At 65.4% G+C, this 114,926-nt stretch carries 109 protein-coding genes and 4 pseudogenes; 65 read left to right on the top strand and 48 right to left on the bottom strand.

From position 1 onward, the window contains the following. Window positions 1–335: 335 nt before the first annotated feature. The 9 genes from mihF to AB0J29_RS08670 all read left to right on the top strand — a co-directional run bounded on the left by mihF (window position 336) and on the right by AB0J29_RS08670 (window position 9,107). Window positions 336–653, top strand: coding sequence for an integration host factor, actinobacterial type (gene mihF, locus AB0J29_RS08710; RefSeq protein WP_040692163.1), 318 nt, complete (start codon window positions 336–338; stop codon window positions 651–653). 8 nt (window positions 654–661) lie between these two features. Beyond that, a complete protein-coding gene (gene gmk / locus AB0J29_RS08705; protein ID WP_364781489.1) occupies window positions 662–1,246 on the top strand; it encodes a guanylate kinase in 585 nt (194 codons plus the stop codon). Between the two features lie 73 nt (window positions 1,247–1,319). After that, on the top strand, window positions 1,320–1,586 hold the full coding sequence (gene rpoZ / locus AB0J29_RS08700; RefSeq protein ID WP_174415097.1) for a DNA-directed RNA polymerase subunit omega: 267 nt from the start codon (window positions 1,320–1,322) through the stop codon (window positions 1,584–1,586). A gap of 25 nt (window positions 1,587–1,611) precedes the next feature. Further along, window positions 1,612–2,835, top strand: coding sequence for a bifunctional phosphopantothenoylcysteine decarboxylase/phosphopantothenate--cysteine ligase CoaBC (gene coaBC / locus AB0J29_RS08695; RefSeq protein ID WP_364781486.1), 1,224 nt, complete (start codon window positions 1,612–1,614; stop codon window positions 2,833–2,835). A gap of 284 nt (window positions 2,836–3,119) precedes the next feature. After that, window positions 3,120–4,331 carry a methionine adenosyltransferase gene (gene metK / locus AB0J29_RS08690; protein WP_364781483.1) on the top strand — a complete coding sequence of 404 codons (1,212 nt, stop codon included), beginning with the start codon at window positions 3,120–3,122 and terminating at the stop codon, window positions 4,329–4,331. 70 nt (window positions 4,332–4,401) lie between these two features. Further along, on the top strand, window positions 4,402–7,188 hold the full coding sequence (locus AB0J29_RS08685; protein ID WP_364781791.1) for a hypothetical protein: 2,787 nt from the start codon (window positions 4,402–4,404) through the stop codon (window positions 7,186–7,188). Window positions 7,189–7,282: 94 nt separating this feature from the next. After that, window positions 7,283–7,693 (top strand): SSI family serine proteinase inhibitor, encoded by a 411-nt coding sequence (locus AB0J29_RS08680; protein ID WP_364781480.1) that lies wholly within the window; start codon window positions 7,283–7,285, stop codon window positions 7,691–7,693. Window positions 7,694–7,803: 110 nt separating this feature from the next. Continuing rightward, on the top strand, window positions 7,804–8,409 hold the full coding sequence (locus AB0J29_RS08675; protein WP_364781477.1) for a helix-turn-helix domain-containing protein: 606 nt from the start codon (window positions 7,804–7,806) through the stop codon (window positions 8,407–8,409). Further along, the gene (locus AB0J29_RS08670; protein ID WP_364781474.1) at window positions 8,406–9,107 is read left to right on the top strand and encodes a hypothetical protein; all 702 of its coding nucleotides are present in this window, start codon (window positions 8,406–8,408) and stop codon (window positions 9,105–9,107) included. The genes AB0J29_RS08675 and AB0J29_RS08670 overlap by 4 nt, the downstream gene beginning before the upstream one ends. On the opposite strand, the gene AB0J29_RS08665 is transcribed toward AB0J29_RS08670, so the two are convergent. After that, the gene (locus tag AB0J29_RS08665) at window positions 9,104–9,946 is read right to left on the bottom strand and encodes an NAD(P)H-binding protein (RefSeq protein WP_364781471.1); all 843 of its coding nucleotides are present in this window, start codon (window positions 9,944–9,946) and stop codon (window positions 9,104–9,106) included. The genes AB0J29_RS08670 and AB0J29_RS08665 overlap by 4 nt on opposite strands. 74 nt (window positions 9,947–10,020) lie before the next feature. Here AB0J29_RS08665 and AB0J29_RS08660 point away from each other — a divergent pair, with 74 nt between their 5' ends. The 8 genes from AB0J29_RS08660 (at window position 10,021) to AB0J29_RS08625 (ending at window position 16,341) form a co-directional block, all read left to right on the top strand. Beyond that, on the top strand, window positions 10,021–10,599 hold the full coding sequence (locus AB0J29_RS08660) for a TetR/AcrR family transcriptional regulator (protein WP_364781468.1): 579 nt from the start codon (window positions 10,021–10,023) through the stop codon (window positions 10,597–10,599). Between the two features lie 221 nt (window positions 10,600–10,820). Then, window positions 10,821–10,970, top strand: a complete 150-nt coding sequence (locus tag AB0J29_RS08655) for a hypothetical protein (protein WP_364781465.1) — start codon at window positions 10,821–10,823, stop codon at window positions 10,968–10,970. A 41-nt stretch (window positions 10,971–11,011) separates the two neighbouring features. Then, a complete protein-coding gene (locus tag AB0J29_RS08650; RefSeq protein WP_364781462.1) occupies window positions 11,012–11,752 on the top strand; it encodes a hypothetical protein in 741 nt (246 codons plus the stop codon). 225 nt (window positions 11,753–11,977) lie between these two features. Then, window positions 11,978–12,397: a Tn3 family transposase gene (locus tag AB0J29_RS08645; protein ID WP_364781459.1), complete on the top strand. Its 420-nt coding sequence runs from the start codon at window positions 11,978–11,980 to the stop codon at window positions 12,395–12,397. A 151-nt stretch (window positions 12,398–12,548) separates the two neighbouring features. Beyond that, window positions 12,549–14,084: a DNA mismatch repair protein MutS gene (locus tag AB0J29_RS08640; protein ID WP_364781456.1), complete on the top strand. Its 1,536-nt coding sequence runs from the start codon at window positions 12,549–12,551 to the stop codon at window positions 14,082–14,084. Further along, window positions 14,075–15,571: a DNA mismatch repair protein gene (locus tag AB0J29_RS08635; protein ID WP_364781453.1), complete on the top strand. Its 1,497-nt coding sequence runs from the start codon at window positions 14,075–14,077 to the stop codon at window positions 15,569–15,571. The genes AB0J29_RS08640 and AB0J29_RS08635 overlap by 10 nt, the downstream gene beginning before the upstream one ends. A 186-nt stretch (window positions 15,572–15,757) precedes the next feature. Beyond that, a complete protein-coding gene (locus AB0J29_RS08630) occupies window positions 15,758–15,904 on the top strand; it encodes a recombinase family protein (protein WP_364781788.1) in 147 nt (48 codons plus the stop codon). Next, window positions 15,856–16,341: a recombinase family protein gene (locus tag AB0J29_RS08625; RefSeq protein WP_364781785.1), complete on the top strand. Its 486-nt coding sequence runs from the start codon at window positions 15,856–15,858 to the stop codon at window positions 16,339–16,341. Before AB0J29_RS08630 ends, AB0J29_RS08625 begins: the two co-directional genes overlap by 49 nt. A gap of 63 nt (window positions 16,342–16,404) precedes the next feature. Here the strand turns inward: AB0J29_RS08625 and AB0J29_RS08620 are convergent, their stop codons facing one another. From AB0J29_RS08620 to AB0J29_RS08600, 5 genes are all read right to left on the bottom strand, one after another. Then, complete coding sequence (locus AB0J29_RS08620) at window positions 16,405–16,578, bottom strand: hypothetical protein (protein WP_364781450.1); 174 nt, start codon at window positions 16,576–16,578, stop codon at window positions 16,405–16,407. A gap of 231 nt (window positions 16,579–16,809) precedes the next feature. Continuing rightward, complete coding sequence (locus tag AB0J29_RS08615; RefSeq protein ID WP_364781447.1) at window positions 16,810–17,541, bottom strand: hypothetical protein; 732 nt, start codon at window positions 17,539–17,541, stop codon at window positions 16,810–16,812. A 201-nt stretch (window positions 17,542–17,742) separates the two neighbouring features. Then, a complete protein-coding gene (locus tag AB0J29_RS08610) occupies window positions 17,743–18,768 on the bottom strand; it encodes an ATP-binding protein (RefSeq protein WP_364781444.1) in 1,026 nt (341 codons plus the stop codon). Then, window positions 18,756–20,729: a Mu transposase C-terminal domain-containing protein gene (locus AB0J29_RS08605; protein ID WP_364781782.1), complete on the bottom strand. Its 1,974-nt coding sequence runs from the start codon at window positions 20,727–20,729 to the stop codon at window positions 18,756–18,758. The genes AB0J29_RS08610 and AB0J29_RS08605 overlap by 13 nt, the downstream gene beginning before the upstream one ends. Before the next feature lie 122 nt (window positions 20,730–20,851). Continuing rightward, complete coding sequence (locus AB0J29_RS08600; protein ID WP_364781441.1) at window positions 20,852–21,487, bottom strand: TnsA-like heteromeric transposase endonuclease subunit; 636 nt, start codon at window positions 21,485–21,487, stop codon at window positions 20,852–20,854. Window positions 21,488–21,829: 342 nt separating this feature from the next. Between AB0J29_RS08600 and AB0J29_RS08595 the strand changes: the two genes are divergently transcribed. Both AB0J29_RS08595 and AB0J29_RS08590 read left to right on the top strand, forming a co-directional pair. After that, window positions 21,830–22,474: a PadR family transcriptional regulator gene (locus AB0J29_RS08595; RefSeq protein ID WP_364781438.1), complete on the top strand. Its 645-nt coding sequence runs from the start codon at window positions 21,830–21,832 to the stop codon at window positions 22,472–22,474. A gap of 62 nt (window positions 22,475–22,536) precedes the next feature. Beyond that, window positions 22,537–23,586 (top strand): alpha/beta fold hydrolase, encoded by a 1,050-nt coding sequence (locus AB0J29_RS08590; RefSeq protein WP_364781435.1) that lies wholly within the window; start codon window positions 22,537–22,539, stop codon window positions 23,584–23,586. Here the strand turns inward: AB0J29_RS08590 and AB0J29_RS08585 are convergent. Then, a complete protein-coding gene (locus AB0J29_RS08585; RefSeq protein ID WP_364781432.1) occupies window positions 23,567–23,776 on the bottom strand; it encodes a hypothetical protein in 210 nt (69 codons plus the stop codon). The two genes, AB0J29_RS08590 and AB0J29_RS08585, sit on opposite strands and share 20 nt — an antisense overlap. 330 nt (window positions 23,777–24,106) lie before the next feature. On the opposite strand from AB0J29_RS08585, the gene AB0J29_RS08580 reads away from it, so the two are divergent. Beyond that, on the top strand, window positions 24,107–25,048 hold the full coding sequence (locus tag AB0J29_RS08580) for an ADP-ribosylglycohydrolase family protein (RefSeq protein ID WP_364781429.1): 942 nt from the start codon (window positions 24,107–24,109) through the stop codon (window positions 25,046–25,048). A 370-nt stretch (window positions 25,049–25,418) separates the two neighbouring features. On the opposite strand, the gene AB0J29_RS08575 is transcribed toward AB0J29_RS08580, so the two are convergent. The 11 genes and pseudogenes from AB0J29_RS08575 to AB0J29_RS08525 form a co-directional block, all read right to left on the bottom strand. Then, window positions 25,419–25,871, bottom strand: coding sequence for a DUF6301 family protein (locus tag AB0J29_RS08575; RefSeq protein ID WP_364781426.1), 453 nt, complete (start codon window positions 25,869–25,871; stop codon window positions 25,419–25,421). A 637-nt stretch (window positions 25,872–26,508) separates the two neighbouring features. Continuing rightward, the gene (locus tag AB0J29_RS08570) at window positions 26,509–26,745 is read right to left on the bottom strand and encodes a hypothetical protein (protein WP_364781423.1); all 237 of its coding nucleotides are present in this window, start codon (window positions 26,743–26,745) and stop codon (window positions 26,509–26,511) included. A 34-nt stretch (window positions 26,746–26,779) separates the two neighbouring features. Then, window positions 26,780–27,229 carry a hypothetical protein gene (locus AB0J29_RS08565; RefSeq protein ID WP_364781420.1) on the bottom strand — a complete coding sequence of 150 codons (450 nt, stop codon included), beginning with the start codon at window positions 27,227–27,229 and terminating at the stop codon, window positions 26,780–26,782. Further along, a complete protein-coding gene (locus tag AB0J29_RS08560) occupies window positions 27,226–27,723 on the bottom strand; it encodes a DUF6301 family protein (RefSeq protein ID WP_364781417.1) in 498 nt (165 codons plus the stop codon). Before AB0J29_RS08560 ends, AB0J29_RS08565 begins: the two co-directional genes overlap by 4 nt. A 1,026-nt stretch (window positions 27,724–28,749) precedes the next feature. Further along, on the bottom strand, window positions 28,750–29,340 hold the full coding sequence (locus AB0J29_RS08555) for a hypothetical protein (protein WP_364781803.1): 591 nt from the start codon (window positions 29,338–29,340) through the stop codon (window positions 28,750–28,752). 43 nt (window positions 29,341–29,383) lie between these two features. Beyond that, window positions 29,384–29,746 (bottom strand): annotated as a pseudogene (locus AB0J29_RS08550) (toxin glutamine deamidase domain-containing protein); the annotation flags it as partial. Between the two features lie 105 nt (window positions 29,747–29,851). Next, the gene (locus AB0J29_RS08545; RefSeq protein ID WP_364781414.1) at window positions 29,852–31,804 is read right to left on the bottom strand and encodes a VWA domain-containing protein; all 1,953 of its coding nucleotides are present in this window, start codon (window positions 31,802–31,804) and stop codon (window positions 29,852–29,854) included. Continuing rightward, window positions 31,801–33,195, bottom strand: a complete 1,395-nt coding sequence (locus AB0J29_RS08540) for an ATP-binding protein (RefSeq protein ID WP_364781411.1) — start codon at window positions 33,193–33,195, stop codon at window positions 31,801–31,803. The genes AB0J29_RS08545 and AB0J29_RS08540 overlap by 4 nt, the downstream gene beginning before the upstream one ends. A 264-nt stretch (window positions 33,196–33,459) precedes the next feature. Then, window positions 33,460–34,179 (bottom strand): dienelactone hydrolase family protein, encoded by a 720-nt coding sequence (locus AB0J29_RS08535; protein ID WP_364781779.1) that lies wholly within the window; start codon window positions 34,177–34,179, stop codon window positions 33,460–33,462. Window positions 34,180–34,206: 27 nt separating this feature from the next. Beyond that, window positions 34,207–34,422, bottom strand: a pseudogene (locus AB0J29_RS08530) (LysR substrate-binding domain-containing protein); the annotation flags it as partial. A gap of 126 nt (window positions 34,423–34,548) precedes the next feature. Beyond that, complete coding sequence (locus tag AB0J29_RS08525; RefSeq protein WP_364781776.1) at window positions 34,549–34,635, bottom strand: LysR family transcriptional regulator; 87 nt, start codon at window positions 34,633–34,635, stop codon at window positions 34,549–34,551. A 74-nt stretch (window positions 34,636–34,709) separates the two neighbouring features. Here AB0J29_RS08525 and AB0J29_RS08520 point away from each other — a divergent pair, with 74 nt between their 5' ends. Then, entirely contained in the window at window positions 34,710–35,522 is an 813-nt protein-coding gene (locus AB0J29_RS08520) for an LLM class F420-dependent oxidoreductase (RefSeq protein WP_364781408.1), read from the top strand. 280 nt (window positions 35,523–35,802) lie between these two features. Here the strand turns inward: AB0J29_RS08520 and AB0J29_RS08515 are convergent, their stop codons facing one another. The 4 genes from AB0J29_RS08515 to AB0J29_RS08500 all read right to left on the bottom strand — a co-directional run bounded on the left by AB0J29_RS08515 (window position 35,803) and on the right by AB0J29_RS08500 (window position 38,595). Continuing rightward, a complete protein-coding gene (locus tag AB0J29_RS08515; RefSeq protein ID WP_364781405.1) occupies window positions 35,803–36,969 on the bottom strand; it encodes a damage-control phosphatase ARMT1 family protein in 1,167 nt (388 codons plus the stop codon). 59 nt (window positions 36,970–37,028) lie between these two features. Continuing rightward, window positions 37,029–37,658, bottom strand: coding sequence for an NAD(P)H-binding protein (locus AB0J29_RS08510; RefSeq protein WP_364781773.1), 630 nt, complete (start codon window positions 37,656–37,658; stop codon window positions 37,029–37,031). A gap of 19 nt (window positions 37,659–37,677) precedes the next feature. Next, window positions 37,678–38,127, bottom strand: a complete 450-nt coding sequence (locus AB0J29_RS08505) for an SgcJ/EcaC family oxidoreductase (protein WP_364781402.1) — start codon at window positions 38,125–38,127, stop codon at window positions 37,678–37,680. Window positions 38,128–38,235: 108 nt separating this feature from the next. Then, the gene (locus AB0J29_RS08500; RefSeq protein WP_364781399.1) at window positions 38,236–38,595 is read right to left on the bottom strand and encodes an SDR family NAD(P)-dependent oxidoreductase; all 360 of its coding nucleotides are present in this window, start codon (window positions 38,593–38,595) and stop codon (window positions 38,236–38,238) included. 91 nt (window positions 38,596–38,686) lie between these two features. On the opposite strand from AB0J29_RS08500, the gene AB0J29_RS08495 reads away from it, so the two are divergent. The 3 genes from AB0J29_RS08495 (at window position 38,687) to AB0J29_RS08485 (ending at window position 41,201) form a co-directional block, all read left to right on the top strand. After that, a complete protein-coding gene (locus AB0J29_RS08495; protein ID WP_364781396.1) occupies window positions 38,687–39,133 on the top strand; it encodes a MarR family transcriptional regulator in 447 nt (148 codons plus the stop codon). Window positions 39,134–39,226: 93 nt separating this feature from the next. Then, complete coding sequence (locus tag AB0J29_RS08490) at window positions 39,227–40,129, top strand: hypothetical protein (protein ID WP_364781393.1); 903 nt, start codon at window positions 39,227–39,229, stop codon at window positions 40,127–40,129. A 157-nt stretch (window positions 40,130–40,286) separates the two neighbouring features. Then, window positions 40,287–41,201 (top strand): nucleoside phosphorylase, encoded by a 915-nt coding sequence (locus AB0J29_RS08485; protein WP_364781391.1) that lies wholly within the window; start codon window positions 40,287–40,289, stop codon window positions 41,199–41,201. Between the two features lie 468 nt (window positions 41,202–41,669). Here the strand turns inward: AB0J29_RS08485 and AB0J29_RS08480 are convergent, their stop codons facing one another. The 3 genes from AB0J29_RS08480 to AB0J29_RS08470 form a co-directional block, all read right to left on the bottom strand. After that, window positions 41,670–42,275, bottom strand: coding sequence for an NAD(P)-binding domain-containing protein (locus AB0J29_RS08480; protein WP_364781389.1), 606 nt, complete (start codon window positions 42,273–42,275; stop codon window positions 41,670–41,672). Between the two features lie 165 nt (window positions 42,276–42,440). Continuing rightward, window positions 42,441–43,589: an oxalate decarboxylase family bicupin gene (locus tag AB0J29_RS08475; RefSeq protein ID WP_364781387.1), complete on the bottom strand. Its 1,149-nt coding sequence runs from the start codon at window positions 43,587–43,589 to the stop codon at window positions 42,441–42,443. A 175-nt stretch (window positions 43,590–43,764) separates the two neighbouring features. After that, entirely contained in the window at window positions 43,765–44,073 is a 309-nt protein-coding gene (locus AB0J29_RS08470; protein WP_364781384.1) for a LysR substrate-binding domain-containing protein, read from the bottom strand. A 59-nt stretch (window positions 44,074–44,132) separates the two neighbouring features. Between AB0J29_RS08470 and AB0J29_RS08465 the strand changes: the two genes are divergently transcribed. The 3 genes from AB0J29_RS08465 to AB0J29_RS08455 all read left to right on the top strand — a co-directional run bounded on the left by AB0J29_RS08465 (window position 44,133) and on the right by AB0J29_RS08455 (window position 47,299). Further along, window positions 44,133–45,011: a dioxygenase gene (locus AB0J29_RS08465; protein ID WP_364781381.1), complete on the top strand. Its 879-nt coding sequence runs from the start codon at window positions 44,133–44,135 to the stop codon at window positions 45,009–45,011. Window positions 45,012–45,240: 229 nt separating this feature from the next. Then, complete coding sequence (locus AB0J29_RS08460) at window positions 45,241–46,086, top strand: helix-turn-helix domain-containing protein (RefSeq protein ID WP_364781770.1); 846 nt, start codon at window positions 45,241–45,243, stop codon at window positions 46,084–46,086. Between the two features lie 94 nt (window positions 46,087–46,180). Then, a complete protein-coding gene (locus AB0J29_RS08455) occupies window positions 46,181–47,299 on the top strand; it encodes a serine hydrolase domain-containing protein (RefSeq protein WP_364781379.1) in 1,119 nt (372 codons plus the stop codon). Window positions 47,300–47,436: 137 nt separating this feature from the next. Here AB0J29_RS08455 and AB0J29_RS08450 read toward each other — a convergent pair whose 3' ends face one another. Then, the gene (locus AB0J29_RS08450; protein ID WP_364781376.1) at window positions 47,437–48,387 is read right to left on the bottom strand and encodes a LysR family transcriptional regulator; all 951 of its coding nucleotides are present in this window, start codon (window positions 48,385–48,387) and stop codon (window positions 47,437–47,439) included. A 162-nt stretch (window positions 48,388–48,549) separates the two neighbouring features. Here AB0J29_RS08450 and dnaE point away from each other — a divergent pair, with 162 nt between their 5' ends. The 4 genes and pseudogenes from dnaE to AB0J29_RS08430 all read left to right on the top strand — a co-directional run bounded on the left by dnaE (window position 48,550) and on the right by AB0J29_RS08430 (window position 54,416). Then, the gene (gene dnaE / locus AB0J29_RS08445; RefSeq protein ID WP_364781373.1) at window positions 48,550–52,119 is read left to right on the top strand and encodes a DNA polymerase III subunit alpha; all 3,570 of its coding nucleotides are present in this window, start codon (window positions 48,550–48,552) and stop codon (window positions 52,117–52,119) included. A 71-nt stretch (window positions 52,120–52,190) separates the two neighbouring features. Beyond that, complete coding sequence (locus tag AB0J29_RS08440; RefSeq protein WP_364781370.1) at window positions 52,191–52,703, top strand: DUF4232 domain-containing protein; 513 nt, start codon at window positions 52,191–52,193, stop codon at window positions 52,701–52,703. Window positions 52,704–53,114: 411 nt separating this feature from the next. Next, window positions 53,115–53,237 (top strand): annotated as a pseudogene (locus AB0J29_RS08435) (DUF4259 domain-containing protein); the annotation flags it as partial. A 126-nt stretch (window positions 53,238–53,363) separates the two neighbouring features. Then, window positions 53,364–54,416 (top strand): endonuclease/exonuclease/phosphatase family protein, encoded by a 1,053-nt coding sequence (locus AB0J29_RS08430; RefSeq protein ID WP_364781767.1) that lies wholly within the window; start codon window positions 53,364–53,366, stop codon window positions 54,414–54,416. Between the two features lie 190 nt (window positions 54,417–54,606). Here AB0J29_RS08430 and AB0J29_RS08425 read toward each other — a convergent pair whose 3' ends face one another. Then, window positions 54,607–55,434, bottom strand: coding sequence for a class I SAM-dependent methyltransferase (locus AB0J29_RS08425; protein WP_364781764.1), 828 nt, complete (start codon window positions 55,432–55,434; stop codon window positions 54,607–54,609). A gap of 479 nt (window positions 55,435–55,913) precedes the next feature. Between AB0J29_RS08425 and AB0J29_RS08420 the strand changes: the two are divergent. The 5 genes and pseudogenes from AB0J29_RS08420 to AB0J29_RS08400 form a co-directional block, all read left to right on the top strand. Beyond that, window positions 55,914–56,084, top strand: a pseudogene (locus AB0J29_RS08420) (DoxX family protein); the annotation flags it as partial. A gap of 376 nt (window positions 56,085–56,460) precedes the next feature. Then, complete coding sequence (def, locus tag AB0J29_RS08415) at window positions 56,461–57,024, top strand: peptide deformylase (protein ID WP_364781367.1); 564 nt, start codon at window positions 56,461–56,463, stop codon at window positions 57,022–57,024. Next, on the top strand, window positions 57,024–57,947 hold the full coding sequence (gene fmt, locus AB0J29_RS08410; RefSeq protein WP_364781364.1) for a methionyl-tRNA formyltransferase: 924 nt from the start codon (window positions 57,024–57,026) through the stop codon (window positions 57,945–57,947). Before def ends, fmt begins: the two co-directional genes overlap by 1 nt. Window positions 57,948–58,654: 707 nt before the next feature. Continuing rightward, complete coding sequence (locus tag AB0J29_RS08405; protein WP_364781361.1) at window positions 58,655–59,995, top strand: RsmB/NOP family class I SAM-dependent RNA methyltransferase; 1,341 nt, start codon at window positions 58,655–58,657, stop codon at window positions 59,993–59,995. A gap of 258 nt (window positions 59,996–60,253) precedes the next feature. Then, entirely contained in the window at window positions 60,254–60,553 is a 300-nt protein-coding gene (locus tag AB0J29_RS08400; protein WP_364781358.1) for an MmcQ/YjbR family DNA-binding protein, read from the top strand. Window positions 60,554–60,607: 54 nt separating this feature from the next. On the opposite strand, the gene AB0J29_RS08395 is transcribed toward AB0J29_RS08400, so the two are convergent. Beyond that, window positions 60,608–61,411 (bottom strand): RNA polymerase sigma factor SigF, encoded by an 804-nt coding sequence (locus tag AB0J29_RS08395; protein WP_364781760.1) that lies wholly within the window; start codon window positions 61,409–61,411, stop codon window positions 60,608–60,610. A 53-nt stretch (window positions 61,412–61,464) separates the two neighbouring features. Then, window positions 61,465–61,887, bottom strand: a complete 423-nt coding sequence (locus tag AB0J29_RS08390; RefSeq protein WP_364781355.1) for an anti-sigma factor — start codon at window positions 61,885–61,887, stop codon at window positions 61,465–61,467. Between the two features lie 96 nt (window positions 61,888–61,983). Between AB0J29_RS08390 and rpe the strand changes: the two genes are divergently transcribed. Continuing rightward, complete coding sequence (gene rpe, locus AB0J29_RS08385; protein ID WP_364781757.1) at window positions 61,984–62,646, top strand: ribulose-phosphate 3-epimerase; 663 nt, start codon at window positions 61,984–61,986, stop codon at window positions 62,644–62,646. Here the strand turns inward: rpe and AB0J29_RS08380 are convergent. Continuing rightward, window positions 62,643–63,113 (bottom strand): hypothetical protein, encoded by a 471-nt coding sequence (locus AB0J29_RS08380; protein ID WP_364781352.1) that lies wholly within the window; start codon window positions 63,111–63,113, stop codon window positions 62,643–62,645. The two genes, rpe and AB0J29_RS08380, sit on opposite strands and share 4 nt — an antisense overlap. 574 nt (window positions 63,114–63,687) lie before the next feature. Between AB0J29_RS08380 and AB0J29_RS08375 the strand changes: the two genes are divergently transcribed. From AB0J29_RS08375 to AB0J29_RS08360, 4 genes are all read left to right on the top strand, one after another. Next, the gene (locus tag AB0J29_RS08375; protein ID WP_364781349.1) at window positions 63,688–64,311 is read left to right on the top strand and encodes a riboflavin synthase; all 624 of its coding nucleotides are present in this window, start codon (window positions 63,688–63,690) and stop codon (window positions 64,309–64,311) included. Between the two features lie 77 nt (window positions 64,312–64,388). Next, on the top strand, window positions 64,389–65,633 hold the full coding sequence (locus tag AB0J29_RS08370) for a bifunctional 3,4-dihydroxy-2-butanone-4-phosphate synthase/GTP cyclohydrolase II (protein WP_364781346.1): 1,245 nt from the start codon (window positions 64,389–64,391) through the stop codon (window positions 65,631–65,633). 177 nt (window positions 65,634–65,810) lie between these two features. After that, the gene (gene ribH / locus AB0J29_RS08365) at window positions 65,811–66,290 is read left to right on the top strand and encodes a 6,7-dimethyl-8-ribityllumazine synthase (RefSeq protein WP_364781343.1); all 480 of its coding nucleotides are present in this window, start codon (window positions 65,811–65,813) and stop codon (window positions 66,288–66,290) included. A 2-nt stretch (window positions 66,291–66,292) separates the two neighbouring features. After that, entirely contained in the window at window positions 66,293–66,790 is a 498-nt protein-coding gene (locus AB0J29_RS08360; RefSeq protein WP_364781340.1) for a PH domain-containing protein, read from the top strand. Between the two features lie 572 nt (window positions 66,791–67,362). Here AB0J29_RS08360 and AB0J29_RS08355 read toward each other — a convergent pair. After that, the gene (locus tag AB0J29_RS08355) at window positions 67,363–69,315 is read right to left on the bottom strand and encodes a gamma-glutamyltransferase family protein (protein ID WP_364781337.1); all 1,953 of its coding nucleotides are present in this window, start codon (window positions 69,313–69,315) and stop codon (window positions 67,363–67,365) included. A gap of 170 nt (window positions 69,316–69,485) precedes the next feature. Here AB0J29_RS08355 and AB0J29_RS08350 point away from each other — a divergent pair, with 170 nt between their 5' ends. Further along, window positions 69,486–70,169 (top strand): HAD-IA family hydrolase, encoded by a 684-nt coding sequence (locus AB0J29_RS08350; protein WP_364781334.1) that lies wholly within the window; start codon window positions 69,486–69,488, stop codon window positions 70,167–70,169. A 115-nt stretch (window positions 70,170–70,284) separates the two neighbouring features. Next, the gene (locus AB0J29_RS08345; protein ID WP_364781331.1) at window positions 70,285–70,722 is read left to right on the top strand and encodes a hypothetical protein; all 438 of its coding nucleotides are present in this window, start codon (window positions 70,285–70,287) and stop codon (window positions 70,720–70,722) included. Window positions 70,723–70,732: 10 nt separating this feature from the next. On the opposite strand, the gene AB0J29_RS08340 is transcribed toward AB0J29_RS08345, so the two are convergent. Next, window positions 70,733–71,737, bottom strand: coding sequence for a bile acid:sodium symporter family protein (locus tag AB0J29_RS08340; RefSeq protein ID WP_364781328.1), 1,005 nt, complete (start codon window positions 71,735–71,737; stop codon window positions 70,733–70,735). Window positions 71,738–71,819: 82 nt separating this feature from the next. Here AB0J29_RS08340 and AB0J29_RS08335 point away from each other — a divergent pair, with 82 nt between their 5' ends. The 8 genes from AB0J29_RS08335 (at window position 71,820) to tpiA (ending at window position 81,448) form a co-directional block, all read left to right on the top strand. After that, window positions 71,820–72,665, top strand: a complete 846-nt coding sequence (locus AB0J29_RS08335; protein WP_364781325.1) for a LysR substrate-binding domain-containing protein — start codon at window positions 71,820–71,822, stop codon at window positions 72,663–72,665. Between the two features lie 47 nt (window positions 72,666–72,712). Then, entirely contained in the window at window positions 72,713–74,740 is a 2,028-nt protein-coding gene (gene uvrC, locus AB0J29_RS08330; protein ID WP_364781322.1) for an excinuclease ABC subunit UvrC, read from the top strand. A gap of 83 nt (window positions 74,741–74,823) precedes the next feature. Then, window positions 74,824–75,846, top strand: a complete 1,023-nt coding sequence (gene rapZ, locus AB0J29_RS08325; protein ID WP_364781319.1) for an RNase adapter RapZ — start codon at window positions 74,824–74,826, stop codon at window positions 75,844–75,846. Further along, window positions 75,843–76,889: a uridine diphosphate-N-acetylglucosamine-binding protein YvcK gene (gene yvcK / locus AB0J29_RS08320; RefSeq protein ID WP_364500660.1), complete on the top strand. Its 1,047-nt coding sequence runs from the start codon at window positions 75,843–75,845 to the stop codon at window positions 76,887–76,889. The genes rapZ and yvcK overlap by 4 nt, the downstream gene beginning before the upstream one ends. Beyond that, a complete protein-coding gene (whiA, locus tag AB0J29_RS08315) occupies window positions 76,880–77,863 on the top strand; it encodes a DNA-binding protein WhiA (RefSeq protein WP_040692075.1) in 984 nt (327 codons plus the stop codon). Before yvcK ends, whiA begins: the two co-directional genes overlap by 10 nt. Before the next feature lie 535 nt (window positions 77,864–78,398). Next, window positions 78,399–79,418, top strand: a complete 1,020-nt coding sequence (gene gap, locus AB0J29_RS08310; protein WP_364781316.1) for a type I glyceraldehyde-3-phosphate dehydrogenase — start codon at window positions 78,399–78,401, stop codon at window positions 79,416–79,418. Between the two features lie 5 nt (window positions 79,419–79,423). Continuing rightward, window positions 79,424–80,659, top strand: coding sequence for a phosphoglycerate kinase (locus AB0J29_RS08305; protein ID WP_364781313.1), 1,236 nt, complete (start codon window positions 79,424–79,426; stop codon window positions 80,657–80,659). A gap of 3 nt (window positions 80,660–80,662) precedes the next feature. Further along, window positions 80,663–81,448: a triose-phosphate isomerase gene (gene tpiA, locus AB0J29_RS08300; protein ID WP_364781310.1), complete on the top strand. Its 786-nt coding sequence runs from the start codon at window positions 80,663–80,665 to the stop codon at window positions 81,446–81,448. Window positions 81,449–81,750: 302 nt separating this feature from the next. Here the strand turns inward: tpiA and AB0J29_RS08295 are convergent, their stop codons facing one another. Continuing rightward, window positions 81,751–82,269 carry a hypothetical protein gene (locus tag AB0J29_RS08295; RefSeq protein WP_364781307.1) on the bottom strand — a complete coding sequence of 173 codons (519 nt, stop codon included), beginning with the start codon at window positions 82,267–82,269 and terminating at the stop codon, window positions 81,751–81,753. Next, window positions 82,266–83,066, bottom strand: a complete 801-nt coding sequence (locus tag AB0J29_RS08290; protein ID WP_364781304.1) for an META domain-containing protein — start codon at window positions 83,064–83,066, stop codon at window positions 82,266–82,268. Before AB0J29_RS08290 ends, AB0J29_RS08295 begins: the two co-directional genes overlap by 4 nt. A gap of 255 nt (window positions 83,067–83,321) precedes the next feature. Between AB0J29_RS08290 and AB0J29_RS08285 the strand changes: the two genes are divergently transcribed. Both AB0J29_RS08285 and secG read left to right on the top strand, forming a co-directional pair. After that, a complete protein-coding gene (locus tag AB0J29_RS08285) occupies window positions 83,322–84,932 on the top strand; it encodes an MFS transporter (RefSeq protein WP_364781754.1) in 1,611 nt (536 codons plus the stop codon). A gap of 58 nt (window positions 84,933–84,990) precedes the next feature. Continuing rightward, on the top strand, window positions 84,991–85,224 hold the full coding sequence (gene secG / locus AB0J29_RS08280; RefSeq protein ID WP_062991810.1) for a preprotein translocase subunit SecG: 234 nt from the start codon (window positions 84,991–84,993) through the stop codon (window positions 85,222–85,224). Here the strand turns inward: secG and AB0J29_RS08275 are convergent. Further along, window positions 85,211–86,344, bottom strand: coding sequence for a YbfB/YjiJ family MFS transporter (locus AB0J29_RS08275; RefSeq protein WP_364781301.1), 1,134 nt, complete (start codon window positions 86,342–86,344; stop codon window positions 85,211–85,213). The two genes, secG and AB0J29_RS08275, sit on opposite strands and share 14 nt — an antisense overlap. 70 nt (window positions 86,345–86,414) lie before the next feature. Between AB0J29_RS08275 and AB0J29_RS08270 the strand changes: the two genes are divergently transcribed. After that, the gene (locus AB0J29_RS08270) at window positions 86,415–87,248 is read left to right on the top strand and encodes a LysR family transcriptional regulator (RefSeq protein ID WP_364781298.1); all 834 of its coding nucleotides are present in this window, start codon (window positions 86,415–86,417) and stop codon (window positions 87,246–87,248) included. Window positions 87,249–87,251: 3 nt separating this feature from the next. On the opposite strand, the gene AB0J29_RS08265 is transcribed toward AB0J29_RS08270, so the two are convergent. Continuing rightward, window positions 87,252–88,100: an SDR family NAD(P)-dependent oxidoreductase gene (locus tag AB0J29_RS08265; protein ID WP_364781295.1), complete on the bottom strand. Its 849-nt coding sequence runs from the start codon at window positions 88,098–88,100 to the stop codon at window positions 87,252–87,254. 54 nt (window positions 88,101–88,154) lie between these two features. Between AB0J29_RS08265 and AB0J29_RS08260 the strand changes: the two genes are divergently transcribed. Next, complete coding sequence (locus AB0J29_RS08260; RefSeq protein WP_364781292.1) at window positions 88,155–89,138, top strand: alpha/beta hydrolase; 984 nt, start codon at window positions 88,155–88,157, stop codon at window positions 89,136–89,138. A 16-nt stretch (window positions 89,139–89,154) separates the two neighbouring features. Here AB0J29_RS08260 and AB0J29_RS08255 read toward each other — a convergent pair whose 3' ends face one another. From AB0J29_RS08255 to tkt, 7 genes are all read right to left on the bottom strand, one after another. Beyond that, window positions 89,155–89,634 (bottom strand): hypothetical protein, encoded by a 480-nt coding sequence (locus AB0J29_RS08255; protein WP_364781289.1) that lies wholly within the window; start codon window positions 89,632–89,634, stop codon window positions 89,155–89,157. 108 nt (window positions 89,635–89,742) lie between these two features. Then, window positions 89,743–92,055 (bottom strand): thiamine pyrophosphate-dependent enzyme, encoded by a 2,313-nt coding sequence (locus AB0J29_RS08250; RefSeq protein ID WP_364781286.1) that lies wholly within the window; start codon window positions 92,053–92,055, stop codon window positions 89,743–89,745. Window positions 92,056–92,311: 256 nt separating this feature from the next. Further along, on the bottom strand, window positions 92,312–93,073 hold the full coding sequence (gene pgl / locus AB0J29_RS08245; RefSeq protein WP_364781283.1) for a 6-phosphogluconolactonase: 762 nt from the start codon (window positions 93,071–93,073) through the stop codon (window positions 92,312–92,314). Continuing rightward, a complete protein-coding gene (opcA, locus tag AB0J29_RS08240) occupies window positions 93,066–93,974 on the bottom strand; it encodes a glucose-6-phosphate dehydrogenase assembly protein OpcA (RefSeq protein WP_364781280.1) in 909 nt (302 codons plus the stop codon). Before opcA ends, pgl begins: the two co-directional genes overlap by 8 nt. Further along, window positions 93,971–95,530, bottom strand: coding sequence for a glucose-6-phosphate dehydrogenase (gene zwf, locus AB0J29_RS08235; protein ID WP_364781277.1), 1,560 nt, complete (start codon window positions 95,528–95,530; stop codon window positions 93,971–93,973). Before zwf ends, opcA begins: the two co-directional genes overlap by 4 nt. Before the next feature lie 4 nt (window positions 95,531–95,534). Beyond that, a complete protein-coding gene (gene tal / locus AB0J29_RS08230; RefSeq protein ID WP_364781274.1) occupies window positions 95,535–96,665 on the bottom strand; it encodes a transaldolase in 1,131 nt (376 codons plus the stop codon). A 6-nt stretch (window positions 96,666–96,671) separates the two neighbouring features. Continuing rightward, window positions 96,672–98,813, bottom strand: a complete 2,142-nt coding sequence (gene tkt, locus AB0J29_RS08225) for a transketolase (RefSeq protein ID WP_364781271.1) — start codon at window positions 98,811–98,813, stop codon at window positions 96,672–96,674. Between the two features lie 306 nt (window positions 98,814–99,119). Here tkt and AB0J29_RS08220 point away from each other — a divergent pair, with 306 nt between their 5' ends. Next, window positions 99,120–100,109 carry a heme o synthase gene (locus tag AB0J29_RS08220; protein WP_364781268.1) on the top strand — a complete coding sequence of 330 codons (990 nt, stop codon included), beginning with the start codon at window positions 99,120–99,122 and terminating at the stop codon, window positions 100,107–100,109. A gap of 89 nt (window positions 100,110–100,198) precedes the next feature. Here the strand turns inward: AB0J29_RS08220 and AB0J29_RS08215 are convergent, their stop codons facing one another. Beyond that, entirely contained in the window at window positions 100,199–101,164 is a 966-nt protein-coding gene (locus AB0J29_RS08215) for a quinone oxidoreductase (protein WP_364781265.1), read from the bottom strand. Window positions 101,165–101,225: 61 nt separating this feature from the next. Here AB0J29_RS08215 and AB0J29_RS08210 point away from each other — a divergent pair, with 61 nt between their 5' ends. Next, the gene (locus AB0J29_RS08210) at window positions 101,226–101,576 is read left to right on the top strand and encodes a hypothetical protein (protein ID WP_364781262.1); all 351 of its coding nucleotides are present in this window, start codon (window positions 101,226–101,228) and stop codon (window positions 101,574–101,576) included. A 406-nt stretch (window positions 101,577–101,982) separates the two neighbouring features. After that, the gene (locus tag AB0J29_RS08205) at window positions 101,983–102,819 is read left to right on the top strand and encodes a hypothetical protein (protein WP_364781259.1); all 837 of its coding nucleotides are present in this window, start codon (window positions 101,983–101,985) and stop codon (window positions 102,817–102,819) included. A gap of 332 nt (window positions 102,820–103,151) precedes the next feature. On the opposite strand, the gene AB0J29_RS08200 is transcribed toward AB0J29_RS08205, so the two are convergent. The 4 genes from AB0J29_RS08200 to mptB all read right to left on the bottom strand — a co-directional run bounded on the left by AB0J29_RS08200 (window position 103,152) and on the right by mptB (window position 107,849). After that, window positions 103,152–104,126, bottom strand: a complete 975-nt coding sequence (locus tag AB0J29_RS08200) for a heme A synthase (RefSeq protein ID WP_364781256.1) — start codon at window positions 104,124–104,126, stop codon at window positions 103,152–103,154. A 131-nt stretch (window positions 104,127–104,257) separates the two neighbouring features. Beyond that, window positions 104,258–105,049: an ABC transporter permease gene (locus tag AB0J29_RS08195; RefSeq protein ID WP_364781253.1), complete on the bottom strand. Its 792-nt coding sequence runs from the start codon at window positions 105,047–105,049 to the stop codon at window positions 104,258–104,260. Next, entirely contained in the window at window positions 105,046–105,978 is a 933-nt protein-coding gene (locus tag AB0J29_RS08190) for an ABC transporter ATP-binding protein (protein ID WP_364781250.1), read from the bottom strand. Before AB0J29_RS08190 ends, AB0J29_RS08195 begins: the two co-directional genes overlap by 4 nt. A gap of 128 nt (window positions 105,979–106,106) precedes the next feature. Further along, the gene (gene mptB / locus AB0J29_RS08185) at window positions 106,107–107,849 is read right to left on the bottom strand and encodes a polyprenol phosphomannose-dependent alpha 1,6 mannosyltransferase MptB (RefSeq protein ID WP_364781751.1); all 1,743 of its coding nucleotides are present in this window, start codon (window positions 107,847–107,849) and stop codon (window positions 106,107–106,109) included. Window positions 107,850–108,278: 429 nt separating this feature from the next. Here mptB and AB0J29_RS08180 point away from each other — a divergent pair, with 429 nt between their 5' ends. From AB0J29_RS08180 to AB0J29_RS08150, 7 genes are all read left to right on the top strand, one after another. After that, on the top strand, window positions 108,279–109,010 hold the full coding sequence (locus AB0J29_RS08180) for a metalloregulator ArsR/SmtB family transcription factor (RefSeq protein WP_364781748.1): 732 nt from the start codon (window positions 108,279–108,281) through the stop codon (window positions 109,008–109,010). After that, window positions 109,007–110,443, top strand: a complete 1,437-nt coding sequence (sufB, locus tag AB0J29_RS08175) for a Fe-S cluster assembly protein SufB (RefSeq protein ID WP_364781247.1) — start codon at window positions 109,007–109,009, stop codon at window positions 110,441–110,443. The genes AB0J29_RS08180 and sufB overlap by 4 nt, the downstream gene beginning before the upstream one ends. Beyond that, the gene (gene sufD, locus AB0J29_RS08170) at window positions 110,443–111,705 is read left to right on the top strand and encodes a Fe-S cluster assembly protein SufD (RefSeq protein WP_364781244.1); all 1,263 of its coding nucleotides are present in this window, start codon (window positions 110,443–110,445) and stop codon (window positions 111,703–111,705) included. The genes sufB and sufD overlap by 1 nt, the downstream gene beginning before the upstream one ends. A 73-nt stretch (window positions 111,706–111,778) precedes the next feature. Next, on the top strand, window positions 111,779–112,597 hold the full coding sequence (sufC, locus tag AB0J29_RS08165) for a Fe-S cluster assembly ATPase SufC (RefSeq protein ID WP_364781241.1): 819 nt from the start codon (window positions 111,779–111,781) through the stop codon (window positions 112,595–112,597). A 1-nt stretch (window position 112,598) separates the two neighbouring features. Continuing rightward, on the top strand, window positions 112,599–113,870 hold the full coding sequence (locus tag AB0J29_RS08160) for a cysteine desulfurase (RefSeq protein WP_364781238.1): 1,272 nt from the start codon (window positions 112,599–112,601) through the stop codon (window positions 113,868–113,870). Window positions 113,871–113,892: 22 nt separating this feature from the next. Next, on the top strand, window positions 113,893–114,387 hold the full coding sequence (sufU, locus tag AB0J29_RS08155) for a Fe-S cluster assembly sulfur transfer protein SufU (RefSeq protein ID WP_364781235.1): 495 nt from the start codon (window positions 113,893–113,895) through the stop codon (window positions 114,385–114,387). Further along, window positions 114,384–114,755 carry a metal-sulfur cluster assembly factor gene (locus tag AB0J29_RS08150; RefSeq protein ID WP_364781232.1) on the top strand — a complete coding sequence of 124 codons (372 nt, stop codon included), beginning with the start codon at window positions 114,384–114,386 and terminating at the stop codon, window positions 114,753–114,755. The genes sufU and AB0J29_RS08150 overlap by 4 nt, the downstream gene beginning before the upstream one ends. Window positions 114,756–114,926 lie beyond the last annotated feature (171 nt).

Raw genomic sequence — 114,926 nt, 5'->3', positions numbered from 1 at the left:
AAGAACAACGCGACACGCGGAAAAATCCGTGAGAATTCCAGGTCGGACAGGTTACCGGTTGCTGGCACGATGCGAGTTGTCGCCGCAATTGCCCGGCTAACCCGCTTTCGGTATGGAAAAGCCCTGCTCGCGGGGCATTTCAAGATATCGGCGGTAGGATCACCGCAGCGATCGACGCGCTGTGCGCATCCCGCCGGTACCACCCCTACGACACCGGCGAATCATGCGCTGACCTGGGGGGTGGGTTCGCAATCGGGCAACGTCGTGGGTACGGTCGCTGAGACTGCTGGGTTACCGGCAGGAGTTGATGCAATGAACGATGAGACGGAGGAACCGTGGCCCTTCCCCAGCTGACTGACGAGCAGCGCGCCGCTGCTTTGGAGAAGGCGGCTGCCGCTCGCCGTGCTCGGGCGGAGCTCAAGGAGCGCCTGAAGCGTGGCGGCACCGACCTGAAGCAGGTCCTCACCGATGCCGAATCCGACGAGATCCTCGGCAAGATGAAGGTGTCGGCGCTGCTGGAGGCCCTGCCCAAGGTGGGCAAGGTCAAGGCGGCGGAGATCATGAGCGAGCTGGAGATCGCCCCCACCCGGCGGCTGCGCGGACTGGGTGATCGGCAGCGCAAGGCGCTGCTCGCCCGATTCGACTTCGCCTGACCACCGAGGTGGTCCAACACACGCGGAAGGGTCGACTGGTAGTACTGGTCGGCCCCTCGGCCGTGGGCAAGTCGACCGTGGTCCGTTGCGTCCGCGAGCGACTGCCCCAACTGGTCTTCAGCGTGTCGGCGACAACCCGGGCCCCCCGGCCCGGGGAGATCGACGGCCGCGACTACCGGTTCGTGTCCCGGGAGGAGTTCGACGCCATGATCGCGGCGGGTGAACTCCTCGAGTGGGCCGATATCCACGGGGGACTGCAGCGCTCGGGCACTCCGGCGCAACCGGTGCGTGACGCACTCGTCGCCGGGCTGCCGGTGCTCGTCGAGGTGGACCTCGAGGGCGCGCGGTCGGTGCGCGAGGCCATGCCGGATGCGCTGCTGGTATTTCTCGCCCCGCCCAGCTGGGAGGAATTGGTTTCCCGGCTGACCGCGCGGGGTACCGAATCGCCCGAGGTGATCGCCCGCAGGTTGGAGACGGCCAGGACCGAATTGGCGGCCTGTGACGAGTTCGACATCGTCATAGTGAACGACGAGGTGACCAGCGCCTGTGAGCAGTTGGTATCGTTGTTCGTTAGCACAAATTCGAGTTCGTGACCCGCACTCTCGGAAAACTACCCAACCCGAAGAACCGATCCCCGCAGGAGCCCTCTCAGTGAGCAGTACGGACATCAAGCCCGCGCCCGCATACGACACTCCGGTCGGCCTCACCAACCCGCCGATCGACGAGTTGCTCGAGCGCACCTCGTCCAAGTACGCGCTGGTGATCTACGCGGCCAAGCGGGCCCGTCAGATCAACGACTACTACAACCAGCTCGGCGACGGCATTCTCGAATATGTCGGCCCGCTGGTCGAGCCCGGTCTGCAGGAGAAGCCGCTGTCGGTCGCGATGCGTGAGATCCACTCCGACCTGCTCGAGCACTCCGAAGGCGAGTAACAACCACATCTAGGCCGGAGGCGTAGTGACCACACGGATCGTCGTCGGCGTCGGCGGAGGGATCGCCGCCTACAAGGCCTGTTCGATCGTGCGCCGGTTCACCGAGACCGGGCACCAGGTACGGGTGATCCCCACCGAGTCGGCGCTGCAGTTCGTCGGCAAGGCAACCTTCGAAGCGCTGTCCGGGAACCCGGTGCACACCGATGTATTCACCGATGTGCCCGAGGTGCCGCATGTGCGGTTGGGCCAGGAGGCGGACCTTGTGGTCATCGCCCCGGCGACCGCCGATCTGATGGCGCGTGCCGCACAGGGCCGCGCCGACGATCTACTCACCGCCACCTTGCTGACGGCCCGATGTCCGGTGTTGTTCGCGCCCGCGATGCACACCGAGATGTGGGAGCATCCGGCCACCGTCGCCAATGTCGCGACGCTGCGCGCGCACGGTGCGATCGTCATGGAACCCGCGTCGGGCCGGTTGACCGGCACCGATACGGGGCCCGGCCGGTTGCCCGAGCCCGAGGAGATCTTCGGGCTGGCGACGCTGCTGCTGGAACGCGCCGACGCCATCCCGCGTGATCTGACGGGCCGTCGGGTGGTGATCACCGCGGGCGGCACCAGGGAACCGCTGGATCCGGTGCGCTTTCTCGGCAATCGCAGCTCGGGCAAGCAGGGCTACGCCTTGGCCAGGGTTGCCGCGCAGCGCGGCGCCCATGTCACCTTGATCGCGGGCAATACGATCGAGATGGCCGCTCCCGCCGCCGTCGACCTGGTGCACATCACCACCGCCGAACAGCTCAAGACCGCTGTCGAGAAGCATGCGGTCGGCGCGGACGCAGTGATCATGGCCGCGGCCGTGGCCGACTTCCGGCCGACCACCGTGGCCGCGGCCAAGATCAAGAAGGGTGCGCACGAGCCCGACGTGATCCCGCTGACCAAGACCGACGATATTCTGGCCGGACTGGTCCAGGCGCGGCGTGACGGTCAGCTACCCGGAACCGCGATCGTCGGCTTCGCCGCCGAAACCGGTGACGAGCATGGCGATGTGCTCACGCACGCGCGGGCCAAATTGGCGCGCAAGGGCTGTGATCTGCTGGTTGTGAACGCGGTCGGCGAGGGTAAGGCCTTCGAGGTCGACACCAATGACGGCTGGCTACTCGGTGCCGACGGCACCGAACAGGCGCTCGACCATGGATCGAAGGCATTGCTCGCGAGCCGGGTGCTGGACGCGCTCGGTCTGCTGCTGCGCTGAGACCCGTTGCGGCGCTTGGTTTGCTGTGCATCGAGAGTGTCCGGTGGATCCACCGCCGAGTGATGGTTAGGCTGGTGTCACCGCAACCCGGACTGGTCGATGTGTTGGAGGCTGGAGCCCCGGCCCGATATGTCGACGGATTTCAATAGTCTGAGACAGTTGCCTGTCGTCAACCCCGTCGTGTCGGTGGTTTGGAATAGTCTGAATGAAGGATTGTGTGGTGACCGCATCGCGTTACCGTCACAATCCGATACGAATAACCCGTTGAGGGAGAGGGAAGAACTGTGCCCACGTCTGGCAGCCGCCTTTTCACCAGTGAGTCCGTGACCGAAGGTCATCCGGACAAGATCTGTGACGCCATCAGCGATTCCATCCTCGACGCACTGCTCGCGGCGGATCCGCGCAGCCGGGTCGCGGTGGAAACCCTCGTGACCACCGGCCAGGTCCACGTCGCGGGTGAGGTCACCACATCGGCTTATGCGGATATTCCGAAAATCGTCCGCGAAAAGGTTTTGGAAATCGGATACGACTCGTCCGCCAAGGGATTCGACGGAAATTCCTGCGGTGTGAATATTGCGATCGGCGCGCAGTCGCCGGATATCGCGCAGGGTGTCGACACTTCGCACGAGGCGCGCACCGCCGGATCGGATGACGAGATCGAGCGGCAGGGCGCGGGCGACCAGGGCCTGATGTTCGGCTACGCCAACACCGACACCCCCGAGCTGATGCCGCTGCCGATCGCACTCGCGCACCGGCTTTCGCGTCGGTTGACCGATGTCCGCAAGTCGGGTGTGCTCCCGTACCTGCGTCCGGACGGCAAGACCCAGGTGACCATCGAATACGACGGCGACCGCCCGGTCCGCCTCGACACGGTCGTCATCTCCACCCAGCACGCCGCCGACATCGACCTGGATAATCTGCTCGCTCCCGATATCCGCGAGAAGGTTGTCGATTCGGTGCTCGCCGATCTCGCGCTGCCCACCCTGGACACCTCCGACGTCCGATTGCTGGTCAACCCGACCGGCAAATTCGTCCTCGGTGGTCCCATGGGCGATGCGGGCCTGACCGGGCGCAAGATCATCGTCGACACCTACGGCGGCATGGCGCGCCACGGTGGTGGCGCGTTCTCCGGTAAGGATCCGTCGAAGGTGGACCGCTCGGGCGCCTACGCCATGCGCTGGGTCGCCAAGAATGTCGTCGCGGCCGGACTGGCCGACCGGGTCGAGGTCCAGGTCGCCTACGCCATCGGCAAGGCCGCACCGGTCGGTCTGTTCGTCGAAACCTTCGGCACCGAGAAGGTCGATCCGGCGCGCATCGCCACTGCCATCACCGAGGTCTTCGATCTGCGCCCCGGCGCGATCATCCGCGACCTCGACCTGCTGCGCCCGATCTACGCGCCGACCGCCGCATACGGCCACTTCGGCCGCACCGACGTCGACCTGCCCTGGGAGCACACCGACCGGGCGGACAAGCTGCGCGCGGCCGTCGGCCTGTAGGCATATCGGGACCCGCGTGCATCAACCCGCAGCGGACCTCTCCGCCATGGCTGCCGCCGGTGCCGGAGTCATGGCGACGCACGATTCGACAGCAGCGGGACGCCCGATCGCACGGGTGCTCCCGCTGTTGTCGCCTGCGCACCTGGACCGCGACTTCGACTATGTGGTGCCGCCGGAGTTGGCGGAGATCGCCCAGCCGGGCGTGCGAGTCCGGGTTCGCTTCGCGGGCCGCCTCGTCGACGGCTACATTCTGGCCCGCCTGTCGCACAGCGACCACACCGGCAAAATGGTCGAACTCGAACGCGTGGTCTCCGCCGAACGCGTCCTGACCCCGGAAATCTTGCAGCTGGCCACTGCCGTGGCCGCCCGCTACGCGGGCACCCGCGCGGACGTCCTGCGCCTGGCCATCCCGCCCCGGCACGCCCGCACCGAGAGCGGCGGCTCGAAGAAATCGGCCGAATCCAAAGAACCACAGGATGATTCGACCGATTCGGCGGACGGCGGTCCGGGCAGGTCTGTGAGTCGAACAGCCGAGGCGGTCACACCTTCGCGCGGGCGAGTCGTCGCGTCCGGCACCTTGCGCGCACCCCTCGATAGCGATCTCGCCGACAATTCCGCGGCGGAACCGGTTGCATCCGTGGCTGATTCATCATCCGCCGTTGCCCGACCCGACGCTCCGGTAGTTGGCCATCCGCATAGTGCCTCGTTCATGTCGGGATCACCGGGTATACCGAATGACTCGGCAGCGGCGCCTGCCGACTCCGTCGCTCCTTCTGCAACTCTGAATGCTGCGGTGGCGCTGGCTGATTCGCCTGACATGCTGACCGCGGGTGCTCCCGTGCGGCGGGCGGACTCCGTCGAGTCCGCTGCATCCGTGGATGCCGCGGCGGCGCCAGCTGGTTCGCCCGATATGCGGACGGTGAGTGGGGCGGTCGACGTGGCAGGCGATCGTCCCCATACCGCTCCGGTGGCATCGCGATACACCGATCATGTGACAGATGCGGCTGCCGGATCGGAGCCGCCGCCGACGGATCCCGTTGAATCGGTGGCGAATTCGGGTGTCGTGATGTCGCCCATGCGAGCCGGCGCCGGCTCTGTCGCTACCAGCGGCGCGGTCGGGGATGCGGAGCCGGAGGGTGGTGGTATACCAGCAGATCTGCGCGGTGCCGTTGCAGCCGAATCCGCGAAATCGGCGAATGTCGCTGCGGCGTTGACTGATTCGGGCGGCGCGCGGGCCGTGCCGGGCAGGGTCGATGTCGGTCCGTGGGAGCGGTATGTCCATGGGGCGGCATTTGTGTCCGCATTGGGGCAGGGAAAGGGGGTGCGGGCGGGTTGGCAGGCGGTACCGGGGGAGGACTGGGCGCGGCGGTTGGCGGAATTGGCCGCGGTGGTGGCGGGGCAGGGGCGCAGCGCGATTCTGATGGTGCCGGATCAGCGGGACCTGGATCGGGTACTGACGGAATGTGTTCGGCTGGTGGGGGATTCGGCGGTCGGGTTGGCGGCGGGGTTGGGTCCGGCCGCGCGGTATCGGCGGTGGTTGGCGGCGTTGCGGGGGACCGCGCGGGTGATCGTGGGGACGCGCAGTGCGGTTTTCGCGCCCGCCGTTGATCTCGGGTTGATCGCCATCTGGGATGACGGGGACGACACCTATGCCGAGCCGCGGGCGCCGTATCCGCATGCGCGCGAGGTCGCGATGCTGCGGGCGCACGAGACCGGGGCGGCGTTCGTAGCGGCCGGATTCGCGCGGACGGCGGAGATCCAGGCGGTGGTCGATTCGGGGTGGGCGCATGATCTGCTCGCCGATCGGGCTGTGGTACGGAAGTTTTCCCCGCGCATCAGTGCTCCGGGTGACTCCGATATCGCGATGGAACGCGATCCCGTCGCGCGGGCGGTGCGCATACCCGCTGTGGGATATGCCGCCGCGCGATCGGCACTCGCGGAGGGGGCCGCGGTGCTGGTGCAGGTGCCGCGGCGCGGGTACATTCCGGCGCTCGCCTGCGCGAAATGCCGAACGCCAGCTCGATGTCGGCGCTGCAACGGGCCACTTGCCCTGCCGGATGGGCGTGCGGGGCACCGCGGTGAGACCGCGCACAGTCCGGTGTGCCGGTGGTGTGGTATCACCGAGGCCGCATTCCGTTGTCCCGCCTGTGCTTCCAGGGCCTTACGCGCGGTGGTGATCGGTGCGGCCCGCACCGCCGAGGAACTCGGCCGCGCATTTCCCGGCGTGCCGATCCGCGGGTCGAGCGGCGGCGCGATTCTCGATACGGTGGAACCCGGCCCGCAGGTGATCGTCGCGACCGTCGGAGCCGAACCGGTGCTGCCCGGCGGTTACGGTGTCGCCCTGCTGCTCGACGGTTGGGCGCTGCTCAGCCGCGCCGACCTGCGGGCCGCCGAGGACACGCTGCGCCGCTGGATGTCTGCCGCCACCCTGGTCCGCACCCACGGCCAAGTGATCGTCATGGCCGAACCTTCGCTACCGACCGTGCAGGCATTGCTGCGCTGGGATCCAGTCGGCCATGCTCGCGCCGAGGCGGCGGGCCGCGCCGAGGTCGGCTTTCCGCCCGCCGTCCGCATGGCCGCCATCGATGGCACTTCCGATTCCATCGCCGAATTGCTGTCCGCGGCAAAGCTTCCGGATAACGTCGACATCCTGGGCCCGGTACCACTCCCACCCGGCGCCCGCAAACCCTTCGACAGCGGCGATACCCCTGCCGAGGTCGAACGCATGCTCCTGCGCGTGCACCGCACTTCCGGTGCCGCTCTGGCCCGCGCCCTCACCGCCGCGCAGGCCATCCGCAGTACCCACCGCTCCGATGCCCCACTCCGCGTCCAAATCGATCCGGTCGATATCGGCTGATACTCGCCCCGCCATTCGCTGCGAACATTGTCGCGACGTGCCGACTTGTGCTGGCCGATCGTGGTCTGGTGCGTGCTGTGGTTGAGTGGAAAAAATGATCAGCTACTCGCTTCGTACGATCGCGACTATCTGCCTTGCGGTTGCGGTCGCGGGATTATCGGCCACACCGGCAGGCGCCGATCCTGGACTGTCCGAGTTGTCGCTGAGCGTCAGCAAGGGGGAGGCGCAGAGTCCTGGTGCCGAGCAGGTCACGCTGACTTGTGATCCGCCGGCCGGCAGCCACCCCGCAGCGAGTGAGGCGTGCGCGGCGCTGGCGACCGCGGACGGCGCCTTCGACAAGCTCGTCGGTGATCCCGGCGGGTTGTGCATGGAGATCTACAACCCGGTCACCGCGACTGTCGCCGGTACTTGGCACGGCCGAAACATCCAGTGGCAGAAGACCTTCGGTAATAGCTGCCAGTTGCGTGCCGCTACCACCCCGGTCTTCGATTTCGTCACCGGCTGATCGATCTTCGGCAGGCTGCGCTCTCTCACGGCGGTCCCAGCTGCCGCTACGGGGTGGGCCTTGCCACTGAATTATTTAACTGGCTGATTAGTTAATGATAGACTCGAAGCATGGCCCGCACCGTCGATCCGCAGCGCGTCGCCGAAAGGCGCACCGCCATAACGCATGCCGCGGCCGAACTGTTCGCGGCGCAGGGGTACGAGCGCACCACTGCCGCGCAGATCGCCCGCAAGGCGGGACTCACCTCGGGCAGCGTGTTCTATTACTTCCAGGACAAGGCCGCGGTCTTCCGATCGATCTTCGAACTGTCCATTCCCGAGCACACCGAACTCATTTCCCGGCATATCGATCGCACCGATTGCCTCGACGCGATCCTCGACATCGTCGACGCGCTCGCCGGTGAGGTGCTCGATCCGGTCGCGCCGGGGCTCATGGTGGAACTGTTGCGACGTATCGAGCACGACGAAGAACTCCTCGCGGTCGCTATGGAGGATGCGCGCCTCAGCGCGGCGGCGCTCACGACGCTGCTCGAACGCGGCATCGACCAGGGCCGTATTGATCCCGGATTCGATCCCGAGGAGACCGCCCGCTGGATCCTGTCGGTCATTGATGCGGCCTTCCTCAATGCCGATCCGGATCGTCCGCACGATCCGCGCCCGCTGGTGCGCGCCACCGTCGCCCGTCTCTTGCGCCCTATCGAATCGGAGCACCGATGACCACCACATCCGCACCCACGGTGCTGCGTTTCTCCACCGTCTGGCTCTGGCTGTTCGGCCTCGGCGGGCTCGCCCTTGGTTGCGGGATCGGTTTCGCCGTCCCGTTCGTCGGCCAGTGGCTGGTCGATACCGTGCACGAGATTCCCGGCCCGCTGCGCATTGCGATGACAGTGCCGCGCATCTGGCTGGTTCCGATCACCACGGTGATCGGTGGGCTCGCCGGGCTCGTGCTGTTCGACATCGCGAGAAAGGAGAGCTTGGCCCTTACTGTCACCGACGATCACGTCGAACTCGGCCAGAACGGGCGCGCACAGTACGTATCGCGCGCCGAGATCGCCGCGGTCTTCCGCGAGCACGCGGATTTGGTCATCACCGATCGAAATCGACTGCGGCTGGCACGTTTTCGCGCAACCGACTTGAGCAGCCACGCTATCGAACAAGCCTTCCGCGACCGCGGCTACCCTTGGCTCGAGCAGAACGACCCGTATCGTGCGGACTTCGTCCGCTGGGTCGACGGTCTGCCGGAAACCGGTGCCGATATCGATACCCTGATGCGCTCCAGGCGGCGGGCGATCGCCGATAAGAAGACGCTCGAAGTCGAGGACCTCGACGATAAGTTGCTCGCCCTCGGCGTCGACGTACGAGATCGCAAGGGCGAGCAGCAGATCCGAATCGGCGGACAGGCGAGCAGGGGCTAGCCGAAGACCGCCCGATTACGTCGCGCCCATTCGGCATACGACGTCGCTGGTCGCCCGAGCAGACCTTCGACATCGCCGCTGACCTGCTGCTCGGCCGGCGTCGGTGCACCGAGGATATCGAGCGTGCCATCGGCCACGTCAGCGGGCATGAACCGCAACATGCCGGTACGTGCCTGCTCGCGGGTCGATTCGACGAACCGCAGCGAGGTACCGAGCGCGGCCTCGATGGCCCGGGCCTGTTCGCGTGGACTGATGGCAGCGGGTCCGGTCAGCTCGTAGACGCGGCCGGAATGATTGGTGCGCAATACGGTCGCGGCAACCTCGGCGATATCGACGGGGTCGATCACGGGCAGCGCGATATCGGCGAAGGGTGCGGCGATCAGCCGCTCGGCCCGGATCGACTCGATCCACGCGTAGGTATTGGAGAAGAATCCGGTGGGCCGCAGAATCGTCCAGTCCAGGTCGGACTGTTGCAGGGCCGACTCGAAGGCGTGCAGTCGCGCGTGCGAGGCAAGTTCGGATCGTGTGCCGGTCGCCTGGGATGACAGCAATACCAGCTTCTTGATCCCGCCCGCCGCGGCGATTTCGACGAACCGCGCCGGATCGGGTCCAGTGACCAGTTGCGGTCCGGTGAGGAGCAGGAAGAGCGCATCGGCGTTTTCGACCGCGGGGGAGAGGCTTTCGGGGTCGGCGAGGTCGACTCGGCGATGCTCGACGCCGTCCGGCAGTGCGATGTCCTGATTCCCGCGGGATGCGGCGGTCACCTGTTCGCCCGCGGCGGCGAGGTGCTGCACGAGGGTGCGTCCGATATTGCCGGTTGCTCCGGTCACTACGATCACGTTCACTCCTAAGTTAGCTAGCTGACTTAAGTGAAGGTAGTCGACGAATTGTCCGCTTGTCTATAGTTAGTTGCATGACTAACTCAGTCGAAGGTCGACGCACTGGCAAGCGTGAACGCCTCGCCGCCGCGGCCGCCCGGGTGTTCCATGAACAGGGCGTCGAGAAGACGACGATCGCCGATATCGCGCGCGCGGCCGACGTTCCCCTCGGCAACGTGTATTACTACTTCAAGACCAAAGATCAGCTGGTCGAGGCGGCCCTCGGCGCGCACGGGCAGACGCTGCAGACTTTGGTCGCAGCGCTCGAGCAGTACGACGAGCCGCGGGAGCGCCTGAAGGCGCTGGTGCGCGGTTGGGTCGACCAGCGCGACCGTGCCGCGCAATTCGGTTGCCCCACTGGCAGCTTGGCCTCGGAGCTGGGTAAACGCGGTGACGGGCTGGAGCAGGCTTCGGCGGCGAGTATGCGCAGCTTGCTCGACTGGATCGAGCAGCAGTTCACGGCAATGGGGCGCGTGGATGCTGGAGAGCTCGCGGTTGCGCTGTTCGCGGCGTATCAGGGGATCTCGTTGCTCACCAATACCTTCCGTGATCCTGAGCTCATGGTGGCCGAGGGGCGCCGGTTGGAGCGCTGGATTGATTCGCTCGCGTCCTAGCGCGAGCAATCGGGCCGCGCATCGACTGATGTGCTGTCCACTGCCATTCAATGTGAGGCATGGACATGCCGCTGACCTGCGTGCCTCAGTTGAATTGGCAAGCGGGTTGTCAGATTCTTGCCATTCGATCTGAGGCATCTCGGGGCCGTTTGACGGTGCCGGTTCGGTCGCTGCTGTCCGATGTGAGCCAATCGTCCTCGGTGTAGGTGAGCTGACCCGGGGTGAGCAATTTTGAGTGGCGAGCTCGCCTGCCGACCCCGTCCACCTGCCCGCTTCAGCTCAGGGAATTTTGTCATTCGATCTTCCTGATTGTGGTCGATGGCGTGTGTTCCTCGCTCTCGGCTGCTGAGCTGTTCGGCTCGATGCGCTGACAGACCTTCGGGCTCGGTCTGGATCTGTCACGATGTGTTGCATGAGTGCGCGGATCGACCGGAACGAGTTGGTCCGTGCCGCCGCGCGCAATAATGCCCGGTGGTGCGATGTGGTGTGCCGGTCACACGGGATCGTCGGCGTCTTCGACGCTGCCATATGGTCTAGCTCGCGTCGGACGCCGCCGCTGTATCCGGATGCGGTGACGGTGAGCCCGGAGGCGACTGCCCACGACATCCTGGCGCGGATCGACTACAGCGCCCCCGGAGCGTCGATCAAGGACAGTTTCGCCTGCCTGGACCTATCCGCTGCTGGATTCCATGTGCTCTTCGAGGCGCAGTGGATCTATCGATCGGCCGATCGGCCGGCGCCCGCCGCAACACAGCAACCGTGGCGCCCTGTTGAGGACAAGGCAGAGTTGAGCAACTGGACGGCCGCGTGGAGTCGCAATGAGCAGCTCAGTGGGCTGTTCCAGCCGGAATTGCTTGTCACAGAATCGGTTTCGGTGCTCGGCAGTTGGCGTGGTGACCGGCTGGTCGCCGGAGCGGTCGTGCATCGCAGCGAGTCGGTGATCGGCGTGTCGAATCTGTTCTATTCGGGTATTGCGGCCGAGGATGCCTGGGCAGAGTGTGTGAGCACGGTCGCCCGGTTGTGGCCGGGCCGGTCCGTTGTCGGCTATGAGCGGGGCGAAGACCTGACCGCCGCCGTCAGTCACGGTTTCGAACCCGTCGGAGTGGTTCGGGTTTGGATAGCTTCGGCCCAGACCGACGCGGATGGACGGTGAGGTCCGACGAACAGAACCCGGGTGCTGAAAAGCTCTGAGATCGCGTGAGTCTGCTAATGGTTCTTGCTTGTTTTGCGGGCGTTGAGGATCCGTGGGACGAGGGCGATCGCGTCGGCTACTTCGCTGCGCGAGTGTAGTCGAAACCACGTGGCGCGTAAGCGTTTCCGACCACCACCAGCCCGGGAAATGCCCAAACCCCCGCAATCAGGGGTGTCGGTAAGAAACGTGTCATGCGCCACCCACCCCACCTATCAGGCGATGATCGAACTCGGTCGCGCCCAGAAGACCATCTTCGTGGCCCGTTACCTGCGCTTGCGCGGTCTGCAACGGGAGATCAACGACGGGCTCAACATCATCGAGTCCTGGAACCGCGCCAACTCGATCATCTTCTACGGCAAGAACTCCGAGCTCGCCTCGAATCGGCGCGACGAGCAGGAAATGTCGGTGCTGTGCCTACGGATCTGCCAGGCCGCCATGGTCTACATCAACGTGCTGATGATCCAGGACATCCTCGCCGACCCGGACTGGGACGGCGTGCTCACCGCCGAGGACGAACGTGGCCTGACCCCGCTGTTCTGGTCACACGTGCCGCCCTACGGCGAGGTTAAACTCAACATGAACGCGCGCCTGGCCCTCGGCCAGTAACATCGGCTCTCGCACAGACCCGCCTGCCGGATCCCCGGCCACCGTCAGATTACTTGGCGGCCGGTAAGCCATTTCTCTACCGTGCGATGGACCCGTCCTGACGACCTCCTGTCGTATGGGCGTGCAGGGCGGGCCGACGATGGAGGTGGGGATGTCGGGCATCAGCATGATGTGGCCGGACACAACGGTGCCGTCAACGGACTACCTGGTTGTGGATGCGGCCGCGGTGACCGATCTCAATATCGATCGGATCATCACCGCGATCGTGGCACAAGACGAATTCCAGCTACGGTCTTGGTTCTCCCAGCCGGTCCGCGACCCGGACACCGTGCGGTACCGCCAGGAGATCTTCGCCGACCTGGCCAACGATTCGGTGCGGGAGGTGTTCGACGCCTTCGCGGCCGGCATGCGGAGCATGCGCAAACGGCTGACATGGCAAGACCGCCTGCACCACCCGTACCAGCGGCAGTGGTGGCAGCTCAGCGCCGCCGCCGAATATCTCGATACCGTCACCCGATTCGCCGAGGCTCTGTCCGAATTGCCGCTGACCTCGCGTGCACTGACTCGATGGCGCGAGTTCATGGGCGCCTACCTCACGGGGCCCGGGTTCGACCGACTCAGCGCGGCGGTACGCCCAGTTCAGCAAGCGCTGGGCGAGGTGCGCTACAGCGTGCGGATCGTCGACCGCACCCTCGAGGTAGCTCCTGCCGATATCGCGCCGGATTACAGTGCGGCGATCGCGAATCTGTTCTCGCGCTTCGGTGTCGGTGCGCCGCGTCCACCACGACCACGCTCGGAGTGGGACGATCTCAATCACATGGAGGAGCAGATCCTCGATCACGTTGCCGCTCTACACCCGCACACCCTCGCCCAGCTCACCGAATTCGCCCATAGCCATGAGCAATTCGCCGACACCGATGTGATGAGGTTCGACCGGGAGATCCAGTTCTATCTGACCTATCTCTCCTTCGTACGCCAGGTCAGCGGTACAACACGGGCAATGTGCCTGCCACGGCTGGCATCCCACGGTGAGCAGATCCATGCCGAGGATGCGTTCGACGTCGCGCTGCTCACCCGCTGCGGGCGCTCCGAGGCCGAGGTGGTGTGCAACGACCTGCGGCTCTCAGGCCCGGAACGGGTCCTGGTGGTGACCGGCCCGAATCAGGGCGGGAAGACAACCTTCGCTCGCATGGTCGGTCAGCTGGTCTACTTCGCCGCGCTCGGCTGCCCCGTCCCCGCCCGCCGCGCATGCCTGCCGCTGGCGGATCGGCTGTTCACGCACTTCGAACATGCCGAGCAGGCAACCGATCCCGACGGGCGTCTGGCCGAGGAACTTCTGCGCATCCGCGACACGCTGGAGGCGGCCACCACAGACAGCGTGGTCGTCCTCAACGAGAGTTTCAGCGCGACCAGCACCGCCGATGCCGTCCGGATCGGCCGCGATGTACTCGATCAGCTCGTCGAGCGCGGTTCGATCGCGGTCTGGGTCACCTTCTTCGAAGAACTGGCCCGCACCGAACCGGCCACGGTCAGCATGGTCGCCGCCACCGACCCCGATGATCCCGCCCAGCGGACATTCCGCATCGAGCGCCGCCCGGCCGACGGCCACGCCCACGCCGTCGCCCTCGCCGAGCGCTTCGGTCTGACCTACGACTTCGTCACCGCCAGGATCGCCGCATGCAAGTGAATCTCCTCCACCCCGCCCACCACGACGCCCGCCCAACAGCCAACGGCGACAACACCTTCACCGACCTCGGTCTCGAGTCGCTGTGCGCCGAGGTTTCCGAAGACCCGGTGATCCGCGACGCGGTCCGGGCAGCGCTGGCCGCACCGACCACCGAGCCCGAGGTGATCAGATACCGGCACACCGTGCTGGCGGACTGCCAGGCCCACCCTGGCGTGGTACACGAGCTCTACCGGATCGCGACCCAAGCCACCGAAGTCAAGCGCCGAAAAGTCGGCCCACTGCACCGCGCCGGCGGAAAACTGCTGCTTGCGCTGGAACCACTCACCGAGCTGATCACTTCGCTACGGCAACTGCGAACCACCTGCGACCGAAGCGGCCATGTATTCCGTGCCGCCGGATTCACAGATCTGATGGCCACCGTCGCCGCCGAACTCGACGACCGGTATCTCGACAGCCTCGAAACACAGCTGGCCGCCATGGATTTCGACTACGGCGTGCACATCAGCGCCGGTCTCGGCCCAGGCGCCGCGCTCGCGGGCATCGTGCTGCACGAACCCGTCCGCCGTCGGCGCTTCGGGTTCGATCGCCGCACTCGCCATGCTTTCCGCGTCATCGACGAGCCCGACCCCGAATTCGATCCGGTCGCGAAGCTACGCGACCGCGCCGTGGCCACGATCGCCGACGTCGTTCACGACGCCGCGGACCACGTGCAGGACTTCTTCCGACGCCTGCGCACCGAACTCGCCTTCTACCTCGGTTGCCTCGCGCTGCACGACCGCCTCAGTAGGACGGGGCTGCCCCTGTGTCTGCCGACCCCGCACCCGGCCGGAACGCCGCGCCTGCGCTGCACCGGCCTGCGCGACATCACACTGTGCCTGACCTCCGACCAAGTGGTGGTGGGCAACGACATCGACGCCATCGACCGTTCCCTGATCGTCGTCACCGGCGCCAACAGCGGCGGCAAATCCACCCTGCTGCGCAGCATCGGCGCGGCCCAACTGATGATGCAAGCCGGGATGTACGTCGTCGCCGACAGCTTCGAAGCCGACGTGCACAACGGCGTTTACACCCACTTCGTCACCGACGAAGACCGCACGCTCTCACACGGCAAACTGGTCGACGAGCTGGCCCGCATGAGCCGCATCATCGACCGCATAGGCCCCAACGCCTTGCTGCTGTGCAACGAATCGTTCTCCTCCACCAGCGAACACGACGCCACCCGCATCGCCGAACCCCTCATCGACGCACTCCTCACCACCGGCATCAGCGTCATATTCGTCACCCACCTCTACGAATTCGCCCACCACCGTCACCGAGCCGCCCACCCCAGCGACCTATTCCTCCGCGCCGGCCACCACCCCGACAGCACCCGCACCTTCCGCTTCACCCCCGCACCCCCCGAACCCACCAGCCACGCCGCAGACGTCTTCCGCCAGATATTCGACCGCGCCCCAAACGAACCAGCGAACCCCACCCGAGTCGGCTGAACCCCAATCAGCGTCACTAGATGGCTAGCGGCCGAGTCATTGGCACGAGAGGCGAAATCTCGGAAACGAACGTTCACGAGACACCCTCGGCCGCACCGGGTTTCCGCAGGACGGATCTGTAACGATTGCCGTGTACGTGCCAATGTCAACCTGTCGGGGGTTCGCAATACACTCCGCGCCATGTGAATCGGCTACGGACGCGTCTCCACCCGCGACCAACACCCCGAAGCCCAACAGGACGCACTCACCGCAGCCGGATGCGAGCAGATCTTCATCGACAAGGCATCCGGCAAGCTCGTCTCCCGCCCCGAGTTGAGCAAGGCGCTGCTGTAGCCTACCGTCCCAAAGACCAACTGGTGGTGACCAAGCTCGACCGGCTCGGCCGTTCCCTCGAGCACCTGATCGAGCTATCGAAGACACTCCAGGACCGGGGTGTCGATCTGGTGGTGCTCGACCAGGGGATCGACACCTCCACAGCCGTCGGGCGCATGTTCTTCCAAATCCTCGGCGCGATAGCCGAATTCGAGCACGCCCTGATGTCCGAACGCACCCGCGACGGTCTGGCCGCAGCCCGCGCCCGCGGACGCACCGGTGGACAGAAACCCAAACTCGGCCGCCGACAAGTCGAGCTCGCACGGCAGATGTACGACGAACTCGACGAACACGGCAAACGCCGCTACACCGTCGCCCAGATCGCCGCCGAGTTCGGCGTCACCCATCCCACCATCGACCGCCACCCCGACAAAACAGCCAACCCAGGCACTCAGTAACCCGCCAGGTCAGGCCCAGGGCCCCGATTGCCGCTCATGACACGTTTCTTACCGGTACCCGAATCATCGGAACGTGCGCACCGGCCGCGTGTCCTCGAACCGCACGCCCGCGCAGGACGACAGCCTCAGCCGCCGCTCAATGCCGACAGTGTCGACGAAGTTCAGCTCAATCAGCCCCGCGGAGGTCTGCGCCCACTCGACAGCAGCATCGGCCACCATCCCGCCCGATACGACCAAGACAACGAGCAAACTGTAGTGGCAGAACCGTCAGGATGAGCAAGATTCATTGGCACAGAGCAAGATTGACTGTCACAGGACAGCTGCCAATCGTGCCGCCGATGCGTTGATGGAGGCTTTCGCGGCGGCGACGAGGAACCGTAGTCGTTGCTGTGTATCCGTCGTGCGCCAGTTGACCTGACGCATGGTTAGGTCGCTGACCTGGGGTTTGTCAGGTGTACGGCGATTTCGTCAGCCGACTTCTTGCCAGGTTGTTGGCGTAGTTCGTTGTCTGAGCGGCTGGGTGTGGTCGCGCTGGTAGTGATTGCGTTCGAGGTTGTGCTGCTGCTTCTCGACCCAGACGGTCAGCGGGTCGTGCTGGTCGACGAATCCGTCGCGACCGATGTCGATGCCAAGACGGTGGCGCACTTCGGCGTAGAACTGGCGCAGATCCTCTGGGGTCCGCTCAGGTGAGACAGCCTTGGTGATCCAGTGATAGGAAATGAGGATGCTTGTCAGGGAGACGATCTCGGGATAGTTCGCGATGTTGAACTCGGTCGAGTCGCGGGGGAATCGGGCTGGCTCGTCACCGAAGAGCGTGAACAGCCGCCGGTCGCGCGATTCGCCCCAGAGGCGTCGTGCGGTCCATCCGGATACGATCCGTTCGGCGGTGGTGTAGACGAATTCAGCGTAGCCGGGACGGTGGCGGACGAGGTTCCGGTGCCGCCGCTGGGCGTTGGTGAGTTCAGGCAAAGCTGAGACGTCGACCTGAGTGTCGAGGTTGTCGCCACCGACCCAAACCCGGTGGCGCAAACACAGTTTGGCGTAACTGTCGCGATAGATGGTCACTGGTTCGACGATGCCGCGACGAGCCGCGCAGAACCGGCAGGCGGGTCCGGTGGGGAACTCGATGAAGCTAGGGCTTCGCAGTTCCGGCAACCGGTAGGAGAGTGCATGGTCGGGCAGGCCGGTCGCGATGGACAACCAGGATGGCTCAACCCTGCCGTTGGGCGATCCGGCAACGTGTCGACGCAGGTCGGCGACGGCGAGGTGGTTAGCGGCGGCCAGCCGCCGCAGGTAGGACCCGTATGGTTTCGCGGTCGAACGGCTCGACTACGCGGGGCAGTCGCTGACGGGGACGGCGAAACCATGCTGGTGCGCGACTGTTCACCCGCGCAGGTCTGTTCATTCGTGGGTGCTGCTTGCTCGGCGGGTGGCCGATTCGACGGCGTGATCGACGCGGACCCTGTCCATCTGGGTGCGGGTGATTTGTTCGCTGCCATCGAGGACGGCGCGGATCGCGCAGGAGCGAATCAGGTGGCCGAGGCTGCCGATCATGCCTCCGGTGCGTTGATGGAGGTATTTCGCGTCGGCGACGAGCGAACCGTAGTCGTGGCGGTGCAGCCGCAGCGTGGTCTCCATGCCGCCGACGAGTTGTTGCCATTCGCTGTTGTTGGGGAAGGGCCGGGTGTTGATCACTTGGCAGCGGCCGGCGAGCTGCTGGCCGCGGACTCCGGTGAACAACCCGGACCGTTCGACGTTGATCCCGGCGTAAACGAATGTGGCCGGGAGATGCTCGGTGAAGTACTTGAGGTGGTCGGACAGGTCCTCACCGGCAGTGGTCGCCAGATTCATGTTGTGGATTTCATCGACCACGACGATGTCGGCTCGAGCGTCGATCAGGAGTTTGCAAACGGCGTCGGCGATATCGGTGACGTTGTGGCGGGGGCCGATCGGTGGCAGGCCGAGGAAGCGGGCGAACTCCATCGCGAGTTTGCGTGGTGACCCCTTCGGGGGTGCGGTGACGTAGACCACCGGAATGCGGTCGCTGCCGGGAAACCGCATCTGGGTGCGCAGTTCGTGGAGACGGCCGAGCTGTTTGATCGCCGTGGTTTTCCCGGTCGCCGCGGGCCCGGAGATGATCAGGCCGCGGCGGGCGCCGTTCTCACGCTGGTTGAGCAGCGTGAGCATCCGGCCCTCGTTGGTGATCTCGCGGATCGTGGACGTGGTCACCACAACGAGCTCGGAATGGTGGGCGATGCGCGCCTCGTCGTATTCGATCCGGTCGCCATCGGTGAGTTTGGTCCATTCCCGCTCGTCCAGCAGCTGCTGCGCCGATGGCTCCGATTCGACGAACCGCCGCCATCCCTCCAGGGTGGTGGTGGGCAGGCGTCGGTCCTCGAGCTGGCTGACCGGGTTCAAAACGGCCACTGGGCGGCCTCCTTCCGTGCATCGAAAATAGGCAGGGGAATGACCTTCGCCGAGGATCCGCCGGTGTCGGAGTCCTGCTCAGCCGGTGTTGGATCTGCCGAATCCTCTTCGATCGGTTCAGGTTTCGGCCACGTCGGTTGCGCGGTGGCCTTGGTGCGTCCGACGACTTTACGATCCCGTTTGGACCGGCGATCGGTCGCTTTTGCTGCGGGTGCTGTGGGCCCTTGTTCGGCGCGGTCGAGTAGATCGGCTGCGGCCTGGGCGATTTCAGCTTCGGTGGCCTTGTCACGGCCGCGTTCGGCCAGGATCTCGCGGGCATGTTGCCAGGCGAGTTCACCGAACGGTGCGGGAGCGGTCCGCAAGTGCTTCCAGGGAATGGTCATCCATTTGCCGTCGTCCCAGTGGTTGCGCACCCAGATGCGGGAAACGTCGTAGGGGTCGTAGTGGACCTCCCAGCGGCCCTTGTGCGCTGTGACACCCGAGTGCTGACGCCGGTAGGGGCCCAACTGGCGGTGGTCGTAGGTCCGGCGGTTGATCCGGACACCGTAGGAGTTGATCGCCAGCCATTTGACCGGCAGCAACTCGATATAGTCGTCTGCGGACAACGGAACCGGAACATAACCGGCGATCTGCACCAGGGCCGCGTATTTCTCGTTCGGCGTCAACGCCGTATCCGGTGTGACCGGATCGCGGAGCCCGTCGTGGGGCCGGTTGGCCCAGACCGCGACCAGCCATTCATCCAGAAGCGACTGTAATTCGACCATAGACCAGACCGCGGCCTGCTCCGCGTTGCGGCCGCGGCGTTCCACTGACGACCCGACATAACCCGCGACGTATTGGGCGAACAAGGTGCCCACCGATCCCAGGGTCCGCTCGATAACTGGCTTGTCGGTCGGGGTGTCGGGGTGCGCCGGTTGCAAACTGATGCCCAGCGACCGGCAAGCCGACCGAAATGTCTGGGAGAGAAAGGCTTTGCCGTGATCGACCACGATTGTTTCCGGCGCGATCACCGGCCGTGCCGCCGCATCGGCGAGGCGCTGATCGACATCAGTGAGGCTGCGGTGCGGCAGCACCGACCGCGACATCCGCAACGCATCACTCCAGCCCGGACGCATCGGCTCCGGGGTCAACGCCCGCGCCAGCAGCAGTGCCGCGTCAACGGCTTTGGTGCTCGGCCGCAGCACCGCCGCCGGAACCGACCGGGTCGCCAGATCGGCCATCCCGGTCAGCTCCACCGAATCGATCGTGCCGTCGTCGAGCACGACCCGGACATCGAGCGGGGTGGAGTCGATCTGCACGATCTCACCCGGTCGTGCAGCCGTAACCGTGCTGAACGGTCCGTCCGGTTGTTTCGCCAAGGACCGCCGGGTCTTGGCCGATCCGAAAGTGTGTTTCCCCTCCGAGAGACGGGCGACCAGGCGATAGAACGTGCGCTCCGGTGGCAGCGGGGGAGCATCGGACCCGTGCAGCTCGGTCAGCAGCTGAGCGACCCGCCGCCGCAGGCGGGCGACCGTGCCCGTCGACCGATCCGTTTCCCCGGCGATTGCTGTTCGGGTCGCATCGACGATCCGGGGGTCGATCCGCCCGGTCGCAGAGGCGCGGCGTGCGAACCGGCGGTCGACGAGCCCCCAGAATCCTTCGCGTTCGTAGGCGTGGCGCATCCGCTGCACTGTCGCCAAACTGACCGGCGTCCCCGCCGCAGCGAACTCGCCGACCTTGGCCTGCTCACGCTGTCGCATCGTGGTTGTCGCCGGGTCGTAAGACGGATTCACCGGGACCGATGGCGGCGCATCCGGTCCCCGCCCGGTCAATAATTCGATGATGTGCCGCTCCCACCATCGGGCATGCTCGACGACATCAGGCGGCAGATCGCCAATCTGTCCGGACGGAGGCAGTGGCGGTTGCTTGCGCCCAGTCAGCAACTCGAAGCTGGCATCGGCGAGGATCTGCGACACAGCCACCGTCGATTCGATTCCGGTCACATCCCGCAACCTCGTCTCGGCTCCGACCAGCTCGACGACGACGAATTCCCGTCCGCCAGTGCGGAATCGGCTTCCGGCCTCAAGCACGTCGACACGGGCGGTCACTGCCGATCACCGCCGATGATCGTGTCCGGTCCGAGTGGCGCTTTCTCGAGATCGACGGACAATTCCTGGCGCCACAACAAATGAAACAAGGTCGGCAACACAACAATCGGGTCACCAACCGCGGCGACACCATCGGCCAGTGGCCGCGGCGCAGCAAACACCTCACTGAACTGTGCCATCAACCCAGGCCGACGACAGCGCGGATGCCGGTAACCCGACAGCCAGCGCAAATTCGCCGCACGAACCACACCCATCTCACCGACCCGGCGATACTGCCAGCCGACCGACTCACATATCACCGCGGTCCGGTCGAACACAGCCTGATCGTCGGGGTCGATCCGAGAATCCGGGCGGACATCCACCACAACCACACCGCCATCGTGCAGTCGCAGGAAGTAGTCAGGGACATGGTGCCTGGTCTTGCCGTTCACCAGCCATGCCAGCCGAAACGGCTGGGACGCAACACCAGCCACCTCCGGTGACGAATCGAAGGCCATCAGCCAGTCCCGCTCCAGCCACGACTCGTAGCCGACATGCGACCCCATCGTCGCCGACCACCACAACCCCGGAAAGTTCTTCTGACCCCGAAACGACGGAAATCCCCGAACTGGTGCCATGTCCTCGAACCGCACCGCTACACACGACACCAAGGGGCGCCGACATTGTCCACCGTCCCTAGTGACGAACTCCACCCAGCAGCCATCGTCAACGCCAGCAACAGCAGCGACAACACCGACCAACGAAGAACCCCCACAAGCGCATCCGGCAACGATCTGCCTCAACTTAATGGCAGAAACCATGCACATGCCTCAGACACGCTGGCGGTACCTCAGATCAACTGGCGGAGGACATGTGCGGCCTGTTCGGTTTGAAGAGACTGGTTGGTTCGTGTCGTTGACCACTCTTGCGTGCGATGCATTGCCGATATATCGTCGATACTGTGAGATAAACGCAAGAGCCCCCAGGAGGCTGACATGGAAAACATCGAATACGGAGAATTCAGGGGTCGTGGCCGCTGGCGGAAGCCGGGTCATGACGAGGGCGACGCCGGTTGTCGCCAGCATCGCCGCGGTGGGCGGCATGGTTTCGGACCCGAGTTCGGACCGGGCTTCGGTCCTGGTTTCGGTCCGGGATTCGGACGTGGCCGCGGCCGCGGTGGCCGCGGCAGGCGCGGTGACGTGCGTGCCGCGGTGTTGTTGCTGCTGACCGAGCGTCCGATGCACGGCTATGAGCTGATCCAGCAGATCAGGGAGCGCAGCGATGATGTCTGGCGTCCGAGCCCGGGATCCATCTACCCGGCGCTCGCGCAGCTCGAGGACGAGGGGCTGCTGCTCATCGAGCGCGTCGCCGGTCGCAAGACCGCGAAGCTCACCGACGCGGGCGAGACCTACGTCGCCGAGCATCGGGACGAGCTCGGCGATCCCTGGGCCGATGTCAAAGAGGATGTCGGCACTCAGGCGATGGATCTGCGCGCGCTCATCGGACAGCTGATGGGTGCGGCCGCACAGGTCGCCGCGGCGGGTACCCCGCAGCAGGCGACACGGGCCGCGGAAGTGCTCACCGAGGCGCGCAAATCGCTGTACCGCATTCTCGCGGATGACGACGCCCCCGAAAAGTAGGGGCAATGTGAAACATCACCTGAGCGTGCACTTTTCGAGCCGATCGGGTAAATCATTGTGATATGGAACAGCCGATCGGGTCGTGGGGTTGGGGAGTGTCACAGTTCAGGCGTGTGGTGTCTGCCGGTGTCTTGGCCGGAGCCGTCTTTTTCGGCTCCGGCGCGGTCCCGGTAGCAGGCGCCGAACCAACCAATCCCCCGTCGGTCAGTGCGGAGATCCCCGGATATCGCGCGCCGGATATACCCACCGAAACCGGTCCCGCCCAGCCGGACCATCTGGCCGCCGCGGTCTATCAGAAGTCGCACAAGAACGCGGCCCCGGCCAATACCAACAACTTCGACTGCAAGCCGACGGGCGAGCATCCCCGTCCGGTCATTCTGGCGCACGGCACCGATTCCTCGGCCTACTCCGACTACGCGGCCATCGGACCGCAGATTTCGGCGCTCGGCTTCTGCGTCTTTGCGCTCAATTACGGTGGAGCACCGGGTAAAGACACCTGGGGCACCGAGGACATCGTGGTGAGTGCGCACCAGTTCGGCGCATTTGTCGATCAGGTATTGGCTGCCACCAACGCCACCCAGGTCGATGTCGTGGGATTCTCCCAGGGCGCCACCGTGACTCGCTATTACGTCAACAAGCTCGGTGGCGCTCCGAAGATCGGTCAGTGGATCGGCCTGGCATCGCCGAGCTATGGCGGCGTCATGTACGGACTGGTGCCGGTAGCGCAGGCGATTCCGGGCGCGCTACCGGCCTTCGCGCAGGTCACATCGCTCGCGGCGGTGCAGCAGGTGCAGGGGTCGCCGCTGATGGTCGAACTCAATGCGGGTGGTGACACCGTGCCCGGCCCGCACTACGTGACCATCGGCAGCCGGGTCGACGAGATGATCCAGCCGTTCAGCAATATCGCACTGCACGGCTCGAACGTGCAGAACATCGTATTGCAGGACGAGTGCGCGGCCGACCAGACCGGTCACTTCCACATGGTCTACGACGCATTCGTGCAGGAGCTGCTGCTGCGGACGCTGGATCCGGTCCACGCCCCGGCTCCGACGTGTCGGGCGGTTCCGCTCGGCACCGGCATTCCCGAGGTCATCATCGCCGGACATTCCTGACCAACGCGGCTCGGCAGACAGGGCGCAGGGTCTCGTAGCGGGTCGATGTCGTGGCCAGCTCGTCGAGGAACACCCGATCCTCCGGAGTGGCGAGCGCGAGCGCGGCGGGGAATGTGCGTGCGGCGGCGGCGTCGACGGTGAACAGGTAGTCGGGGTGGGCGATGGCGTCGAGGAACGCGGATTCGGTCACTGCGATTGTGGGGTCTCGCGAAGGAAACGAACCCCACCCCGAAACGCGCGTGCGTGTTACTCGATACGAGGGGGCGGCTGGTCGGGTGACCCGCCTGAAGGGCGGCCGACCGGGGTGACGGGCGACGCGGCGGGAACGCTCCGAAATCGGGTGGGCGCGAATTTCCCGCGGACACAACGCGGCGGCGCGCGACCTGCGCGGCGGTGCGGGTGCGGGTGCATTCGACCGAGGCCGCCGCGAACGCGAGCGCGGCTTTTGACCTGGCGGGTACAGAGAGATGGCGAACACGGTTGCTGGTAGGCGGTCGGCACTGGCACAATCCGGGACGGTATGACTTCGACTGCCGATACTGCTCGCGACAGCCTCGACGGCTTGTCCGTCGGTGACGCGCTCGGCGCCCAGTTCTTTGTGCCCGGCCGTTCCCTGGCGGATCTGATCGACGGACGCCCACCTGCCGCCCCCTGGCAATGGACCGACGACACCGAGATGGCCTGTTCGGTCTATTCGGAAATCCGCGGACGCGGCGGCATCGACCGCAATGCGCTGGCGGCCGCCTTCGCTGACCGCTGCGAACCCTACCGCGGCTACAGCGGTGGCACAGTTGTTGTGCTGCACGAGATTCGCGACGGCCGACCCTGGGCCGAGGCGGCGGGCGCCTCGTTCGATGGGCGTGGCTCCTGGGGGAACGGGGCGGCGATGCGGGTCGCTCCCCTCGGCGCGTTCTTCGCAGGAGACCCGCACCGCGCGGCGCTGCAAGCCGCGTTGTCCGCCGAGGTCACCCACCGGCACCCGGAGGCGATCGTCGGCGCCATGGCAGTCGCGGTCGCGGCGAGCCATGCCGCGATGACCCGTGAAACGGGTTGTACGGCACTCGAACTCTTACAAGCGGTCGAACCGTACGTGGTCGACGGACAGGTCGCGGCAGGTGTTCGCCGTGCCCGGGAGCTGTTGGACCGATCGGTCGCCGAAGCGGCCTACGAACTGGGCAACGGTTCCCGGGTCACCGCTCAAGACACAGTACCGTTCGCACTGTGGGCCGCCGCGACCTTTCTCGCGGATTACCCGGCCGCCATCATCGCGTGTGTGGAAGCGGGCGGCGATGTGGACACCACCGCCGCAATCGTCGGCGGAATCGTGGCCGCCCACACGGGAACAGGGCGTCGAGGCGAAATCGTCGGGATACCACGTGAGTGGCTGTCCGCCCGTGAGCGCCTTCCAACGTGGACGACAACCGATGGTCACGACCACTCGCACAACGCACCGACCCGCTGAGCCAGTATTAACACTCGACACAGTCCATCGCTGAACCACCACAGTCGGGGGAGGATCTCAACGCTGGCGGTCTGGTCAGCAGGTTGCAGCGGTTTTGCCAGCGCGGAGCCGCTGCGTGGAAGTCCATCGCAGCGGTGCGCCCGGAGTCGGAAACTCGAGAGCGGTCAAAGGCCTTGGGAAAACCCATGTCTCCGCGCATCGTCGAAAACCCCAGCGATCCATCGGACGCATCGACCGTTTCCCACCGCGAATCATGGTGCGCCGGAACGGCTTCGGATGCTTACAACGCAACCCAGCCGCCCGCATCAGCCGCCACCCTCGCTTGCGCGAGATGCGCGGGACGACCAGCGTTTCTGGTCGACGGGCGTTGTCAATCCCCCTGGTCGAGGGCGTTGAGCCAGTCGTTGGTTACCAGCTGTAACCGAACCGTGTAGTGGAAGTCGATCAGTCGTAGGGTTGTTTCCGGACCGGCCCAGCGGATTTCGGGAATCCTGTCGTCGAGGCGAGCGCTTGGTTCACCGAGGGATCCGGTCAGTACGTCCGCCATCCGGGCAAAAGCCGCCAACGTGTCATCGCGGGAGTCCGGTGTACCAGCCGCCTGGGTGGTGACGGTGACTTCGATGCGTACCGCGTCGCTATCGAAGCCGATGATGTCGACGGTGTCCGGGCCGAGACCGGAGGCGAACTGAACCCGGTCCGGCGAGTGGATCGTGGGGTCTTGCCAACCGAATACGATCACCAAGCGCAGTAGATCGTCCATTCGCCATGACCAGACCAGCGTGCGCAGTTTCTCGGCGAGATCGGCGATCTCGTTGTCGGACAATGCCTGCCATCCAATGGGCCGCGGCGTGGGCCGCGCGACGGGTATGTGGTCGGCGACGAAGAGGGGTTTCGACGCAGGTCGGACTGCGGGGCGTGTCAGCAGCTCTTCGATGGCCGCCGCGTAGTCGAGTGTCAGGTCGTCTTCGGAAGTGATACGCGCTCGTGGCGCTTCGGGGGGCGGTGTGCCGAATGTGAAGGTCGTACCCCACATTCGTGTTCTCGATTCTTCCAGAAGTTTGCGTGCGCGCTCCAGTAAGGCCGGGCTGGGCGCTGCGTCGCTTACCGTTGCGTCCGCTGATACGTGCCGACCGGTGACAGTCAGTCCTGCTGCGCGGCAACCGACTTCGACGAGCCCGATCGATGTCGAGATGTCGGAAAACGGGAGGGCATCAATAGTGATGGACCATTCATCGGCGCCGGTGCGCACCAGCGTGATAGTGGTGGCGCGAATTGACGGGTATCGCGGGTGGTTTCGGACCCGGCACCCCAATTCGCTGCCCACGGCATCCTCGGCAGTACCCGAGAGGGTAAGCCCGATGACCGCTCCAAGTTCCTCGAGTTGAGCTTGATCGAGCCGACCAGTTGTGACCAGGCGAAACCGCCGTGTCAGTTTCATTCAAGGCCTCCGGATGTTGCCTTCACGACTGCACTACGAGGCGCTCGGGTGTTGCTCCACTGTCCAGCCATACCGTTGCGATCTTTCTCGCAACGGCCCGATAGAGCATATCGTCGGCGCCGTTCTCCGACGCGATTACCTCGGTGGCCTTGTTCAGGGCCAACGTGTACTGACTGCCCTGTATATCCGTGTACCGGTAGCGAACTTGCTCCTCGTCTTCCTCAATTTTCTCGATTTCTGCGTACAGCGCCAAGGTCATGGCCTCCTTGTCTCAAAGCTCGGATGGCAACCGTTCAATCCTGACGTGCCAGCCCGAGCAGTGGCAGGTTTAGGTCGCGTTCGTCCGCGTTCTTGTTCCATGCGGTGTAGGTCAAGGACCCCGGGTCGGTGATTCGGAATGCGTCACGGAGTCCGGTCACCACCATCGCCGCCAGCTGGCGGTATATGGCTGAATAGACCGGCCATGGCAGCTCGATCCACCAGTAGGGACCGTGGTCGGCATCGGGTTCCTGCCAGCCCGCCTCGGTGATCACGCGGTGTCCCGTTTCGTCTGGCCGTGCGGCGGGTTCGAGAAACTCATCGCCCACCAATTCGGCCAGTAGCTCGCTGTCGGATTGCGCGAACTGCGCGAACCGCTGGTGGCTTGGGGGTGCTCCCGCTTCTACGATCTTGACAATCGCACCCGCCGGCAACACAGCTAACTGCTCGGCCAGTCGCTCGCTGAATTCCGCCCAACCCGTCACATCAGGCCCTGCTGTTCGAATTCGATGGATCTGTCGAAAGCCGCCAGCGAGGCGTTCGTCTGATACATCAATTGGACGGTATGTGCGAGACTCAGATTCTTCAGGAGCAATGTTGCTTCCGGGAAAGCCCAACGGATTTCTGCGGTTTCCCCGGGTATGCGGGCGGTCGGTTCGCCGAGGGCGCCGGTTATGGCCTCGGTCATCCTGACGAACGCGTCACGCACCATTGCTCGGCCGGTCGCGTCCTCGCTTGCGGAGTCGGTCACCTTCAACTTGATGGACTCGGCCACCCCGTCGCGGCCGGTTACCGCACCGCTGCTCAGCCCGAAACCGCAGTCGAGCATGACCCAATCCGCTCGGGTCATCAATACCTTCCAGTCGAACTTCGCTGCTATCGCGGGCACCTCTTGCAGCTGCCACGACCAGTCCAACGACCGCAAGCCGGTAGCCAATTCGACTATCTCGCCATCGGTCAGCGCACGCCATCCCGTCATGGATTCAAACTTATTCCTCTCGCCGGATTACGTTTGGCTCCGTGAGCGTGCACGGCCTGCCATGATCCTGAACGACTTCCGCCGCAATCTGTTCATCCAGAGCAAGAGGACACCTTCCCGAAACTCGAGATCGAACTAGAGTTGGCGCGCACCAGGGGATGTCTTTTGCTCGGATCGCCTGTACGGCGGTGCCTTTCGCGGGCATCCACGACACTGGACGGGTGAGATCGCGTATTCGACTGTCGCGGGACCTGTCTAGTTTCTGTCGATGACAGTTCCAGCCCTTGGGTGATCTTGTGCGGGGACGGTGGATGGATCGACGGCCGTGAACTGCTTTGGCAGGCATTGTTCTTTGTCCAGCCCACCGACGAGGAGCGAACAGTTCTCTTCGCGGGTGGCCCCGACCGCGGAAACCCGCGATGTCCTGACTGACAACCGTGCCGTACGGGGTACTCGGTACTCGTTCCGTCGACGGCACAGCAACCGATCCGATCCAGTAATGGACTCCAGCATATTCCGCCCGCGTCACAATCACAGCAAATCGGTTGCAGCGCTGGTACATCGGACCTTGCCGGGGCAAGATGAAACCGCTCTTCGGCGCAGGCGCCAAAACCATCGGTGATCGGGGCGAGTAGTCGGATGTGTGGAGCTGAGGTACGGGTGCTGAACATCCCGTCGTTCGAAGCGGCTGAGAACTCTGCGGCCCAACACATGCGCGCCCTCGGATACCCGATGCCAAAGTCACACCCCGCGTAGCCGATGGCGGAATCGATGTGACCAGTTCCCGGGCCATCGCTCGAGTCGAATGGCACACCGCCCTTGTCTCGATGTCAAAAAGCTGTACGGTGCCCGCGGGCGCAGACATCACCTCGAAATGCTGCTCTTCTCGGCCAACGGGTACACAGCCCAAGCAGTCGCGTGTGCCAATGACAAGCACGGAGTTCCGCAATTCCAGGTAGGCCTCCTGGGGCATCCCCAACGTCGATTTCTGCGCAGGCGAATCGACCGAGACCGCAGGGTCCGGCTCTAGTACTCGAGCATCCCGTGAGTCGGCCAGCTCCCGTCCGTGTGGTTGCGAATCTGGGCCCACGACAGTGCCAGCATCGACATGGGATCGCTCGGCTGCACCGAGAGGGTGTGCTTGTCGATCACGAGCTGGTATGGCGGGGTCGACTGTCCGGGATCCTCCAGCCACTCGAGCCGGATCCGGTACTCCACCGTGTCCGGCTCCTCGTCGGTCAACTCCAGATGCACTCTGATCCTGTGCGGGTAGATCTGATATGCGGGCATCCGCGTGCCTTCCCTGATCGCCGACAGGTAGGTCTCCACCACGATGTCCACCGGCAAGCTGGCAAACTCCAAGATCACCCCGGTCTGGGCGTTGAGCACCAGCTTCGTCAGGCCGAGGTAACGTCCCTGGCGGATCTGCTCGTCCCCCAGCTGCTGATAGACCACCCATCCCAGCTCGAACGGAAACATCCGGTACTGGTGATGTCCTCCCAATGCCATCGCTAGATATGCGCGGGCTTGCTGTTCGGTCGTGATCGGTTCTTGCATGAAGCGGACTCCCATCGGATTGGAGCGGAATCGCGTGCAGGTCGGCAGCGCGGTCGGCAAAGTGCGCTGGTGGGCGGTCCCAAGTATCGGTTGTCAACGGGTCCCACCACACCGGGCCGGTGGCCTCGAGCGGGTAGACCACTGCGATCGAGTGGCCAGCTTCGACAACCGGGCGGCCGTCGGCGTGGAATAGCGGCACCCCGTCGGGGGTGTGCGCGTGCCAACCGATCGCCACCGCCGCCGCCGAGCCGGGGCCGAGCTGCTCGACCAGTGCATGCAGAGCATCGAACTGTTCGGGGACGTTGAGTTGCCGGTCGAACGCAAGCCAGTCACCGCCGAGCCACTCGCTGATCCGTTCGGCCGCCCCGACCCTCCGCCCTGGTGCTGTCCATACCGCATCTGCGCCGTACGGGAGGATGCGCAAGTGGCCGCCGAAGTCGAGTCTTGAATCGCGTTGACCCGTCATCGACCGGACCTATCCATTCACCGAAATACCGCGGCCGTGCGATACCAGGAGGACACGACGCCACGGGAAAGGTGGTCATGGTGAGCGACTAGCGCGCCGAGCGGATCACCCGCGCCTGCCGCGCAGGTAGTCGCTGACTACCGCGGCCCCGAGTCCGTCCAGATCCGGGGCCACCACGCGACCGCCGCTGCGGCGGGCCACCACATCGACGAATGCGGCCAGACTGGGGTCGTCGCCGAGCATGAAGACGGTGACCGATGCGCCCAGTTTCGCCAGAGCGTCGACCTGGGCCATGGTCACGGCCAGGGTACGCGGTGCGGTCGGCCAGTGGAAGTACGCCGCACCGTCCGGCTCCAAGTGCGCGGTCGGCTCGCCATCGGTGACAACGAGCACGACGGGCACCGCGTCCGGATGTCTGCGCAAATGGCGTGCGGCCAACAGCAGTGCGTGGTGCAGATTGGTGCCCTGCTCCCAAACACCTTCCAGCGCAGTCAGTTCGCCGATATCGACGGTGGTGGCATGCCGACCGAAGGTAATCAGGCTCAGTGCATCGGAGCGGAATCGGGTGCTGATCAACTGATGTACCGCGAGCGCAGTGCGTTTCATCGGCAGCCACCTACCCTCTTGCACCATCGACCACGAGGTGTCGACGCAGAGCGCGACGGCGGCGCGCGAGCGCTGCTCGGTTTCCATGATCTCGACATCGGAAACGTCCAGCGTGACGCTGCCACGGCCCACCGACATCGACCGCAGCACCGCATTGCGTACGGTCCTCGGTACGTCCCACGGTTCGGTATCGCCGAACTGCCAGGCCCGGGTGGCGCCCGTCGGCTCGCCCGCGGCACCGGCCAACCGAGTATCCCGCTCGCCGCGCCGAGACCGCAACTGTCCGATGACCGCGCGCAGTGCGGTCTCGCCGAGTCGCCGTAAAGCCTTGGGCGTCAACCGAAGCGAGCCGTCCGGCGCCCGTTCGAATACGCCCTGTCTACGCAGTTCGCGTTCCAATTCGGCCAGTCGAGCGGTGTCCACGCGCGCGTCGTCGCCGAGTTGGCGGGACAGGGCATCCAGATCGATATCCTCGAGGCTGGCTCCCGGAAAGGACTGGCTGAGCTGCTCGGCGAGCGCGTCCAGTTCGGCGAGATCCTGCAGGGCCTGGGTGCCCGCACCGAGGCCCAACGGGTCGTTGCCGCGAAACCGCTGCGTGGAGTCCCAGTCCTCGCCCGGCCGCAGCGCCCGCAGGGCGGCGTCGAGGGCGGCGACTTGCTGGGCAATGCGCGGATCGCCGAACGCCTGTCCGATCAGCTCGGCCAGTTCGGCTTGCTGCTCGGCGGACATGGAATTCAGCATGCGTTGTGCGGCCGCGGACCTGGCGGCGAGCGCGTCGATCAGCTCATCGGTATCGCGCGGATTCTCCGGGAAGAATTCGCCGTGCTCGGCCATGAATTCGGCGAACCGCTGTTCGGTGTTCTCGCCCCGCGCATGCGCCGCGAGCAGGTCGTTCAGATCGGACAGCATTCGTCCGACGCGTTCGACATCCTCGGGAGTTGTGTTCGCCAAGGCCTGTTTCATCCCCTGGAACCGGGATTCGAGCAGTTCCTGACCGAGCAGGTCGCGGATCTTCTGGTAGTTCTCCCTGCCGATTTCGGACCGCCACTGGTATTCGGCCAGTTCGTTGACGGCGGCCGCGGTGCTCGGTGGCAATGCGTCCAGTTGCGCTTCGGCGAACCGGGCGTCGTCGGAGGGATTCGGAAACAGTTCGCGACGCTCGGCTTCGAGGGCCTGCTCGAGTAGTTCGCGGACCTGTTGCAGGGTGCCGTCGAGTCGGTGTCGTCGAGTGATCTCCGTGCGGCGCTGCCACACCTGCCGGGTGAGCTCATCGAGCCCCCGCATTTCGCGCATACCGCGGCGCAGCAGCTCCTCCAGCGCGGTGCGCGGTGAGCTGCCCTCCATCACGTCGCGACCGATCTGGTCCAATGCCGCACGCAGATCGAGCGGAGGCGCTAGTGGATCGGGCCCGTCGTGGTAGGGCCCGTAGTTGTAGCGGTCGGGGGCGGTCATGAGCCATAAACCGCAACGCCGTCGTCGGAGTCCTTGGCTATCTGGCGAGCCAGGTAGAGGGCCTCCAGTGCGAATTCGACCGCCGACGCGATCCGGGCCGGCGGTTCATCGGCGCCGACGCCGAGCCGACGTGCGACCTCGTGCAGGACGGGCAGTTCCGGCAACGCGGAAAGGACATCCTTGCCCGGCACCCGTTCGCCGGTGGTGACCAGGTGGCCGTTACCGACCGCCTCCGCCAACGGCCGTAGGTTCAGTCCACCGAGCAGCGCACTCCCGGCCTCGGCGAACGAACGCCGCATCAGGTGCGTGAGATGCTCCTGCTCACGTCCTTCCTCTCCGGACTCGAATTCCAGCTTGCCGCGCAATACTGCGGGGACGGATTCCAAGTCGACGGGACGCGCGACCGCGGGCCGTTCGCCGGTGAGCGCCGATCTGCGCAATGCGGCAGCCGCCACCGTCTCGGCGGCGGCGACCGCGAATCGTGCGGACACACCTGACCGCTGGTCGATCGCCGAGGAGTCGCGCAGGTGCCGGACGAACCGGGCGAGCACCTCGATCAGCGGGTCGCCGACCTCGGCCACCAATTCCGCCTCCTGTCGGACAAGCGCGACCTCGGCCGCCACGCTGAGCGGGTAGTGGGTGCGGATCTCCGCGCCGAAACGGTCCTTCAGCGGGGTGATGATCCGGCCGCGGTTGGTGTAGTCCTCGGGATTGGCGGTGGCGACGAGCAGCACGTCGAGAGGTAGGCGGAGGGTGTAACCGCGGACCTGGATATCGCGCTCCTCCATCACATTCAGCAGCGCGACCTGGATGCGTTCGGCGAGGTCGGGCAGTTCGTTGATGGCGACGATGCCGCGGTGAGCGCGCGGTACGAGTCCGAAGTGGATGGTCTCCGGATCGCCGAGGCGGCGGCCCTCGGCCACCTTGACCGGATCGACATCGCCGATCAGGTCACCGACGGAGGTGTCCGGCGTAGCCAGTTTCTCCGCATAGCGCTCGGCGCGGTGCCGCCAGGTGACCGGCAGATCTTCGCCCATTTCCTCGGCAAGTCGGCGACCTGCAGGGCTGATCGGTGCGAGTGGGTGCTCGCCCAATTCGCTACCTGCGATGACGGGTGTCCACTCGTCGAGCAGGCCGATCATGGTGCGCAGCAGCCGGGTCTTGCCCTGGCCGCGCTCACCGAGCAGCACGACATCGTGGCCGGCCAGCAGCGCGCGTTCCAGCTGTGGCAGGACGGTCCGATCGAAGCCGACGATGCCCGGCCACGGATCGTCGCCGGAACCCAACCGGGACAACAGGTTCTCGCGAATCTCGGATTTCACGCTGCGCGGCAGATGGCCGCCCGCGCGTAACTCGCCGACGGTGGTCGGCAGGTGCTCAGGAACAATCACCCCATCGACGCTACGTCGCTTCGGCGATGTGGTCGACGGTCCGCCGCGCTCGTTCGGAGGCGACGGCATTGCGGCTCGAGCGAGCCGCCGTCGGGCTGTCGGCCGGAGGCACACGACTCCACGTTCGGGCCGACGGCGCGCTAGCTGCCACCTGTGCGGTACCGGTCAGCACCGGCGTAGTCAAAGCCACGCAGGGGTGGCGTGACCCCCGATCACAGGGTGCGGTCGGACGGCTCAGAGCCAGACTCTGCGGTTCGCCGGCCGTCAAGAGTCCGCGGTTCGCGGTGTGGTGGTTTGCAGGTGCTGGTCGAAGAAGGCGTAGACCCTGCGCCATGCGTCCGTGCTGGCTGCTTCGTTTTGACCGAATCCCGTGATGCGGGCGAGCGTTTGGAGGGGTGCTCGGTCGGCGAAGCTGTGCCCGGTGTCGGGGTAGGTCTTCACGTCGTGGGGGATGCCCTTTTCAGTCAGCACTTTCTCGAGGAGTGGGCCGCTGCCTCGGTTCATCGGGTCGTGTTGGCCGAAGCTGGCGACGATGGGGCAGGCGCCGTCGACGATTTCGGCGTACCTGCTGTGCAGGGGTGGTGGATAGAAGGGCGACGATGCGCCGAAGCCCTTCGTGGAGGCCACGAGTGCGAACCCGCCGCCGATGCAGAATCCGGCGATGCCGATCGCTCCGGTGCAGTCAGGTCGATCGGACAGTAACTTCCGTGCCGCCTCGATGTCCTCGAAGGCTTGGCCTTCGTATGCCATGAGGTCTCTGAAGACCCCTAGCATGCAGCGGAGCACTCCGCCGCGGGCGAAGAGGTTCGGGATGATGGCGAGGTATCCGTGCTCCGCCATCTGACGTGCGATCTCGCGGTGAGGTTCGCGCAGTCCGAATCCGTCGTGGAGAACGACGACGCCCGGCCTGGGTCCGTCTCCTGTCGGGATCTCGAGCACGGCGTCGATGTCTCCATGGGGTGTCTCGAGGGTGATGTCTGTCATAGCATCCTCGCTTCGTGGTGGGGGTGGGACATCTGCAGTCGCAAGGTCAACTTCCCCTGTCGTGAGAAGCTCGAAGACTTGATGGCCTGCGGCCTCGCGCAGATCGAACTGCACCCGAGGTGCTTCGCTGCGGAATCGGCGTGGCAGGTCCGGAACCAGCCAGCTGGCAACTGAACGCACGAACGCTAGTCGCACGGTGCCGCTGTCGGGATCGCGTAGGGCGGTGATTTGCTCACTGGCCAATCACACTTCTGCAAGACTGCGGTGTGCGTGTTCCACCATGATGCGCCCGTAGGCGTTGAGGTGTATTCGACGGTGGACCCGATCGAACAGCGGCGCGCCGCCTTGGTGTTCGAGACGCGCTAATGCTCACGACAGCGTGGGTTGACTGATATCGAGTTCTGCTGCGACGTCTGTCATATGTCCGGTTTCGGTCAACACCACAAACCAGCGCAATTCGCCGATGCATCAACAGAACGATACGTCAGATGAATTGATCATTGAAGAATTCGCGTGAAAGGACCTTGATCATGACGTCAACCGATCGGCCGATAAGAATTGCCGTACACCTGCAGCTACAGCATGCCGAGTACGACGTGATCCGTCGTGCCGCTGCGGAAGCCGAAAACATCGGCGTGGACATTGTTTTCAACTACGATCACTTCTTCCCGCTCGACGGCGACCCCAACGGCAAGGTCTTCGAATGCTGGACGGTGTTGGGGGCCTGGGCCGAATCCACCAGCCGAGTGGAGATCGGTGCCCTCGTCACCTGCAACGCCTATCGCAACCCGGATCTGCTGGCCGATATGGCGCGTACCGTCGATCACATCAGCGGCGGCCGCCTCATCCTCGGGGTCGGTTCGGGCTGGTGGCAGAAGGACTTCGACGAGTATGGGTACACGTTCGGCACCGCGGGCCAGCGCCTCGACCACCTTGCAGCTGCGATGCCGCGCATCGAGAACCGGTTGGCCCGGCTCAACCCGCCGCCCACCCGCAAGATTCCCGTGCTGGTCGGTGGCGGCGGCGAAAAGAAGACGCTGCGGATCGTCGCGGAGCATGCCGATATCTGGCATGCGTTCGGCGATTCGGATACCTTGCGCCGCAAGATCGATGTGCTGGAGGGGCATTGCCGCGCGATTGGGCGCGACCCGAAGGAGATCGAACACTCCAGCCAGATTGTGCCGTCTCCTGCGGTCCCGGCCGAGCGGTCGGACACCATGGCCACGCCCGATGAACTCCGTGAGCTCGGGTTCACGCTGTTCACGTGGACCATCGGCGGACCGAACTACGACCTCGAACCCCTGCGGAAATGGATAACCTGGCGCGACAAACATAACGGGTGATGCTTCGCCCCTGCGCTACAACGGTTCTGGAGGAGATGACGGTCTCCGAAGAGTGCCGCTGCGCATCACGAACACCACGACCGCGGCTGTGACACTACGGAATTCGCTTTTCATCCTGCGAACCTCTGCGATGGCAATTGCTGCTACTGGCTGTGATGGGCGGCAGATCAACGAAATCAACGACTGCACTTCAGTGCGGCGAGAAAAGGAAGGTTACTGAATTGAAACTGCGTGCTCGCCGGTTCGGGGTCGGCTACGAACATTGTCGATCTTCCGCTTCCTACTGAAGGCGTTGATCCAGTTGGATGACTGCGTGTTCGCCGTTGGTGCGCCATCCGATGTCGGTGCCGTCCAGGGCTTCGACGTCTTCGGATGCCAGTCCGACGATTACGTCGGATTTGAGGGCTCGTAATACAGCGGCGGGGGAGGGGAAGTAGTCGACCAGATCGCGAAATGATGTGGTCGGGGCCCATTTTCGATCGCCGACGAGGCGTCTGTAGTTCAGGTCGCCTTTGAGGATTGTGATCGTCGCGGTTGCCAGTTCCGCTCTCAGATCGTCTGGCATCGCGTGGAATGGCAGTGGGGCGCAAAAGAATTTGTGCGTGCGCACGATCAGGCGATCCTTGGACAATGCCTGCCACAGCCGCAGGCCGATCGTGTGTGCCTGGACTTCGGATGCGGCGCGGAGCCTGCGAAGTGCTGCCAGAACGTCGGTCATTGTGGCGTCGGAAACGTAGTATGGATGGGGTTTCACGTACAGGACGACGTGTTCGGCGAGTTGGTTGGTGAGCAGGTAGTCGACAAGGACAAGGTCCGGCAGCAGTTCGCGGCCCGCGTTGTCGGCGATGACGCACACGGTCGCGGCAGCGGCGTTGTCCATGAGGGTCCACAGCGCTGCGCTGTCGTCGACGAGGAGTTTCGATGATCGGTGTCGTGTCTCGGTGGTGAGTCGGAATCCGAGGTCTGCTTGGTTGCCCCACAGCGCTGATAGGAGCAGCGAGTTACGTCTGTTTTCCTCGTCGAGGCGTGGCAGGTCGTCGAGCGCGGCGAGTTCGTCGCTGACTGTTGTGCTACTGAGTTCAGCGGTCTTGGTCGGTTCGAATGGGTCGATCCCGTGCCACACACCGGCCCGGAAGTAGCCGACGGCTTCGAGGAGCCGTTTGTAGAAGAAGCTCTCGGCCCAGAGGAATGGCGTGTCGGCCCAGGTCCGTCCCCATATTCCGCGGCCCCAATCGGACCATTGTTCCCAGTCGGCCGCCGATTCTGGAAGGTGGTCGATGACACCGTGGGTGCTTTCGTCGAGCAGTTGATGAAGTGCGGCTTGCTCGTTCGATCCGTACGGATGGGCAGCGAGGACCTGCTCGATGAGTTTGGGGTGGCGGTGGTGGAAAACGCCGTGGGCAAACGAGCCGGGGGTGCCGGTGAGGATCGGCGGCGCGACGGTCATGAGCGATATCCTGTCCTATCCGTTCACGGGCACAGCGGTCATCGCGCGGCGGGCGGTGATCACGGCTGTCGGCACGTGCATGACGACGAGATCGCCACCGCAGTGTGGTGGGTGTGCGGATCGTCGATGGCGTCGAGGAGGTAGCGGGCGAGGTCGGTTCGGGTGGTGCGGTTTCCGACGCGTTCGGTGGCGCCGAGGGAGATTCGGGGCCGGTCGGTGCCCGGTGCGTCGGTGAGCTGGGTGGGCCGGACGGCAGTCCAGGTCAGGTCACTGCGGGCGAGTTGTCGTTCCATGCGGTGCATGTCGTCGTAGGTGCTGTGCATGATCCGGTACAACAGGCGGCCCAAGGCCCTGATGATCGGACCGGCGTCGGCTGGTGTCTGCAACCCGGCCGAGGAAATCACCAGTAGCCGGGCGCGGGATGGCAGGGCGGCGGCGATTGCGGCGGTGCCGGCGGAGTAGACGGTGGTCGGGCCGCGCCCGGCGGAGCCGAGCGCGGAGATGACCGCATCCTGATCGTTCAGCAGTCCAGTGAGTTTGGCGGAATCGGTGAGATCGACTGTGGCAGTGCGCAATTCGGGTTGATTCGGCGGGGCGGCCCACGGCTGGCGGGTGATCGCGGTGACGCGATGCCCGCGGGCAAGGGCCTGCTCGACGACGAGGCGTCCGGTGCGCCCGGTGGCGCCGATGACGGTGATGGCGGCCAGGTCAGCGCTGGGCCGGACGGCTGGCGGGCTGGAATTTGAAGGTGATGGCCTCCAGAAGCGGTTTGCGCTGGGTCTTCTGGACCGCGGCGATCTTCCATTCGGCGTCGGCGTCGCGGACCACGGTGTAGGTGGCGCGCTTGCCCAGCTTCTTCGGCTGTTTCTTCGACGACTCGCCGGCGCAGACGATGACGGCGGTATCGGTTCCGTAGCGGCGGATATCGAGGATCTCGGTCCACAGCTTGGTGCCCTTCAGGAAGCTGTCGAACAGCACCTGGTGGGCGTTGCCGATCTCCGCGCTGCCCCAGTAGATGGTGCCGGGATAGGTGACGTCGGTGGCGTCGGCGGTGAAGCAGGCGCCGTAGGCGGTGCCGTCGCCGCGGTTCCAGGCATCCTGGCTGCGGGCGATGAGGGCGCGGATGGCATCGATGTCGGTGTGCGCGGTGGTGTTCATGACGGTTCCCTCTGGTTTCTGCGTTGAAGAAGTAGCTGCATTGACGAAATATCTTCTCTGAAGAAGAGATTACGGGTGTGGTGTGATGGTGTCAACCCTGGCTGGATCTCAGTCTGCGAGCAGTGCCAGGCTCGCGCGTCGGGGGAGCGGGCGTAGTGCGCCTGTGGTCAGCCTGTTGGCCCGGCTGGTCAGCACAACGGGTCCGGCCTTGTCGGACAATGCCTTTCGGGCACGGTCGACCACTGCGAGTCCGACGGGATCGGCCAGGTCGGCGGCGAGGCGATCGTGCCCGTTGCCGAGTTCGGCGAGTAGGTCATCCAGTGCGTCCTGGCGGCGAGCTACGGCGGTGACCGAGTAGCCTGCCGCGGCGAGAGATATCGCGAATGCCCGGCCGATCCCGGTGCTGGCGCCGGTCATCAGAGCCTGTGGCGGCCGTTCTGCGGTTCGGTATCCGATGTCGCTGACCACGGCAAACTCCTCATGTGTTATCTTTGTTTAAGATTCTTCATCTTCAAAGAAGTATCTTTGTAGAGGAAGAGATTATGGAAAGGGGCTGCCGATGTCAACGGAAGATCGATCCACCGAAGCGAGTGCGATCTATCGCCGCTATCTGAGCGCGGCGCTGCTGCATGCCCAGGCCGGTGCGCGAGCGTGTGGCCTGGGCGCCACCGACCTGTACGCGCTCAATATCTTGGACCTCGACGGTGCAATGACTCCGGGGGAACTATCTGCCCGCACCGGTCTTACCACGGGTCCGACGACGCGCCTCATCGACCGGTTGGAGCAGGGGGGATATGTCCGTCGCGTGCCGGACGCGAGCGACCGGCGCAAAGTAGTGGTTGAACCGATCGGCCAGCCCGCCGAGCTCGATCGGATGCTGGCGCCAGCTCGCGGCAAGATCGGCGAGATCATCTCCGGGTACTCCTCCGAACAGCGCGCCATGCTGTTCGACTACTTCGACCGTGCCGCCACCGCATTCCAGCAGGCTGTCAGCGAAATGGAGTAGGAATTACGGGTGCCGCTCGAAAGTCATGACGAAACGGTGACCATGGGCCCAGCCTGCGGGACATACTCGGGTCGGCAGCCGAGACTGTGAGCCATGGACACGCGCCGTCGGCCACGTTGGGCCGGGATTTTGCTCAGCACCGATCCGGTGTCCGCGCGGGCGACGGAGATCGCGGTGGGGTGCCTGCGAATCCTGGCCGGGCTGATCTGGCTGTACAACGTGGTGTGGAAGCTGCCGCCCGATTTCGGGCGCAACGGCAACACTGCGCTGTACCACTTCACTCGGCAGGCGGTCGAGCATCCGGTGTTGCCGCCGTTCAGTTGGTTGGTCGAGCATGTCGTGCTGCGGTGGTTCACCGCGTTCGGCTGGCTGACGCTGGTGGTCGAGACGGCGCTGGCGGTGTTGCTGCTGACCGGTACGGCGGTGCGGTTCGCTGCGCTGCTGGGCATCGGCCAGTCGCTGGCCATCGCCTTGTCGGTCGCCGAGGCGCCCGGCGAATGGCCCTGGTCCTACGTCATGCTGATCGCGATACACGCGGTGCTGCTGTTCACCCCGGCGGGACGGTTCGCCGCCGTGGACGCAGTACGTGCGGACCGCGGCGCCACGCGCTTGCTGCGCGGATGGGGCGTGGCGCTGGTGGTTGTCTCGGTGGTGGCGCTGCTGGGCGGGCTGCACCATCCGGTGCGGGCGCCGCTGGGCGCGTTTGTCGGCTATGAGCCACTGCAGTTCTCGCTCGGCAACTACAACCTCATCGGCGCGCTCGCGCTGCTGGTGACCGGGGCGGCGATGCTCATGGCCGCGCTATCGGGGGGCCGCCCACCAGCATTGGTGGCCCTCGTACTCGCCGCGGCGGCTGCGGCGACACTCTACGTGCAATCGGGCCGGACAGCCAGTTGGCTCGGCGGAACCAACACCAGCGCAGCCGTTTTCGTATGCGCCGTGGTCGTCGTCGCGGCGACGTGGCGGCGTCCGGCCGGACTGAAGAAAGGATCATGATGGATCTGGACGCACGGATGGAACCGGTTGTCGGGGCGGCGGCCGAGTCCGCCGAGAAGCCGGTTCACCGAGCAGCGGGCGAGGATGCTCGCCGCAGCTGTCTTCCCGTGCGCCTGACCAGTCCGGCCGCGATGGCGCGAGGATGGTGAGGTATCGCATGCGCGAGTCGGACAGCCACTCGCCGGCCACCTCACAGGACCCGACGTACCCGCTGACAACGGGCAAGGACTATGCGGCGGAATCTGTGTTCCGCCCCGAGAACCTGCTCCGGGAAGCACGGCGGCAACGCGGTATTGCCGACATCTCCGTCCCGCCGGTGTGCCTCCTCGACCCCGACGGCGACATCGTCCGTTACCTGGCGCGCACCGGCCGGGGGCAACGCCACCCGGGCTGGGCCTGCTACCACACCGAGATGTGGACGACCTACCTGCCCGGCGCGAGCGCCGCGGGGCCGGGCATCGAGATCGGCATCGTCGGCATGGCCGTCGGAGCGCCGTTCGCCGTCCTGGTCGCCGAGCAGCTCGCCGCCTCTGGTGTCCGGCTGACCCTCAGCATCACCTCGGCCGGCCAGATCACCCGGATGGACGAGCCGCCCTATTTCGTACTCATCGAAAGCGCCTGGCGCGACGAGGGCACCAGCGCACACTATCTGCCTCCCGGTCGCTGGAGCATCTTGCCCGGCCACCTGCTTCGCCGCCTCGACCGGGCATTCGACAGCCTGGACGAGCCTGTGCGCACCGGGTCGGCCTGGACCACCGATGCGCCGTACCGGGAGACCGCGTCCGCGATCCGGGCCGCCGAGCGCGAAGGCATCGCATGCGTCGAGATGGAGGCCGCCGCCCTCTACGCCTACGCCACCGCCCAGCAGCGCGATGTGGTGTGCATCGCGCACATCACCAATACGATGGCCACCGCCGGCGACGACTTCGACAAGGGCGCCGACAACGGGGTCCATGCCGCACTCGCGGTGGCCCACGCCGCGGCGACAGCGCTGCTCCCCGCCGGAGCATTCCGCGCAGGAGCGCAGGTTACCGGCACACCGTGCAGGACAAATCCAGCAACTCGGTGCTGAGCGCTGACACCGCACGGCAGTTCGCACGCGAGCGATCCGCAGCGGGCATCAGAGCCGCAGATCCCCTGCGACGCTCCGGGATACGTGCGCGGGGTCGCGTTCTTGATCAGTGTGGCGGATTCCAGTGCGGATGCGGCTATGGGCGCGATCGTGTCTTCGTCACAGTGGGCGATAAGGGCGGGTACGTCGATACGCGTGAGATCGTCGGTGAAGTCGGCCTCGGAGAACTGGGCGATGCATTTCGTACGCAGCCCCTCGGCTACCACTGAGCGGCCCTCGAATACCAAGGCCACGAGCCGGATCCACGCCGCGTCGAACATCTGGTGGCAAGTTACAGCATCAATTACGATTTCGCCCTCCGCGCCGTACTCGACCCCGCGATCCCACTGGGAGCCAACAAATCCCGCGACACCGACCCGCACTTTCCGAAGCCACAGCGTTGCGAGCTGGACGTGCACGAGCGTCGGCTCAGTTCTGTTCGAGGACGTGTAGCCCGGACAACGGGCCTCCGTCGACTTGCATGAGTCGGCCGCCCTCGCGCAGTGCCCCGATGTCGACTGGTGCAAAGCCGAATTCATCGAGGATTGCACTGAAGGTCGTCTTGGCATCGGCGTCGTCACCGGCGTAGAAGATGACCTGCCGACCGGCCTCATGGCGCGGATCCGGAGCGATGTAACTGGCGTAGAGCGTGTTGAATGCCTTGACCACCCTGGCCCCGGGGGCGTGCTCGGCAACGATTTCGCTACTCGTCCGGTCGCCGATATCGACGCGAATCACCTTGTCGTCGACGACATCAAGGGTATTGGTCGTATCGACCAGGACGCGACCGTTCCAGTGCGGCAGTGCGTCCAGGACCGCGGTTGCCGCTCTCCACTGCGTGGCGAGAAAGACGATGTCAGCTTCTGCGGCCTGCGCTGCCGTGCCGGCGGAGGCCAATGGGCCGAGGTCGGCGACGACCCCGGCGAGAGTGTGTGGTCCCCGACTATTGGACAAAGTGATGGGATAGCCGGCGTTGACGACATGATGGGCGAGAGCTTGCCCGATCACGCCTGCGCCGATGGTTCCGAATCGCATGGTTCTGCCTCCGAATCATCTTGACTGTTAACGGGTTTCGCCTATCGAGCAGGTGGTAGCACCAGGCAGGGTTGGGCAGGTGACCATCCCACTGTCGGCACGAATCGGCGGACGGTGAGCGACGGCTCGCACCTGCTATCGGCCATCGGCCGCGTTCCGGTCGGGTTATGCGACGACGGGGCGTTTGTCCTTCGGCAGTGCCTCGATCATGGATTGTGGGAGGTTCAAGGTGTCAGCGCTGACCTGTGCGGGTGTGTTGGCCATCCACTGGGTGGCCGAGATGTCCTCGAAAAGCGGGTTGCGGAACATTTCCAGGAATTTCAGTGGCTTGTTTCCGAGGTTCTCGATGTAATGGCCGCAGGCGAAGGGGACGTAGCCGACGTCGCCGGCTTGGAAGTCGAATGTCCGGTTCAGTCCGGAGCCGGCGAACACGCCCATGCGCCCGAAGCCGGAGATGTAGTACTGCCATTCGTCGTCGGTGGGGTGCCAGTGCAGCTCGCGTACGCCGCCGGGTTCGATCTCGACCAACGCGGCGGCGATGGTGGTCGCGGCGAAGTTGGAGCGGTCGGCGATACGGACGCGACCGCCGGGAAACTCCAGGGGTCGTTGGGTGAGCAACTTGTGTTTGAACGTGCGTGGCACGTCGCCGGTCGGGCTGAACACCCGGTCCGCTGCCAACGGGCGTGGGATCTGGCCTTGAAAAATGTACTTTTCTTTCTCCGGCAGGTCGTCCAGTTGGTCGGCTCGCCAGCCGAAGTTCTTGGCCAGCACGTCCTTCGGGGTGTGCGCGAAGAAGTCGCTGATCATGAACGTAGAGTTCTCGGAGAACCCACCGTCGTCGAAGACGAGTAGGAATTCCACCCCCTCGGCCAGGGCCTGGATGTGGTGCGGGACTCCCTTGGGGAAGAACCACAGATCACCTTGTTCCACGTCTTCGAGAAAGTTGCGACCCTCGTGGTCCACCGCGCCGATGCGGCAGCTGCCCTGCAGTACGTAGCCCCATTCGGACTGTTTGTGCCAGTGCATTTCGCGGTAGGCGCCTGGGTTCAGCTTCATGTCGACGCCGGCCAGGGTGGTCGCGATCGGCAGTTCGCGCTGGGTGACCTCCCGTGTCCAGCCGCCCTCCTCGATGCGGGTGTGTGCCATGGAGAAGGAGAACTTCATGTTCGGCAGTGTTCCGCTGTCGGTCTCCGGCGGGGTGATCAGATCGGGGTTCTGCCGGTCGAGTTCGATGTTCCGTGGACCGGTGTCGATGCCGCCCCTGCCGCCGCGCTGCGGCTGCGGAATTCCGTCGTGAGAGCGGTCTGTGATCATACGAGTCCATCCCTTCGCCGTCGTGGTACAGCAGTGTGAATGGCAACCAAGGGCCGAGCGCAGTGCCCGCGCAGCCTTCGAACCGCAGAGTCGATGGGCGTTGACCAGAGTGCCCATGACCGGCCGATCGCAGTAGAAACCGATGCTCAGAAACAGCGCAGCGGGCACGCTGAGCCTATCGCGTTCGTTTGCCCGAAATTGCATCTCCCACCGAATCGCCACTTGACCCTTTCCGGCCGTTTGCGACCCTTCGTTGCAGGTACTCGGTAAGAGGTGTGTCGGCGAGGGCGGCGGCTGCCGGGGTGAGCTGGAGGTCGGTGCGGGTGGTGAGGCTGAGGGTCCAGGTGATGACCGGGTGCAGCGGGACGGGGACGAGATCGGGGTAAGCAGCGGCGGGAGTGGCCGGCATGAGGGTGATTCCGAGGCCGTGGTGTACCAGGCCGGCGGCGGTGGCGTAGTCGGTGACCTCGTAGGGGGCGGTCACGCGCGGTTGCGACAGCCGAATCGCAGGACAACGAAAACCCGGACAGGAGGTGCGGAGCAATGACTCTCGATTCGACCGAGTCCACTATCACCAAGGCGGTGCAGAACACATTTGCGGGCATGAGCGACGAGCGAACCCGGGAGATTTTCGTGGGTTTGGTCCAACACCTGCACGACTTCACCCGCGAGATGCGGCTGACCGGCGACGAATGGTTCACCGCGATGGATTTCCTGGAGCGTGTGGGGCATTTCAGCACCCCGACCCGTCAAGAGTTCGTTTTGCTGTCGGACATCCTCGGGTTGAGCGTGCTGGTCGACCAGATCAATCATCACAACGAGACCTCGGTCACCGATTCCACGCTGCTCGGTCCCTTCTATGTGGAGGGCCGACCGACCGCGGCGAACGGTTCCGATATTTCCGGCGGCGTAGCGGGCCTGCCGCTGTTCTTCCACGGGACCGTTGTCGACACCACGGGCAATCCGGTGGCGGGTGCGCACGTGGACACCTGGCACAGTGACGGCGACGGTTTTTACGACGTCCAGCAGGCGCAGAAACTGCACAACAAGCTCGCCATGCGTGCGCTGCTGACCACCGATGAGCATGGTCGCTTCTGGTACCGCTCGATCGCTCCGCGCTACTACCCGGTGCCCACCGATGGGCCGTGCGGAGAAATTCTGCGCGCCGCGGGCCGCTCACCGATGCGCCCGGAGCACATCCACTTCTGGTTCCACGCAGACGGTTACGACCCGTTGATCACCATGCTGTTCCGCGCCGGCGACCCGTATCTGGAAACCGATGCGGTGTTCGGCGCCAAGCGTTCATTGGTCGTCGAGTTCGTTCAGCACGAGGCGGGCGAGACCACTCCGGACGGAACCACGATGACCGAACCGTTCCAGACCGTCGAGTGGACATTCACCCTCACCGGAAAGGACCAGTGACGATGTCGCGGATCCCGCTGACCGCGCTCGACAACGTCGGTCCGGACGCACGCGAATTCCTCTCCCGCCGAGGGCAATTGAATGTGTTCCGGCTGCTGGCAGGTGCACCGCGGGTGTTCGACGGTTGGACGCGAATGGTCGACGCACACCTGGACAGCACGACCCTGCCCACAGACTTGTCCTTGCCGCCGGGTTCTCACCTTTGCGTAGCGTGGACGCGGTGGGAGCTATGGACTTCGGCGGCGAGCCTGATGTGGAGTGGGATTTCGCAGCGGCCGACGCCGCGCCACCAGGTGCTGCGATTATCGGCTACCGCGATGTGGGTGGCGCCGGGTTGGACCTGCGGGTTGCTGGGACACCGGCGATCACCGTGGTGATCGGGTTCGGGGATCGCGAACTGATCGTCGATGATGCTGTCGGGCGGCAGACACTCAACGGCTTCGTCGTGGGGCTTCCCATCGAGGCCATGCGCATCCGTAGCGAGCGAGCCGAGTGCGTCGAAGTTCGCTTGTTGCCGATACAGGCGTATTCGCTGTTGGGTATTCCCCCAACCGATCTGGGCCGGGGTGTCGTCGCCCTGGAGGACCTGTGGGGATGGCGGGCTCGGCGACTACGTGAGCAACTCGCGGCGGCCCGGACCTGGGACGAACGTTTCGCGCTGACGAAATCGCTTCTGGCACAGCGTAACAGGCCGATGCGGACTCCGGACCCGGAGGTGCTCGCCGGTTGGAATCGCATACTCACCTCCCGGGGTCAGGTGAAGATCGGCGAGCTCGCCGAATCCTTCGGATGGAGCCGCAAACAGCTGTGGGCGCGGTTCGAGTCCCAGATCGGTTTGACACCCAAGCGGGCGGCGATGCTGGTCCGATTCCGGCACGCGGTCGACGGGCTGCTGGCGGGTCGGCCCGCCGCTGACGTCGCGGCGGCCTGCGGGTACACCGATCAGGCTCATCTGTGCCGGGACGTGTCGATCTTCGCTAACCGCACGCCGGGGGCGCTGATGGGGCACTATCTGCCTGCCATCGCTCGGCACCGGTATCGGGCCTGGGGAAAATTCTTCCAATACCGCGCGTGACCTGTCGGTCGATAGTGGTGTTCACCTCGGGTGCGGTCGGTGCGCTGATCGCGACTCGAGCTGTCATCCCATCGATACCGAGAGGACACGTGTCGTGACCAACACCCTCGATCCCGCGGAGCTACAAACCGCCCTGGAGACCGTCCATCGCGCGGGCATGCCCGGAGTTCTTGCCGAGGTGCGCGCCGACGACCAGATCTGGCGCGGCGCCGCCGGAGTCGCCGATGTCGCCACCGGCCGTCCTGTCACGGCCGATATGCGACATCGCGTCGGCAGCATCACCAAGACGTTCACCGCCGCCGCCGTGCTGCAGCAGGTCGACAACGGCGAGATCGGGCTCGACACACCGATCGGCCACTACCTGCCACGGCTGGTTCCCGGCGAACGCGGTGCGGCGATCACGGTCCGGATGTTGATCAACCACACCAGCGGCTTAGCCGAATACCTCCCGCATGCCTACCCCTCCCTCGCGGCCTTCCCCGCCTTGGCGAATACGACACCGGCGAGCCTGGACGACAACCGGTTCACCCAGTTTCACCCGACCGAGCTGATCGAGATGGGGGTCTCGGCGCCTGCCGCCGGAACCCCGGGTGGTACACCGGGGGTGTACTCGAACACCAATTACCTGCTCCTGTGCCAACTCTTGGAGTCGGTAACCGGTACCTCGGCGGAGAAATACATCACCCGCAACGTCATTGAACGCACCGCGCTGCGGGATACCGAACTCCCGGCCGGACCGCATATCAACGGACCGCACGCACTGCACTACGAGGCGTGGTTCGGCATGATCGACCCGCCGCGCGACTACAGCGTCTATGACATGTCCTGGGTGGGACCGGCGGCTTCACTGATATCGACCGTCGCGGACCTGAACCGTTTCTTCGGCCTGCTGCTGGCCGGCGAAGTCATCAGTCGATCGTCGCTGGCGCAGATGCAACGCACCGTTCCGGTCATCTCCTTCGAGGGAAAGATCCTCGACTACGGTCTCGGCCTGCACAGGATGGAGGTGCCCGGTCACGGCACCTGCTGGGGCCATGACGGCTCCGTCTGGGGCGGCGGAGCGATTTCCATGACCAGTGCTGACGGCAAACGACAAATGTCCATCGCGGTGAACCTGCAGCGATGGAACACACTCGACTCCTCGGGTAAGCCGCAGCCCCACCCCATCGACGACGCACTTCGGGCCCTCACCCAACTGGCGCTGTGTGCTTGATACGCATAACGCCCTGAATCCGGCTAGTACAGCGCGGCCGCAGTGGTTGTCGCGGGCAGTTCAGTTGCGAGCATTCGGATCCTGACAGGACCGCAGTAGATGCCGGCCGGCGGACGCACCTGCGAAGTGCTCGGCGATCATCGCGCGAACAATGAACGATCTGGCTCTGGTATCCACATGGCGCTGACTGCGTTGCCGTTGTAGTTGCCGGTGACGAAGTCGATCAAGGAGGTGAGCTGTGGATGGGTAGTGACCGTCTCCCGCCACAGTAGTGCCATGGGGTAAGCGGGCGTGGGGTTGACGATGGGGATTCGGCGGATGTTCGGATGCCACGGCGTCGTGGTTCCTGCACCGCCGAAGGTGACCAGCGTCGTCGATTCCGCGATGCGGTCGATAATGTTCGCGAACCCGATACCGCCGGGGTGTCGCTCGGTATTGATTGTGATACCGCAGCTTTCGCTGAGCCGACCGTAGAAGTCACCCACCTCGGAGTCGAATCCGGCCCCGGGTACCCACGCGGTGAGTCCGTCGAGGTCGTCGAGTTCGACGTGGTCGCGGTCGGCGAGTGGATGGTCTGTGCCGACGAGCAGATGCAGGGCGTCGAGGTAGGCGGGCGTCGCGGTGACATGCGCCGGTAGTGGGCGGGTGTGCCAGTGTGCGCGGGCAAAGGCGACGTCCACCCGACAGTCGATCACGGCGTTCCGTGATGTCGTAGACGGGCCCATCATGATGAGCTCGATCTCGGCGTCCGGGTGCTTCTCTAGGTAGAACCGCATCAGGTTCGCGTCGGCGATTTGGGCGCCGTGCACCGCGACGCGAAGTACTTGCGGATCGCGCACCGCGGCGATGGCTGCGTCGGCCGAGGCGAGGACCGAGCGTGCGTGCGGCAGCAAGCGGGCGCCGTGGGCGGTCAACTCGACGTTGCCGATCCGGCGCTCGAACAGTTGGGCGCCCAGTTGACCCTCCAGTTTTGCGATTCGCTTGGATACCGCCTGCTGGCTGATGCCCAGCGCCGACGCGGCCAGACCGAACTGGCCTTCGTCGCTGACGGCGATCATCGCGCGTACCGCGGACAGATCGAGATCCACCCTTACACCTGCTTCCACATCCATTGGTTGTTGGCCTGCTTGTGTCGCTTGTTCGACAGACCGGCACTCTAGCTGGTCATATACCTGCCAGCTTTGCCGGACGCTGGTGTGCGTCCAACAACCAAGCGACGTCGATAGAGCCTGAGTGGGTGGTTGGTGGTCATGAGTCGTTCGTCCTTCGTGCATCTGCACAATCACACCGAGTACTCGATGCTCGACGGTGCGGCAAAGGTCGGCCCGCTGTTCAAGGAAGCCGAGCGGCTCGGGATGACCGCGGTCGGCATGACCGACCACGGCAACATGTACGGCGCCAGCGAGTTCTACAACGTCTCCAAGAAGCACGGCATCAAGCCGATCATCGGCATCGAGGCGTACGTTGCACCCGAATCGCGGTTCAACACCAAACGAGTGTTGTGGGGCGATCCGAGCCAGAAGTCCGACGATGTCTCCGGCAGTGGTGCCTACACGCACATGACGATGGTCGCCGAGAACTCGACGGGGCTGCGGAATCTGTTCAAGCTGTCGTCGCTCGCGTCGATCGAGGGCCAGCTCGGCAAGTGGCCGCGCATGGACGAGGAACTGATCGCCGCATACGCCGAGGGCATCATCGCGACTACCGGCTGTCCGTCGGGGGAGATCCAGACCCGGCTGCGCCTCGGTCACGACCGTGCGGCGCTCGAGGCCGCCGCGAAGTGGCGGGAGATCTGGGGCAAGGACAACTTCTTCCTCGAGCTGATGGACCACGGGCTGTCGATAGAACGCCGGGTCCGCGAGGGTTTGCTCGAGATCGGCAACAAGCTGGGTATCCCGCCACTCGCGACCAACGACTGTCATTACGTGACCAAGGACGCGGCCGAGAATCACGAGGCGCTGCTGTGCATCCAGACGGGCAAGACCCTCTCGGATCCCACTCGGTTCAAATTCGACGGCGATGGCTACTACCTCAAATCGGCCGACGAGATGCGGGCCATCTGGGACTCGGAGGTCCCCGATGCGTGCGACAACACCATGTTCATCGGCGAGCGGGTACAGCCGTACGAAGACGTGTGGCAGCACCGCGACCGGATGCCGATTTTCCCGGTGCCCGAGGGCGAGACGCAGGCGAGCTGGCTGCACAAGGAGGTCATGCGCGGCCTCGGCCGCCGCTTCCCGGCCGGACCACCGCGGGAGTACGTCGAACGCGCCGAGTACGAGATCGGCGTCATCAACCAGATGGGGTTTCCCGCCTACTTCCTCGTGGTCGGCGATCTGATCAACCACGCCCGCGAGGTCGGCATCCGCGTCGGTCCGGGGCGAGGCTCGGCGGCCGGTTCACTCGTCGCGTACGCGATGGGCATCACCAACATCGATCCCATCCCGCACGGCCTGTTGTTCGAGCGGTTCCTCAACCCCGAGCGCGTGTCGATGCCCGATATCGATATCGACTTCGACGATCGCCGCCGTGGTGAGATGGTCCGCTACGCCACCGAGAAGTGGGGCAGCGACAAGGTCGCGCAGGTGATCACGTTCGGCACCATCAAGACCAAGGCCGCCATCAAGGACTCCGCGCGAGTCCAGTTCGGCCAGCCTGGTTTCGCGATCGCCGACCAGATCACCAAAGCGCTGCCGCCGCCGATTATGGCGAAGGACATCTCGGTGTCCGGCATCACCGACCCCGAGCACGAGCGCTACCAGGAGGCCGCCGAGGTCCGTGCGCTCATCGAGTCCAACCCGGACGTCTCGAAGATCTACCAGACCGCGAAGGGCCTCGAGGGCCTGATCCGCAACGCCGGCGTCCACGCGTGCGCGGTCATCATGTCCCGCGAACCGCTCACCGACGCCATCCCGGTGTGGAAGCGCGCGCAGGATGGCGCGATCATCACCGGCTGGGACTACCCGTCGTGTGAGGCCATCGGTCTGCTCAAGATGGACTTCCTTGGCCTGCGCAACCTCACCGTCATCGGCGACGCGATCGAAAACATCAAGGCCAACCGCGGCATCGACCTCGACCTCGACACGCTGCCCATCGACGATCCCGCCACCTACGCGATGCTCGCTCGCGGCGACAACCTCGGTGTCTTCCAACTCGATTCGGCAGGCATGCGCGAGCTTCTCCTGCGCATGGCACCCACGGAATTCAACGACCTCATCGCATCGAACGCGCTCTACCGCCCCGGCCCGATGGGCGTCGGCGCGCACTGGTCATATGCGGACCGCAAGAACGAACGCGAGGCCGTCACTCCCATCCACCCGGACCTCGACGAACCCCTCCACGACATCCTCGCCGAAACCTACGCGCTGATCGTCTATCAGGAACAGATCATGCAGATCGCCCAGAAGGTGGCCGGCTACACCCTCGGACAAGCTGATCTGCTTCGCCGCGCGATGGGCAAGAAGAAGCCCGAGGTTCTCGCAGCGGAGTTCGAGAACTTCCGCAACGGGATGCGCACCAACGGCTACAGCGACGAAGCGATCACCGCACTGTGGGAGGCAGTGCTGCCGTTCGCCGGCTACGCATACAACAAATCGCACGCAGCCGGATACAGCCTCGTCATGTACTGGACCGCATATCTCAAGGCCAACTACCCGGCCGAGTACATGGCGGGTCTGCTCACCTCGGTCGGTGACGACAAGGACAAGGCCGCGGTGTACCTGTCGGAATGCCGGAAGATGGGCATCAGGGTGCTGCCGCCCGACGTCAACGCGTCCCGCGTCGACTTCGCCTCGGTCGGCAAGGACATCCGCTTCGGCCTGGGCGCGGTGCGCAACGTCGGAACGAACGTGGTGTCGTCGATCATCGCGGCCCGCGAGGAGAAGGGGAGCTTCACGGACTTCTCCGACTACCTCAACAAGATCGACGCGCTGGCGTGTTCGAAGAAGGTCACCGAATCCCTCATCAAGGCAGGAGGATTCGATTCGCTCGAACATCCTCGCAAGGGCCTGTTGCTGGTGCATGCCGATGCGATCGACGCGGTGATGGGCACCAAGAAGGCCGAGGAGATGGGGCAGTTCGACCTGTTCGGTGGCGACGACGCCGACGAGTCGATCACGTCCGTCTTCAACGTCAAGGTGCCCGACGAGGAGTGGGACTCCAAGCACAAACTCGCACTCGAACGCGAGATGCTCGGACTCTACGTGTCCGGACACCCCCTCGACGGAATTGCCGCTGCGCTGTCATCACGTACCGACACCTCCATCGCGGCAGTGCACGCCGGGAAGATCCGTCACGGCCAGAAGATCGTGATCGGTGGTCTCGTCGCGGCTGTCGACCGCCGCGTGAACAAGAAGGGCGAGCCCTGGGCCATCGTCGAGATCGCAGACCTTGACGCCGCCGCAGAAGTCCTCATCTTCTCCTCGGCCTACACCAGCTTCCACTCCGCCCTCACCAACGACTCCGTTCTCCTCGTCACCGCGAACGTCAATATCCGCGATGGCAGAACATCACTCGTCGCGGTCGACATCTTCACACCGGATCTGGGCGCAGGCGGACCGGGTACCGATCCGATGACCCTCACCATCTCGGTGCGGGCGTGTACCCGCCCCAACATCGAAGCCCTGCGGGAGATTCTTCAACGCCACCCCGGGGACACCGACGTGCACATCATCCTGTCTGGAAGTACGAAAACGTCGCGGTGGGCAATCGACCCACGATTCCGCATCCGCAAGACACCAGCCCTACTCGGAGATCTCAAGGCCCTGTTCGGAGCCAACTGCCTGACAACAGCGGCCGTTAGGGCGGCGCAGGTATGTTGACGGTGTGTCGATCGCCCGGATCCTGCGCTGGAAGTGCTTGGGAAAAATGGGATTCGAGAGGGAACAGCAATATGACGATACATAATGTAGTCCGCCGGGCGGCCCTCGCGGCGAGCGTCTTCACAGCGGCAGTCGCGGCCGTGACCGTTCAGGCGGCCACCAGCTCCGCCGGTCTACCAGCATGTGCCGCCGGCCAGTTCGACCTGCGTATCCAGAAGCCAGCGGTGGACGACCCGAACCGGCCCGACCAGTTCGACGTGATCCTGGCCAACAACGGACCGGCCTGCACCGTCCAAGGTTTCCCGGGGGTGGACCTGACCGGCCCGGATGATCCGACCTACGGCCCCACCTACTCGCTGCCACGGCAATCCGTCGCCGCACAACCTCTGACGGTCCAGCCCAACCAGGCGGTGGCCAGCATCCTCACCTACCAGCCCGGCAACTGGGTGCCCGGCACGCTCGTCGTGACGGTCCCGGACACCACCACCCAGTTGCACGTACCATGGCCGGCCGGGGTGGGCGTGCTCCGCCAGGACGGTGCCACCCACCCGGGCACCTACATCGGACCGCTTGCACCATTGTGAATTGGTGCGGCCCGTTCGGCTGGCAAGAAGGGTGCATTACTCCGTCGCGGCCGACGGAATCATCGACAACGTAGCCCTTCCCAGGCTCCCCTTGGTATCCGACGCGGAGGTATGAAACTGGTTGCACTCGTATCGGATCGGCTAGCAGGCGGATTCCGAGGTTCAAGCGGCCACGCAGCCCATCCAGATGCGGGAACAGCACCGCGATCAGTCCAAGACCACAACACCGGCGACATGATCAATCATCAAGCAGCCGTACGCATTCCGAGCAAGGTCAATCAACGCAAACCGTGCCGGATCCGTTCGCTTCAGCCACGTTCACGGGCCATCCAGCACACCAGATACCGATGATCGAATTTGTCGTTCCCGGGATGGCGTTACTGCACAAGGAAAGAGGATTCATATGGGCACGTGGGACACACCGGCCCATTCGACAACGATGACGCCGCCGACTGGGCCGGTGACCTGCAGGACGCCGATTCCGCCCAACGACCCGACATAATTCGGCAGGCGTTGACAGCGGTTGGTGCGGAAATCGGTTATCTGAACAACTCCACAACTCCACAACTCCACCGCGTGCGAGGCCCTTGCCGCAGCCGCCTGTGCAGAACCCGCATCAATCGCAATCGTTGGCATTTCGATGGAGGCCATGATGGGTTGATGACGCGAAGCGATGGTGACTTGTGGTCGGCCGGTGCGGGCGGAGCGCTCGCGGCTGGTGCGGTGATGGCCGTTCCCGCTGCTGCACTCGGGGCACGAGAGATCCGGGTGCTCGCATTGAACACGTGGCACAGCGGCAGCAAAGTCTCCAATGGTATTCAGCTGATCACCGATCTCATCATCTCGACGCAGGCCTCGATCGTGCTGCTCTCGGAGGCAACCGAAGCGACCACAGCCGTCGCGGCTGAACTGGTGCGGCGGGGGCGCGAGTTCACCGCTGTCCCGTCGCACGACACGGGAATTCTTTCGGTGTTTCCGGTTCAGGACAGCGCCGATCTGCAATGGATGGTCAAGGCGCGGTTGAATATCGACGGAAAGCGCCTCACCGTCTACTCCGCGCATCTGGAGTATCGCTGGTATGCCTGCAACCTGCCCCGAGGGTACGGCCCCGGAGCCCCCGTGCCGGGCGAGTTCGCCGAGCACGAGTGGAGCAAGCTGCCCGACGGCCCAGTGACCGACCTTGCCGTGATCCAGCGCATCAATGCGGCCTCGGGTCGCCCCGAGGTCATCAGCAACTTTCTCGCCGACGCGAAAGCGGAGATCGCCGACGGGGCCTCGGTCATCATGGGTGGCGACTTGAACGAGCCATCCCTGCTGGATTGGACGCCCGCCACAGCGAAGTTGTTCGACCACAACGGTGTGGTGTCGGCGTGGGAGACCACTCGACGCCTGCAAGAAGCCGGTTTCATCGATGCCTACCGATCGATGTATCCGGACCCGGCCACCCATCCCGGACTTACCTGGCCCTCGGACAATGTCGATGTGGATGTCTCCGAGCTCGCCTGGGCTCCTGAGGCCGACGAACGCGACCGTGTCGATTACATCTTCGCTCATGGTGCGCGTCTGTCTGCGGTCGGCATCATCGGCCCGCGCGGGTCCATCGTGCGCGGTACCCGACCGCAAATACCCACCCAGGACAACTTCCTCGCCTCGCCAGCGCGGTGGGGCAGCGACCACAAAGCCATCTTCGCCGCATACCAGCTCACCGACTGACAGAGAGGATGGTCGTGGTGCGCCCGGGCATGCGAATATCCGTGACCACCACTGCGGGTTTGGCGCCTGGGCCAGTTCGACTGCCGCACTATCGTTTCCGGCGATGTCGACCACCTCCATGTCCTCGACCGAATCGATCGGGAGCTGGAACGGCCCGGCCAGCAGGGCTTGATCGTCGGCATCGGCGGATTCAGAATGCATAGCGGTGGTACTGAGCCATCATCCGCACCGAGGGAGCCAGCGACATCAGCTTTCCGATCAATCGGTAGCCGCCGGAAACGCCGTGGCGAAACGACTCGGAATCGAAGACCGAGATCGCGGCGAGCAGACGTAGAGCGGGAACCTTGGAGACTATGTCGTCGGGGCCGTTGATCGCCCAGTACAGTGTTGAACCGGAACGCCGGACGATGGTGTTGATCTTCTGGGACCGGATCCCCAGGGAGTTGAACGCGTCGAATTGAAGTTCGCCGCAAGGGAATTTCTCAACCACCGCCCGGAAGAGACCGATGCCCTCGGCTTCGGTCAGGTACATGGTGAGGCCCTCGGCGATCAACAGCACCGGTTGGTCCCCGGCGATTGCCTGCAGCCAATCCGAACTCGTCACAGAGGCCGGTACACGGTGGTAGTGCTCGCGGGAGGGATACAGCTTCTTGTGAAGATCGATCACCTCCGGGTAGTCGACGTCGTACCACTCGACCCCTGGCCCGGGGGCCAGCCGGAATACGCGGCTGTCCAGTCCGCAACCGAGGTGCAGCACCGTCGCTCGCTGATGCCGGGCGAGGAATTCCCGCGCCCAGGTGTCGAAGTGCACCGTGCGCGTGGTCACACCGAATTGGTTGCGGGCCGTGATACTGGTGCAGTGCCAGTCGTAGTCGATACGGCTGACCACATCCCTGGCCCAGGTGTCGTGCAGCAGCGAGTTCTCGGCGCCGGCGTCCAGCGCCTTGGCATACAACGTCGCGAGCATCGTCTGAGGCGCCCCGCTCATGTCGACACGGATCTTTTCGCCAGCGGGCAGAAGGCCATCCGTTGAACACATGATCAACATATTAAACACTCGTTCAGTGTCTTGGGCGAACTCGGCCGCCACATGATCCGACATCGCTGAAAGAGCCGTCCGAACTGGTCCACGGAGCCGGGGCCGCAGTCCCTCCGCATCGTCGTGACGCGAACAGCAATCCGATGGTGGGTGTCCGCTACGGCGCCGGCTCAGTCCCGGTGCACAGTGTCAGCGAATCGTTCTACAGCCCGAGGTCGACGGAAGGCGAGCAATCCGACTGCGATTGGTAGGGCCGCGATCGCCAGCATGATCACCACTGGCATCGCGCGGAATGATTCGGCCGGCAGCTTGGGCAGGTGTCCATATGGGGAAATGTTCAGGATCCATTGCGGCATACCGGAAATCGAACCGAGCAGGTACGGTGCGATACCCGCGGTGAAGATTCCCGATGCCACGGGTGTCCAGCGCGGCAGCAGCCCGCGGATACAGAAGTTCCGTACCCGGACAAGTTGGGGGCGGGGCGTTTCGACAAGATCGGTATACCTGCGGCGACCTTCTTCGCCGACCTCGACGGTGGCGTCGAAATCGTCTGCGGAATATTGGTTGTGGTGGGACAGCTGACCCGGCTTGCAGTGATCCCGTTGTTGATCGATATCAGTGGCGCGATCGCATCGACAATCCGGCAGCAGAATGCCTGCGGGCACGGTGTTGCAACCAGGGGCCGAGTTGCGGGTGGTGACGCCGTCACCAGGGCGGTCGCGGGGGAGGCTCTGACCTGCGGTTGACGGCGTTACCAGAACGGCGCTGGTTTCGGTCGTGAAAGGCAATGACGTGTCGTCGAACGGCAGGCGAGCCGCAGACGCAGGGCGACTCCGAGTCGCTGACGGGGTCGTTTTCGGGCGGCCGGGCGGAGGGGTGAACACCCCGCCCGGACCGCATTGGAGTTCTACCAGCTTTTTCCCGTTCGGTCGGGTAGATCCGTGTGAACGGTGTCGCTCTCTAGAATGAATCGACCGTGTTCATCGTTCTTGGGGAGTCGCCGCCGTGACCATTCAGCCCGTTCGCCTCTTCGGCGATCCAATCCTGCGATCACATGCGGCGGAGGTCACCGAATTCGATCGTGAGCTGCGCCAGTTGGTCACCGACCTGATCGACACCATGCACGATGACGGTGGGGTGGGTATGGCGGCGCCGCAGATCGGCGTCGGTCTGCGGGTTTTCGTCTACGACACCGGGGATGCGAGCGGACATCTGATCAATCCGACCTACGAAGTGGTCGGCGTGGAGGAGCAGGTCGGGCCCGAGGGCTGCCTGTCGATCCCCGGGGTGCGCTATGACACGCGGCGCGCACTGCGGGTGCGGGCCGCGGGTGTCGACGTGCATGGTAAGCCGGTGGAATTCGCAGCCGAGGGCCTGCTGGCCCGTTGTGTACAGCATGAAACCGACCATCTGGACGGTGTGCTGTTCATCGATCGGCTCGATCCCGCGCAGCGCAAGGAAGCGATGCGCACCATTCGCGAATCCGATTGGTTCAGCGCGGGTATCACCGTACGCAGTTCGGGTGCGCTCGGCTCGACCGAGGCCGGACTGTTCGGACGGGGTCGCTGATGCGCATTGTCTTCGCGGGTACACCGGAACCGGCGGTCCCGTCGCTACAGCGTTTCATCGATTCGCAGCGGCACGAGGTGCTCGCGGTGCTGACCCGGCCCGATGCGGTCGCCGGGCGTGGACGCAAGGTGCAGCGGTCGCCGGTCGGGCGGCTCGCTGAGGAGCACGGCATTCCCGTGCTGACGCCGCGGCGCCCCGCCGACCCCGAATTCATCGAGCAGCTCACCGAATTGGCGCCCGACTGTTGTCCGGTGGTGGCCTACGGAGCGCTGCTCCCGCAGCAAGTCCTCGATATTCCGCGCTTCGGCTGGATCAATCTGCACTTCTCGCTACTGCCCGCGTGGCGCGGCGCGGCGCCGGTGCAGGCGGCGATCGACGCGGGCGACGAGATCACCGGCGCGTCCACGTTCCAGATCGAAGCGGGTTTGGATACCGGGCCGGTCTTCGGTGTGGTGACCGAGAAGATCGCGGTGACCGATACTGCGGGCGCGTTGCTGGATCGGCTCGCCGATACCGGGGCGGTACTGCTCGAGAAGACGCTCGACGGCGTGGAGGACGGGACGTTGCAGGCGGTTCCGCAACCCCACGATGGTGTCTCCTACGCACCCAAGGTGCCGGTCGAGGCCGGACATGTCCGTTGGGATCAGCCCGCGTTGGCGATCAACCGCCGCATTCGCTCGGTCACTCCCGCACCCGGTGCCTGGACCGAAGTGGGTGGCACCCGGTTGAAGATCGGTCCCGTCGAAATGGTCGAGGAAGTCCTGCCGGAACGGACGATCGAGGTACACAAGTCCGGCGTCTTCGTCGGCACCGCGACCACCGCGGTCCGCCTCGATCAGGTGCAGCCACAAGGCAAACGCATGATGTCCGCCCTCGACTGGGCCCGTGGCGCCCGCCTGCAGCCTGGCGCGGTGGTCGAGTGACGCCGCCGAATCGCAGGTCCGCCGGGAAATCCGTCGATTCGGGTTGGCTCGCCCGTGCGACGTCAGCGAAAAGCGGTGCACAACAGAAGAATGCGCAGTCCACGCGGCGTGACGACGAAGCCCGACCGTGGCGCACCGACCAGATCCGCGGCGATGTGCCGCAGACCCGATCAGAGCGGCGGAATATGACCGATCAGCGCAAGTCCGGATCATCGAGTGAAGGTTCGTCGCAGCGCGGAGGTTCGACCTCGGCGCAGGGCAAAGGCGCGGTGCGCGGTGGATCGGGTGGCGCCGCACGGGTCGGTCGGGGAGCAAAAGCCGCCGGACAGGACGATCCGGCGCGGCGCGGCGCGGCGACGAGGCGGTCTTCGGACCGGGATGACAGCCCTCGGAGCAAGGACGCGCGGCAGCCCGCCGCCGACCGACGCGAAAATCGCCCGGGGACTGAACGTTCGGCAGGCTCATCGGGCTCAGGGAATCGCGGCGCGAAGGGGAAGCCTGCGAACGGTGCTCGGAGTGAGGGCCGCGCATCCGCATCGGCGGGTGGGAAGGAAGGACGGCAGGGGAAGCAATCTACCGGCAGTGCTGAACGCCGTTCGAGTCGAGCGGGAAGTTCGGGTGCGACGGCCGGTGGAAGCAGCAGGGCCGTTTCTTCGGGGAGGCGTGCCGACTCGCCGAAAGGGCATGGAAGGCAAAAGGATTCGGCAGTGCACGGGGATCCGGTGCGGGTCGTGGCGCGGGATGTGTTGCGCGCGGTGCGCGAGCGGGCGGCTTATGCGAATCTCGTGCTGCCGGGGCTGCTGCGCGAGCGGCGGATTTCGGGGCGGGATGCGGCATTGGCGACCGAACTGACCTACGGTGCCTGCCGTTCGCTCGGGTTGCTGGACGCGGTGATCGCGGCTGGTGCCGGGCGTCCGGTCGAAGAGATCGATGGGCCGCTGCTGGATGTGTTGCGCCTCGGGGTTTATCAGTTGCTGCGCACCCGGATCGGGGCGCATGCGGCAGTGGATACGTCGGTGGCATTGGCGCGCGCGGAATTCGGTGCCGGTAAGGCTGGTTTCGTGAATGCCGTGCTGCGGCGGGCGGGGGAGAAGCCCGTCGACGAGTGGGTGGATGAACTCGCGCCGCGGGATCCGGTGGGGCGGTTGGCATTCGAATTCGCGCATCCGGTGTGGATCGCGCAGGCTTTCGCGGATGCACTCGGTGCGCGAGCCGGGGAGCTGCGGGACGTGCTGGCGGCCGACGATGCTCGTCCGATCGTCCATTTGGTGGCTCGCCCCGGCGATATCACCGCCGAGGAACTGGCCCTGGTGACGGGCGGCGACGAGGGCAGGTGGTCGCCGTACGCGGTCTACCTCGACGGCGGCGGTGATCCCGGCAAGCTGGAGCCTGTTCGCGAAGGTATGGCGGCCGTGCAGGACGAGGGTAGTCAACTCGTCGCACTCGCGCTGACCCGGGCGGAACTGGACGGTCCGGACCATGGTCGCTGGCTCGACCTGTGTGCCGGACCAGGCGGTAAGGCGGCCCTACTCGGCGCGATCGCCGCAATCGACGGCCATCGCGTCGATGCGGTGGAACCGGCCGAACACCGCGCCGAACTCGTCCGCAAGACGGTGCACGACCTGCCTGTCGACGTGCATGTCGCCGATGGCCGCAAGAGCGGACTCACTCCCGGCTACGACCGCATCCTCGTCGATGCGCCATGTTCCGGCCTCGGTGCACTGCGTCGCCGCCCGGAGGCCCGCTGGCGTCGCACTCCGGCCGATGTGGCAGAGCTCGTCGTGCTGCAACGCGAACTTCTCGCCGCCGCATGGGATCTCCTGCGCCCTGGCGGAGTGGTCCTCTACTCGACCTGCTCACCACATTTGCTGGAGACCGTCGCGGTGGTCGCCGACGCCGCCCGCCGCACCGGCGCTGTCCAACTCGACACCCGGGATCTCCTCCCTGGTGTCACCGATATCGGCGAGGGTCCCGGCGCCCAACTCTGGCCGCACCGCCACGGCACCGACGCCATGTTCCTCGCTGCCCTGCGCAAGCCGCTGGAATAGCACATGATCCGAGGTGCCTGTGGCAGTCTGTCGGCGGCTGTCTCAGTTGTGACGCGCCGGGCGGGCGAACAGTGTGGCAGGACCCCGTCTCCGCGGTGCGGCCTGCACTCCGGTCCAGCCCTTCGCTTGTGGTTTCGATGACCCGGAGGTTCGCACCGGCGGGGTGCCGATGCGTGCCGCATGATGGCCGACGGCCCTGGCGTACTCGCGGCGACATTCGTCCAAGACCGTGGCGGGTCGGCGGCGCAGACTGGTCCCATGGCGATGACATGGGACCAGGTGGTTGCGCTGGCAACCGAACTTCCCGAGGTGGCGGAATCGACGTGGTGGCGCAGCCCCGCGCTGAAGGTGAGTGGTAAGGGTTTCGCGCGGCTGCGGTCGGAGGCCGAGGGCGGACTCGTCCTGCTGTGCGAGATGGCGGAGAAGGAGGCCATGCTCACCTCCGGTGACCCGGCCTTCTCCACCACCCCGCACTATGACGGATATCCCTACATCCTCATCGACCGCGACCGGATCGAGCCCGATCAACTCCGCGAATTGCTCGACACCGTCTGGTGATTGTCGGCGCCCGCGAAACTTCGCAAACAGCGGACACGCCGACTATGCCGGTGCTCAGTCCCGATCCGACTGTTCGCGCAGGCGGGCAAGGGTTTTCGCGAGAATGCGCGAGACGTGCATCTGCGAGATACCCATGCGCTGGGCGATCTGGGTCTGCGTCATCGATTCGAAGAAACGCATGGTGAGAATGCGGCGTTCGCGCTCCGGAAGTCCGGCGAGCAGCGGACGGATCGCGACATACTCCTCCACCCGGTCGAATTGGGATTCCTCCTCGCCGAGGGTGTCCAGCAGCGATGCCTCGGTATCACGGCCGAGTGAGGCGGCATCGATGGAGCTCGGCTGGTAGGCGTTGCCCGCGATCACGGCCTGGGTCACCTCGTCGGGATCGACATCGAGTTCGGTCGCAATCTCTTTCGCGGTCGGGGAGCGGCCGAGGGTTTGCGAGAGCGAGTCGATGGCCGCGCCGATGCGCAGATGGGTCTCCTTCACCCGTCTCGGCACCCGCATGGCCCAGGTGTTGTCGCGGAAATACCGTCGCACCTCGCCCATGATCGTCGGCACCGCGAAGGACAGGAAGTTCGAGCCGCGCGAAATATCGAAACGGTCCACCGCGTGCACCAAACCGACCCGCGCCACCTGCGTGAGATCGTCGAATGGCTCACCGCGCCCACTGAATTTGCGGGCGATGTGATCCGCGAGCGGAATGCACCGGCTGATCAGCTCGGCACGCAATGCGGTATGCCGCGCGGTTCCCGGTTTGCTGGTTGCGAGTTGCTCGAACAGCGCGCCGACATCGTCGTACCCCGCACCGGACGCCTGGAGGGTTTCGACTTCCTCCGCGGCCTCTTCGGTCAGCACGGGTTCAGCGTCGTCGTCCTGCTTGGCGTCGGACACGGTGTTCTCGTCCGCCACTACGCTTTCCCCCGGACCCGACGGAACTCTACCGTCGTCGGATATCCGGATGCGGCCGAGTCGAACGGGTCCTGTGTCGCTTGTACTTCATCGGTGAGAGTGCGCAGCACATGCCAGCCGAAGCTGCGCTGATCCGGCAACCCCTCCGTCGCGGCGAGGCCGGTGACCCGAACGAGTAGTTCGGTTTCCCCGACGGTGAACCGGCAGTGCAGGCTGGTCCCCGGTGCCGCGACCGCGATCAGTGTCGAGCACACCTCGTCGACGGCCAGCCGGATATCGGCCACCTCGTCAAGGGTGAAATCGCTGAGCAGCACCAGTGTTTCGGCGAGCCCACGCACGATCGGCAGCTGCGTCACCGACGCTGCCACCCGAATCTCCACCGGGGTGCTGTAGAGCCCCTGTTCCGCCGAAATGTTGATCACCCTATGCAGGCTACCCACTCCCGGCCGGAGCAACCCCAGGTACCGGTAAGCTCCCGCGATGTGTCCGATTCGACGTTTAGGCGCCCGACCACGCCGATGATCGCCCCGTCCATCCTGTCCGCCGACTTCGCCCGCCTCGCGGATGAGGCAAAAGCCGTGCATGGCGCCGATTGGTTACATGTCGATGTGATGGACGCGCACTTCGTGCCGAATCTCACCCTCGGACTCCCGGTGGTCGAAAGTTTGTTGAAAGCCACCGACATTCCGCTCGACTGCCATCTGATGATCGAAAATCCGGGCCGCTGGGCCCCGCCTTACGCGGAGGCGGGTGCGTACAACGTCACCTTCCACGCCGAGGCGACCGATGATCCGGTCGCGGTCGCGCGCGATATTCGCGCGGCCGGCGCCAAGGCCGGTCTTTCGGTGAAGCCGAATACGCCGATCGAGCCGTATCTGGAAATCCTGCGCCACTTCGACACGCTGCTGGTGATGAGCGTGGAGCCGGGCTTCGGCGGACAGTCGTTCATTGCGCATGTACTGGAAAAGGCGCGCATCGTGCGTCGGCTGGTGGACGCGGGCGAACTGCGTTTGATCGTGGAAATCGACGGTGGTATCAATGCCGACACGATCGAGGCCGCCGCGGCGGCGGGCATCGATTGTTTCGTCGCCGGATCCGCGGTCTACAACACCGCCGATCCGAGTGCGACCGTCGAAAAGCTGCGCCAGCAGGCCGCAGCGCTCAGGTCGGGAATCTCCTAGCGGGCGGGCACTTTCCGGCCGCCGATAGTGCGGGTCGCCTCGATCACCGCGGTGAGTGGTGGCAGGGTCGTCGCACTCTCCGGCGGCTGGATCCAGGTGCGATAGCCGGTGCGCTCGTCATCCGGTGAGGGCAGCACGACCTGGCTCCCGATGCAGGCGACGGTCGCGTACAGCCGGAACAGCTCCGCGGATACGGCCGTGCTGAGGGTATCGGGCCGGGCCGGGCCGGTGATGAAGGTCCAACGCCTGGCTCGCGGATGGTGCACCACCGGTGCGGCGAGCTGCGCCTGGATGAGCTGTTGCTGCACTTGCTCGCCCAGCTCGGCGGGCATCGTGATGGCGCCGTAATGGGCGCCGATTTGGAGCAGGATGCGGCGGGACGTCGGGTCGATCGATGCCGGCATATGGAATTCGCGCCGGTACTGCACACAGCGAACTTCCAGCGTCGAATCGAGAAGATCGGTCACGCAACACCCCCATAAGTGTCGAACCTGATTTGACCCACTGCGGCATCAGGCTTCCTCGAGTGGTGGATTTCCCTGGGCGAACTCGCCGGACCACATCGGGCCGGCAGGAACCGTTCGCACTGAGCTGTTAGTCGAAGTTGAACGATAGGAATCGGCTACATAACAATATTGCGACCATTTTCGGGCCCGCGCAAGGTTTTGGTGTAAGTGTGTTGCGGCTGGGTACAACTTCTGATTTCGACTCTATACGCCACGGATGAAATCGATTCGTGTGATCACGAAAATGGGAATGAACAATTATCGTCGGCGGGGAAACGGCGATTTTCTCGCACGGCCATGCATTATCTCGCTTCGAAAAATAATCTCCGCTGGTTCGGCGCGGCCTGAGGTGCCCTGTGGTCTGCTTCCCCGGGAACTCGCCGAGCCACGGTTTCCGCCGACCGCTGGCCGGAACCGCGGTGTCGTCTACGACCCGGCGTCGTTAGGCTGGGGAGGGATCGGCGTGCCGACGGGAATAGCCGCCGGATCCCGGCTGTTCGGCAACCGTAGGAACGACGTGACAGGGAGTCAAGGCATGTTCACAGGCATCGTCGAGGAACTCGGCGAGATCGTCGCCACCGAAGAGCTGGCCGATGCCGCCCGGCTGACGATCCAGGGCAAGCTGGTCACTTCCGATGCGAGACACGGTGATTCGATCGCTGTCAACGGCGTCTGCCTGACCGTTGTCGATGTGGTCGATGGCGATTCGTTCACCGTCGACGTGATGCAGGAGACGCTGAACCGTTCCGGCATCGGCGGACTCGGCCCGGGGTCACGGGTAAATCTCGAGCGAGCGGCCGCGCTGAACAGCAGGCTCGGCGGCCATCTGGTGCAGGGCCATGTCGACGGCACCGGAACCGTGCTCGCGCGCACGCCATCGGAGAACTGGGAGGTCGTGCGGATCTCGCTACCGGACGCGATCGCCCGCTATGTAGTGGAGAAGGGTTCGATCACCGTCGACGGCATCTCGCTGACGGTCTCGGGTCTCGGCATCGCCGACGAGCCCGCCGCCGACGGCAATCGCGACTGGTTCGAGGTCTCGCTGATTCCGACCACCCTGGCCATGACGAATCTCGGCGCCGCCACCGTCGGTACCACGGTGAACCTGGAAGTCGATGTCATCGCCAAGTACGTCGAACGTCTCCAACAACGCGGCTGATCCGGCCGGGCGGCGGCGACTCGCCGTCCACGCCGTACTGTATGGAGGCACCTATTTCGAGATGGAGCACAACAGACGTGACCAGGTTCGACACCATCGAGCGCGCAGTCGCCGATATCGCTGCCGGTAAGGCGGTTGTCGTCGTCGATGACGAGGATCGCGAGAACGAGGGCGATCTCATCTTCGCGGCCGAGAAGGCGACCCCCGAGCTGGTCGCCTTCATGATTCGCTACACCTCGGGCTATATCTGTGTGCCGCTCACGGGCGAGGACTGCGATCGACTCGGCCTGCCGCCGATGTACGCGCAGAACCAGGACAAGCACGGCACCGCATACACCGTCTCGGTCGATGCCAGGGAGGGCATCAGCACCGGTATCTCCGGTGCCGACCGTGCCACCACCATGCGACTACTCGCCGACCCGAATGCGAAGGCCGACGATCTGACCCGCCCGGGTCACGTGGTTCCGTTGCGTGCCAAGGAGGGTGGCGTGCTGCGCCGTCCCGGCCACACCGAGGCCGCGGTCGATCTGGCGCGAATGGCCGGATTGCAGCCCGCCGGTGTCATCTGCGAGATCGTGAGCCAGAAGGACGAGGGCCATATGGCCCGTACCGAGGAATTGCGCGTCTTCGCCGACGAGCACAACCTGGCGCTGATCTCCATCGCGGAAATGATCGCCTGGCGGCGCAAGCACGAGAAGCAGGTCATTCGGGTCGCCGAGGCCAGAATCCCCACGGCCCACGGCGAATTCAAGGCTGTCGGCTATCAGAGCATCTATGACGATGTCGAGCATGTCGCACTGGTGCGCGGCGATATCGACGACGGCGACGATGTGCTGGTGCGGGTGCATTCGGAATGCCTCACCGGTGATGTCTTCGGTTCGCTGCGCTGCGATTGCGGTCCGCAGCTGGACGCCGCACTGGAGATGGTGGCCCAGGAGGGTCGCGGTGTGGTGCTCTACATGCGCGGACACGAGGGTCGCGGCATCGGGTTGATGCACAAGTTGCAGGCCTACCAGCTGCAGGATTCGGGCCACGACACCGTCGACGCGAATCTGGAACTCGGCCTGCCCGCCGACGCCCGCGACTACGGCACCGGCGCGCAGATTCTGGTGGATCTCGGGATTCGGTCCATGCGCCTGCTCACCAATAATCCGGCCAAACGCGTCGGGCTGGATGGCTACGGGCTGAAGATCACCGAGCGGGTGCCGATGCCGTTGCGCGCCAATGCCGAGAATCTGCGGTACCTGCGTACCAAACGGGACCGGATGGGACACGACCTGATCGGGCTGGATGAACTCGATCTCGGCGAGACCGCACAGTGATTTCTCACCTCGACGCAGCCTGGAAAGGAATTCAGTGAGCGAGCGCAACGAGCGAACGATGTCACAGCGCCCATCGCGCATGTCGGAGCCCGACCGGAGGTCCAAGGGGCGAAGCCCCGCAGCTCAGGGGGTGTGGGGGTGGCCCCCACAGGATCCCAGCGCCAGCGAGGCGCGAGCATGAGCGGCACCGGTGTACCCAGCTTCGAGCTGTCGGATGCCAAGGATCTGAAGCTCGGTATCGTCGCCTCGCGCTGGCACACCCAGATCTGCGACACGCTCGTCGCGAATGCGGAGCGGGTGGCCAAGGACGCGGGCGTCGAGCACATCACCGTGGTGCGGTGCGCGGGTGCGATGGAACTGCCGGTGGTCGCTCAGGAATTGGCTCGCTCGCATGACGCGGTGGTCGCGCTCGGTGTGGTGATCCGTGGTGGCACACCGCATTTCGAATACGTCTGTGATGCGGTGACCGCCGGCCTGACCCGGGTGTCGCTCGATGCCGGCACGCCTGTCGCGAATGGTGTGCTGACCACCGATAACGAGGAACAGGCGCTGGATCGGGCCGGACTGCCCGGTTCCGCCGAGAACAAGGGCGAACAGGCCGCCGCGGCGGCGCTCGATGCCGCGCTCACGCTGCGCGCCCTGCGGCAGTCCGCGTAGCCATGCCGGTCGTCCGCATCTGGCGCAGAGGCGCTTCGGCCGCCGAATCGGATTCCGGTGAGTGGGAACTCGAAGTACGGCCGCATCGCGCGGTACGGACCGCGTGGATCGTCGCGGGACTGCTGGTCGCCGGTTTCACTACCGGCGGCATCTTGTTGCGTCACGGCTCGACGGGCGTGAACTTCCGACTCGCGGACCAGTTCGCCATGATCGGCATCGGCGTGCTCGGTGCGGCGGCAGTGCTGCTACTGACTCGGCCGCGGGTCCGGGTCGGCAAGCGTGGCATTTCGGTGCGGAACATCCTGGGCGACACCGAATTCCCCTGGAAGTACATCCGCGGCGTCTCGTTTCCGGACCGAAAGTCCTGGGCCCGCCTCGAATTGGTCGACGACGACTACGTCCCGCTCATGGCCATCCGCTCCAACGATAAGCAACGCGCCGTCGAGGCCCTGGACAAATTGCGGATGCTGGGCGCGAAATACACTGCCGAACAAGAGTAGTCGGGTATTTCCCTCGGGGTGCACGACCTCATGAGCTCGCGTGCTTGCCGAGGCATTGGCCGACGATCCGCTCATGGCATACTTCTGGCCGGTTGCGATGCGTCGCCGAAAAGCGTCGCCGCTGTTCTGGGATTCGTGCTTCGCATCTGGACAGCGGGACGGGATCGTCGACATCGCAGCCTCGAGCGACGGCGGTGAACTCGGCCGCTCTGGGAACCTGCGGTGTGGCATCGCCGCCGACCAAACCGGTGCCCCTGATCCGGGCACTCGGTCGCGGTCTACGGCGGACACTACGGGCCGTCACGCGGACCGATGGTGTTCGGCCCCGAATTCCGCATCTGTATCTCGCGGCCATCGGAACCGACCCGACATGCAGGGCAATGGTTTCGCGTCGGCATTGCTCGAGAAGCGCTTATCAGGCACCACGGACCCGGGTTTCCGACTGGCGACCAGACTGTCTGATGTGCCGTTCTAGGAGCGTTTCGGCTTCGAACGGCTAGTCGCCCTGGCACTCGATGACGGCCCGCTGCGCTATGCCTCCAATGCTTCGGGCCGAATAACGCAAGCGCGGGTCAGTGGGCGTCGCCGAGGACGGCGCCTTCACGCCGGGGGTCGGCACCGCCGATCCAGCCGTCGGTGCCGTCGCGTTGCAAAGCGCTGGTGCCGCTGGATTGTGGGGCGACCGAGACCTGGTGACCGAGTTCGCGCAGGCGCAGAACCAGTGGATCGTGATCGCCGTTATCGGTGGCATTGATGGCTGGGTGTTCGCCGCCGACGCCGGTCGCCGGACTGTTTCCGGCGCCGAAGTCCACTGCGGAGACCGCCTGCTGAGGGTCCAGGCCCCAATCCAGCACGCCGATCAGGGCTTTCACGACGAATTGGATGATCACCGAACCGCCGGGGGAGCCGGCGACCTCGGTCAGATCGCCCCGCGAGCCGTCGGTATTTCGGTTGAAGACCAGGGTCGGGCTCATCGAGCTGCGGGGCCGCTTACCCGGCTGCACGCGATTGGCCACCGGGGCGCCATCGGTGCCGAATGGATCGGCGGAGAAGTCGGTGAGCTGGTTGTTCAGCACGAATCCGTCGACGAGATGGAACGACCCGAAGGCGGCTTCGACCGTGGTGGTCATCGAGGCGGCATTGCCGTACTTATCGACCACCGAGATATGGCTGGTGCCGTGCTCCGGCGGCTGCGGACCGACGCCGAGCGGCACCGGGCCGAAATCACCGGGCTGCGCGGTACCCATGCTGTGGCCGGGATCGATGAGACCGGCGCGCTTTTTCAGATAGTCCTTGTTCACCAGGGTCTGTGGCGAATTGCCCGGCAGTGGAATGAAATCCGTATCGGCGACGTATTTGTTGCGGTCGGCGTAAGCCAGCCGCTCGGCCTCCGAGATCAGATGCACCGCTTCGGCCTTCGGCTTGCCGCCGTTGCGGTCGATATTGTCCGGCGGCAATGCGGACAGGTCGAAGTTCTCCAGGATGCCGAGCGTGGCCGCGACAGTGATGCCACCCGAGGACGGGTTCGGCATACTGCAGATTTCGTGCGTGCGGTACGTCGTGCAGAGCGCGGTGCGCTTCTTGGCCTGATATCCGGCGAGGTCGTCGGCGGATATCAGGCTCGGGGTGCGGCCGCCTGCGGTGGACGCGGCCGCGTCGACGATGTCGTGGGCGATCGCGCCGGTGTAGAAGGCATTGACGCCGTCGGTGGCAATGGCGTTCAGGGTCTTCGACATTGCCGGGTTGGTCAGCACAGTGGCGGCTCGTTTCGGGGTGCCGTCCGGATTGAGGAAGTAGGCCTTAGCGGATTCGTCCACCGCGAGATCCTTGGCGGATTCAGCGATCTGACTCGCCAGCCGCGGACTGATCGGGAAGCCGCGATCCGCCAGGCCGATGGCCGGGTCGACCAGATCTCGCCAAGCGGTCTTGCCATGGTCGCGATGCGCCATTTCCAGCATGCGCAAGACGCCGGGCACGCCGATCGAGCGTCCGCTCGCGCGGGCACTCGGCTTCGGCTCGGTCCGATCGGTATCGCTGACCCAGCGTAGATAGTTCTCGGTCGCCGCCGCGGGGGCGATCTCCCGACCGTCGTATGCCTCCACGCTCTTGCTGGCCGCATCGTAGTAGAGCATGAACGAGCCACCGCCGATGCCGGAGGACTGCGGCTCCACCAAGCCCAGTACCAGCTGGGCCGCGGTGAGCGCATCCGCGGCCGTGCCACCGTTGCTCAGCACCTCACAGGCGGCCTTGGTGGAGAGCGGGTTGGCCGTGGATACCGCGTAGGTCTTGGTGCGCACCGCCGTCATGTCGGAGCGGTAGCCGGTCGCGATCTCCGGATGGGTGCTCAAATCCTTGGTCGCGCCGGGTGTCGCACCCGCCGAGGTCGCGACCACCGGGGTCCCGTTCGGTGTCGGGGTACACGCCGCGCTCGTTGGTGTGTCATCGGATGAGCATCCGCTGACAACGCTGACGATGAGCATGAGCGCCGCCGCGGCGCTGACCCAGGTTCCTCGCGTGCGACTCATGGACCGCACTGTATCGCCGATCGCCGAACGTCGCAGGAAATCCGTCCCAGTGCTGGTGAGTTCAGCGAAAACGGTTAGCGGGCAATCACATTGAGCGCTCATTCGAATGCGACGCTGCGGGAACGGGAGTTCGACCCGATGACGGGTGCGGCGGTCGGTAGGCTGACGCAGTGGCGATCGAGGCGGTTCTTTTCGACTTCTCCGGCACGCTGTTTCGGCTCGAACCCGATGAAAGCTGGGCCGATATGGTCGGAGCCGATGACAAACCCCTGGACCGGTCGCAGCAGGCCGCGATCTTGGATCGGATGACGACGCCGGTCGGTCACAGTGCGGTCTTCGATGCCGAGGGTCGGCTCGCCTGGGAGCGGCGGGATCTGGATCCGGCAATGCACCGCATCGCCTACCACGAGGTGTTGCGACAAGCCGGGGTGTCGACACCGGAGCTGATCGAGCGACTCTACGACTGGATGCTCGACCCGCTGGCGTGGACGCCGTATCCGGACACCGGCGCCGTGCTGAAAACCCTGGCAGCACAGGGCATCCCGGTCGCAGTGGTGAGCAATATCGCCTTCGATATCCGACCGGCATTCGCGGTCAACGGCTGGGATCGGCTCGTCGCCGCGCACACGCTGTCGTTCGAAGTTGGCGCGGTGAAGCCGGATCCGCGGATCTTCCTGGCCGCGGTGGACCAGCTCGGTGTGCGTCCCGAATCGGCGCTCATGGTCGGCGACAGTGCCGTGGCCGATGGCGGCGCGGTAGCGGCCGGCTGTGGTTTCGCGCTGGTCGATCCGTTGCCGACGGTGGAGCGCGCCGAAGGTTTGCTCGAGGTATTGCGGTGGCATGAACTGGCCTAGTGTCCGGTATGTGACCTGTGACACACTCCTCGATTCTTGAATGCCCTTGCCTCCGAACTGAATTAGCTTGCTGTGACGCCCACCACATCGTGGTGCGCAAGCACGGGGAGTGGCCATGGATGATGCCGAGGCACATTTCGAATCGTCGGCGGTGCGGACGGCGCCGCCCGTCGGCCTGCCCGAATCGGTGCGCGAGGCCAGAGATGGCGCATGGGGACTTGCGGGTTTCGGCCTTGCGTATCCGATTGTCCTCGGCCTGATCATCGGGGATGACGCGGCCCGATCCGCGGCTGTGCAATTCGGCGGTAGCTGGGTGCTCGGCCTGGCTGTACTCGTCCTCGGCCGCGGGCCATTGGTGCGGCGGGTCGCGATCGGTTCGGCCCTGCTGCAATCCGTCGCCGTGCTGTGGATTCACGTCGAGGCCGTCCCGAATTCGGCGGGGTTTGTCGTCGTCTTCTTCACGTTGGGCGCGTCGGCGACGATCGTGTACCAGCTGTGGCGACCGGAAGCCAAGGCGTGGTTCGACATTCGGGTCGCCGACGCCGAGTGGTGAACGGCTCGGATCACGCGGGTTGTGCGGAAGGTTCGGTCGTCACGAGATCGGGCTCCGCTGATCGCGCGTAGCGCTGGGCGAGGACCGTGCAGGTCAGTAGCTGGATCTGGTGGAAGACCATGAGCGGCAACACGATCAGGCCGACCGGATGTCCGGTGAACAGAACCGAGGCCATGGGGAGTCCGGTGGCCAAGCTCTTCTTCGATCCGCAGAACACGGCCACGATCTGATCGGGGCGCGAGAAACCCAGCAGGCGGCTACCGAAGGTGGTGATCGTCAGGACCACGGCGAGCAGGCCGGCGCACACCGCGACCGTCGCCAGTAGTGCCCGCGGCGATGTAGCGCTCCAGATGTGTTCCACCATGCCCGCGCTGAAGGCGGCATAGACGACAAGATAGACCGAACCACGATCGACGGCCCTGGTCACCGCGGTGTGCCGCAGCAGCCGGGTCATCCGGGGTCGCAGGACTTGACCCGCCAGGAACGGCAGCAGCAGTTGAACCACGATCGCCAGGATCGCCGTCGGGGAGACGGTCGCCTTGCCGGTGGTGTCCATCAGTAGCATGACCAGCAGCGGGGTCGTGAAAACACCGATCAGATTCGACAGTGACGCGCTGACCACCGCGCCCGCCACATTCCCGCGGGCAATGGCGGTGAAGGCAATCGATGACTGCACGGTCGATGGCACCAGACAGAGGAACAGCACGCCGGTGTAGAGATCGTCGGTCAGCACCGATGGCGCCAGTACGTGCATGGCCAGCCCGATGAGCGGGAAGACCAGATAGGTCACCGCCAGCACCGCCGAATGCAACCGCCAATGTCGCAACCCGGCCAGTGCCTCCCGGGGCTCGAGCCGAGCGCCGTAGAACAGGAACAGCACGCCGATCGCGACCTTGGTCATCCAGTCGAGCACATCGGCCGCGACACCGCGCGCGGGAAGTAGCGCGGCCACCGCCACGCTGGCCAGGAGGCCGAGCATGAACGCATCGATGCGGAGTTTGGCGAGAAACTTCACCCGTCGACGGTACGACCCGCCCGATTGAACGCAAAAGGCGTTCCGAACGATATCTGTAAACGCAAACGACGATAATTGGAGTATGTTCGAACCTGAACTGCTGCGCACATTCCTCGCCGTCGAACGCGCGGGGGGTTTCACCGCCGCGGGGCGCATCCTCGGCCTGCGTCAGTCCACCGTCAGCGGCCATATCGCCCGTTTGGAGAAGGCCGCGGGACGGGAATTGTTCCGCCGCGACACCCGTAATCTCGCGCTGACCGCCGACGGCGCGGCCATGGTCGGCTTCGCCCGCACCATCCTCGACGCGCAGGGGCAGGCCGAGCGCTACTTTTCCGACTCCACCCTTACAGGTTTGATTCGCCTCGGCGCCTCCGATGATGTGATGGCCCGCGAACTCCCCGACGTACTCCTGGAATTCCAGCGCATCCATCCTGGCGTTGATCTGGAACTCACCGTCGGCCTGAGCGAAAATCTCAAAACCCGCATGGCTGCCGGTGAACTCGACCTGATGGTCGGCAAACGCCTGCCCGGTGAGCGGCACGGCGAACTGCTCTGGCGCGACCGGCTGGTGTGGGCGGGCCGTTCGGCCACGACGGAATTCGACGATCCGGTCCCGCTGGTCACCTATCCGCCACCCAGTCTCACCCGCCGCATCGCATTGCAGGCCCTCGAACGCGACGCTCGCACCTGGCGCGTCACCTGCACCAGCGACAGTCTGCTCGGTCTGCGCGCTGCCGTGCTCGCCGGCCTCGGCGTCATCGTGCATGCCGAAACCCTGATCCCGGACGGTCTGCGCGTTCTCGCCGACCCGCGGCTGCCGGCGCTCGGCGACCTCGAATTCGTCCTGATGCGGCGTCGCACGACCCTGTCCGCGCCGGAGCGGGCGCTGTGCGATGCGATCGTCGCGAGTGCCCGCCGCTTCGGCTGAGCCGCGCCCATGCGGACGTGTCGGAGCCGGTCGATAGGCTTGGATTCGTGGCAGATCCCGCGACCTACCGGCCGAAGCCGGGCACGATTCCCGTTGAACCCGGTGTCTACAAATTCCGGGACGCGCACGGGCGTGTGATCTATGTCGGCAAGGCGAAGAGCCTGCGCAGCAGGTTGAATTCGTACTTCGCCGATGTGGCTTCGCTGCATCCGCGGACCAAGCAGATGGTCACGACGGCGGCCAGCGTCGAATGGACCGTGGTCTCCACCGAGGTGGAAGCCCTTCAGCTGGAATACAACTGGATCAAGGAGTTCGATCCGCGATTCAACGTGCGGTATCGGGACGACAAGTCGTATCCGGTGCTTGCGGTCACCTTGAACGAGGAGTACCCGCGGCTGTTCGTCTATCGCGGCGCGCGCAAGAAGGGGGTGCGGTACTTCGGTCCGTACGCGCACGCCTGGGCTATTCGGGAGACTCTCGATCTGCTGCTGCGGGTCTTTCCCGCGCGTACCTGCTCCAACGGAGTTTTCAAGCGGCACAACCAGATCGGGCGGCCGTGCCTGCTCGGCTACATCGACAAATGCTCGGCGCCGTGCATCGGGCGCGTCGATGCCGACGAGCACCGCCGGATCGTCGAGGACTTCTGCGACTTTCTGGCCGGGCGCACCGATCGCATGGTGCGCGATTTGGAGCGCCGGATGCACGACGCCGCCGAGGAGTTGGACTTCGAAACCGCCGCCCGGCTGCGCGACGACGTCCAAGCGCTGCGACGGGCACTGGAGAAGCAGGCAGTTGTCCTCGGCACCGGTACCGATGCCGATGTGGTCGCCTTCGCCATCGATGAGCTGGAGGTGGCGGTCCAGATCTTCCACGTCCGCGACGGCCGGGTGCGCGGCCAGCGCGGTTGGGTGGTCGACAAATCCGGCGACGCCATCGACGGCCACGAGGCCGGTGGCGAGGTGGCCGCGTTGGTCGAGCAGTTCCTCACCCAGTTCTACGGCGAACAGGCCACACTGGCCGAACAGGGCGAGGACGAACAACCGGCCACCGCGGTGCCGCGCGAGGTGCTGGTGCCGGAACTGCCCGCCGATGCCGAACAGGTGCAGGAGTGGCTGAGCAAACTCCGTGGTTCGACGGTGCGGCTGCGGGTACCGCAGCGCGGTGACAAGAAGGCGCTCGCCGAAACCGTGCAGCGCAATGCGATGGAGGCGCTGGCCCAGCACAAGCTCAAGCGCGCGGGCGATCTGACCTCGAGATCCGCTGCGCTGCAAGATATTCAAGATGCCCTCGATCTGGACAGCGCGCCGCTACGAATCGAGTGTGTGGATATCAGCCACGTGCAGGGTACCGATGTGGTGGCCTCGCTGGTGGTGTTCGAGGACGGTCTGCCGCGCAAGTCCGAGTATCGCCACTACGCGATCAAAGAGGCCGCGGGCGAGGGCCGCTCCGATGATGTCGGCAGTATCGCGGAGGTGACCAGGCGGCGGTTCTATCGCCTGCGCCGCGAACGGGATGCGTTGGCGGCTGAGGAGCCGACATCCGGTCGGGAGAATGGACACGTCGACGAATCCGCCGACGACCTCGAACTCACCTCGCGGCCCGGTATCGACCCACACACCGGTCGCCCGCGGAAATTCGCCTACCCGCCCAATCTCTATGTGGTCGACGGCGGCGCACCTCAGGTCGCGGCCGCCGTGGAGGTCCTCGACGAACTCGGCATCACCGATGTCGCGGTGATCGGCCTGGCCAAACGGCTGGAGGAAGTGTGGGTGCCGGGGGAGAGCGATCCGGTGATCATGCCTCGCAATAGCGAATCGCTATACCTGCTGCAACGAGTGCGCGACGAGGCACACCGCTTCGCCATCACCTTCCACCGCAGCAAACGCTCGCGCCGGATGACCGCATCCGCATTGGATTCGGTACGCGGCCTCGGCGAGTCCCGCCGGACGGCGCTGGTCACGCATTTCGGATCGGTTGCCAAACTGAAGGAGGCGACGGTCGAGCAGATCACCGAGGTGCCCGGCATCGGAGTGGCGACCGCCAAGGCCGTTTTGGCCGCATTGCAGGAGGAATAAGACATCTACGTTGTGTGTCTGCGCCCGATACCGGAACCGGTGCGGGATGATCGACAGGCACCCTGACACAGATCCGGTAGGACATGAGACGCGTCGAATCGAACAACAGTGCGGGGAGCCCGCGGTCGACCCCTGGGCGGACCGGCCCCGCGGGCTCCATCGGCGCACCCGTCGGACGCAGCGACAGCAACCCATCCCAACCGCGGGTCGAGGTCGTCATCGTGACCGGCCTATCCGGCGCGGGTCGCGGCACGGCGGCCCGTGTACTCGAGGATCTGGGGTGGTACGTCACCGATAACCTGCCGCCGGAGCTGATCGGCCGGATGGTGGAACTCGGCGCTTCCGCCGAACCGCCGATTCGCCGCCTCGCGCTGGTCATGGATGTGCGCAGCCGCTTTTTCACCGGCGATCTCTCGGCAGTCACCGACCAGCTGCGGTCCGCGGGCGTACCGACAAGGATCCTGTTCCTGGAGGCCTCCGACGACGTGCTGATCCGGCGCTTCGGCTTCGCGCGCCGGCGCCATCCGCTGCAGAGCGAAAGTGCCGACGGTACGCTCTCGGCGGGCATCGCGGCCGAACGGATTCGCCTCTCCGCCGTGAAGACGGCGGCCGACCTGGTGATCGACACGACCGAACTCTCGATCCACCAGCTGCACCGCAAGTTGGAGGAGGCCTACGGCGGCGGCGCGCCCACCGCACTGCAGCTGACGGTGCAGTCGTTCGGATTCAAGTATGGGGTTCCACTCGATGCGGACATGGTGTTGGATGTGCGTTTTCTACCCAATCCGCATTGGATACCGGAACTCAGGGAACATTCGGGACAGGAGACCGTGGTCAGCGAGTATGTATTGTCGCGTCCCGGCGCGGCCGATTACTTGAGTACCTGCCACCACCTGGTCGATCTGACGACGAATGGTTACCGCCAAGAGGGGAAGCGATACATGACGGTCGCAGTGGGCTGCACCGGAGGTAAACACCGCAGCGTCGCGATAGCCGAGGCGCTCGGCGAATTGATCGGCTCCGCAGTGTTCGATTCACTGCAGGCAGAAGCATCCGGTCCGGCCGATGTGGTACGGGTCGTGCATCGGGATCTGGGGCGCGAATGACGGGGTGGGAATCGGATCCCGCCATAGTTGCGCTCGGTGGCGGGCACGGCCTGTATGCGACGCTGACCGCGGTGCGGCGGCTGACCAGAAAGATCAGCGCGGTGGTGACCGTCGCCGACGACGGCGGTTCATCGGGCCGACTGCGCGCCGAACTCGGTGTGCCACCGCCCGGCGATCTGCGCATGGCGCTCGCGGCGCTGGCCGCGGACGGCGAGGATGTGTGGACGCGCACCGTGCAACACCGCTTCGGCGGCACCGGCGCGCTGGCCGGACATTCGGTCGGCAATCTGATCCTCGCGGGTCTGACCGAGGTGCTCGGCGATCCGGTCGCCGCGCTCGACGAGGTCGCCAAGATGTTGCGTGCCACCGGGCGGGTGCTGCCGATGTCGCCCATCGCGCTCGATATCGAAGCGGATGTTTCTGGGCTGGAAGCGGATCCGCGCGTGAGCCGTTGCATTCGTGGGCAGGTCGCCATCGCGACGACACCGGGTAAGGTGCGGCGGGTGCGGCTGATCCCGTCCGATCCGCCGGCCAGTCCGGAGGCCACCTCGGCCATCGAACACGCCGATGTCGTTGTGCTGGGCCCCGGTTCCTGGTTCACCAGCGTGATTCCGCATGTGCTCGTCCCCGAATTGCGCGACGTGCTGGTGTATACCAGGGCGCGCAAGGTCCTGGTGCTGAATCTGGCCGCGGAGCCGGGCGAAACGGCGGGTTTCTCCGCGGAACGCCATCTCCATGTATTGTCCCAGCACGCACCGGAATTCGTGGTCGACGAGGTACTGGTCGATTCCGGGTCGGTGCCGGAGGGTCGCGAAAGAGAACATGTGGCCAGGGCTGCCGAGCAATTGCGGGCACGAGTAACCTTTTCCGATGTCGCCGAAGCGGGCACCGACCGGCATCACCCCGGAAAGCTTGCCGCCGCACTGGATCAGCTGATCCGGCAACCTCGGCCACATATGGCAGGGCTTCGAGTCGAGGGACGGCACATGGGTCAGGATGTGCGTTCCGGGTTGGGTGGAAAGGAGCGCGTCTCGTGGCGATGACGGCCGAAGTGAAGGACGAGCTGAGCAGGCTCACGGTCTCGCAGGTGAGTTCCCGCAAGGCGGAACTGTCTGCGCTGCTGCGGTTTGCCGGCGGTCTGCATATCGTCGGCGGGCGGGTGATCGTCGAGGCCGAGGTGGATATGGGTTCCATCGCGCGCCGGCTACGGCGCGAGATCTTCGAGCTGTACGGCTACGGCTCCGATGTGCACGTGCTCGGCGCGGGTGGTCTGCGCAAGACCTCGCGCTATGTGGTGCGGGTGTCCAAGGAAGGCGAGGCGCTGGCCAGGCAGACCGGTCTGCTCGATGTGCGCGGTCGTCCGGTGCGCGGACTGCCCGCACAGGTGGTCGGCGGCAGCATCGGCGATGCCGAAGCCGCTTGGCGCGGAGCGTTTCTCGCGCATGGCTCGCTCACCGAACCGGGTCGCTCCTCGGCGCTGGAGGTCAGCTGCCCAGGTCCGGAGGCCGCGCTCGCGCTCGTCGGTGCGGCGCGTCGGCTCGGCATCACCGCCAAGGCGCGTGAAGTGCGCGGCACCGATCGGGTTGTGGTGCGCGACGGCGAGGCCATCGGCGCACTGCTGACGCGGATGGGTGCGCAGGACACCCGGATCGTCTGGGAGGAGCGCAGGCTGCGCCGCGAGGTGCGGGCCACGGCGAATCGTCTGGCCAATTTCGACGATGCGAATCTGCGCCGCTCGGCCCGTGCCGCGGTCGCCGCGGCCGCGAGAGTCGAACGCGCACTGGAGATTCTGGGCGATGAGGTGCCCGACCATTTGGCCGCGGCGGGCAAGCTGCGGGTGCAGCACCGCCAGGCGTCACTGGAGGAGCTGGGCCAGCTTGCCGATCCGCCGATGACGAAAGACGCTGTGGCGGGCCGGATTCGACGCCTGCTGTCGATGGCGGACCGCCGGGCCAAGGAGTTGGGGGTACCTGATACCGAATCGGCCGTCACCGCCGAACTGCTCGACGAAGCCTGAGTCGAATCGCCGTCAAAGGGACGGCGATCCGATTCGACCGAACGCTCCCCGTCTGTGCGTCTCGAGACGAATGTCGGTGGTACCAACCAGGCGGTACAACGAGCCGGGTAGTTTGGGGCCAGCACCGCGGAGTAATCCGACAACCATGGGCTCGCTGTACGACGAGCCTGTCCCGTAATTGCTGTTCCGGCCTGATTGACCACAACGGAGCAAGTCTTACGAGCGACGTTCGCGACCCGTCTCGCGTCCGTGGGAAGGCGCGGCTATCGACACAGCTGAGTCGTCGAAGCGCATGCGACGAAGTCGCGAGTCTCGACGGCTCGGACCCGCCCATCGAATGCCGCCGGACAAAGTCCGTCATCAGTCTCTTGCGCTTGGACGAGACTCTTGCGCTCGGACGGGCGAATGCGAGGCCACCGCACACCAGGGGCGGCGAGCGCGCAGCGTCGGAGGTGCTGCAAATCGAACACAGCTCGGGCACTAGTGTGGTTTATGGCATCGGAATGAATCCGCTTGAAAGCTGAGGAGCGATAACGTGACTGTCCGGGTAGGCATCAACGGCTTCGGTCGTATCGGACGAAACTTCTTCCGGGCGGTGGAGGCGCAGAAGGCGCTCGGCACCACCGACATCGAGATCGTCGCGGTCAACGACCTCACTGATAACGCGACCCTCGCCACGCTGCTGAAGTACGACTCGATCCTCGGCCGCCTGCCGCAGGACGTGTCGCTGGACGGCGACGACACCATCGTGGTCGGCGAGCAGCGGATCAAGGCGCTGGCCATCAAGGAGGGCCCGTCCGCCCTGCCATGGGGCGACCTCGGCGTCGACGTGGTCGTGGAATCCACCGGCATCTTCACCGACGCGACCAAGGCGAAGGGTCATATCGCCGCGGGCGCCAAGAAGGTCATCATCTCCGCGCCCGCCAAGGGTGAGGACCTGACCGTCGTCATGGGTGTCAACGACGACAAGTACGACGGCAGCCAGAGCATCATCTCCAACGCCTCGTGCACCACCAACTGCCTCGGCCCGCTGGTGAAGGTGCTCAACGACAGCTTCGGCATCGAGCGTGGTCTGATGACCACCATCCACGCCTACACCCAGGACCAGAACCTTCAGGATGGCCCGCACAGCGATCTGCGCCGTGCCCGCGCCGCCGCGCTGAACATCGTGCCCACCGGCACCGGCGCCGCGAAGGCCATCGGCCTGGTGCTCCCGGAGCTCAACGGCAAGCTCGACGGCTACGCGCTGCGCGTCCCGGTCCCGACGGGCTCGGTCACCGACCTCACCGTGACCCTGAGCAAGTCGGCCTCGATCGACGACATCAACGCCGCGTACAAGGCCGCCGCCGAAGGTGCGCTGAAGGGCATCCTGAAGTACAACGTGGACCCGATCGTGTCCAGCGACATCGTCACCGACCCGCATTCCTGCATCTACGATGCGCCGCTGATCAAGACCATCGATGACCAGGTGAAGGTGGTCGGCTGGTACGACAACGAGTGGGGCTACTCCAACCGCCTCGCCGACCTCATCGGCCTCGTCGGCAAGTCGCTCTGACGCACATGGCAGTCAAGACACTTCAGGATCTGCTGAACGAGGGTGTCGAGGGTCGGGGCGTACTCGTGCGCTCCGACCTGAATGTCCCCCTCGACGCGAACGGCGAGATCACCGATCCGGGCCGCATCATCGCGTCGGTGCCGACGCTGCGGGCGCTGGTCGAGGCCGGTGCCAAGGTCGTCGTCATGGCACATCTGGGCCGTCCGAAGGGGGAGCCGGATCCGAAGTTCTCCCTCGCCCCGGTCGCGGTGAAGCTGGCCGAGCTGCTGGACCGCAATGTCCAGCTGGCCGGTGACGTCGTCGGCTACGACGCGCTGTCGCGCTCGGAGGGCCTGACCGACGGCGATGTGCTGCTGCTGGAGAACGTGCGTTTCGATGCGCGCGAGACCAGCAAGGACGATGCCGAGCGGGCCAAGCTGGCCGCCGCGTTGGTCGAGTTGGTCGGCGATGACGGTGCGTTCGTCTCCGACGGCTTCGGTGTGGTGCACCGCAAACAGGCTTCGGTCTACGATGTGGCCAAGCTGCTGCCGCATTACGCGGGCACGCTGGTCGCCGCCGAGGTCGAGGTGCTCGCCAAGCTGGGGGGCGGGCTGGAGGACAATGACGCAGCCCCGGAGCGCCCGTACGCGGTCGTGCTCGGCGGTTCCAAGGTCTCCGACAAGCTGGCCGTCATCGAGGCGCTGGCCCCCAAGGTCGACACCCTGGTGATCGGCGGCGGCATGTGCTTCACCTTCCTTGCCGCACAGGGTCTTTCGGTTGGTGCCTCGCTGCTGCAGGAGGAGATGATCGAAACCTGCAAGGGGCTGTTGGAGCGCTACGCGGACGTCATCCACCTGCCGCGCGATATCGTCGTGGCGAACAAGTTCGCGGCCGACGCGGATTCGAAGGTGGTGCCCGCCAACGAGATTCCGGACGGTTGGCTGGGACTGGATATCGGTCCCGAGTCGGTGGACCGGTTCGCGGCACTGCTCACCGAGGCGAAGACGGTGTTCTGGAACGGCCCGATGGGTGTGTTCGAGTTCGAGAACTTCGCCGCGGGAACCCGTGGCGTCGCCGAGGCGATCGTGACCGCGACTGGTAAGGGTGCCTTCACCGTCGTCGGCGGTGGTGATTCGGCCGCGGCCGTGCGCGCGCTCGGCCTGCCCGAGGACGGTTTCTCGCACATCTCCACCGGTGGCGGCGCATCCCTCGAATACCTCGAGGGCAAGGAACTGCCCGGTATCGCGGTATTGGAGGACTGAACCATGGCACGCAAACCGCTCATCGCGGGCAACTGGAAGATGAACCTCAATCACCTCGAGGCCATCGCCCTGGTGCAGAGGATCGCCTTCGCGCTGCCGGAGAAGTACTTCGCGAAGGTCGATGTCGCTGTCATCCCGCCGTTCACCGATATTCGCAGCGTGCAGACCCTCGTCGAGGGTGACAAGCTGCTGATCACCTATGGTGCGCAGGATGTTTCGACCCATGACCAGGGTGCATACACCGGTGAGATCAGCGGTGCCATGCTGGCCAAGCTGGGGTGTACCTTCGCGGTCGTCGGCCATTCGGAGCGGCGGCAGTATCACTCCGAGGACGACGCCACCGTGCTGGCCAAGGCCAAGCAGGCGCTGAAGTACGGGATCACCCCGATCGTGTGCATCGGTGAGGGGCTCAATGTCCGCGAGGCGAGGACCCACGTCGAGTACAACCTCGAGCAGTTGCGTGGCTCGCTCAAAGGTCTGACGGCGGAAGAGATTTCGAAGATCGTCATCGCCTACGAGCCGGTCTGGGCCATCGGCACCGGTAAGGTCGCCACCCCCGCCGACGCGCAGGAAGTCTGCGGTGCGATTCGCGCGGAGCTGGTCGAATTGGCCTCGGCCGAGGTCGCGGCGGGTGTGCGGGTGCTCTACGGCGGTTCGGTGAATGCCAAGAACGTCGGCGAATTGGTCGCGCAGACCGATATCGATGGCGCGCTTGTCGGCGGTGCGTCGCTCAAGGGCGACGAATTCGCCACACTGTCCGCGATTGCCGCCGGTGGTCCGCTGCCCTGACAGGTGAATTTTCGAATCAGCCCGGTAGCATGCCCGATCGCACGCTCCCGGGCTGATTCGCGTTCGGCACCATCCTCCCACCGACAGCTGTGCGATCAAGATCAGGTGGCACTGGCGGCGGAGGCTTCTCGGGCGATGCCGCCCTAGCTTCCTCGTGATCGCATGTCCAGCTCGAGGGATACGCGGACGGTGATCAAACTGGAGTCGGCCGATCGGGTGACCATAGGGCTCTGCTTCGGGACGCCTGGGAGGCGGAGAGGATTGCGGACCAGGTAATCCTGACGCGGAAGTGGTTGTCGGGATCAGAGGTGGTTCACGGTGAAACCGCTGGCTGTCAGTGCCAGCTCCAGTGGCTCGTCGTGCGGGCCCATGGAGATCTCGGCGGTCCGCACGTCCGGATAGTGCACATGTAATCGGTACATGATGCCGCGGAGGAGGGCGGCGAGTTCGGCCGGTTGCTTGGTGGCGTGCACGAGGCACAGCCTGGCGGTCTCCGCGGAGATCCCGACGGAGCATTCGGCCAGGAGTGCGCCATCGGGATCGATATAGCCCAGAGTGAAGGTGGTGTGCAGGAATTCGTCTCGTTCGGTGAGTAGCGCGGTGACGGTATCCATATCCCAGCCGCCGTTGTCGGGGTGGCGAATACGTCCGGCGGCAGCGTAGAGCTCGGCATAGCGGACCAGTGTTACCGGAGACGGCGGTGCGGGCAGCTTCTCGATGTGGGAGGACGGAAGATCCGGCCACGGACCGATCGCCACATGCCAGGTGCGTTTGCGGTCCGGATGGCGCAGATCCGGTGTGCGGGAGGCGTTTCGGTTCACGGCTGTGCCGCGCGCAGGGTCAGGCCGAAGCCGTTGGTATTGCGCAGGATCAGCGTCTGCGCGTCGATGGTGGCCGTCGTCTTGCCGTCGAGGACCTTCAGCACCGCCTGCTCGATCTCCATGATCTCCGGTGCGCACGCCATCTCCGTGGTGCCGATCTGGAAGGTGACGTCCGGACCGTTGGCGGCGGGTGATGGGGTGGCGTGACCGGTCATACGATTGCATCCAGCGTTGCCGGAGACCGCGCCGTCGGCCGCGATGGTGAGTGTTGGCTTCACATCGTCCAGGGTCTGCGAACGGATCTGCGCATCGGGCGTCATCAGTGCGGAGACGATCCACGTCGTGCCGATGAGCGGCCGATCGGGCTGGGCGACCTTCTTGTCCAGCAACGTGACCGTTATTTCCTTCCCGGTCAGCGTCAATGTCGAATTGTCGAGCCGCCACTTGGGCAGTGCCGCCAACACCTTGTCCTGCCAGCTATCGGCCTGGTTACGTTCGTCCGGACAGGCCATCAGTGTGCTCGCCAGGGTCCCGACATGCAGGATTCCTTCGGTCAGATCCACCGTGCCACTGACGGTATTACAGCCGGAGTTCGCCGAGATCCTGCCATCGGCGAAGGTGAGCGTCATCGGGCCGCCGCCTGGAATCTGCTCTCCCTCGACACCGGTCGAGACAAAGGTGCGCCCCATCGGCGATGCCGCCGGTTTGTTCTCCTGCTTACCGTCATTCGAACACCCGGCCACCAGACCGGCCGCCACAGCCAGAAGAACCCCAACGCGCACCGTTGTCGCCGACATGTAGCCGATGGTACGGGGCGTCGCCGCTGGAAACCGCGCGACTCAGCTGACCCTTGATCCGCGGGGCTCGAGTCCGCGAAGGCGCACGTCGTTGTGTGGTCGGACACCTGGGCGTTCGGGGTGCAACTGTTTCGCTCGTCGACCACCAACCGCCCGGCCGCCGACCGCACCGACCCGAGGCGCGCCCAGGTCGCGGCAAGCGGATCGGCAGCGCCGAGCGAAATAGCGAACGGGTACGTGCATCCACCCGTGGTTATGCTCGGGCCCGTGACCACAGCCGATGCGACGACACCGTTATCCACCTGGGCGCCGTTACGGTCGCGGATCTATCGGGCGCTGTGGGTCGCGCAGTTGGTCTCGAATCTGGGTACCTGGATGCAAACCGTCGGGGCGCAGTGGATTCTGGTCGATGCGCCCAATGCCGCGACGTTGGTGGCATTCGTGCAGACGGCGACGACGTTGCCGGTGATGCTGCTGTCGATTCCGTCCGGGGTGCTGGCGGATCTATTGGATCGGCGCAGGTTGCTGCTTGGGGCGCAATCGGCCATGGCGGTGTTGGCTGCGGTGCTCGCGGTCTCGACGGCGACCGGGCATACCACCCCTGGTGTGCTGTTGACGTTGTTGTTCCTGCTCGGGTGCGGGCAGGCGTTGACGGCACCGGCTTGGCAGGCTATCCAGCCGGAACTCGTTGCACGCGAAGAGATTCCGTCCGCCGCGGCGCTGGGCAGCATGAATATCAATATCGGGCGCTCGGTCGGGCCCGCTATCGCGGGTGTGCTGGTTTCGGTGTCCGGGCCGACGCTGGTGTTCGTGCTGAATGCGATCTCGTTCGTGGGCGTCGTCACGGTATTGCTCAGCTGGCGCAGACCGGTACGGGAGCGGAAGCTGCCCAGTGAACGTCCGATGGCTGCGCTGCAGGCGGGCACCCGGTTCATTCGCGCCGCGCCCGCGATTCGGCGGGTGCTGTTGCGCTCGATTCTTTTCATCGCCCCGGCGAGCGCGGTGTGGGCGCTGCTTCCGGTGATCGCCCGTGACGAACTCGGTTTGTCCTCCTCCGGCTACGGTCTGCTGCTCGGTGCGCTCGGCCTCGGCGCGGTGGCGGGGGCGATCGGCTTGCGGCGCGTCCGCGATCTGCTCACGCCCACGCAGCGCTTGACGGCGGCCGCGATCCTGTTCGGCATCGCCTCGGCGGGTGCGGCGGTGGTGCACAGCGTGCCGGTGGTGCTGGTGCTGTTGGTCGGGGCCGGATTCGCCTGGTTGCTCGCGATGTCGACGATGAACTCGACCATGCAATTGCTACTGCCCGCATGGGTGCGGGCGCGCGGGTTGTCGGTGTACATGCTGGTGTTCATGGGCGGCCAGGCACTCGGTTCGCTGGTGTGGGGTTTGGTCGCGGGAGCGGTGGGCCCGGTGGCCGCGCTGGTGGCGGCCGCGGTGCTGTTGGCAGGCTCCGCGCTGAGTTCGGTCTGGTTGCCGATCCGCCACAATGCGGAGGAATTGGATCTGAGCCCGAGCGCCTTCTGGCCGGAACCGCAGCTCGTGGTCGAGCCGGATCCCGAGGACGGTCCGGTGCTGGTGCTGCGCACCTACGATGTCCCGCCGGAGAAGGTCGACGAATTCCTGGCCGCGATGGTGTTCGTCGGACGGTCCGTGCAGCGCACCGGCGCGATGGAATGGCGGCTGTATCGCGACGTCGGGGTGGTCGATCGCTATGTGGAGGCATTCGTGGTGCGCTCCTGGTCGGAGCATATGCATCAGCATCAGGTGCGGCTCACCGCCCAGGATCAGCTGCGCGAACGTGCCGTCGCGGAGTACATGATCGGCCAGGACACCACCACACACCTGGTCGCGGTAGCGACGCCGTAGGTCGCGTCGAGCCGGGGTGATTATGCAGGTATCGGCGCACACCCATAGACTGTCCGGCATGCGGATGTTCCTGGATATCCTCCTGATCATCACCAGCGTGCTGCTGGTGCTGCTGGTGCTGCTGCACCGCGCCAAGGGTGGAGGTCTGTCCAGCTTGTTTGGTGGCGGCGTGCAGTCCAGCCTGTCGGGTTCGACCGTCGTCGAGAAGAACCTCGACCGCATCACCATCTTCACCGGTTTGATCTGGCTTATCGCCATCCTCGGTATCGGCCTGGAGATCAAGTTCGCTTGAGCTTCCTGGCGACGATGACGGCTGCCGCCGTCGCCGCCGCCAGCACAGGGGTCGCGACGACGAAGGCCGTCGCATAACCGTCACCGATAACCGGCGCGACGACCAGGGGCCCCAGCATCTGCCCGGCACCATAGCCTGCGGTGAGGGTGGCCGCGGCGCGGTGGTCGGTCAGTTCGGTGCCGATCTGGATCGCGAGCATGCAGATGCCCATGAACGTCCCGCCGAAGAGCGCCGCCGCGATGATCGCCGACCACACGGTCGTCGAGGAGGCGAGCAAGGCCGACGATGCGCACTGCGCGAGCAGTGCGAGGACCAGGGCGGTCGTCGGCGTCCAGCGACGTGCCGCAATGCTCCAGAGCACCGCCGGTGCGGCAGTCGCGCCGACGATCACCCACATCGCCGAGCCCACGGTCGCGTTGTGTGCGCCGACGGCGGCCACCAAGAAGGTGCCGATCACGATATAGCCGACGCCTTCGAGCGAGTAGGCGATGAGCAGCGCACGCCAAGCCGCACTCGTGCGTTTGGCGGCGACCACCTCGACGCTCTGTCGGCTGTGGATATCCAAGCGGAACGCGGGCAGTAGTAGCAGGGCGGTCAGTCCGGCGGCACCGAGCCACAGCCCCTGCCAGGACAGCACCGGTCGCGCGGCCAGCGCGAGCAATCCGGTGACGGCGATACCGAATCCGACGCCGCCGAAGGCGATGCCTGCCGCATGCGTGCGGCCACTGAGCCGAGCGATCGCGCCCGCGCACCCGACGAAGATCACCGCACTTGCCACGCCCGCGATCAGTCGCAGCAGCGCCGGAAGCACCGTCGGGCCGGGCAGTACGACCAGTGCTTCGCTGGCCACCAGGACCCCGGCCGAAATCCGAAAAATATTGCGGCTGTTCAGATCCGGGCGACGCGCGAGCAGCACCGCGCCCGCGAGATATCCCCCGTAGTTGGCAGCGGCGATCAGCGCGCCATCGTGGGCATCGATGCGGTACGCGTCCATCATCGCGGGCAGCAGCGGTGTGTAGGCGAAGCGCCCGACACCGACGGCGCCGGCGAGGCCCGCACCTGCGGCGAGTGCCGGTGCGAGGGTGCGGCGCGGGGGGTCGAGGAGAGCTGATCCGGTCACGAGATTCGACGGTATGGTCCGCCGCCGAGCCTGTGAAATGCTTTCTGTGCACGATGTATACGCTCGACGCATGGATATCGAGCTGCGGCATCTGCGGGCGTACCTCGCACTGTGCGAGGAAGCGAACTACACCCGCGCCGCCGCCCGGCTACACCTCAGCCAGCCCGCGCTGACCAGGACCATTCAGCAGTTGGAGCGGCTGGTCGAATGCCGGTTGATCGAGCGCACGTCCCGGCGTTTCGAGCTGACCGACGAGGGGGCCGAGCTGCTCGAACACAGCCGACGCATCATCGGCGATATCGAGACCGTCCAGGCGGATCTGCGCATGCGCGCCACGATCGAGGTCGGATTCTCCTGGTTGCTGCCCGATGCCTGGTTCGCCGCGGCCCGCAGCCGCTATGAGGCCCTGGGTGGCCGGATTTCGCTGCGCCGCGTGGAGGATCCGATGGCGGCACTCGACGACCGCTCGATCGATATCGCCTTCCACCGCAACGATATCTGGCTCCCGCATCATCTCGAATCTCGCGAAATCGGTTCGGAGCAGCGGGTTCTGGCGGTTTCGGTGCATTCGCCGCTGGCTACCGCGGTCGAGGTGCGCTGGGCCGATCTCGCGCACTATCCGCTGGTGGCCAATACCGTTTCCGGCACCACCAATGCCGAATCATGGGATTCGCCCGATCCGAACCGCACCGTCGTCACGTGCACGAATTTCGACGAATGGATCGAACTGGTCGCGGCGGAACGCGGTATCGGGATTGTGCCGGTGCTGGCGCGCACTCGCGCACCGCATCCGGGCGTGGTCTATGTCGATATCGTGGATGCGCCGCGATCGCATATCTATCTGACCTGGCGGGTCAAGCCGACGCCATTGCGATCGGTAGACCGTTTCCTGAGTCTCGTGTGACTATCAGTCGTTGCGCGGAATGCGGCCGTCGACGTCGGTGAAACCGTATTCCTCGGCGAGATCCGCTATGCGCCAGGCCGATCCGGAGCGTTGGCGGCGGTTCGGATCGGCGGCCAGTGCGACGACAGCACGACCGGGAAAGCGAGGGGATTCGGCGCTGTCGAGATCGTAGCTGCCCTCACCGGGGAGGGTAACGACCCGTCGGCCGTCCTTATCGCGTGGAACCATTTGCAGCAGTTCGGTATCGACGATTCCGGGCCACAGCGAGACCACCGTGACGCCGGTCTCGGCGAGATCGTCGGCCATATCCGAGGTGAGGCGGTCCAGCGCGGCCTTGGCGACACCGTATACCGCATTGTGCATGTAGCGCTCGGCGCCCGGAGAGGAGATATTGGCGATCAGGCCCGCCGATTCGATCAGCAGCGGAGCCGCGAAAACGCTTGCGACATAATGTGATCGGACGCCGATATCGAAGGTCTCATCCCAGGCCCGCGGCGGCACCTCCCAGAACGGTTTGCCCAGCCATCGCGCGGCGGCAGGGGCGTTGTAGACATTGTTCACCAGCACATCGAGTCGGCCGTGCTCGCTGCGGACCCGTTCGAAGAGCCGTTCGGCCGCATCGTCGTCGTGGTGATCGCAGACGACCGGAATCCCGACGCCGCCGAGCAGGTCTATCTCCGCCGCGGTCGCGTGCACGGTCCCCGGCAGGCGTCCCGGTGCGGCCGAGCGTCCGGTGATGTACACCGTGGCGCCCGCCGCGCCCAATTCCAGCGCGATGCCCTTGCCGATGCCGCGGCTCGCGCCGGTCACCACCGCGACCCGGCCGCTTAGAACCTGAGGTATTCCGTTCATGATCCCGGGACATTACCGTGAAACAAGAACACGTTCTAGCAACTGGAGGCCGTAGTGGAATCGACCCATCGGTTCGTGACGAACAACGGCATACGCATGCATGTCGCCCAGCACGGCGAGGGGCATCCGGTGATCTTCTGCCACGGCTTTCCGCACACCTGGTTCATGTGGCATCGCCAGCTGGCGGCGGTCGCCGCGGCGGGCTACCGGGCCGTCGCGCCGGATTTGCGTGGCTACGGGCGCACCGATGTGCCAACCGCTATCGAGGACTATACGAATCGCGCAGTCATCGCCGACCTGCTCGGCCTGCTCGATGACATGGATGCCGAGCAGGCGGTCTTCGTCGGACTGGACTTCGGGGCCGCGCTGGTATGGGAGTTGGCGTTGCGCGCGCCGGAGCGGGTGAGCGGCGTCATCGTGCTCAATAATCCGTTCGCCCCGCGGCCGCCGCGCGCGCCATCGCACCTGTGGGCGAAGGCCGCCCGGCGTCACTTCCTGCACCTGGACTATTTCCAGAAGCCGGGTGTGGCCGATGCCGAACTGGGCGGCCGCACAAGGGAATTTCTGGCTCGCGTCTACTATTCGCTCAGCGCCGACTACCACTACCTCGATACCTGGCAATTCCCGGCCGAGGGCACCGGCTACCTCGACGTTCTCCCCGAAGCCCCACCGCTGCCGTGGCGCTGGCTCACCATCGCCGAATTCGATGCCCTGGCAGAGGATTTCGAGCGCACCGGATTCACCGGCGGGCTCAATTGGTACCGGGTGCTCGATCGGAACTGGGAACTCACCGCCGAATTCGCCGATGCCGTAATCTCCGTTCCGACGTATTTCCTTTACGGTGACCGAGATCCGGATATGGAGGGATTCAGTGGGCGCGACCCGCTGGCGACCCTCCGTGCGAACGTTTCCGATCTACGCGCCGTCACCAAGATCGCGGACGCGGGCCATCTGGTGCAGTTGGAACGCACCGACGAGGTCAACGCCTTGATTACCACCCACCTGCGCGACCTGGTCCCGAATCCGGCTCTCACGTGATAGCCCGACGTGCGGGTCAGCGGTATTCGTCGGTGAGTTCGGGGTAGTCGCCCCAACTGGGCAGTGGGCGTCGGTCCAGGTAGGCGGTGAGACGGTCCAGCAGGTACTGCCAGCGGGGGCCGACCGAGCAGGCGTCGGCGGGGTAGATGTGGCGGCGGATCAGCTCGAGATTGGTGACGACGCCCACCTGGGTCATATGCAGTTCGAGGATGCCGCCGTCGACATGGATCACCAGATCATGTGGTGCGCGACAGTCTTCGACGCGGATCGCGATGGGGCCGGGGACCGGTCCGTCGAATGGTTCGATGGTCAGGTTGCCATTGCCGCCGATGACCTTGCCGAACCAACGATCCAACTGCCGATGTTCGGCGCAGGCGGACCATACGTCGAGTACGGGCATGCGGAACGACCGCAGATAGTGCAGCAGCACCCGGCCTTCCTCGATCGCCCGATCGTGTTCGGGTCGCACCTCGCCGAGCATGGACATCATGGTCATAGCCGCGCCCTTTCGCCGCTGGTCACCGTGTGTCCACTGTATTTCCTCGGTGATGCCACCGAATCCGATTCACCGCAAGTCGGCTACCGCGTGTCGGATCGGTCGGCGCTACCGGGAGGTACTGACGAGGTCGGTGGCGGCGGATTCGATTCGGGATTCGTCGAGGAGGACGGTACTGGCGGCCGGGCCCAAGGGGATGAAGGAATCTGCGCTGGTTACGCGGGTTATGGGCCCGTCGAAACCGGCGTCGATCAGGGCGGCGCAGACGGCTTCGGAGACGCCGCCGGTATGTCGCGTTTCGTCCGCGATGAGGACTCGGCCGGTGGCGCGAGCGTGGTGCAGTAGGTCGTCGAGAGGGAGCGGCGAGAGCCAGCGGAGATCGAGGACGCGGGCTCGGATGCCTCGAGCCGACAGGCGCTGGGCTGCTCGCAGACTCATGGGGACGCCGTTGGCGAAGGTGACGATGGTGAGGTCCCTGCCGTCGCCGTCGCCGTCGCCGTCGCCGTCGCCGTCGCCGTCGCCGTCGCCGTCGCCGTAGACACGGGCGCGGCCGATGGCGATGTGTTCGGTATCGGAAGGTGTTGCGAGCCAGGCATTGTCGCCGGGGTGGTGCAGGTCGCGGGTGTGATAGAGGGCGATGGGTTCGAGGTAGACGCAGACGCGGCCGTCGACGCGGGCCGCGGAGACGCAGGTTCGTAGCATGGCGGCGGCGTCATCGCCGCGGGCTGGGGAGGCGATGATCAGGCCGGGGATGTCGCGCAGTGCCGCGATGGAATTGTCGTTGTGAAAGTGGCCGCCGAACCCCTTCTGGTAGCCGTAACCGGCGATGCGGACGACCATCGGATTCCGGTATTGCCCCTGGGAGAAGTACGACAGCGTGGCGGCTTCCCCGCGCAACTGGTCGGCGGCATTGTGCACATAGGCGAGATACTGGATCTCCGGAATCGGTACGAATCCGGCGAGCCCGGCGCCCAAAGCCGTTCCCAGCACGCTTTGTTCGTCGAGCAGCGTATCGAAGACGCGGCGAACTCCGAACTGCTTCTGCAGGCCCTTGGTGACGCCGTACACGCCGCCCTTGCGTCCGACATCCTCGCCGAAGACGAGCACATCGGGATCCCGGTCGAGCAGCCCGGCGAGCGTCTGATTGATCGCCTGCGCCACTGTCACCGAATCGCCTTGTGCGACCGTGCGTTCCGCTGTCTGTTGCGTGGCCGTGAGTGGCTGTCCGTTACCCCGACTATCACCAGGCTGGCCGACCACTCCGGACCTGAGCGGACCTCGACGAAGTACATCGGTCCGCACCAGGTCCGGATGCAGCGGGGCCAACGGTGCCATTACCGCGGCGGCGGAAGCCAGTTTTGGTTCGCCCCAGACCAATTCGGCCATGGCGGCGACGCGGCCACCGATATCGTCGTAGCGTGCGAGGACTTCGCTCGGGGTGGCGACGCCGGAGGTGACCAGGAGGCGTGCGGTTGCCGTCACCGGGTCGCGACGCAGGTCGGCGGCGATATCGGCAGGGGTGCGATAGGCGGATTCGACATCGGATCCGGCGTGGCCCATGAGCCGTACGGTGCGCAAGTGGAGGAAGGCGGGTTTGCGGTGTTCGCGCACCCAGTCGGCCGCCTGGGTCGCGGTTGTCGCGGCGTCGAGGAGATCGCAGCCGTCCGCGTCGAAATACTGCAGGCCGAGGCGGATGCCGTAGGACTGTTCGATCCAGCCGGGCGGGGTGGGGACGCTGATGCCGATCCCATTGTCCTCGCAGACGAGTAGCAGCGGTAATGGAACCCCTTGGCGCGCAGTGTGGATCGCGGCATTGATGGCACCAGCGGCGGTGGAGTGATTGGCGGAGGCATCGCCGAAACTGCAGAGTACTACCGAATCCGACGGCCATTCGCCCGCGACGCCGAGCCGTGCCGCGCGCTCGATCGCGAAGGCGAGTCCGACGGCGCGCGGCAGATGCGACGCGATGGTGGAGGTCTGCGGGATCACCCCGGCCGGTTTGCTGCCGAAAACCTTATGACGGCCGCCGGATATCGGATCGGCGGCCGCCGCGACCACGCCGAGCAGCACATCCCGGATCGGGTCGAGACCGGGCACCTGCCTGCTCCGGTGCACGAAGAATGCCCCCGAGCGATAGTGCAGCAGCGCCGGATCGGACGGGCGCAGGGCCGCTGCCACCGCCGCGTTGCCCTCATGCCCGGATGACCCGATGCTGTAATAGCCGCGCTTGGCACCGCCCAGCTGGCGCGCTGCGAGATCGAGATGCCGACTGGTCGCCTGCGATTCGAACAGGTCCAGGCACTGGGCTCCGGTGAGCCCGCCACCCTCGAGCGGCTGCTCGATGGGTTGGCTCGGTCGCGGTTCCAGCGCCGATAGCTCGGCACGAAATCGCTCATCAAGGTCGACTCGCTGTTCGGTCACGCTGTGATCATCTCCGACGAACACCGCTCCGGGTGCCCGATTTCGGCGCGATTTCCGAAAATATTCGGATCACCTCGATGGATGCGAGAAACTTCTCCGAGTAGAACGGTCCCAAATCGAGGATTTGTCGGCTATCTCTCGGTTGGGATGCTCCCTACGGCGACCCGGTCATCGCACGACTCACAGCCGAACGCGCCAGTGGCTCACCGCCCGTGCGCGGACTGGTTCTCGGCGCAACGGCACAGTGGTTGCGGAGTCAGTTGGCGGCGCCGGGCAATGCCGCCGCGGCGTCGCGATCCAGTAGCCACGTAGTGGATTCCGACCCGACGGCGCCCGCCGCGGGAATCTTCACCGGATCCGCACCCGCAACCGCCGCGGCAACAGCCTCGGCCTTGGCCGCGCCGCCGACAACCAGCACAACATGTCGGCTGTGCCGCACCGCGGGCAGCGTCAGCGTGACCCGAACCGGCGGTGGCTTGGGCGAATCCGATACCGCGACAACGAGTTCGTGCTGTTCGCGCACCGCAGTGGTATGTGGGAACAGCGAATTCACATGCCCCTCGCCGCCCATACCAAGTAGATGCAGATCGAAGGCCCCGTGCGCGGCCAGGTGCGCGTGCACCGCCGCCGAATACTCCGCCGCGGCCTCGACCGGATCCGGATACTCGCCATCGGAGGTGGCGACCGGATGCACCCGCGATGGATCCAATGGCACGTGATCCAGCAGCGCCTCCCGCGCCTGCAGATCATTGCGCTCGGAATCACCCGAGGGTACGAATCGCTCGTCGCCCCAGAACACATCGAGTCGCGACCAATCGATATCGCCGGGTGTCTTGCGGACCAATTCCAGCAGTCCGATCCCGGTTCCACCGCCGGTCAACACCACCGATGCGGAACCACGTGCGGCCTGCGCCGCCACCACGACGGCGACGAAGCGTGCGGCCGCGGCGGCAACCAAAGCGTCGGTGTTGTCATGTACTGCCACCACTGGTGCTGCGGAGTCGCCGCGCTCACTCATAGGTCACCTTCTCGATTCCGGCGAGCGCCTCGGCATAGATGTCGTCGGCATCCAGCCGACGCAGTTCTTCGGCGAGGCAGTCGCGAGTTTCCCGGCGCGCCAACGCGATTCGCTGATCCGGGTCACCGGTGCGGGTCAGTGTCGCGGTGCGCCCGGTCTGCGGCCGCTCGATCGCGATCGACACCGTCGCGCGGTGCACCTCCACCCGCAACTCACCCGAGCGGCGCCGCACCGGACAGTCGAGCCGGGCGGCCAACCAGCCCGCGAGCATATCCAGCGCGGGTTCGTCGCGCAGCCCGGAGATGACGACCGAGTTCACCGGTTCGAACGGCGCTTCGTCCAGGGCGGCCGCCAGCAACGCCCGCCAATAGGTGATGCGACTCCACGCCAGATCGGTATCCCCGGAGGCGTAGGAGTCGAGCCGATTCTTGATCGTCGCCTGCGGATCGGGGGCGAAGGTGGCATCGGTGATCCGGCGAGTCGCCAAACGACCCACCGAATCCTTGGACGGGAACTCCGGGGCACCACGCGGCCACCAGGCCACCACCGGAGTATCCGGCAGCAGGAACGGGATGACGACGCTGCTCTCATGGTTGATCAGATCACCCTGCAGCCGCAGCACTATCACCTCGGCTGCACCCGCATCACCGCCGACCCGGATCTGGGCATCCAATCGCGTCTCGGCCTCGCGGTCCCCGCGCGCCAAAACGACCACGCGACAGGGATGTTCGCGGCTGGCGTCATTGGCGGCGTCGATGGCGTCCTCGGCTTCGGAGCTGTCCAGCGTGCACACGACCAGGGTCAGCACCCGGCCCATGGTGATCACGCCATTGCTCTCGCGCAGGCGTACCAGGCGTTTGGTGACCTCGGAGGTGGTGGTCTGTGGCATATCGACGATCATGGCCGCCGCCATTCACGCCCGGTGCGGGCCAGCATCTCATCAGCCGAGGTCGGACCCCAGGTCCCCGCCTCGTACTGTTCGGGTTTGCCGTCGGCGGCCCAGTGCTCGAGCACCGGATCCAGAATGCGCCAGGACAATTCGACCTCCGCGTTGACCGGGAACAGGGACGGCACCCCGAGCAGCACATCGAGGATCAGGCGTTCGTAGGCCTCGGGGGAGGATTCGGTGAACGCCTCGCCGTAGCTGAAATCCATATTGACGTCGCGCACTTCCATGCTCGACCCTGGCACCTTCGAGCCGAATCGGGTAGTGATGCCCTCGTCGGGCTGCACCCGGATCACCACTGCGTTCTGCCCGAGATCCTCGGTCATGGTCTGGTCGAACGGCAGATGCGGGGCCCGCTTGAACACCACTGCGATCTCGGTCACCCTGCGGCCCAGGCGTTTTCCGGTGCGCAGATAGAACGGCACACCCGCCCAGCGTCGGGTGTCGATCTCGAGGGTGATCGCCGCGTAGGTCTCGGTGCGCGATTGCGGGTCGAAACCCTCCTCGTCGAGCAGGCCGACCACATGCTCGCCGCCCTGCCAGCCCTCGGCGTACTGTCCGCGCGCGGTGGTTTCATCAAGGGGCTCAACGAGTTTGGTCGCCGAGAGCACCTTGATCTTCTCGGCCTGCAACTGCTTGGGCTCGAAGCTGATCGGCTCCTCCATGGCGGTCAGCGCGAGCAACTGCAGCAGGTGGTTCTGGATGACATCACGGGCCGCGCCGATGCCGTCGTAATAGCCGGCCCGCCCACCCAATCCGATGTCCTCGGCCATGGTGATCTGCACATGGTCGACGTAATTGGCATTCCAGATCGGCTCGTAGAGCTGGTTGGCGAAGCGCAGTGCCAGGATGTTCTGCACCGTCTCCTTGCCGAGATAGTGATCGATGCGGAATACCGTCTCCTCCGGGAACACCCGGTTGACCAGTGCGTTGAGTTCGACCGCACTGTGCAGATCGTGGCCGAACGGCTTCTCGATCACCACCCGGCGCCACGGCTTGTGGCCCGCGCTATCGGCTTGCACCGGTTGGGCCAGTTTGTGCTCGGAGAGCTGATCGAGCACCACCGGGAACATATTCGGCGGAATCGACAGGTAGAAGGCGTGATTGCCGCCGGTGCCCCGGTCCTTGTCCAGCTTCGCGAGGGTGTCGGCGAGTCTGGCGAAGGCGGAATCGTCGTCGAAGGAACCCTGGACGAATCGGATGCCCTCGGCCAGATAGTCCCAGACCTCCTGCCGAAAGGGTGTGCGGGCGTGTGCCTTCACCGCATCGAGAACGACCCTCGCGAAGTCCTCGTCCTCGTAGTCCCGGCGGGCGAAGCCGACCAGGGCGAAGCCCGGGGGCAGCAGCCCCCGGTTCGCCAGATCGTAAATGGCCGGCATCAGTTTCTTCCGGGACAGATCGCCGGTGACGCCGAAGATCACCATGCTGCATGGCCCCGCGATGCGGGTGACCCGCTTATCCCGCTCGTCGCGGAGCGGGTTCTTCCAGGTATTCGTCTGAGTGCCGGCCATCGGATCAGTTATCCCGAGTCTTGGCCAGTTCGCCTGCCGTGGCGGAAAGCAGCTCCTCCCACGACTTCTCGAACTTCTCGACACCCTCGCGCTCGAGCACGTCGAACACATCATCGAGGTCGATGCCGACCGCGACGAGCTTGTCGAAGACCTCCTGCGCGGCCGCGGCGGCACCGCTGACGGCGTCGCCCCGGATCTCGCCGTGATCGGCGACCGCCTCGAGCGTCTTCTCCGGCAGCGTGTTCACCGTATTCGGCGCGACCAGCTCGGTGACGTACAGCGTGTCCGAGTACTCCGGATTCTTGACACCCGTCGAAGCCCACAGCGGTCGTTGCCGATTCGCGCCGCTGGACGCCAGATGCGAGTAGGTCGAGGTGTGCGTACCACCGTCGAAGACATCCTGGTATTCGGCGTAGGCCAGGTGTGCGTTGGCGACACCGGCTCGTCCGCGCAGTGCCAGCGCCTCCGGCGTGCCGATCGCCTCGAGCCGCTTATCGATCTCGGTGTCCACGCGGGAGACGAAGAACGAAGCGACCGAATGGATCTTGGCCAGATCGTGGCTGGCGGCCTTGGCGCCGCGTAGACCGTCGAGGTAGGCGCCCATCACCTGGCGGTAGCGCTTGACCGAGAAGATCAGCGTCACGTTGACGCTGATGCCCTCCGCGATCACTCGGGTGATCGCGGGCAGTCCCGCCTCGGTGGCCGGAATCTTGATGAACATGTTGGGCCGGTCCACCGTCTTCCACAGGTCGATGGCCTGGGCGACCGTCTGCTCGGCGTCGAAGGCCAGGCGCGGGTCGACCTCGATGGAGACCCGGCCGTCGACGCCGTTGGTGGCCTCGTAGACGCCGGCCAGCACGTCGCAGGCCGCACGCACGTCGTCGGTGGTGATGGTCCGGATCGCGGAATCCACATCCGTGCCTTGGGCGGCAAGCTCTTTCACCTGGCCGTCGTAGGCGTGGCCCTTGCTCAGGGCGCCCTGGAAGATGGTCGGATTGGTGGTGACGCCGACGACACTGCGGGTTTCGATGAGCTCGGCGAGGTTGCCGGACTGGATCCGGTCCCGTGACAGATCATCGAGCCACACCGAGACGCCCGCGGCCGAGAGGGCGGCGAGGTTTTTGTTCTGTGCCATGAGCTCTTATCCCTTCACGTTTTCCAGCGTGCGCTGCGCGGCAGCCACCACGGCTTCCGCGGTGATCCCGAACTCGCGGAACAAGGTCTTGAAATCGGCCGAGGCACCGAAGTGCTCGATCGATACGATCTCGCCCGCATCACCGGTGAACCGGTACCACGGCATCGCGATTCCGGCCTCGACAGCCACGCGAGCGGCGATCGCCGGCGGCAATACCTCGTCCCGATACGCCTTGTCCTGCGCGTCGAACCACTCCACGCACGGCATCGAGACCACCCGGGTGCCGATGCCCTGCGCCTCCAGCGTAGTGCGGGCGGCGACCGCGAGTTGGAGCTCGGAGCCGGTCGCGATCAGGATTACCTGCGGGATGCCGGTGGACGCCTCGGCCAGCACGTAGCCACCCTTCTTGACGCCTTCGTAGCTGGTGCCCTCGAGGATCGGCAGATCCTGGCGGGTCAGTGCGAGCGCGGACGGTCCGTCCTGGTGGGCGGGCTCGGAGACCGAGAAGTGCGAGGTGTGCTCGCTGCTGTCGCGCTCCAGGATGGTGCGCCAGGCGTATGTGGTCTCGTTGGCGTCGCCGGGGCGGACGACGTTCAGACCCGGAATCGCGCGTAGCGCGGCCAGATGTTCGATCGGCTGATGCGTCGGGCCGTCCTCACCGAGGCCGATGGAGTCGTGCGTCCACACGTAGATCGCGGGCACGCGCATGAGCGCGGCCAAGCGCACGGCCGGACGCATGTAGTCGGAGAAGACCAGGAAGGTGCCGCCGTACGGACGGGTCGGGCCGTGCAGGGCGATGCCGTTGAGGATCGCGCCCATGGCGTGCTCACGGACACCGAAATGCAGGGTGCGGCCGTACGGGTTGGCCTTCCACATGCCGGTCGAAATCGATTCCGGACCGAAGCTCGGCGCGTCCGGCATGGTGGTGTTGTTGGATTCGGCGAGGTCGGCCGAACCGCCCCACAGCTCCGGCAGCACCGGCGCCAGCGTGGCGAGCACCTTGCCGGACGCCTTGCGGGTAGCCATCCCCTTCGGATCCGCCTCGTAGGTCGGCAGATGCGCGGCCCAGCCCGCGGGCAGCTCACGCTTGGCGAGCCGATCGAACAGCGCCTTGTGCTGCGGGTTGGCGGCGGCCCACGCATCGTACTGCTGCTGCCAGGCCGCATGCGCCTGCCGACCACGCTCGACGACTTCGCGGGTGTGCGCGATGACATCGTCATCGACCTGGAAGTTCTTTTCCGGGTCGAAGCCGAGGATCTTCTTGGTGGCGGCCACTTCGTCGGCGCCGAGTGCGGCGCCGTGCGCGGCGCCGGTGTTCATTTTGTTCGGCGCCGGGAAGCCGATGATGGTGCGCAACACGATGATCGAGGGCTTACCGGTCTCCGCCTTGGCCGCGGCCAGCGCCGCCTCGATGGCGACGACGTCCTCGCCGCCATCGACCACCTGCACATGCCAGCCGTACGCCCGGTATCGCTCAGCGACATTCTCGGTGAAGGCGATGGTGGTGTCGTCCTCGATGGAGATCTTGTTGTCGTCGTAGATCACGACCAGATTGCCCAGCTGCTGGGTGCCCGCGAGCGAGGAAGCCTCGGAGGTGACGCCCTCCTCCATATCACCATCGGAGGCGATGACGTAGATGAAGTGGTCGAACGGGCTGGTGCCTGGTGCGGCGTCCGGGTCGAACAGACCGCGCTCACGCCGCGCCGCCATCGCCATACCGACCGCGGAGGCCAGACCCTGACCCAGTGGGCCGGTGGTGATCTCGACGCCGTCGGTGTGGCGGAATTCGGGGTGGCCCGGAGTGAGCGAGCCCCATTTGCGCAGATGTTCGAGATCATCCAGCTCCAGACCGTATCCGGCCAGGTAGAGCTGGATGTACTGGGTGATGCTGGAGTGACCGCAGGACAGTACGAAGCGGTCCCGGCCGACCCAGCTCGGATCGCTCGGGTCCACGCGCATGGTGCGCTGATAGAGCGTGTAGGCCAGCGGTGCGAGGCTCATCGCGGTGCCGGGGTGCCCGTTCCCGGCGTTCTGCACCGAGTCGGCGGCTAGAACCCGGACAGTGTCGACGGCCTTGGTGTCCAGATCCGTCCAGTCGTCCGGGTGGTTCGGCTGAGTGAGGGCGCGGATGTCGTCTGTCACTGACACGACCGAGGTTCTCCTGACATTGGTTTCGTCGACGGTGGCGGCGGGGTGCACGCACGGCAGCGGTGGAATGCGGACCGGCTTACCCCAACTACCCTAGATGTGCCCGATGACCGGCATGTGAGGAACCCGGCTTACTTCGAGTGTCGAATCGCTCCGGCACCGTGCCGGAGCGAGGGGCTACGGAACGATGGCTGTGCGGCTGGGTCTACCATCGTCTGTAGTAGTTGCCGCCTCGCACCAGCTCGTGCAGGGGAGCGCGGTGGTGGTTTCATGCCGGATGCGATGCACAGCGTGCGAGGAGAGACAGTGCGGATTGGGCAACAGCCGGGTGGCAATGGCGCACACGGCTCCTCCGCGACGGCGCTGGCCGACCGGTTGACCGGCGATGGCCTGCTGTCCCGACTACTGCGGCGACCGCTCGCCTATATCGCGTTGACCAAGCCGCGCGTCATCGAGCTGCTGCTGGTCGCGACCATTCCGACAATGCTGCTGGCCGATCGCGGCCATGTCGATATCCGACTGATCTTGGCCACGCTGTTCGGCGGTTGGATGGGCGCCGCGAGCGCCAACACGCTCAACTGCGTCGCCGATGCCGATATCGACAAGGTGATGAAGCGGACCGCGAAGCGGCCGCTGGCGCGGGAGGCCGTAGCGACCTCGCACGCGTTCGTCTTCGGTGTGGCGCTCGGCATCGGCTCGTTCGCCTGGCTGTGGTGGCAGGCGAATCTGCTCAGTGGTCTGCTGGTCGTCGCGACGATCCTGTTCTACGTCTTTGTGTACACCCTCGGCCTCAAGCGCCGTACCTCGCAGAATGTGGTGTGGGGCGGCGCGGCCGGATGCATGCCCGCGCTGGTCGGCTGGTCGGCGGTGACCGGGAACATCGGCTGGCCCGCGATCGCGCTCTTCGGTGTCATCTTCTTCTGGACGCCGCCGCACACCTGGGCGTTGGCCATGCGCTACAAGGAGGACTACCGCGCGGCCGGAGTGCCGATGCTACCGGTCGTCGCCACCGAGCAGGCTGTCACCAAGCAGATCGTCATCTACACCTGGCTCACCGTACTGACCACACTCGCACTGGTGCCCGCGACCGGTGTGGTCTACGCGGCCGTCGCACTGGTGGCCGGAGCGTGGTTCCTGCTCATGGCGCACCAGTTGTACTCCGGTGTGCGGCGCGGTGAATCGGTGAAGCCGCTGCGACTGTTCCTGCAGTCCAACAACTATCTGGCCATGGTGTTCTGTGGTCTGGCGGTGGATTCGGTGCTCGGGTGGCACACGATCGGCAGCTTCTTCAGCTAGCTCAGCCGATATAGCCATCGGGTCGGATATGCGGATCGGGCCATCGGGCACCGGATGCGAGGACCAGTGGCCTCGCATCCGATCGCGCGCTATGGCAGCAGGACGATCGAGCCGGTGGTCTTGCGGCCCTCGAGATCGCGATGTGCCTGCTCGGCTTCGGCCAGCGGATACGTGGCACCGATCCGCACGTGCAGCGTGCCGTTGGCGATCGCGGTCAGAATATCGGTTGCGCGCCAGAGCAATTCGGCACGGTCACGGGTGTAGTGCAGCAGTGTGGGCCGGGTGACGAACAGCGAGCCCGCCGGGTTGAGACGCTGCAGATCGAAGGACGGGACCGGGCCGCTGGCCGCGCCGAAGAGGGCCAGCATGCCGCGCACCCGCAACGACGCGAGGCTGGCCTCGAAGGTGGCCGCGCCGACACCGTCGTAGACAGCGGCGACGCCGACGCCGTCGGTGCGTGCGCGGACCTGCTCGGCGAGATCATCGGTGTAGCGCAGCACCTCTGTCGCACCCGCCTCGCGGGACAGTTTCTCCTTCGCATCCGAGGAGACCGTGGTGATCACCCGCACACCGCGCGCGACGGCGAGCTGGGTGAGCAACAGGCCGACGCCGCCCGCGCCCGCGTGCACCAGCACGGTCTCGCCGGGTTCGGGCTTGTAGATCGATTCGATGAGGTAGTGCGCGGTCATACCTTGCAGCAGCGCCGAAGCGGCGACCGGTGCGTCGACGCCAGCGGGCACCTTGACCGCGACCGCGGCCGGTACGGCGACCCGCTGAGCGTAGCTGCCGGGGGCGGCCGCCCAGGCGACCCGGTCGCCGACCGCGAATTCGGTCACATTCGCGCCCACCTCCGCCACCACGCCGGTGCCCTCGGCGCCGGGAACATAGGGGACCGCCTGCGGGTAGCGGCCGGTGCGGATATAGGTGTCGATGAAGTTGATGCCGATCGCCTCGGTGTCGACGAGCAGCTGATCCGGACCGATCCGCGGATCCGGCACCTCGACGTAGTTCAGGACTTCGGGACCACCGTGCTCGGAAACCTGAATAGCGTGCATGAGATCCGTTCTACACCCACAGGGGCTGGATCTGAACGTACCGGTCAGTAAACTAACCGCCATGAGTGCTCGAGCTGCCACCGCTGCAGTGCAACTGTCGGGTTCCCTAGTGGATTCGGTCAAGGGATTCGTCGCCGAACACGGCGGCTCCGCCACTGCCGTGCTGCAGCCGATCGGCCGCGCGGGTGTGCGCGTCACCCTGGTCGGCTCCGACGGCGTCCTCGGCGACCGAGTGGTCGACGATCTGGCGACCGCCAAGGAATTGGTCGAGACCATCGACGGCCTCACCGAGGCCGATGAATGGGATCGCGAGCTGATCTCGGTGGTCACCCCGAGCAAGGGCCACTGGGCCAAGATGGCCGGTTGGGTCGCCCGGCAGACCCGTTTTCCCAAGGCGCGCAACGAGAACTGAGCCGTTCAGGCTCCGGTGGTCGCGCCGTCGATTCGCGCGGGACCGGGCCCGCGAAGCTACTCGCGAGCCGGGTGAAGGGCCAGATACTGAGGATCAGCAGCAGGATCAAACCGCGCGCCTGGTAGATGTGCGGGGCATGCTGCATGGCCTCGGGGATACGGATCGGTGGTGCACAGCGGGCGGAACCAGGTGAAAAGCGTTTCGCCGGTTCGATATTCATGTGCCACCTAGTCGAATCGAATTCGATGAGCACCCGGACAGCATGGCCGGGAAGGTGATGCGGTCGAGCGGGACGCGACGGACCCGCTTTCAGATCGGGTAGGAACAGCAACACCGCCCCGATTGTGGCAGCGCCGGCGCCGGCCTGCACGATCGTGGTTCCGTCCGGATCGTAGAGTAGGGGAGGATGAACGCGGATAAGGCGAGCAAGCTGGCGGCTCGGCGGGTCGGTGCCGCGCATGCCGACGCGCGGCAGCGCGTCGCGCTCGCCGAGAGCTTCTACCCACCGGAACTGCGCGCCTACCGTCGCGCCGAAATCGCCTTCCTGCAGTGGGAACTCGCCCGTGGCGTCCTCGATGCCGCGACCGGCAGCCCGTGGTGGCGGGCCATCAACGACCGGCTGCTGCACGACAAACTGGAGGCCGCGCTGCTGCATCGCGGCGGCGCCCACGACGCGTCGACACCCGGTGCCCGGCTGTGGCTCGAATTCCTTATCGCCCCTTCGCCCGCGGCGTGGTACCGGGCGCACAATCGCAGCATCGTCGCCGGTTATCTACAACATCAGAGGTTGGCCGCGGCCGAACTGCCCGCCGAACGGTTGATGATCAATGTGACGCTCATGCGGGTGCTGTTCACCCAGGTGCTGGTGGCACGGCCGACGCTCGCGCTCGGCCGGTTCGGTGCCCTCGGCGGCTGGTCGGCCGATCCGCGCCGCAGCTCGGTTCGCCTATTCCTCGATCTGCGCAATGTCTTTCCCGAGGAGTATCCGCTGGCGAATATGTCCGTCGACGCGGTGCTCGCACTGGAGGGACGCGTGGCACGGGCCCTCGATTACGGTCTGATCGTGCCGAAGCTGGAGCAGATATACGCCTTCGCCGCAGAGCAATTGGAGGAGCCGATGATCGTCGGGCTCGTCGAGAACGGCGATCCGTGCTACGCGGGGCTGCGGCTCCAACGCGGGCAACTGGCATCGGATGCCTTGACCCGAACGCTTGCACGTGTCACTCGGCCGCGATTCGCATAATCGGTCGAGTACGGGCCGCGTTAGCGCGGCACCGTGTCGATAATCGCCGCGCACAAGGTTTTCGGCAGCTCGCTGGCTGCGATTCCGGTGGCCTCCCTCGCGACAACGGCGTAGGCGCGTTCGAGACTGCGCCGGCTGCTGCCCGCGACATGCGGTCTCGGGCGCGGTCCAGTGCGGATGCTCGGGTGGCAGGGCTACGGGTCCATGACAGCCAGGGCGCAGTCGCCCCGAAACCAGTTCGGCCAGTCCCGCTTCGGTTCGGAGGCCGCGTTCGTACGGTTCGATATCCGGAACGGTTGTGGCAGTTCGACGCTCGACGTTGCCGCGATCCGCTATGCCAATTGTTCGGCGGAACTGGAGACCGGTGCCGGGACGCGTTCGCGGGTGCGCAGGGCGGCCCAGAGGGCGGCGGTGGCGGCGGTGCAGGCGGCCGCGCCGCCGACGTGGGTGGCAACCAGCGCGGCCGGGACGTCGGTGAAGTACTGCACGACGCCGACCAGGGACTGGGCACCGACCAGGCCGAGCAGGACGAACAGCCGGGTGCGGACGGCGGGGGCGATGCCGACAGCGAAGAGACCGAAGGCCAAACCGATGAGCAGCGCGAGATAGCCGACCAGCAGCTGCGAGTGCAGGTGCACCAGGGTGACGATCTCGACCTGCAGGCGTTCGACCGGTCGCTCGATGCTCTTATCGCCCGCATGCGGTCCGGCACCGCTGACCAGCGTGCCCGCGATGAGAACGCCGGCGAGCGCGACACCGCTGAGCCCGGTGAGCCAGCGCAGCGGCGCGGGCGCCTGGATCACTTCGATGCCGTCATCGGGTTCGCAGACCTTCGCGAACATGACCACCGCGACCCACACCATCAGCATCGACGCCAGCAGGTGCACCGCCACCGTCCACCACAGCAGGCCGGAGCGCACGGTGATACCGCCGATGACCGCCTGCAGCACCGTGCCGCCGGGCATCAGCCACGCGTACACCAGCACCTCGCGCCGGCGGCGGGCCCGGGTAACGGCGAGCACGATCAGCGCCGCGCACAGCGTTACCGCGAAGGACAGCATGCGGTTGCCGAACTCGACGGTCTGATGCAATACCGGAACCTCGGCCACACCGGTCGGGGTGAAGCTGCCCGGGAAGCACTGCGGCCAGGTCGGGCACCCGAGTCCGGACGCGGTGACCCGCACGATCGCACCGGTGACGGCGATACCCGCCTGGGAGACGATGACCGCGATGGCGATCAGTCGCTGCACTCGCAACGAGGGCAGCGGGAGCAGATCGACGAGTCTCAGGAATGCGCGATACAGCACCCAATGATGGTAGCCGGGCCATTCGGGCCGCCCGCACCCGGTCTACTACATCCCGTCGTTGCCGCCTGTTCGAGATCAGGTGGCCATCATGGCGGCATCGGTCGGGAGATCCCGCCGTGATCTCACGCGGACTAATCGAAACGGAAGAAGCGGGTAGCAAGGAAGCCGGAGATGCCGCCCCATGCGGCGAGGACGGCGATTCCGAACCAGTCGACGCTGGTGCGCATGGCGTCTTCCAGCGTGACCGCCAGTGCCCCGGACGGCGCCAACCGTACGAGCACATTCACGACCGTGGGCAGATCATCGGATGCGAACACGATGCTGGCGATGCCGAGCATGACGAACCACAGAATATTCGCCAGTGCCAGCACGATCTCCGCCTTGAGTGTGCCGCCGAGCAGCAGGCCCATTGCCGCGAAAGTGGCCGTGCCGAGCGCGATCAACAGCGCGCCGAGTGCGAGCCCGGGGAGGTCTGGCCGCCAGCCGAGTGCGAAACCTATGGCCCCCAAGAGAATTGCCTGCAATACCACCACGATCAGCACCGCGGCACTCTTGCCCGCCACAACGCCCCAGCGGGGGAGGGGGGTGGCGCCCAGGCGCTTGAGCGCACCATAGCGCCGGTCGAATCCGACCGCGATGGCTTGTCCGGTGAAGGCGGTCGACATGACCGCGACCATCATGACCGCAGGCACGATCTTGCCGACTCGGTTCTCGCCGAGGTTCGCGAACGGCAACAGGCTGAGCCCGACCAGCAGGGTGATCGGAATGAACATGGTGAGCAGCAACTGTTCACCATTGCGCAGCAAAAGGATCAGCTCGAGCCGGGTCTGCGCGGTCATCATGGCCAGGCGGTTGCTCGGGCGCGGATCGGGGGTGAAAGTGCCCGGTGCGAAGCGGTTCCCGACGGGATCTGGCTGATTCATCCGCGTAGGTCCCGTCCGGTGAGTTCCAGGAAAACGTCCTCGAGGCGACGCTGATCGATCCGGATATCGGTCGCCAGCACATTCTGCTGCGCACACCACGCGGTCACCGTCGCCAGCACCTGCGGATCGATCTCACCCTCGACCAGATACTGTCCCGGCGTCGTCTCGCGCGGCGAGAAGCCTTCCGGCAGTGCGGTTTTCAGTAGCCGCAGATCGAGTTTCGGTGGGGCGGTGAAGCGCAGCTGACCGGCCGCACCGTGCGCGGTCACCTCCGCGGGCGTACCAGAGGCGACGATCTGTCCGTGATCGATGATCACGAGTTGGTCGGCCAGTTGCTCGGCCTCGTCCATCATGTGCGTGGTGAGCAGTACTGTGACGCCGTCGCGGCGCAGCGCATCGATCAGCTCCCACACGATGAGCCGGGCCTGGGCGTCCAGGCCCGCGGTCGGTTCGTCGAGGAAGACGATCTCCGGCTTACCGACGAGCGCACAGGCCAGGGCGAGCCGCTGTTGCTGGCCGCCGGACAGGCGCCGGTACGGTGTGCGTCGGTTGTCCTGTAGGCCAAGGGTTTTCAGTAACCATTCGGGATCGAGCGGATCGGCGGAGTAGGCGGCGACCAGGTCGAGCATCTCACCCGCGCGCGCACCCGGGTACGCGCCACCGCCCTGCAGCATGACGCCGATGCGCGGCCGCAATCGGTCGGAGTCGGCGATCGGATCGAGTCCGAGTACCCGGACCGAACCGGCATCCGGGGTTTTGAAGCCCTCGCACATCTCGACGGTCGTTGTCTTACCCGCGCCGTTCGGTCCGAGTAGGGCCAGCACCTGCGCTTGTTCGACGGCGAAGCTGATCCCGGCGACGGCGGTGGTCTCGCCGTAGCGCTTGACGACGCCGTCGATACAGACGGCGGGTTCCGAGGCTGCGGTCACCCTCGCGCCTCGGTGCTCGGATCCGTCGCGTCCAAGGGTGCTGTGCCTATGGTTCGCTCGCTTCGCTCCCTCACGGTGTCACACCGTAAGCGGTCGAGGGATGTGACCCGGACGACACCCCTGCCTCGTCAGTTCTGCGGTCCGGCCGGACCGGCCGTGGTGGGCGCCCGGTCTGCGCCGATCTGGTGTAACCGCCACGGCAGCGACTTGCGGGTGGCCAGGATCATCAGCGTGCAGGTGAGGATGGTGATGCAGGCCGCATAGATAAGGACAAAGGGCTGGATTTCGCTGCCCGTCGGCATGAGCATGACACTGATCGCCGCCGAGGCGATCGTGGCCGAGACCCGGAAGGCCGGCCGGCTCGCCCAGGCCGCCAGCGGGACGATGCCCCAAAGCAGATACCAGGGCTGTACCACCGGGAACAGCAGGACAACCGCGCCGAAGGCGACGCCGAGCGCACCGACCGGATGCAGCCGTCCGCGCCAGGTGGCCACCATCAGCCGCACCACGATCAGTGCGGCCGCGATCGCCGCGATCGGTCGGGTGATGCTCAACAGTGCGGTGGTGTGGTCGCCCAATCCCAGGAGGACGCCGCCGAATCCGGTGACGACCCCGAGCGCGGTGGGCAGCGACATCCAGCTGCGCACCGAGTTCGCCCCGGTCAGGGTGTCTATCCAGCCGAAGCCGAGACCGCTGCCCAGGCACACCGCGAGCATGACGGCACCCGTGACACAACCGAGGAATAGCGCGGATCTGAGCACGGCACGCCAATCGCCGCCCCATTTTCGGCTCAATGCCATCCACACGAACGCCAGTGCCAGCATCGATGGAATCTTGACCATGCTGGACAGCGCTATCAGGGTGGTTCCCGATAAGAGCAGCACGAGTGTGTGGCCACGCATCGGTCCGGTATTGCTCAGGGCCGCCAGACAGTATTCCAGCCCGACCAGCATCAGGCCGAGCATCATGGCCTCATTGTGTACACCGGATACCAGGTGGAATATCACGAGCGGGTTTACTGCGCCGAGCCACAATGCGGCGACCGGCGATACTCGACACCGCTGTGCCAGTCGCGGCAGTGCCCAAACGATGCAGGCCACGCCGAGCAGTGCCAGCGCTCGGTGGAGTAGCACCCCGGCGAGCATATTGTCGCCGACGATTTCGGCGATGCCCTTGCCCAGCCAAATCGAGAGCGGGCCGTATGGCGCGGGCGAATTCTGCCAGATATTGGGGACGCTGCGCGTCAGGATATGGTCCTGGCCGAGTCCTTGTACCGGCCCGACGTCATAGGGATCGAGTCCACTCGCCGCGATTTCCCCCTGGGCCAGATAGGAATAGACATCCTGGCTGAACATCGGGGGTGCGACCGAGAGCGGGATGATCCACAGCAGCAGCGTGCGGTCCAGTTGCGAGCGGCTGATGCGACGAATGCGGTTGGACTGCAAGCCGAGTGCGAATCGGCCGAGCAGCAGCCAGGCCAGCATCACGATGACCGTGCCGACCATGGTCGTCGCCAGCCCCGAATTGTGCACGCGCGCGGGCAGCCCGAGAATCGCCTTGCCGTAGGTCGGATTCTGCAGTGTGGGTTGGGCGCCCAGACCCAGGGCGCCGATGGCCATCATGACCGAACCCGTGGCGCCCAACAGTCGGACCCGGCGCAATTGCGTGGTCTCCTGCGGGTTGAGTTCGGCGGCCTCGGGTTCGTTGATGTGCAGGGTGTCGCCGACGGTGTGGTCGGGCGCGACATCCAGACCGATGATCCGACGTCCCAGTGATACGGCGGTGCTGATAGGCGCGGTCTTACGCAGGCGAATCAGGGTGCCCGAGGTGGTCGACCAGTCGCGCCCTGGTTCGCCGTGTTCGCCTGACATCACGCGGTCAGCGTAGCCGATGCCACCGGCGTTTCCGGTGCTCCGCGAAACCGACCGCGGGGCACATATTCGCGCTACTTCGGACCCGAGCACCGGGCGGCGGCGGAGGTGCGGATCGGCGGCGTCAGGTGCGCTGACGGATTTTCGCCACCGTCGTGTGGCCTAAATCGCACCTGCAATTCCGGCGGGTGCTCGGGTCGGTCTGCACGCGAGATCCGCAGGTGGTGCATGTGTCGTATCCGCACGCCGCCCGCAGAGCGTTCCCGTGCAGGTCATCGGCCCGGTCGACTCAGGGCACCCTTATTGGATTCCGGGAACTAATTCCGTCACACTGGTGTTGTGAAAAACGTGGGTTTGCCGTACGACGAGGATGGAGGGACCGGTCGCCGCACCGGTACCGCATCCGTTGCCGCGCCCGCGACCCTGGTCATGGGCGGCGAAGGACATACTCGCGCCGCGGTGGTCCAGTTGCTGCTCGAAGAGGGCCCGATCACCGCGACCGCAATCGGCACCAAGCTCGGTCTGACGCCCGCCGGTGTCCGACGGCATCTGGACGCACTGATCGAATCCGGTCAGGCGCGGGCCAGCCGTTCGGCGCCGTGGCAGCAGAAGGGGCGCGGCCGTCCCGCCAAGCAGTATCAGCTGACGGCGGTTGGCAGAGGACGGCTCGGGCACGCGTACGACGATCTGGCCGGTGCGGCGATTCGCCAACTCGGTGAGGTCGGCGGCGAGCAGGCGATTACCGATTTCGCGCGCAAGCAGGCGCGGACCATCGTCAAGGGCATCGAACCGGTCGCCGAGCACACCCCCGAGACCACCACCGCCAAGGCGGACGAGATCGCCGAGGCCTTTACCGACGCCGGATTCGCCGCGTCCACCCGCAAGGTCGGCGCGGGCGTACAGATCTGCCAGCACCACTGCCCGGTGGCCCACGTCGCCGAGGAATTCCCGCAGTTGTGCGAGGCCGAACTCGAGGCTTTCCGGGACCTGCTCGGAACCCACGTCCAGCGACTTGCGACGATCGCCAACGGCGATTGCGCGTGCACGACCCATGTCCCGCTGTTCGTTCTCCCCATCACCGATAAAGCGAACGCTTCCCCAACGACCGCTGCACAGCCCGCAGCGGTACGCACGAACGACTCCGGAAGGAGCGCCGAATGACGACGACCACCGACCAGGTGCAACCGCTCACCCAGGAAGAGACCATTGCTTCCCTGGGCAACTACGGTTACGGCTGGGCCGATTCGGATGAGGCCGGTGCCAGCGCGCAACGAGGCCTGTCCGAGGCTGTCGTCCGCGACATCTCGGCCAAGAAGAACGAGACCGAGTGGATGCTCGAGCACCGGCTCAAGGCGCTGCGCATCTTCGATCGCAAGCCGATGCCGAAGTGGGGCTCCAATCTCGACGGCATCGACTTCGACAACATCAAATACTTCGTGCGCTCGACCGAGAAGCAGGCCGAGAGCTGGGAAGACCTGCCCGAGGACATCAAGAACACCTACGACAAGCTCGGCATCCCAGAGGCGGAGAAGCAGCGCCTGGTCGCCGGTGTCGCCGCGCAGTACGAATCCGAGGTCGTCTACCACCAGATCCGCGAGGACCTGGAGGCCCAAGGCGTCATCTTCCTGGACACCGATACCGGTCTGCGCGAGCATCCGGAAATCTTCGAGCGGTACTTCGGCACCGTGATCCCGGCCGGTGACAACAAGTTCTCCGCGCTGAATACCGCCGTATGGTCGGGTGGTTCGTTCATCTACGTGCCGCCGGGCGTGCAGGTCGACATTCCGCTGCAGGCATACTTCCGGATCAATACCGAGAATATGGGTCAGTTCGAGCGGACCCTGATCATCGTCGACGAGGGCGCCTACGTGCACTACGTCGAGGGTTGCACCGCGCCGATCTACAAGTCCGATTCGCTGCATTCCGCGGTGGTCGAGATCATCGTGAAGAAGGGCGGACGCTGCCGCTACACCACCATCCAGAACTGGTCGAACAACGTCTACAACCTGGTCACAAAGCGGGCCAAGGCCGAGGCGGGCGCGACCATGGAGTGGATCGACGGCAATATCGGCTCCAAGGTCACCATGAAGTATCCAGCGGTCTGGATGACCGGCGAGTACGCCAAGGGTGAGGTCCTCTCGGTCGCCTTCGCGGGCGAGGGCCAGCACCAGGACACCGGCGCGAAGATGCTGCACCTGGCGCCGCACACCTCCTCGACCATCGTGTCGAAGTCGGTGGCGCGTGGTGGCGGCCGCGCGTCCTACCGCGGTCTGGTCCAGGTCAACAAGGGCGCGCACGGTTCCAAGTCGACCGTGAAATGTGATGCGCTGCTCGTCGATACGATCAGTCGCTCCGACACCTACCCCTACGTCGACATCCGCGAGGACGACGTGACCATGGGCCACGAGGCCACGGTCTCGAAGGTGTCCGAGGATCAGCTGTTCTACCTGATGAGCCGCGGCCTCACCGAGGACGAGGCGATGGCGATGGTAGTGCGTGGCTTCGTCGAGCCGATCGCCAAGGAACTCCCGATGGAGTACGCACTCGAGCTGAACCGCCTGATCGAACTGCAGATGGAAGGAGCCGTCGGCTGATGGCAACCCTGGACAATGTTGCCGAAGCCGCCGAGGCTCGCATTACCGACGCGACCCACGCGCCCAGCAATAAGGGGGAGGTGTTCACCTCCTTCGATGTGAACGCCTTCGAGGTGCCCTCGGCGAAGGATGAGGCGTGGCGGTTCACCCCGCTGCGTCGCCTGCGTGGCCTGCACGACGGCACCGCCGTACGGGACGGTGCGGTCACGGTCGAGGTCGTCGTGTCCGATGGCGGCCCTGACGCGAGTCCCGCGGGGGTAGCCGGTGTGACCGTGGAAACGGTGGCGCGCACCGACTCTCGCCTCGGCGCGGCCGGGGTGCCGTCGGATCGGGTCGCGGCCCAGGCATACTCGAGTTTCGAACAGGCGACCGTGATCTCGGTCGGCGCGGAAACCGAAGTCGCCGAAGCGGTTACCGTTTCGGTCACCGGTCCCGGCGAGGGTAAGACGGCGTACGGTCACCTGCAGGTCCGGCTCGGCAACTTCGCGGTCGCCACCATGATCATCGACCAGCGCGGCAGCGGAACCTACGCCGAGAACATCGAATTCGTACTCGGCGACAGTGCCAAGCTGACCGTCGTCGCGATCCAGGACTGGGCCGACGACGCCGTGCACGCTACCGCGCACCACGCCAAGCTCGGTCGTGATGCCACCCTGCGGCACACCTCGGTCACCCTCGGCGGTGACCTGGTGCGCCTGACCGGCAATGTGCGCTACGCGGGTCCCGGCGGCGATGCCGAACTGCTCGGCCTCTACTTCGCCGACGCCGGTCAGCACTTCGAGCAGCGTCTGCTGGTCGACCACGCGGTGCCGCACTGCAAATCCAGGGTGCTGTACAAGGGTGCGCTGCAAGGTGATCCGGCTCTGCTCGATGGGCACTCGGCAAGCTCCGCGCACAAACCCAAGGGTGACGCCCGCACGGTGTGGGTCGGTGACGTACTCATCCGTGCCGCTGCCGAGGGCACCGACACCTTCGAGGTGAACCGCAACCTGGTGCTCACCGACGGTGCGCGCGCCGATTCGGTGCCGAATCTCGAGATCGAGACCGGTGAGATCGTCGGTGCCGGCCACGCGAGTGCCACCGGCCGCTTCGACGACGAGCAGCTGTTCTACCTGCGTGCCCGCGGCATCCCGGAGGATGCCGCCCGCCGGCTGGTGGTGCGTGGTTTCTTCCACGAAATCATCCAGAAGATCGCGGTCCCCGAGGTCCGGGAGCGGCTGGAGTCGGCCATCGAGGCCGAACTCGCCGCTATCGGCGCCTGACCGCCGCCAGCGACTGCTTGCAGGTCGCTCGAAGAGACCAGAACCCCATACCCCGCAAAGGAATCCGAATTCGATGACCACCCTGGAAATCAAGGACCTGCACGTCGAGGTCGCCAACCCGGACGAGTCCGGCGAGCCCATCAAGATCCTCAATGGCGTGAATCTCACCATCAAATCCGGTGAGACGCACGCGATCATGGGCCCGAACGGCTCCGGCAAGTCGACGCTGTCGTACGCGATCGCCGGACATCCGAAGTACACGGTGACCTCGGGTTCGATCACCCTCGACGGTGAGGATGTGCTCGCGATGTCGGTCGACGAGCGGGCGCGGGCGGGTCTGTTCCTGGCCATGCAGTACCCGGTCGAGGTCCCCGGTGTTTCGATGTCGAACTTCCTGCGCACCGCCGCTACCGCGGTCCGCGGCGAGGCCCCCAAACTGCGCACCTGGGTCAAGGAGGTGAAGGAGTCGATGAATGAGCTGGAAATCGACGCCGCCTTCGCCGAGCGCAGCGTGAACGAGGGCTTCTCCGGTGGTGAGAAGAAGCGCCACGAGATCCTGCAACTGGGTCTGCTCAAGCCGAAGATCGCCATCCTGGACGAGACCGACTCCGGCCTGGACGTCGACGCGCTGCGCATCGTCTCCGAGGGCGTCAACCGCTACAAGGAGCGCGAGAATGGTGGCGTGCTGCTGATCACGCACTACACCCGCATCCTGCGTTACATCCAGCCCGAATTCGTGCATGTCTTCGTCGGCGGCCGCATCGTCGCCGAGGGCGGCGCCGAGCTGGCCGAAGAGCTCGATGCCAACGGCTACGTCCGCTTCACACATGGCTCGCCCACCCAGTCGGCCGCGCCGACCGCCGTCCCCCAGTCCGCTACCGCTGGAGCCTGATATGACCGCCACGGTCCGCACCCTCGACGTCGCCCGCATCCGGGCCGACTTCCCGATCCTGAACCGCACGGTTCGGGACGGGAAGCCGTTGGTGTACCTGGACTCGGGCGCGACCTCGCAGCGTCCCCTCGCCGTACTCGATGCGGAACGTGAATTCCTCACCGAGCGCAATTCGGCTGTACATCGCGGTGCGCACCAGTTGGCCGAGGAGGCCACCGACGCGTACGAGGGCGCACGAGCCGATATCGGCCGATTCGTCGGTGTGGACGCGGACGAGATCGTCTTCACCAAGAATGCGACCGAATCGCTGAATCTGGTGACATACGCGTTTTCCGATGATCGCTTCCCGTACCACGTCGGTCCGGGTGACGAGATCGTCGTCACCGAGCTCGAGCATCACGCGAATCTCGTCCCGTGGCAGGAACTCGCGCGCCGGACCGGTGCGACCCTGAAGTGGTACGGCATTACCGATGACGGGCGGATCGATCTCGATTCCCTCGAATTGTCGTCCGCCACAAAGGTTGTCGCGTTCACGCATCAGTCGAATGTGACCGGTGCGGTCACCGATGTGGCCGAATTGGTGCGCCGAGCAACGGAAGTCGGCGCGCTCACCGTGCTGGATGCCTGCCAGTCGGTGCCGCATATGCCGGTGAACTTCCGTGAGCTGGGCGTCGACTTCGCCGCGTTCTCCGGGCACAAGATGCTCGGACCGTCGGGTGTCGGTGTGCTCTACGGGCGGCGGGCGCTGCTCGAGGAGACCCCGCCGTTCATCACCGGCGGTTCGATGATCGAGACCGTCACGATGCAGGGCAGCACCTACGCGCCGCCGCCGCAACGGTTCGAGGCCGGTGTGCCGATGACTTCGCAGGTGGTCGGATTGGGCGCGGCCGTGCAGTATCTCGAACAGATCGGCATGGAAGCTGTTGCGGCACACGAGCATATGCTCACAGGTGCGTCGCTGGATGGACTCGCGGCGATCGCGGGCGTGCGGATAATCGGACCGACGGAGAATATCGATCGCGGCGGCGCGGTGTCGTTCGTGGTCGAGGGCATCCACGCCCATGACGTCGGGCAGATTCTCGACGACGAGGGCGTTGCCGTGCGAGTGGGCCACCACTGCGCCTGGCCGCTGATGCGCCGTCTCGGCGTTCCGGCCACTGCCCGTGCGTCCTTCGCGGTTTACAACACCCTTGATGAGGTAGACCAGCTGGTAGCCGCCGTGCGGAAGGCCCAGAGCTTCTTCGGTGTCAGCGCAGCGAACGCCGACAATTAAACACTGTGGAGTTGCATAAGACATGCGCATGGAGCAGATGTATCAGGAAGTGATCCTCGATCACTACAAGCACCCGCATCACCGCGGGCTGCGGGAGCCGTTCGGGGCCGAAGTGCACCACGTCAACCCGACCTGCGGTGACGAGGTGACTTTGCGTGTCCAGCTCAACGGCAACGGTGATGTGGCCGATGTGTCCTATGACGGTCAGGGCTGTTCGATCAGTCAGGCCGCCACCTCGATCCTCACCGATCAGGTGATCGGACTGCCGGTGCAGCAGGCGCTGAAGGTGGTCGACTCGTACAACCAGATGATCTCCAGCCGCGGCACTATCGAGGGTGACGAGGACATGATCGGCGACGGCATCGCGCTGAGCGGAGTGTCCAAGTACCCGGCGCGGGTCAAATGCGCACTGCTCGGCTGGCTGGCGTTCAAGGATGCGGTGATCCGGATAACCTCCGCGGAAGAGGCCAAGCGGACCATGAGCAGCGACATCTCCACGAATGGAAAACCGTCATGAGCGAGACACCAGCCACCGAAACGACCGAGCAGGTCGAACTTTCGGCCGAGGACATCAAGCAGCTCGAGGATATCGAGGAGGCGATGCGCGATGTCGTCGATCCCGAACTCGGCATCAATGTCGTCGACCTCGGCCTGGTCTACGGCCTGAGTGTGGACCAGGACAATATCGCCACCCTCGATATGACCCTCACCTCGGCGGCCTGCCCGCTGACCGATGTCATCGAGGACCAATCCCGCAACGCTCTGGTCCGTTCCGGTCTGGTCGAAGACCTCAAGATCAACTGGGTCTGGATGCCTCCGTGGGGCCCCGACAAGATCACCGAGGACGGTCGCGAACAGCTCCGCGCCTTGGGCTTCACGGTCTAGAACCGCGAATACCGCTGCGGCGCCGAGCCTGTCGCGCGCACGAGCCACGCCCTGACAACAGTGCGTGGCTCGCTTCGATCAGTTGGGTCGGCCACGGGCGCGGTGCCCGGGTTGCCCGCGGGTCCGTCTCCCGTGGCCGCCCGCCGAACCGGACGTGCGGCTCTCACCGCA

Source organism: Nocardia sp. NPDC049707, from assembly GCF_040674855.1.
GTDB lineage: Bacteria > Actinomycetota > Actinomycetes > Mycobacteriales > Mycobacteriaceae > Nocardia.
The sequence above is the reverse complement of the archived record's forward strand: the minus strand, read 5'-3'. Positions and strand labels throughout refer to the sequence as shown.

Excerpts from the sequence above, each read along its gene's own strand:
- AB0J29_RS08265 (WP_364781295.1), bottom strand. The coding sequence starts at position 88,100 with ATGAACGGAATACCTCAGGTTCTAAGCGGCCGGGTCGCGGTGGTGACC.
- AB0J29_RS08660 (WP_364781468.1), top strand. The coding sequence starts at position 10,021 with ATGACTAACTCAGTCGAAGGTCGACGCACTGGCAAGCGTGAACGCCTC.
- AB0J29_RS08305 (WP_364781313.1), top strand. The coding sequence starts at position 79,424 with ATGGCAGTCAAGACACTTCAGGATCTGCTGAACGAGGGTGTCGAGGGT.
- zwf (WP_364781277.1), bottom strand. The coding sequence starts at position 95,530 with ATGGCCGGCACTCAGACGAATACCTGGAAGAACCCGCTCCGCGACGAG.
- AB0J29_RS08590 (WP_364781435.1), top strand. The coding sequence starts at position 22,537 with ATGGAACAGCCGATCGGGTCGTGGGGTTGGGGAGTGTCACAGTTCAGG.
- AB0J29_RS08480 (WP_364781389.1), bottom strand. The coding sequence starts at position 42,275 with ATGCGATTCGGAACCATCGGCGCAGGCGTGATCGGGCAAGCTCTCGCC.
- AB0J29_RS08685 (WP_364781791.1), top strand. The coding sequence starts at position 4,402 with ATGGCGACGCACGATTCGACAGCAGCGGGACGCCCGATCGCACGGGTG.
- sufC (WP_364781241.1), top strand. The coding sequence starts at position 111,779 with ATGACCACCCTGGAAATCAAGGACCTGCACGTCGAGGTCGCCAACCCG.
- AB0J29_RS08375 (WP_364781349.1), top strand. The coding sequence starts at position 63,688 with ATGTTCACAGGCATCGTCGAGGAACTCGGCGAGATCGTCGCCACCGAA.
- tpiA (WP_364781310.1), top strand. The coding sequence starts at position 80,663 with ATGGCACGCAAACCGCTCATCGCGGGCAACTGGAAGATGAACCTCAAT.
- sufB (WP_364781247.1), top strand. The coding sequence starts at position 109,007 with ATGACGACGACCACCGACCAGGTGCAACCGCTCACCCAGGAAGAGACC.
- AB0J29_RS08595 (WP_364781438.1), top strand. The coding sequence starts at position 21,830 with ATGGAAAACATCGAATACGGAGAATTCAGGGGTCGTGGCCGCTGGCGG.
- pgl (WP_364781283.1), bottom strand. The coding sequence starts at position 93,073 with ATGAGTGAGCGCGGCGACTCCGCAGCACCAGTGGTGGCAGTACATGAC.
- sufD (WP_364781244.1), top strand. The coding sequence starts at position 110,443 with ATGGCAACCCTGGACAATGTTGCCGAAGCCGCCGAGGCTCGCATTACC.
- tal (WP_364781274.1), bottom strand. The coding sequence starts at position 96,665 with ATGGCACAGAACAAAAACCTCGCCGCCCTCTCGGCCGCGGGCGTCTCG.
- secG (WP_062991810.1), top strand. The coding sequence starts at position 84,991 with ATGCGGATGTTCCTGGATATCCTCCTGATCATCACCAGCGTGCTGCTG.
- AB0J29_RS08635 (WP_364781453.1), top strand. The coding sequence starts at position 14,075 with ATGCAAGTGAATCTCCTCCACCCCGCCCACCACGACGCCCGCCCAACA.
- AB0J29_RS08355 (WP_364781337.1), bottom strand. The coding sequence starts at position 69,315 with ATGAGTCGCACGCGAGGAACCTGGGTCAGCGCCGCGGCGGCGCTCATG.
- AB0J29_RS08430 (WP_364781767.1), top strand. The coding sequence starts at position 53,364 with ATGACGCGAAGCGATGGTGACTTGTGGTCGGCCGGTGCGGGCGGAGCG.
- AB0J29_RS08290 (WP_364781304.1), bottom strand. The coding sequence starts at position 83,066 with ATGTCGGCGACAACGGTGCGCGTTGGGGTTCTTCTGGCTGTGGCGGCC.
- AB0J29_RS08160 (WP_364781238.1), top strand. The coding sequence starts at position 112,599 with ATGACCGCCACGGTCCGCACCCTCGACGTCGCCCGCATCCGGGCCGAC.
- AB0J29_RS08580 (WP_364781429.1), top strand. The coding sequence starts at position 24,107 with ATGACTTCGACTGCCGATACTGCTCGCGACAGCCTCGACGGCTTGTCC.
- AB0J29_RS08640 (WP_364781456.1), top strand. The coding sequence starts at position 12,549 with ATGTCGGGCATCAGCATGATGTGGCCGGACACAACGGTGCCGTCAACG.
- mptB (WP_364781751.1), bottom strand. The coding sequence starts at position 107,849 with ATGTCAGGCGAACACGGCGAACCAGGGCGCGACTGGTCGACCACCTCG.
- yvcK (WP_364500660.1), top strand. The coding sequence starts at position 75,843 with ATGACGGGGTGGGAATCGGATCCCGCCATAGTTGCGCTCGGTGGCGGG.
- AB0J29_RS08535 (WP_364781779.1), bottom strand. The coding sequence starts at position 34,179 with ATGACAGACATCACCCTCGAGACACCCCATGGAGACATCGACGCCGTG.
- AB0J29_RS08215 (WP_364781265.1), bottom strand. The coding sequence starts at position 101,164 with ATGCACGCTATTCAGGTTTCCGAGCACGGTGGTCCCGAAGTCCTGAAC.
- AB0J29_RS08570 (WP_364781423.1), bottom strand. The coding sequence starts at position 26,745 with ATGACCTTGGCGCTGTACGCAGAAATCGAGAAAATTGAGGAAGACGAG.
- AB0J29_RS08150 (WP_364781232.1), top strand. The coding sequence starts at position 114,384 with ATGAGCGAGACACCAGCCACCGAAACGACCGAGCAGGTCGAACTTTCG.
- AB0J29_RS08465 (WP_364781381.1), top strand. The coding sequence starts at position 44,133 with ATGACTCTCGATTCGACCGAGTCCACTATCACCAAGGCGGTGCAGAAC.
- AB0J29_RS08360 (WP_364781340.1), top strand. The coding sequence starts at position 66,293 with ATGCCGGTCGTCCGCATCTGGCGCAGAGGCGCTTCGGCCGCCGAATCG.
- AB0J29_RS08545 (WP_364781414.1), bottom strand. The coding sequence starts at position 31,804 with ATGACCGCCCCCGACCGCTACAACTACGGGCCCTACCACGACGGGCCC.
- AB0J29_RS08180 (WP_364781748.1), top strand. The coding sequence starts at position 108,279 with ATGGGCGGCGAAGGACATACTCGCGCCGCGGTGGTCCAGTTGCTGCTC.
- AB0J29_RS08270 (WP_364781298.1), top strand. The coding sequence starts at position 86,415 with ATGGATATCGAGCTGCGGCATCTGCGGGCGTACCTCGCACTGTGCGAG.
- fmt (WP_364781364.1), top strand. The coding sequence starts at position 57,024 with ATGCGCATTGTCTTCGCGGGTACACCGGAACCGGCGGTCCCGTCGCTA.
- rapZ (WP_364781319.1), top strand. The coding sequence starts at position 74,824 with ATGAGACGCGTCGAATCGAACAACAGTGCGGGGAGCCCGCGGTCGACC.
- AB0J29_RS08650 (WP_364781462.1), top strand. The coding sequence starts at position 11,012 with ATGAGTGCGCGGATCGACCGGAACGAGTTGGTCCGTGCCGCCGCGCGC.
- sufU (WP_364781235.1), top strand. The coding sequence starts at position 113,893 with ATGCGCATGGAGCAGATGTATCAGGAAGTGATCCTCGATCACTACAAG.
- dnaE (WP_364781373.1), top strand. The coding sequence starts at position 48,550 with ATGAGTCGTTCGTCCTTCGTGCATCTGCACAATCACACCGAGTACTCG.
- AB0J29_RS08675 (WP_364781477.1), top strand. The coding sequence starts at position 7,804 with ATGGCCCGCACCGTCGATCCGCAGCGCGTCGCCGAAAGGCGCACCGCC.
- AB0J29_RS08505 (WP_364781402.1), bottom strand. The coding sequence starts at position 38,127 with ATGAACACCACCGCGCACACCGACATCGATGCCATCCGCGCCCTCATC.
- rpe (WP_364781757.1), top strand. The coding sequence starts at position 61,984 with ATGATCGCCCCGTCCATCCTGTCCGCCGACTTCGCCCGCCTCGCGGAT.
- AB0J29_RS08670 (WP_364781474.1), top strand. The coding sequence starts at position 8,406 with ATGACCACCACATCCGCACCCACGGTGCTGCGTTTCTCCACCGTCTGG.
- AB0J29_RS08345 (WP_364781331.1), top strand. The coding sequence starts at position 70,285 with ATGGATGATGCCGAGGCACATTTCGAATCGTCGGCGGTGCGGACGGCG.
- AB0J29_RS08210 (WP_364781262.1), top strand. The coding sequence starts at position 101,226 with ATGAGTGCTCGAGCTGCCACCGCTGCAGTGCAACTGTCGGGTTCCCTA.
- AB0J29_RS08515 (WP_364781405.1), bottom strand. The coding sequence starts at position 36,969 with ATGACCGTCGCGCCGCCGATCCTCACCGGCACCCCCGGCTCGTTTGCC.
- AB0J29_RS08460 (WP_364781770.1), top strand. The coding sequence starts at position 45,241 with ATGGACTTCGGCGGCGAGCCTGATGTGGAGTGGGATTTCGCAGCGGCC.
- AB0J29_RS08205 (WP_364781259.1), top strand. The coding sequence starts at position 101,983 with ATGAACGCGGATAAGGCGAGCAAGCTGGCGGCTCGGCGGGTCGGTGCC.
- opcA (WP_364781280.1), bottom strand. The coding sequence starts at position 93,974 with ATGATCGTCGATATGCCACAGACCACCACCTCCGAGGTCACCAAACGC.
- AB0J29_RS08440 (WP_364781370.1), top strand. The coding sequence starts at position 52,191 with ATGACGATACATAATGTAGTCCGCCGGGCGGCCCTCGCGGCGAGCGTC.
- AB0J29_RS08195 (WP_364781253.1), bottom strand. The coding sequence starts at position 105,049 with ATGAATCAGCCAGATCCCGTCGGGAACCGCTTCGCACCGGGCACTTTC.
- ribH (WP_364781343.1), top strand. The coding sequence starts at position 65,811 with ATGAGCGGCACCGGTGTACCCAGCTTCGAGCTGTCGGATGCCAAGGAT.
- AB0J29_RS08495 (WP_364781396.1), top strand. The coding sequence starts at position 38,687 with ATGTCAACGGAAGATCGATCCACCGAAGCGAGTGCGATCTATCGCCGC.
- AB0J29_RS08520 (WP_364781408.1), top strand. The coding sequence starts at position 34,710 with ATGACGTCAACCGATCGGCCGATAAGAATTGCCGTACACCTGCAGCTA.
- AB0J29_RS08475 (WP_364781387.1), bottom strand. The coding sequence starts at position 43,589 with ATGATCACAGACCGCTCTCACGACGGAATTCCGCAGCCGCAGCGCGGC.
- AB0J29_RS08680 (WP_364781480.1), top strand. The coding sequence starts at position 7,283 with ATGATCAGCTACTCGCTTCGTACGATCGCGACTATCTGCCTTGCGGTT.
- AB0J29_RS08335 (WP_364781325.1), top strand. The coding sequence starts at position 71,820 with ATGTTCGAACCTGAACTGCTGCGCACATTCCTCGCCGTCGAACGCGCG.
- AB0J29_RS08285 (WP_364781754.1), top strand. The coding sequence starts at position 83,322 with ATGCTCGGGCCCGTGACCACAGCCGATGCGACGACACCGTTATCCACC.
- AB0J29_RS08560 (WP_364781417.1), bottom strand. The coding sequence starts at position 27,723 with ATGACGGGATGGCGTGCGCTGACCGATGGCGAGATAGTCGAATTGGCT.
- AB0J29_RS08400 (WP_364781358.1), top strand. The coding sequence starts at position 60,254 with ATGGCGATGACATGGGACCAGGTGGTTGCGCTGGCAACCGAACTTCCC.
- AB0J29_RS08485 (WP_364781391.1), top strand. The coding sequence starts at position 40,287 with ATGCGCGAGTCGGACAGCCACTCGCCGGCCACCTCACAGGACCCGACG.
- AB0J29_RS08490 (WP_364781393.1), top strand. The coding sequence starts at position 39,227 with ATGGACACGCGCCGTCGGCCACGTTGGGCCGGGATTTTGCTCAGCACC.
- AB0J29_RS08255 (WP_364781289.1), bottom strand. The coding sequence starts at position 89,634 with ATGACCATGATGTCCATGCTCGGCGAGGTGCGACCCGAACACGATCGG.